Raw genomic sequence first — 112,087 nt, 5'->3', positions numbered from 1 at the left:
GGCGGGTCGCCGACAGTTTCTGTACCACACACGCGGCGTATTCCTGAGGTTTCTTCCCGGAAATGACCGCCAAGGTCGGCGGGGTCTGCTTGATATCTGCAACCGAAGCACACCCACCAATCGCCAGGGCCAGAACCAACACACTCCACTTCATATAAAACCTCCGATAAAGACCCTACGACAGCGGGGATGGTATTTTTCTCCCGCCCACGTAGGATTTATCCCTGATAACTCGGTAAATAACTGTTTTAAATTGTCGACGTCGTTGAAGACGGGCCGATAATAAACGCGCTGGGGCTGATAAACTCCATCTTAACCTACGTATCGTTCTGATTTTTCAGAAAAAGCCCTTCTGGAGACACCCCCAATGAAATTCATCCACCAGCGCGAGCACCTCAACGAGGGAGACATTGTTGTCATCGAATGCTCGCAGACTTGTAATATTCGTCTGATGAGCGATGCGAATTTTCGCAGCTTCAAGAACGGCGGCCGCCACACTTACCACGGTGGCGCATTTGACAAATTCCCAGCCAAAATCACCGCGCCGAGCACCGGGTTCTGGAACATCACCCTGGACGTCGTCACGCGCCGCGCCATCAGCGTGACCCGCAAACCCGCGCTGTCCCACAAGATCCGCATTGTGCGTCGTACCAGCTCCAAGCTGAGCTGATCCGCCATCCAAAGGAAATAGCCGTGACTGCCACCACCAAATACGTGATCAAGTACAAGCTCAACGGCGAACGCCGCTTTGAGTTCGCTCAACTGCAGACCAACAGCGTCGAAGAAGCCAAGCAAGCCCTGGCGAAGATTCACGATGCCGGTGATGAAATCACCGACATCAATGTGAGCAAGGCGCTGTAAGCCGATGCCCGGCCCCACCGCTGACCTGTTCGCCGATGACGCCTTGCAGCAACCCGCTGGGCGCGAACAAATTGGCGAACAGTCCTACGTGCTCAGGGGCTACGCCCTGCCCTGGATTGAGCGCCTTCTGCCGGAGTTACGGCAGGTGCTGGCTCAATCACCCTTCCGGCAAATGGTCACACCCGGTGGCTTCACTATGTCGGCCGCATTAAGCAGCTGCGGCGACCTGGGCTGGACCACCGACACTTCCGGTTACCGCTACTCACCACTCGACCCGCGCACCCAGCAGCCCTGGCCGCACATGCCGGACACCTTGCGGCAATTGGCTGTGCTGGCGGCGGCAGACGCCGGCTTTGTCGACTTTGCCCCCGACGCCTGCCTGATCAACCGTTATGTACCGGGTGCAAAGATGTCCCTGCACCAGGACAAGAACGAGCGCCGCTACAGCGAACCGGTGGTGTCGGTGTCGCTGGGGTTACCGGCGATTTTTCTGTTTGGCGGGCATGAGCGCAGTGCCAAGGCTCAGAAAGTCTCGCTGTTCCATGGCGACGTGGTGGTCTGGGGCGGTGTGGACCGCCTGCGTTTTCACGGCGTGATGCCGATCAAGGATGGCGTGCACCCGGTCATGGGGCCGCAACGCATCAACCTGACCTTTCGCACCGCCGGCTGATTTGACCGCAAGCTTCAGAGTGCCATGGGTTCACGGCATGACTAATCTGGCCAGGAACCGTCAAGAGTGCCGACCATGAGTATCGAACAAGATCCGCGCTGGGCAGCCATTCTCGCCCGCGACCCCAAGGCCGATGCGTTGTTCGTCTACGGCGTGAAGACCACCGGCGTGTACTGCCGCCCCAGCAGCGCTTCGCGCTTGCCGCGCCCGGAAAATATCGAATTCTTCGACACCCCGGCACAGGCCGAAGCCGCGGGTTATCGCGCCAGCAAGCGCGCGGCCGGGGACCAGACCCAGCTTGCGGCGCACCATGCGCAACTGGTGGCCGACGCCTGCCGCCATATCGAACAGTCCGACACCCCGCCCAGCCTGAACACGCTGGCCACGCACGCCAAACTGAGCCCCTTCCATTTTCATCGCGTGTTCAAAGCCATCACCGGCCTGACCCCCAAGGGCTACGCCAGTGCCCATCGTTCACGCAAAGTGCGCGATGGCCTCAAGGGCTCGCACTCGGTGACGGATGCGCTGTATGACGCAGGCTTCAATTCCAACAGCCGTTTTTATGAATCGGCCAATCAATTGCTCGGCATGACGCCCAGTGACTACAAGGCCGGCGGCACTAACAACGCGATTCTGTTTGCCGTCGGGCAGTGCTCGCTGGGTGCGATCCTGGTGGCACAAAGCACCCGTGGCGTGTGCGCGATTCTGCTGGGGGATGACCCGGACCAACTGGTGCGCGACCTGCAGGATCAGTTTCCCAAGGCCGAGCTGGTCGGCGCCGACCCGCGCTTCGAACAGTTGGTCGCACAGGTCGTGGGGTTTATCGAAGCGCCCGCGCTCGGCCTGGACCTGCCGCTGGACCTGCGCGGCACGGCGTTTCAGGAGCGGGTGTGGCAAGCCTTGCGTGAGATTCCTCCGGGGAGCACGGCCAGCTACGCGCAGATCGCTGAGCGCATCGGCGCGCCAAAGTCCTTCCGCGCCGTGGCCCAGGCCTGTGGTGCAAACAGCATCGCGGTGGCAATACCCTGTCACCGCGTAGTACGCAGTAATGGCGAGCTCTCCGGCTACCGCTGGGGCGTGGAGCGCAAGCAGCAATTGCTGGCGCGTGAAAGCGAGGCCTAACCCAGCTTGCGCTTGCGAAACTCGGCGACTTTATGACGGTTGCCACACAACGCCATGCTGCACCAACGACGCTTATGCGCCTTGGTACGGTCGTAGAACCACAACACGCAGTCGGGATGCTCGCAGGTACGGATCAAGTTGAAATCTGCGTCCACCAGCAAGGCGGCAGCCGCTTCGGCAATCGGTGAAAGAAACTGCTCCGGCGTTTGTCGTTTGCGTTGACGCACCAGGTGCACTTCACCCGGCGCCGGCCAGCTGAGCTGCGGATGGCTGACCGCCTTGCGCAAAAAACCATTGAGCGCGGCGGGGTCGGCCTGCTCGCCCGCCTTGCGTGCCTCAAGCAACACTCGAATCACTTCCCGCAGCGTCCTGGCCGTCGCCAGTAAAGCCCCCGCGTCAAACGCCGGCACCTCGCCCTCTTCCACCCAGCCCAAGCGCACCAGCCAGCGCTCGACATCGGCGTCGGCCTGCCAGAACTCAAAGGGCTCACCGTCGACATTGGCGCGGGTATTGAGCATGTCCAGTACCGGGTCATCGGCAAGGACATAGGGTTCCGGAAGTACGTGGGTGGTCATGGCGGATCCTCTTGAGCATCTGCGGATCGTAACCTGTATTTCTTCTCAAGGGTAGTTACAGAAAATGATTTTATAACCTGAATAAAACGTTTGACAGGTTACCTATTCAGGCGCAGTTTTTAAAAACGGTAACCCGTAAATCAATTTAATCTAGTTACTAAGGTACAGACCTCATGACCACTCCAGCCCCCGTCATCCATTACCGTCACGTTGATGTCGACGGCGTACGCATGTTCTACCGTGAGGCCGGTGCTCCGTCGGCCCCGGTCATGTTGTTGCTGCATGGCTTCCCCAGTTCGTCGCATATGTTCCGCGACCTGATCCCTTTACTCGCCACGCGATTCCGGGTGATCGCCCCGGATTTGCCGGGTTTCGGCTTTACCGAGGTGCCGGCCGAACGCGATTACCTCTACAGTTTCGATAACCTGGCGATCACGGTGGGGCATTTTGTCGAGGCGTTGGCGTTGAGCCGCTACGCCCTGTACGTCTTCGATTACGGTGCGCCGGTCGGTCTGCGCCTGGCGGTGGCGCACCCGGAACGGGTCAGCGCGTTGGTGTCGCAAAATGGCAACGCCTACCTGGAAGGCCTGGGCGATGCCTGGGCGCCGATTCGTACCTACTGGGCCGAGCCGAGCCGAGCCAACCGTGAAGTGATCCGCAACGCCGTGATCAGCCTCGAAGGCACGCGCTACCAGTACCTGCATGGTGTGAATCAGCCCGAACGGGTGGCGCCCGAAGCCTACATGCTCGACGTACTGCTCATGCAGCGCCCCGGCAACGACGAGATCCAGCTGGACCTGTTCCTCGACTACCGTAATAACCTGACGCTCTACCCGGCATTCCAGGCCTTCTTCAACGCCACGCAAGTGCCGACACTGGTGATCTGGGGCCAGAACGATCCGTTCTTCATCCCGCCAGGTGCGCACGCCTATAAAACCGACAACCCCAACGCGGTGGTGGAACTGCTGGACACCGGCCACTTCGCCCTGGAAACCCATGCGGCGCATATCGCCGAGCGGATTCACACGGTACTGGGCAACGCCATCAACTGATGGCGCGCCACGAACGCACACGTTCGTCCAGTGAATAAAACAGACTGGCCGGGTGCCAATGGCCCTGTTACAACAGCGAAAAGCCTCACTGACGCTGGAGACGCATTCCATGAGCACCTGGCCAGACACCCGAATTCTCGACCTGCTGGGCATCGACGTGCCGATCATCCAGGCCCCCATGGCCGTCGGCACCACCACGGCCATGGTCATTGCCGCCAACGCTGCGGGTGCGCTGGGTTCATTACCGGCGGCCGCGCTGAGCATCGAGCAACTGCGCGACGCGCTGAGCACTATCCGCCAGGCCGGCGCACGGCCGATCAACGTCAATTTTTTCTGCCACCAACCGCCCGCGCCCGATGCAGCGCGTGATCAACACTGGAAGGCGTTGCTGGAGCCCTACTACCGCGAATTGGGTGCCGACTATGACGCGCCAACCCCGGTCTCCAACCGCGAACCGTTCAACGAAGCGGCTTGCCAGGTGGTTGAAGAGTTTCGCCCAGAGGTGGTCAGTTTCCACTTTGGCCTGCCGGAAAAATCCCTGTTGGACCGAGTAAAAGCCACGGGTGCGAAAGTGCTGTCCTCGGCCACCACCGTCGAAGAAGCCCTCTGGCTGGAACAGCACGGCTGCGATGCAATCATCGCCATGGGCAGTGAAGCGGGTGGGCATCGTGGCTTGTTTCTCAGCGATGACCTCAACACCCAGATCGGCTTGTTCGCCCTGGTGCCGCAAGTGGTCGACGCCGTCAGCGTGCCGGTGATTGCCGCCGGCGGCATCGGTGATGCACGTGGGATTGTCGCGGCATTCGCCCTGGGCGCCTCGGCGGTGCAGATTGGTACGGCGTACCTGTTTACCCCCGAAGCCAATGTCACCGCGTCCCACCATCACGCACTGCGCCACGCCCAGGCCAGCGAAACCGCGCTGACCAACCTGTTCACCGGTCGCCCCGCACGCGGCATCGTCAACCGGGTCATGCGTGAGCTCGGTGCGATCAACCCGGCCGCGCCGGCCTTCCCGACCTCCGGCGGTGCGCTGATACCGCTCAAGGCCAAGGATGAGGCAGGCTTCAGTAACCTGTGGTCCGGCCAGGCCCTGCGCCTGGGCAAAGACATCACCACATATGAGCTGACCCGCGAACTGGCGGAGCAGGCGTTGGCCAAGTTCAACTAGAACCTTCAGCTGTGGCAACTTTGCACTGTACCGGCAATGGCCAACCGCTATATATTCCCATACATAGCGGTAAGGCCTTCTCCCTATAACAAGCCGTACAGATTCAAAGGAGCTGCTTCATGAAGATTCACGCCTCACGCTTGGCCGTCCTGGTCGCTGCCCTCGCCTTCGGTTCGGCGCAGGCCGATGAAGTCCAGGTGGCCGTGGCCGCCAACTTCACCGCACCGATCCAGGCGATTGCCGCCGACTTCGAGAAAGACACCGGCCACAAGTTGGTCGCCGCCTACGGTGCCACCGGCCAGTTCTACACCCAGATCAAGAACGGCGCGCCCTTCGAAGTGTTCCTGAGCGCCGACGACACCACGCCGCAAAAACTCGAAACCGAAGGCGACACTGTCAAGGGCTCACGCTTCACCTACGCCGTCGGCACCCTCGCGCTGTGGTCGGCCAAAGAAGGCTACGTGGACGCCAAAGGTGACGTGCTGAAGAAAAACGAATTCCGGCACCTCTCCATCGCCAACCCCAAAGCCGCACCCTACGGCCTCGCCGCCACCCAGGTGTTGGCCAAGGAAGGTCTGACCGAGAAGGTCAAAGACAAGCTCGTCGAAGGCCAGAACATCACCCAGGCCTATCAGTTCGTGTCCACCGGCAACGCCGAGCTGGGTTTTGTCGCCTTGTCGCAGATCTACAAAGACGGCAAAGTCACCAGCGGTTCGGCCTGGATTGTTCCAGCCGCGATGCATGACCCGATCAAACAGGACGCAGTGATCCTCAACAAGGGCAAGGACAGCGCGGCTGCCAAGGCACTGGTTGAGTACCTCAAGGGGCCTAAAGCCGCTGCCGTCATCAAGTCCTACGGTTACGAGCTGGCCAAGTAAATGCCGTTATCGAGTGCCGATTTTTCCGCTATCTGGCTGACCATCAAGCTGGCGTCACTGACCACCGTGATCCTGCTGGTTATCGGCACTCCGATTGCCCTGTGGCTGTCGCGCACCCGCTCCTGGTGGCGCGGCCCCATCGGCGCCGTCGTCGCCTTGCCGTTGGTGTTGCCACCGACGGTGATCGGCTTCTACCTGCTGTTGACCATGGGCCCCAATGGCTATTTCGGCCAGTTCACCCAGTGGCTGGGCCTGGGCACTCTCACCTTCAGCTTCGCCGGGCTGGTCATCGGCTCGGTGATCTATTCCATGCCGTTTGTGGTGCAGCCGTTGCAAAACGCCTTCTCCGCCATCGGCACGCGCCCGCTGGAAGTGGCGGCTACCTTGCGCGCCAATCCCTGGGATACGTTTTTTAGCGTGATCCTGCCCCTGGCGCGTCCAGGTTTCATCACCGCTTCGATCCTCGGTTTCGCGCACACCGTCGGTGAATTCGGCGTGGTGCTGATGATCGGCGGCAATATCCCGGACAAGACCCGGGTGGTGTCCGTACAGATCTACGACCACGTGGAAGCCATGGAATATGCCCAGGCCCATTGGCTGGCCGGCGCCATGGTGGTGTTCGCGTTCCTGGTGTTGCTGGCGCTCTATTCCAGCCGTAAAACCAAGATGGGCTGGAGCTGATGTCGATGATTGATGTACGCCTGCACCTCCAGTATTCGGGCTTTGCTCTCGACGTCGACCTGCACCTGCCCGGCCGCGGGGTGACCGCGCTGTATGGGCATTCCGGCTCCGGCAAGACCACGTGCCTGCGCTGTATCGCCGGACTGGAGCGCGCCGGAGACGGTTTTATCCAGATTAACGATGAAGTCTGGCAAGACAGCCGCAACGGGCGGTTTGTCCCCCCGCATAAGCGCGCGCTAGGTTACGTGTTTCAGGAGGCCAGCCTGTTTGCGCATCTGTCGGTGCGGGACAACTTGGCGTTCGGCCTCAAGCGCATTCCTCGGCAGCAGCGCCGTGTGGACATGGCCCAGGCCACCGAGTTGCTGGGCATCGGTCACCTGCTTGACCGCCATCCCCAGCACCTCTCCGGCGGTGAACGCCAACGCATCGGCATCGCCCGCGCGTTGCTCACCAGCCCAAGCCTGCTGTTGATGGACGAGCCGCTGGCCGCCCTCGACAGCCAGCGCAAAGGCGAGATCCTGCCGTACCTCGAACGCCTGCACGATGAGCTGGATATCCCGGTACTGTACGTCAGCCATGCTCAGGATGAGGTGGCGCGCCTGGCCGATCACATCGTGTTGCTCAGCGACGGCAAGGCCTTGGCCAGCGGCCCCATCGGCGAAACCCTGGCGCGGCTGGACCTGCCCCTGGCGTTGGGCGACGACGCAGGTGTGGTGATCAACGGCACGGTCAACGCCTACGACGATCACTACCAGTTGCTCACCCTGCAGCTGCCCGCCAGCGCCCTGCACATGCGTGTGGCCCATGCACCGCTGGCCGTGGGAAAAGCGCTGCGCATCAAGGTACAGGCGCGTGATGTCAGCCTGAGCCTGCAGGCCGAGGAACACAGCAGCATCCTCAACCGCTTGCCGGTGAGGGTCATTCAGGAGATCTCGGCGGACAACAGCGCGCACGTGCTGGTGCGCCTGGACGCGGGGGGCACGCCGTTGCTGGCGCGCATCACGCGCTTTTCCCGCGACCAACTGCAATTGCACCCCGGCCAGACGCTGTGGGCGCAGATCAAGGCGGTCGCCGTGCTGGCGTGAACAACCTTTTGGCACGACCGCATACGGCTGCGGTCAATCAGACATACCGGCCTGATTTGTTGCCAAGGAACCCGTCCCATGTCCGACTCTGCGCTGCCCCGCGACCTGCATTACGTTGACGACACCCAGCCTGGCATCCGTCGCAAGACGGTGCGCGGCAAGTTCCAGTATTTCGACCCCAAGGGCGTACGCATCACCGACGCCGATGAGATCAAGCGCCTCAACGCCCTGGCGGTCCCACCGGCCTACACCGATGTGTGGATCTGCGCCGACCCGCGCGGCCACCTGCAAGCCACCGGCCGCGATGCACGCGGGCGTAAGCAGTACCGCTATCACGGGCGTTGGCGTGAAGTGCGCGACAGCGACAAGTACGCCCGGTTGCAGGAATTCGGCAACGCCCTGCCGACATTACGCAAACAATTGGAAGCGAAAATCGCCGAGCCCGGTTTCACTCGCGAAAAAGTCTTGGCCACCGTGGTGATGCTGTTGGACGCTACGCTGATCCGCGTCGGCAATACCCAATATGCGCGGGACAACAAATCCTACGGGCTGACCACCCTGCGCACCCGCCACGTGGATGTGAAAGGCAGCGAGATCCAGTTCCAGTTTCGCGGCAAGAGTGGCGTGGAGCATCAGATCAGCGTCAAGGATCGGCGCCTGGCCACGGTGGTCAAGCGCTGCCTGGAATTGCCGGGGCAGAACCTGTTCCAGTACCTGGACGAAGACGGCGAGCGGCACACTGTCAGCTCCCAGGACGTGAATGAATACCTGCACAGCCTCACCGGTGCGGACTTCACCGCCAAGGACTACCGCACCTGGGCCGGCACGGCCATGGCGCTGGCGGTGTTGCGGGAATTGGAGTGGCAGCCTGAGTCCGATGCCAAGCGACACGTCGTGGCGATGGTCAAGGACGTCGCCAAGCAGTTGGGCAACACCCCGGCGGTGTGCCGCAAGTGCTACATCCACCCCGCCGTACTGGAGCATTTCAGCCTGGGCGAACTCTCCAAGCTGCCTAAGCCGCGACTGCGCAAAGGGCTCAAGGCCGAAGAGGTCGCCTTGGCGATGTTCCTTGAACAACTGGCGGCGGACTTGCCGAAAAAAGCCAAGGCGGGTTAGGCTTTGCCTCCCTTCTGATTCGCAGGACGATCGCCGACGTGAACCACTAAGCCTTCCAAAATGTATCTGCAACAAGCCGCCTGGCGCGCTTGTTGGCCTGTCCGACATTTTTTGGAGGTGCTGATGACTGACGTCAACCGGCTGCCCGCGCTTGTTTCCCTGCAACACCTGAGTGTCCAGTTCGCCAATGGCGAGACCTTGCTGGACGACCTGAGCCTGTCCATCGATCACACCCCCACCGGCATTGTGGGGCGCAACGGATGCGGTAAGAGCGTCCTGGCCCACGTGATCGCCGGGCTGCTGTCGCCCTCCTCCGGCACCCGCAATGGTACGGCTACTGTGGTTTATGTGGCGCAGAACCCCGTGGTTGCGCCAGGCGCGAGCATTGCCGACCTCACCGGCACCACCGCGATCTTGTCAGCCCTTGGGCGCATGGCCCAAGGCACGGCGCAGGTCGATGATCTTGAGTTGATCGACGACCGTTGGGACCTGGCCGAACGCTTGCGCAACGCCCTGGATGCAGCGGGCCTGGAAGCGCTTGGTGTCGACACCCCGGCCGATACACTCAGCGGCGGTCAGTTGGCACGGATTGCGGTTATCGGCGCGCTATTGGCTGCGCCACACCTGCTGGTGCTCGACGAGCCCACCAACCACCTCGACAGCGATGGCCGTGCATGGCTGCTGCGCCAGCTCAGTGAGTGGCGCGGCGGCCTGGTGGTGGTCAGTCATGATCGACAATTGCTCAACACCATGGCACGCATCGTTGAACTGTCGCCCCTCGGCGTCCACGTGTATGGCGGCAACTACGATGCCTATCGGCACCAGCGCAATGCCGAACAACAGGCCGCCGTCTGCGCACTGGAACACGCCCGCCTGGCGCGCAGCCGCGAACGTCGGCGCCTGCAAAAAGATCATGACAGCCTGCAGCGCAACGCCGCTCGCTCACGCAAACACGCCGAGACCGCCAACGTCGACCGATTCACCCAGGCACGCTGGAAAGGCGCCGCCACGGAAATCGTCCACACCCTGCGCAGCGCGCACGGGCAGCGCAAACATGACCTGGATGCCCAGGTGCGCGAGGCCTACGAACGGGTCATGGAGGAAACGCCGACGCTGTTGGCGTTGCCCGCTTCCGCAGTGCCCGGCGGTCGCCAGGTGGTGTCCCTGATAGACCTAGAATTGCCTTGGCTGCCGTCGAGCCGCCTCAACGTTCAACTCGCCGGCCCGGTGCGCGTCGCGGTGCGTGGGCCCAACGGCTGTGGCAAGTCCACACTGCTCAAGGTATTGGCAGGAGCATGGCGGGCGGCGAGCGGGGAATGCCGGGTGACGGTGCCCACTGCCTACATTGATCAACACCTCGCACTGCTGGACGATCAACGCTCCATCGTTGAACAGCTCAACCTGCTCGACACGCCACTGGCCGAAGCCCCATTGCGCACGCGCCTGGCTTTGCTGCAACTGGATGCCTTGCGGGTGACCCAGCCGGTCGGGCAGCTCAGTGGTGGCGAACGGTTGAAGGCAGCCATGGCCATTGCCCTGTGGCGCGAGGAGCCCGCGCAACTGCTGTTGCTGGACGAGCCGACCAACCATCTGGACCTGGAATCGGTGACGGCGGTTGAGCAGGCGCTGCAGGGGTTTACCGGGGCAATCATTGTGGTGTCCCATGACCCGGCGTTTGTGCAAACGATCAGGCCGACGCATTACCTCGACTGGCATCGCACGGGTTGGTCCCTGGCGTGTGTTTGAGGTCATTGCATACGCGCTGAAAGCGTCCTAGGGTAGTGGCCGTGTAATCTCACCGAGGAACCCGGCCCTATGCTGCCTTCGCCCCGCAAGCCCTACGCCAATGCTGCACTTGCCCATCGACAGCGCTGGCGTGGTCGGGTCGGGCTGATGCTGGTGGCCAGCCTGTCGGTACTGGCAGGCATGACCGATGCCATCGGTTTCATGGCAAGCGGCGACTTTGTTTCGTTCATGAGCGGCAATACCACGCGCCTGGCGGTGGCAATCAGCGCGGGAGAGCTTGGCCTCACCGGGCGCCTGTTGTTGCTGGTTGCGACATTTATCGTCGGCAACGCCTTGGGGGTAGTGGTCAGCCGGCTGAGCCGCCGCCATGCGTTGCCCTTGCTGTTGTGTATTGCCGCCCTGTTATGCGGTGCGGCATTCCTGCCGTTCGCCGATACGTTGCCCGCGCTGCTGGCGGCGATCGTCGCGATGGGCATGCTCAATGCCGCTGTGGAAGAGGTCAACGGGCTGCCGGTAGGGCTGACTTACGTCACCGGCGCGCTTTCCCGCTTTGGTCGCGGGCTGGGACGCTGGCTGCTGGGGGAGCGCCGCAGTGGCTGGCGTGTGCAGTTGATCCCGTGGGGCGGGATGTTCGTGGGGGCAGTCATTGGCGCGCTGTTGGAGCAGCAACTGGGCCTGAAGGCGCTGCTGGTCAGCGGCGTACTGGCGGGGTTGCTGGGGCTGATCTCGCTGAAAATCCCGCGCCGCTGGCACCTGGGTTACATGCCGCGCTGAAAAAAGAAGATGCTCGCCCGACGTTTAGGCCTCGACGTCCGTGTACTGGTAAAGAGCCATCATGTCGGGTGAGCCGGTGAATCATAAGCTAATGCCTCGCGGCTGTCGTGCCAGGCATTTCCTAAAACGACTAAGGCATTCGCCTACAGGCAGGTCGCGAGTGCGGCCAAACGACGCTTGGCCGGCATGTTGTCTTGTGCGGCGTAGTAGTTGATGGTCGAACCGGTACCCGCGCTTTGCACGTCGGCGAAGTAATCACCCGCGGTGGTGTAGACGGTAAAACCGCCCGCGCCGATCGGCTCCTTGAAGCCGCCGGCGTCAACGCCGAAGACGCTTTCGTCCTGCCAGCCGAACTGGACGCATTCGGCAACTACCAGGGTGGCCTTGTCCGAAGCCAGGGTCTTGTAGGGCGTGCCTGCACGCGCCTCTTTCATCTTCGAACCCGCGCAACCGGCCAGGGCCGCCAGTACCAGTGCGCCAATTACCACCTTGTGCATGCCATTGCTCCGTTGGAAAAAACGCGACTGTACCATTGCCGCGCGCCGGACTGCCGGATGCATGAACTTTGTTTCACTGTAAAGACGGAAAACGCGGCCTATAGTGGCCACGCTCATTTTTAGAAGTATCCCTTCTGCCCGCTCTCCCGCGGGCTTTTTTTTGCTGGGTGGTTGTCAGAGCAACCAGCGGAACAGGTAGAACAACGTCATGCTCAGCAGCACGGTCATCAGCACGTTACGCGTCCAGAACATCAACGCCACCGCGCTGATACCCGCCAGCAAATAAGGGTTGGCCGGGCTCAGGTTAAGCTGGTGGTCGGCGAGAAAGATGATCGGTCCGCAAATCGCCGTGAGCATGCCCTGCACCGCAAACCCGAGAAACTCCCGCGCACCGCGGTTGAGACGCACCGGCAGGCGCGGTTCGATAAACAGGTAACGGTTGAGGAAGACCACCAGGCCCATCGCCACAATCATGATGTAGATCATCGCTGCCCCACTCCCAGTCGCTTGCAGGCATACCCTGCGCTCATGCCCAGCACGCCGGACACCACCACCGCCGACTCCCACTGCAGGAAACTCAGCCACACCGAAAACAGCAGCGACACCGCCACGCAGACCACCGTGGGGATGTCACGCACCACCGGCGTAATCAACGCGATAAACGTCGCAGCGATGGAAAACTCCAGGCCCAGTTGATCGAGGCCGGGAATGCTTTTACCGAGCACGATGCCGGCCAGGGTGAACAGATTCCAGGCGATATAAAACGTCAGGCCCACGCCCAGGGCGTACCAGCGATTGAACGTCTCGCGGTCGTAGTGGCTGACCAGGGCGAAGAATTCATCGGTGAGCAGAAAGCCCAGGCTCATGCGCCAGCGGGTGTTGAGGGGCGACAGGATCGGGCGCAAGTGCATGCCGTAGAGCAAATGCTGGGAGGTGAGCAGCAAGGTGGTCAGCACAATGGAAATCAGGCTGGCGCCGCTCTTGACCATGCCGATAGCGACCAGTTGCGCAGCGCCGGCAAACACGATGGCGGACAAGCCCTGGGCTTCCAATGGGCTGAACTGCGCATCAATGGCCATGGAACCGGCGAGCAGCCCCCATGGCGCACAGGCCAGGGACAGCGGAATCACGGCGATTGCGCCGCGAGCGAAGGCGTAATGAGGTAAGGCGGTAGGCATGGAAACGGCTCATCGACAGACAGTCGACAAGCATGCCAGCGCAACAAGGGACTTGTCTTGAACGATCTTGCTCAGGCGAGCCTGACAGACACTTGCTCCACCGAGTCGCGTGCTTCGCGCAATTCGTGGGCGTCCTGGTTGAGCCGGTGAATGGTATTGAGCAGGCGCTGGCGCAGCACTTCATCGCCGAGTTTTTCGACCGCGCGCATCAAGTCGAACGCCGCGGTTTCGTTATTATCCGCGACGGAATCCAGGGTCTTGCGCAGGTTGCGAGTGGCACGGGTCACGCGGGGTCTTCCTTCATCAGCAATGGGGAGGCACTTTAGGACATTCATGTTTCATTTTAATTTCAAACACTTGTGGCGGATTTCAAGGGATTTGATCCATATCAATTGATACAGCATTTGACCGATACTTCAGCCATGCCGCTATCGAACCCTCTGGCATGCGAACTTTGCGTCCGCGAACTGATCCATGCTCTGCACCACCTACCACAGCGCGCCAGCAGCACCTGCTGAGCCATCGGAGCGTTAACCCATGCTTGTCGCAATTGGCATTTTCATCTTCACCATCGTACTGGTCATCTGGCAGCCCAAGGGCTTGGGCGTCGGCTGGAGTGCAACAATGGGCGCCATCCTGGCCCTGGCCTCTGGCGTGATCAGCCTGGCCGACATCCCGGTGGTGTGGCACATCATCTGGAATGCCACCGGGACCTTTGTCGCGTTGATCATCATCAGCCTGCTGCTGGACGAGGCCGGCTTCTTTGCCTGGACCGCCTTGCACGTCGCGCGCTGGGGCCGTGGCCGCGGCCGTCGCCTGTTTGCTTATATGGTATTGCTCGGCGCGCTGGTGTCGGCCCTGTTCGCCAACGACGGCGCGGCGCTGATCCTTACGCCGATCGTGATGTCGATGCTGTTGGCCCTGCGCTTCTCCCCGGCGGCGACCCTGGCATTCGTCATGGGCGCAGGCTTTATCGCCGACACGGCGAGCCTGCCGCTGGTGGTGTCGAACCTGGTCAATATCGTCTCGGCGGACTATTTCAAGATCGGCTTCAACGAATACGCGGCGGTGATGGTGCCGGTCAACTTTGTCAGCGTCGCAGCTACGCTGGCGGTGTTGCTGTGGTTCTTCCGTCGCGATATCCCCCAGACCTACGACCCAGCCGACCTCGAAGACCCCGCCAGCGCCGTCCACGACCGCGCCACCTTCCGCGCCGGCTGGTGGGTGCTGGGCATCCTGCTGGTCGGTTGCTTCGCCCTGGAGCCGCTGGGCATTCCCATCAGCGCGATTTCCGCCGTCTGCGCCGTGCTCCTGCTGGTGATCGCCGCCAAGGGCCACAAGATCTCCACACGCAAAGTGCTGAAGGAAGCACCGTGGCAGATCGTAATCTTTTCGCTCGGGATGTACCTGGTGGTGTACGGCTTGCGTAACGCCGGCCTCACCACCTACCTGGCGACCTGGCTCGACACCTTCGCCACTTACGGCGTGTGGGGCGCAGCCATGGGCACAGGGGTGCTGACGGCGCTGTTGTCCTCGGCGATGAACAACTTGCCGACGGTGTTGATCGGCGCGCTGTCCATCGAGTCCAGCCATGCCGTGGGCGTGGTCAAGGACGCGATGATCTACGCCAACGTCATCGGCAGCGACCTGGGCCCGAAAATCACCCCGATCGGCAGCCTGGCCACGTTGCTGTGGCTGCATATTCTTGCGCGCAAGGGCATCACCATCACCTGGGGCTACTACTTCAAGGTCGGCATCGTACTGACGTTGCCGGTGTTGTTGATCACCCTTGCCGCCCTCGCCGTGCGCCTGAGTGTCTAACGGAGATACCGCAATGAAAGTCCTGTTCATGTGCACCGCCAACAGTTGCCGCAGCATCTTGTCCGAAGCGGTGTTCAACCACCTGGCGCCGCCGGGTTTTGAGGCGATCAGTTCCGGCAGCTTTCCCAAGGGCCAGGTCCTGCCGCGCAGCCTGAGTACGCTACAGGCCGCGGGCATCAGCACCAAGGGCCTCTACAGCAAGGGTAACGAGGCCTTTGCAGACAGCCCGCCGGATGTGGTGATCACCGTGTGCGACAAGGCGGCCGGCGAAGCCTGCCCGGTGTACTTCGGGCCCGCCATGAAGGCGCATTGGGGCTTGGAAGACCCTTCGGATGTGCTCGGTGATGAAGCGAGTGTGCAAGCTGCATTCGACGCCACCCTGGCGATCATTGCCACGCGCTGCCGGGCGTTTTTTGCCGTGCCATTTGACCGCCTCAGCCCTGCGGAACGCAACGCTGAACTCGCGCGCATTGCACTGCTGTAACCGGAGGAACCATGACCCCCCTGCCCTTGCCCGAGTCGAATCGATGAACGCCGTGCAACACGCCTGTCTGGGCCCCTACGAAATCAGCAGCACCGCCTGCACCGGCCTGACCTTTGCCCGCCACAGCCATGATGAATGCGTGATCGGCGTGAACCTGGTCGGCGAGGAAAAGGTCTGGCTGGACCGCCGGGAATTCGACGCCGGGCCGGGGTCGATTACCTTGTACAACCCCGGGCAGATCCAGGGCGGGGGTGCGGCGGATGGCGCGCCGTGGCAGTTTGTGAGCCTGTACGTCAGCGCGGACCAATTGGCCGCCGACCTCGGGCTGGCACACGTGGAGTTCGATCGCTCGCTGTGTGTTCAGCCGGACCTCGCCCGGCGACTGGCGCAGACCGTGCGAAGCGCATTGAGCGATGAGGCGCGGGCCCGCGAACTGAACGAAGACGCCTTGGTCCTGTTGCTCGGTGAGGTGGTCAGCCTCAGTGGCGTGCGCCTCGCGGGCAGCGCCGCCCCAGGCAAACACCTGATCAGCCGCGCCCAGGCATTGCTCGCCGAGCACCTGCATCAAACATTGCCCTTGGAGCAGCTTAGCAATGAACTGGGGTTGACCAAGTTCCACCTGCTGCGCACGTTCCAGAAAGAAACCGGGCTGAGCCCGCGTCAGTGGGCCATGCAGTTACGCACCCGTCGGGCCAAGGGCCTGTTGCGGGCAGGCGTGGCGGTATCCGACATCGCCCACGACCTCGGGTTTGCCGACCAAAGCCATCTCAATCGGCACTTCCGCGCCGCCTACGGCATCACACCCGGTCGCTATCAAAGCGTGTTGAAGCGCTGACAGCGCAATCTGGTCCAAGACAGCGTCCCTGCTTATCGCCAAACTGCCCCCCTCTCTTGAAGGAATGCGGGCATGCTGACGATCTTTTTCTACGCGCTGATATTCGGTTTTGTGTTTTGCCTGTCGCCCGGCGCGGTGCTGGCGGAGACTTTGCGCCGTGGCTTACTCCACGGGTTCACCCCGGCGCTGCTGGTGCAGTTCGGCTCCCTGGTCGGCGACGCAGTGTGGGCGGTGATCGGCCTGACCGGAATCGCCCTGTTGATCCAGCATGACGCGGTGCGCGTGCCGTTGACCGTTGTCTGCGCGCTGTACCTGGCCTGGCTGGGCGTCCGTAGCCTGATCGATGCGTGGAAACTGCCAGAACCAGACGATGCCCCCACCACCACCCGGCAAAATGCGCTGGCCGTGGGCGCGGCGATTTCCCTGGCCAACCCGAAGAATATTGTCTACTGGGGCGCGCTGGGCAGTGCGCTGTCGGGCATCGTCGGTGCCACGCCGAGCCACGGGCAGACGCTGATGTTTTTCGCCGGGTTCATGCTGGCGTCGGTGCTGTCGTGTTTTCTGATCGCAGCGCTGGTCAACCTGCTGCGCAAGAACGCATCACCGTTGTGGCAACGCATCAGTTATGGCACTTGCGGGATAGTACTGATCTATCTGTCAGTTCTCGCGGCACTGGGTATATGAAGTTATATATGCACTCACTTTCGAACGCCTCTTGTCTGAATGAACTCTGAACAGCGGATCATTTAATTAATCATGCGTTGACATTTTGTAACCGTCTGAGTAGATTGCCCGTGCCCGCAACTTGGGCCTTTTTTAAACCTCACAAAAGAAGCCAATGGACACAGTATCTAGTCGCTGTCCGAGCACCGCATCAGCGGGCATCGGGCGCCAAACCCAGAATATGACAGGACTCGCTTCCCGGTCCGGTAAGCTGCGCTAGAGCTCGATGCTCCACCGTAACTGCCTCGCCGGTCGCCCGTCCGGTCCCGAGGTGTGTTATGACCTTCAAAACCCATGCTTTGCCCGATCCATCTACACTGGCCGCAGCCCTGCGCGCCAAGCGTTGTGTTACCTGCGTGGTGTTTCTCCCGCAGCGCACGACCGGTGTCGCACCCTCCCCCCAAGACCCACAGAGACCGAAGGTTTTCAGCCTGGGTTTTTGCTGAGCGCTCGCGCCATTCAACCCCACTGAAACAGCCGTTTCCTGATTAAACCCTGGAGTTCTTTATGAACCATTCCAGTTGTAGTCCGCTGCGCGCTCGTTAACTAACGCGCCAGTAGAAGTTATGTAAGCACCTCATTTAAACCGATCGCGAAGTTAGCGACTCGGCATGCTTTCGCTCGCCTGTATTCAGGTAAGTACCGGGTATGTTTTGTCGAAAAGTTGGCGACAGGAGCACACACCATGAGCGCCGTAAAAAACGTCCCATTGAACAAAAAAACCAGCACCGCCGCTGACATCAAACTGTCGATGCGTGCCGCCCGCGAAGCCCACAACGGGCTGTCGGCCACCCTGGCGAACGTGCGTGCCACCCAGGACGGCTTGACCGAGTTGGATGCAAGCGCCCGCCTGCAACGGGAAGGCTACAACGAAGTCGCCCACGACAAGCCGCCTCACGCCATCGTCCAGTTCCTGCAGGCACTGAACAACCCGTTCATCTACGTACTGCTGACCCTGGGCGGCATCAGCTTCTTCACCGATTGCTGGCTGCCGATGCAGGACGGCGAAGACGCGGACCCCACCAAAGTCATCATTATCATGACCATGGTGCTGCTCAGCAGCCTGCTGCGGTTCTGGCAGGAACACCGCTCGGCCAAATCCGCCGAAGCCCTGAAAGCCATGGTGCGCACCACAGCCACCGTGCTGCGCCGTGAGCAAGTGGGCGCCCAACCGACCCTGCGCGAAGTACCGATGCGCGAGCTGGTGGCTGGCGATATCGTGCAACTGTCGGCCGGCGACATGATCCCGGCCGATATCCGCTTGATCGAATCCCGCGACCTGTTCATCAGCCAGGCCGTGTTGACCGGCGAAGCCTTGCCAGTGGAGAAGTACGACACCCTTGGCGATGTCACGCAGAAATCCGCCGGGCCGGTGACCGCCGACCAAGGCAACCTGCTGGACCTGCCCAACATCTGCTTCATGGGCACCAACGTGGTCAGCGGCCGCGCCAAAGCCGTGGTGGTCGCGACCGGGCCGCGCACCTACTTTGGCTCCCTGGCCAAGGCGATTGTCGGCTCGCGGGTGCAAACCGCCTTCGACCGTGGGGTGAACAGCGTCAGTTGGTTGCTGATCCGCTTCATGTTGGTAATGGTGCCGATCGTGTTCTTCCTCAACGGTTTCTCCAAGGGCGACTGGGGCGATGCCTTTCTGTTTGCCTTGGCGGTTGCAGTCGGCCTTACCCCGGAAATGCTGCCGATGATCGTCAGCGCCAACCTGGCCAAGGGCGCCACCGCCATGGCCAAGCGCAAAGTGGTGGTCAAGCGCCTCAACGCGATCCAGAACTTCGGTTCGATGGACGTGCTGTGCACCGACAAGACCGGCACCCTGACCCAGGACAAGATCATCCTCGAACATCACGTCAACGCTTTCGGCCAACGTGATGAGGCGGTGCTGTCCCTGGCCTGGCTCAACAGCTATCACCAGAGCGGCATGAAGAACCTGATGGACCAGGCGGTGGTGCAGTTTGCCGAGCAGAACCCGAAGTTCCAGGTGCCGTTCGCGTACAGCAAGGTCGATGAATTGCCCTTCGACTTCGTCCGCCGTCGCCTGTCGATCGTGGTCAAGGATGCCGCCGACGACCAGCTGTTGGTGTGCAAAGGCGCCGTGGAAGAGATGCTGAGCATTTCCACGCATGTGATGGAAGCCGGTAAAGCCGTGCCGCTGGATGAGCGTCGCCGTGAAGTGTTATTGGCGCTTGCCAACGACTACAACGAAGACGGTTTCCGTGTGCTGGTGGTGGCCAGCCGTCACATCCCTAAATCAATGGCACGCCAGCAATACACCACCGCCGATGAGCGCAACCTGGTGATCCAGGGCTTCCTGACCTTCCTCGATCCACCGAAGGAAACCGCTGGCCCGGCGATTGCGGCACTGCAACAGATCGGTGTGGCGGTCAAGGTACTGACCGGCGACAACCCCGTGGTCACCAGCAAGATCTGCCGCCAGGTCGGCCTGGAACCCGGCCAACCGCTGCTGGGGGCTGAAATTGAAGCGATGGACGACGCCACCCTGCTGCGCCGCGTGGAAGAACGCACGGTGTTCGCCAAGCTCACGCCGCTGCAGAAGTCGCGGGTGCTCAAGGCGCTGCAAGCCAACGGCCACACCGTGGGCTTCCTCGGTGACGGCATCAACGATGCGCCAGCGCTGCGCGATGCCGACGTGGGTATCTCGGTCGACAGCGGGACGGACATTGCCAAGGAATCGGCCGACATCATCCTGCTGGAAAAGAGCCTGATGGTGCTGGAAGAAGGCGTGCTCAAGGGCCGCGAAACCTTCGGCAATATCATGAAGTACCTGAACATGACCGCCAGCTCCAACTTCGGCAACGTGTTCTCGGTGCTGGTGGCCAGTGCGTTCATTCCGTTCCTGCCGATGCTGTCGATCCACCTGCTGCTGCAGAACCTGATGTACGACATCTCCCAACTGGCCCTGCCGTGGGACAAGATGGACAAGGAATACCTGGCCAAGCCGCGCAAGTGGGATGCGAAAAACATAGGTCGCTTCATGATCTGGATCGGGCCGACCTCGTCGATCTTCGACATCACCACCTTTGCGCTGATGTGGTACGTGTTCGCGGCCAATAGCGTGGAAATGCAGACCCTGTTCCAGTCCGGCTGGTTTATCGAGGGCCTGCTCTCGCAAACCCTGGTGGTGCACATGCTGCGCACCCGCAAGATCCCGTTCTTCCAGAGCACCGCCGCGTGGCCGGTGTTGATGATGACCTGCGTGGTGATCGTACTGGGGATCTACGTGCCGTTCTCGCCGCTGGGCACCCTGGTGGGCCTGCAACCGCTGCCGCTGGCGTACTTCCCATGGCTGGCAGGCACCCTGGTCAGCTACTGCTGCGTGGCCCAACTGATGAAGACGATCTACATCCGCCGCTTCAAGCAGTGGTACTGATCGCCCCCGCCGTTTAAACGGTGGCGGTCGCCCGGCCGCCACCGCGCACTACAAGGAAATACCTTATGCGCGTCTTGATCTGTGCAGGTCGTCATTACGCCGACACCAAAATGTCCCGCCAAGTGCTGGACGCTTACCACCGCCTGCGCCCGGTGCAGGTACTGATCCACGGCGGCAACCAATTCCTCGGCAGCGACGTCGAGGAGTGGGCGCGGGAACTGGGCATCGACGTGGTGCGCTACCCGCCCAACTGGCAACGCCACGGCAAGCAGGCGGAACGCCAGCGCAACCATTTCATGCTGACCGACAGCCGCCCTGACGTGGTCATCGCCCTGCCAGGCGGGGACGACACCTGCGAGCTGGTTTGCCAGGCCAAAGCCAACGGCATTTCGGTGCTGACCGTAGAAAGCTGAATTCAAGCGAGGTGCATCATGCACAAAAAACACCTTCCACTGCGCAAGGACGGGTTTGCCAAATACCGTGCGCGTCAGGCCCGAGGCGCACGCCACACCTTACTGCTACTGCCGCCGGCCAAGCGTCGCGCATTGCAGCGCAACCTGATCTTTATCGGGCTGACCCTGGGCACGTTGTTGACGCTTGCCGTTCTGTCAAAAGCCAACGCGGCCGGTGGTGCTTATGGGGTCGACGACGGCGCAATCAATGCGCCAGGCGAATGCAACATCGACGCCTGGTCCACCGCGAACCGGCACGACGGCAGCACCCATAATGAAACGCTGTCACCGGCCTGCACCTTCGCCGCGATGCCGTCGGTGCAGTGGGGCGCGGCGCTGTCACGCGCCAGCAGCACAGACACGCGCGAAACCCAGGTGAGCCCGCAGCTCAAGGCACAGGTGTGGTCACGGGATGACCTGGGGCTGCAAATGGCCGTGGCAGCCGGCGCGCACTTTGCGCTGGATCGCCGGCACGAGCTTGATGGCGCCGACGTCAACATCCCGTTGACGTGGCAGCCGCTGGAGGCACTGCGACTTAACCTGAATGCCGGTTGGTCCCATGCCTACAACGACGGTGATCAGCAACACCGACTGACCTGGGGCACGGGTTTTGAGTACCAGGCAGCGCCCTTGCTGACGCTGATCGCCGAGCGTTACGGCCAGGAAGGCGGTGATCAGGCCTGGCAGGCCGGGCCGAGGTTCCATTTGGGCGAATATGTCGACATCGACTTGGTGGTCGGGCGCAGCCTGATCGGCGAGCGTGCGCAATGGCTGACCACCGGCGCCACGCTGCGTTTCTAGCGGCCACCTGGACTTCGGTGGCGCCTACAGACACCGTTTTTCATCGAAGACGAAGATCAAGTGTGGGAGCTGTCGAGCCCCGGCGAGGCTGCGAAGGCGGCGGCACTGCGGGCATCTTCAGCGTCTGACACAACGCTATCGCAGCCTCGCTAAAGCTCGACAGCTCCCACAGGGGATTTGCTTTAGCCTGGAATTCCGTTTTCCCTCAGGCCTTGGCCTGTTGTTCCAGGTGCAGCTGTAATTGCGGGTCGATCTGCAGTTGCCCGGCCAAGTCGTCCAGGTAGTTGCGTTCGGCGTCCTGCTGATCATCCACCATCATCACACTGGCCAGGTAAACCTCTGCCGCAACAGCCGGGTCGCTGGCGAATTCGGCGAAGTCCGCCGCGTCCAGAGGCTTGGCAACCTCAGCGTCAAGCCACTGCTGCAATTGCGAGTCGTCGGTATGCCGGCCCAGTTCACTGGAAATCAGTTGCTGCTCTTTTTCATCAATGCGGCCGTCGGCTTTGGCGGCAGCAATCAAGGCACGCAACACCGCATGGCTATGGGCCTCAGCTTCGGCGCCGTCAAGCTGGTCCACAGTCTGCAAGGCTTGCTGCGGTGCATTGGCTTGCTGGCGCTGCCAGGCTTGGTAGGCCTGGAATGCCGCCATGCCCAGGGAAGCCAGCGCTGCATAGTTCATCCCGCCAGAGCGTCCTTGAGCCGGACGCGCGCCAGTGGCACCTCCCAACAGACCGCCCAGGCCGCCCAACAGACCACCCAAACCGCCACCGGCCGAAGCATTGCCGGTGCTGGTACCTTTCAATAAACCGCCGAGCAGCCCACCCAGGCCGCCCGAGGAAGCACTGCCCCCTTGCCCGGCGCGCAAGAGTTGCTCCAGTAAGTCGCTGGTGTTCATGGTGTCACCCTCCCAGGGCGCAGTGTTGGCGTCTACCAACCATAGCCCGCCGCTGTCGGAACACCATGACCGCCGGGCGGGCACGGCCTATCATGGCGTCACCGTGCCTGTGAGAGAAAACCCAAGTGAACCGGATTGAGCACCTCGCATTGATGGCGAGCTATAACCAGTGGATGAACCGCAAGCTCTATGACGCGGCCGGCACGCTGTCGGACGCGGCGTTACTCATGGACCGCAAGGCGTTTTTCGGCTCGATCCTCGGCACGCTGAACCATCTGGCCTTGGGCGACACAGTCTGGCTCAAGCGTTTTGCCGAGCATCCCGCAGGCTACGCGGCATTGGCCCCGTTGAGTGCGATCAAAGCCCCTGCCGATCTCACGCAACTGGCCTTTGCCGATATCCGTGAGCTGTCAGCCCATCGCGCCTGGCTGGATCAACTGATCGTCGACTGGGCTCACACGGTGCAGGACCCCGATCTGGACCATCGCCTGCATTACCACAACATGCGAGGTGTCGCCGCCGATAAAGACTTCTTCAGCCTGCTGGTGCATTTCTTCAATCACCAGACCCACCACCGGGGCCAGGCAACCACCCTGTTGAGCCAAGCAGGGCTGGATGTGGGCACTACGGACTTGCTGGCGCTGATCGACTGAATTCAGCGTACGCCTGCATCAAACGCGGGAACGCACACGTTCACCGCGGCGGCGGCCCGGGGGTTGAACCGGCCCGCAAACAAAACCGAACGCTGCCTCGCCGATGGGGTCGAAACCCCAGGTGCCGGGATTTTTACCGCCTCGCCCTCCCCGCGTGCATTGTGGGTCTACCGATGCGCGTACCCCCAAGAAGGAGACGCTTACATGGTCATTCACTTCAAGGTCGCAGGTCACTTAGCCTGTGGCCACCACGGCACCAACCTCCCTTCCAGCACCGAGCTGAACCGAGTCAAATGCCGTACCTGCCGCAATACCGAAGCTTACAAGGACGCGCGCCGCACCCAGCGCAACGCCGCCCGACGCGCCAACCGCAAGGCCAAGACCCCTACCGCCGTTGATTGGCGCAGTGCGTGGACACAACGCCTCACCGACCTGCCCGGTTTGCAGCGTTTGCCCCGCGGTTTCAGTGGTCAGCCTTTCGTGTAAGCCACTGATGCAAAAAAGCCCTGGATGTTCCGGGGCTTTTTTTGCCCCCTCCATTAACTTGCTAACACACCTCTACTGCATCCTATAATTCGTGCCTTAGGAATCGAGCCTGATTGCTCTTACGGCGAAACCTAATCCAAGGCCATAGCCCTTCAACGTCGCGCGACCGCGATGAAGTGCAATTAACGTGAATCAACGGACTGCGGGATAGCCCCATGACTGCATGGAGAGAACAGAGCTTCTGGAGCAAGGTTGGAGTGTGGGCTTGGGTGATTTTTGTACCGATGCTTCTCGGCTATGGCGGATCGACGGGATTGGACGCAAACCCATGCGGCCGCAAGCGGGTCTTCAGCCCTGGCTTCGTGGTTCTGTGCTTTTTCGTGGGTGTGATTGAGCTGATAGCCCTGAGTTATTTCTATGGTCGGCGCGGATGGCATTAGGCGGGACAACTCACAACGCCGTCATCCTCCCTAAAAACACTCTTTTACTCTTGGTATTGGCAACTGAACCTTCCGCTCGCCTTATGCAGCGCATTGGCGGTTGCCAAGGCAGTCTCACGATCGTCTCAGCCGAACACGCCTTTCTTATCGTGTTGGGTCATAAGCATTGACTGCTGCGTCCCACTGCATTTCATGGTCTTCGACCTGAACATTCCATTCACAACCAGACACCGCGATACGAATTTCCGATAAACATTTACACCAATGCTGTACGCCAATCCATGTCGCGTCTTCTTGGTTATCGGGGAGCTTGGTAGAGCCCGAAAACACGAGGCCCTTCTTTAGAAAACGGCTCGGCTCTACGTTTATTGAAAAATCGAATGACTCCCAGTTTAGGCCGGAGCCGAGAGAAATAAATCGTTCGATTTGATCGTCTACGCAGTGGCGATGGACAATCTCCTCAACGACAGTTATCTCGCTCAAGCTGAGCGGTGCTTTTCGCCGAGCAGTGTAATAGATGGATAGTGCCAAGGTGCGCCCTCAGAGCTGTAACGTTGCGCCGATGTAGCGGTTACAGCTACTTGAATCGGACCACTACCGTGGATGCGAGCATGTCTCCTAGCCGTTTCCGTGAACCAAAGAAAATAAATATCCAGTCAAAAATGCTCAGGATGGGCGTCGTGATGTTTCGCATGAAAGATTGGTATAGATTGCAATTGAGGTGGCTGCGCTCGTCAATTACTGACATCCCCAGCAGCTTTTTACCCACGCTTTGACCGTTGGGCATTGCGTCTGAAAATAGGTAATACGCCGCGGCGGAGCCAACAGCCAGAATACCGACCGCGTCTGGAGACACACCCACAAACTCAGCCGTTCTTCCTACCGCAAATAAAACAAAAAAGGTGATCAAGGAGTCAATCCATTGCCCTCCCAGCCGCCGCCCCAGTCCAGCCAGGTTGGCTGGCTTGCGGTACTCAGTTTGAGTAGTACTCACTTCCATGCGTTGACGCTCCAATTGTATTAAATTTCAAACAAAGCCCAGCGTGGCTCCGGGGTCTGAACTTGTTTGGATTACTTGAGGTAGCCCGTTCTACGCATCTGCAGGCTATAGATCCAAATGGCAACCAGCAGTACTGCTTGCAGGGTTGCCGGCAGCACGAACCAGGCAACCTTCAGGTATAGGCTGGACGTTATCAGGAAAATTTCCGGCAGCATCAGCGGAATCAGCGCCGGCCCGAACAGTAATGCGCCCAATAGAAACCACGAGGATTTCGCACTGCGCCTACACAGCAGCACGCCACTTACGGCCAACAGAATGCAGGTCAGTGCCGCGGGGAGCATCAGGATGATCGGAATATCACCCATTCTGGCCTTATCCCAGCCATCGCCGACGAGCCAGTAGCCAATTTTAAGTGTCAGAAAAAAGCAATAGACCGCCGATAACGTGACCACTGCTGGGCTTGAGGGGTTTCGTACCTGAGATGTACTTCTGTCCATAACTGTTAGATCTAGCGAAAGGCCGGACAATCCAGCCAACCACCGCAGTCTACCGGACGCTCAGCGGATCATAAAGTTACCGGTAAACAACTAAATGAACGTGATTCAGCGCACGGAAGCATTAGCAGGGAGGTGTGATCCTTGAGTTATCGGAGACCGCAAAAGCTACTGACTGGAGCAATTGGCAGAGCCTCAAGAGCAGGGTCAGGAACTCAGCATTGATTGCCTCAGACCAGGCTCGGCCGTATCTGAGAGTCAGGTGTATGGAGGTCACCGGGTCTCCATTCTGAGCAGACTCGAGCGAGTAGCGTTCACCATCCGAAAATGTACCTCGGGCACATCCAGGGAACACCAACTCCAGAAATGTGATTACGGCCTCAGGGCATCCAATATCTAGCACGTCCTCGACGTTGGACAGATCGCTTTCACTGAGGTCTGTAGGCTTCAAAATAATAATGTCAAAGCTCATTGCTGCGGGCTCCCATCTTGTAATCCGTTTGGCATCGGCATTCCCTTTTATGTGTCCAGCCATCACGCCTCGCGTCATTAAACCGGCGACCACTTATGCGGCAGCAATTGATCGATTTCACTCGCCCAACTGGCTTTTATTCGCCACGGCGTCATGCACTAGCACCTTCATGCGGTTGGCCCGCTGGTTGGCAAACAGGTAGGTGTGTTCGCCATCCGCTTACCCTAGCTCCTCCTCCCCGTGCGGGAACTCACTCTGCTAAGGTATCGCCCCAATCGACAGCAAATGGAATCAACGAAGAATGGACTCATGGAAGATTCTGGCGTTAGCCCTACTGGCATCGGTCAACACTCATGCCGTGTCAGGTGACAACGTCAACCCTGTCGCGGCAGGAATATTTATCACAATTTCCTTCCCAACCATCTTAATTGGAGCAACCACATCGCTCACAACCGAACCTCCAAAGATTTTCAAGTCAGCCAAGACCGATGCTCTGGCATTCATCGGTTCGGACAGCGAGATTCGTGGTGCAGAGTTTGAGCAGGCGGTGCGCTTTTATCGCACGACTTACACGCCACCGTTGATGACTGACCAGCAGCTGGCCCAGGCCATCGCGGCTTCATTCTGAGGTCGGCCGGCAAGCTGTCGTAGGCAATGGTCGTCATCGATGTGCTACCCCGCCTTGAGTTGGTGAATGGTTCCCGGTATTGATAGTTGTCAAATCACAAGGACGTCCACATGAGTGAAACGCAACACGCTGGCCCTCTCCGCCCCAAACTAACAATCGCGTTTTGGTCATTCGCGTTGGGGGTCGCTACAACGATAGCTGGAGCAGCCGCCCACTACGGTCGTCAGGACAGCGACCTGACAAACGTAAGGGAGCGAGTCGAAGACTTCAGAAAGGCAAACGACAGCCTAAATACCTCACTCAACCAATGGATAGGGGCGTACAACAAACAGGCCGCGACGCTCGCAGCTTCAGAGGAGAGAGTGCGTCAGTTGGAAAACGATCGGTGCACGCCCATCAAATCGGATGTCGACGATATAAGGTCCGATATCAGCTTGGCAATGAAGTACTACCCCGAGAGGGTTGGCTCCCTTAAAGAAATGATGGACCAATATCAACAGACTTTGCGCGCTTGCTATGCCGCGTCATCTAGTCCCACTCATACACCGTAAAAATCCAGCGCTACGATTTTGCACATTCTAAACCGTGGCGTGGATCACTTGACCCGGCGCTCGACGCCACCAAGTGCCTTGTCACAGTGCAGGCAGTACTCGCAGTTCAGCGTCCGGCACAGCCAGACCTTTACCCCGTCCCTCACCTTCCCGCTCAGTACGCACAAGGTCGCCCAAAACGCGATAAGGCCGCAGGCGATGGCGTTGATCAGCTCAAGATTCAGGGTGGGTTACCGCATCTGAATTCTTTCAACATCTGCACATCCCTTTTGCTGAATCGCCCTTTCCATGGGCAATAAAAAACCCGACTCAAAGGCCGGGTTTGCAGGCTGATTTTACTCAGTTGTCAGGATGCTCGCTTGCTACTGAATCAGCGGCGTCTACATCCGACATGTCCTCTTCGAGCGGCGCGTCATCGTCTGGCGGCAACGGGATACCGTCCTCATCGCGCTTCGGGTCGTGCCCTGTCTCGTTGTCAGTGCCGCGAGTTACATCCTGCTGGGAAATATTGCCTGGTGCATTTTCATTGATTTCCATGCTGGCTCTCCGTTCTAACGCTCGGGATATCCGCGCTTAAACATGGGAGTCGGCAGGTCACAGTGAGTGCCGAGCACTGGACGAACGGCAGAAAACGAAAACGCCCCCGCACAAGGCGAGGCTTTCATAATTCCTTTCGCCCTACTTTGGGACCCGTAGTGCGGATCAAGACTGGCTTACGCTGCTTTCATTTGTCGAGATCTATCAGCTCGCACATTCGCCCTCCTAACATTCCACGCAACCACGCACCATGAAACTCAATATTTTCGAGAGAAGTACCGTCCCCTAGACGATGCTCAAAAACCTTGCCCTTCGCTCCGCGATACACGACGCGAAAATGTCCATCATGAGCAGACGATGTCATCACATAAGGGCGGATGGAGATGATTTCGCTAAACGGTACGTGTACTTCAACGGGGCTTCGACAACGACGAGTTAGGGTGAGGGTCAACAGCTGCTGGTTTTCGTCGAACGTGAAGGCCTGTACTTGAGGCTCAGAGACAACCCAAGCAAAGAACGCACCAATGAACACCGCACTGGCCAGCATTATCAGAATGAAGGATGACGCTGTGAGGCTCTCACCCTGGTTAGGCTGCACACCCTGAATGACGTCCGGCCCTGTGAAAAGGAACGTCGCAAGCCCGTAGCCCGGTAAAAGCAGAAGCAGCGCAAGAGAGAAGCCAAAAACACCCATACCATTGCTTCCGATAATTGGTATTTCGGGGCCGTAATACCAAATAGGCGGGTGGGCAGTACTTAGCCCGCCAGCATTGGTTGCTGTGGCGCTAGCGGGTCTTTGATGATTCATCTGGCCGTCTCCAGGGATTGCAGCGCAGACGTTATCACTACTACCGGACAGTCTGGAAACGGATCACAGGGCTTTCTCTGGGCATACCACTGTCGTGATGACCGAGCAGTACATCCGCAACCGCAAAGGCAAGAAAGTCTCACCAACGAAGTGAATTGCGGACCCGTTGTTTTATTGCGGAGCGGAAACAAACAAGGGCTTGCATCAGCTTTCGCCCGCAAACCCTTGATTTTAGATGGTGCCCGAACCCGGAATCGAACCGGGACGCCCTTACGAGCGGGGGATTTTAAGTCCCATGCGTCTACCAGTTTCGCCATTCGGGCGGTAGCGCGTGTTGCAGGGTTGGGAATATATAGATCCAGCCGCTTCGACGCAAGTTCGCAGGGCAGCTTTCTTGCACCACGGAACAGCTGAAAAAGCTTGGTAGATCAGTGATCTAGATACGCGAATAAAGGCAAAGCAACAGGTTTTCGGCTCGAAGAGCCTCCCGCTACTCTGTTAAAGTCACGCCCACCCAAAACGCATGGAAGCGCTGCAGAATGGATTCATTCAAGGTTATCGCAATCGCCAGCCTGGCATTGCTCGGCACTCCGGTCGTAGCGGCCGAAAACAACAACCCGGTTCAAGGCGCGCTGATGCTCACGTCGGTCGCGCCCTTTTTGCTTGTGTCAGGGGCCACAGCCCTGACCTCCGCCATTCCAGAGCAGTTCACATCGTCCAAGAGTGATGCGCTGGCGTTTATCGGTTCAGGCGGTGAGATCCGTGGGGCACGGTTTGAACAAGCATCACGATTTTATCGTTCAACCTACAACACGCCGCTCATGTCTGACATGCAGTTGGCCCAGGCAATTGCCACGGCGTTCTGACCCACAGCCCCGGCGTCCGACGCGGGCTGCTTGAGTGAACCAGCCTCCACGCGCCTCTTATTCAACGATTCAACTGCCGTTGAATGCCAACCACAATAATAAAAATAGGTAATCTTAAAAATAATATAAATAACATTATCTGATAATTAGCTTATTCCAAAAAAGACTTTCACTCAGCTTTTTTATAGGATTATCTTCGCTTCACAGACCGACCCCATACCTGGTGGAGGACGTACCTCCGACCATCAGGAGCCTACCAGGCTTAAGGGATCCTTCTCGCTATGCCACACATCGCCTCTCCCGCCGCCCTCAACAACTTTCACTTGTCGCTGCTGACCAGCTCCCTGCTCCTGGCGGTCGCGCCCACTTTCGCCGAGGCGGCAACCGAGGACGCCAAGCTCGGCACTGTGACGGTGATCTCCACCGGCCTGCGTGGCCAGGAACGCACCGTGGCTGACAGCCCGGCGCCGATCGATGTGATCAACAGCGACCAGTTGCTCAAGACCGGCCGCGCCGAGTTGTCCGAGGCGATTGCCAAGCTGTTGCCGTCCTTCAACTTCGGCACCAACATCGCCGGCTACAACTCGGTGACCCGCCCGCTGAGCAACCGCAGCCTCGGGCCTGCCTACACGTTGGTGCTGGTCAACGGCAAGCGCCGGCACAACGGTGCCACCGGCCAACGCGGTTCCATCGACAACAGCGGCGCGAACGCGGTGGACATCGACCTGATCCCGGTCAGCGCGGTGGACCATATCGAGGTACTCAAAGACAGCGCGGCCGCGCAATACGGTTCGGACGCGGTGGCCGGGGTGATCAATATCATCCTCAAGTCCACCCATGACGGTGGGCACCTGGAAACCAGTTATGGGCAGCTGTATACCGGCCAGGGCGAAACCATCAAGGTCGCGGGCGACCAGGGTTTCAAGTGGGGTGATGGCGGCTTCTTCCACCTTTCGGCCGATGCGCGCAAACGCGGCAGCGCCTCCTGGAACGACAAGGCCGACAACAGCGTGCGGGCCTTCAATGACCCGGCCAAGGAAGCAGCCTGGGACCGGGTGGCGATCAAGAACGGCGACCCCGACCTGAAGGCCTTCAACCTGGCCTACAACGCCGAACTGCCCCTGGAAGACCTCACGCTGTACTCGTTCTCTACCTACGGTGAACGTGACGCCGAAGCCGCCAACTATTTCCGCCTGCCCACCGGCACGGCGGCGGTGCCTGAGGTGTTCCCCGACGGTTACTTCCCGCTGAACAACATCAAGGACCGTGACTACCAGTTCCTGTTCGGCGGCAAGGGCCTGGTGGCCGACTGGAACTGGGACCTGAGCACCACCTACGGGCGCAACAACGTGCACCATTCCAGCGACCTGAACATCAACCCGTCGCTGGGCACCGCATCACCGACCCAGTTCGACAACCTGGCAACCTTCCGCTTCGAGCAGTGGGTCAACAACCTGGACTTCACCCGCCGCTACGACAGCCTGTTCAAGCTGACGCCACCAGTGCAGGTGTCGGCGGGCCTGGAGCATCGCTGGGAGCATTTCAGTACGTTCGCCGGCGACCCCGAGGCTTATCTCACCGGCACCTACCCCGCCGCTTCCGGCGCGCAGGCCGCCGTGACGATTCGCCCGGAAGATGAAGTGAGCCTGATCCGCAACAATTACGCGGGTTACCTGGACCTCGGTTTCGACTTGACCGAGCGTTGGTTTCTCGACGTGGCCGGTCGCGTCGAGCATTACGACGATGACTCCGGCAATACCTTCGGCCTGAAAGTGAATTCGCGCTACGAACTGACCGACACCGTGGCCGTGCGCGGCACCGTGGGCACTGGTTTCCGTGCACCCTCCCTGACTCAGATCGGCTACACCGTGGCCGACAACCGGGTGGCGGTGGATGTGAACGGCAATGTGGTGCCGGCCGTGACCCGCCTGACGCCGTCGGGCAGCAACCTGGCCAAGGCCCTCGGTGGCGATGACCTCAAGCCGGAGAAGTCGCGCAACTTAGGGCTGGGCCTGACCTGGCAACCGGCGCCACGCACCAGCATCACCGCCGATGCCTACCTGATCGACATCGACGACCGTATCGCCCTGACCAGCAATATCTACGACCGCGGCAATGGCGCGATCAACGCCATCCTCGCCGCGCAAGGCGTGCCCACCGGCACCTGGGTCAACTATTACACCAACGCCTTTGACACGCGCACCAAGGGCCTGGATGTGGTGGCTGACCACACCACCCCGCTGGACGCCTGGGGCGATGTGCGCTGGAGCCTGGGCTTCAACTGGAACAAGACCACCATTGAAGGCACCCGCGACACGCCGAGTGCGCTGGCCGGTTCCGGCGTGACCCTGGTGGGCCGCGACCGCGAAGGCGACCTCACCGACGCTTCACCCAAGACCAAGTGGATCCTGGGCGCCAACTGGAAGGTCGAGGACCTGGCCGTCAACCTGCAAACCGCACGCTATGGCGCGGTCAAGACCCTGGCCGTCAACCCCACCGGCGACCGCAGCTTCGGCGCCAAATGGATCACCGACCTGGACATCAGCTACACATTCGTCGACAGCGTCACCGTCAGCATCGGCGGTACCAACATCTTCGACGTACGTCCCGACAAAAACGCCGTGTACAGCAACCTCGGCCTGGCGGCCTACGGCAACCCGCCGTTCTACCCAGGCGGCGGCTATTGGTACACCAAGCTGGCCTACGACTTCTGATTCACACCTTGCATGCACCCGAAACGCCACATGAGGGCACCCCATTGAATACCTCCAACTTGATGAGCCGTCTGCTGGCCCCCTGCGCCTTGGCGCTAAGCCTCGCCGCTTGCTCGCCCGGGAATGACACCCAGGCCGGCAAAACCCTGAACATCGCGTTCTTCGGCGACAACACCACCCTGGTCAGTGTCGACCCGTTCCAGGTCTATTGGCTGGAACACCGTGTGCTGCTGCGCAATGTCGCCGAGTCCCTGACCGACCAGGACCCGCAGACCGGCAAAATCATTCCCTGGCTGGCCAAAAGCTGGGAGGTGAGTGACGACGCGCTGACCTACACCTTCCACCTGCGCGATAACGTCACGTTCAGCAATGGCGAGCGCTTCGATGCCAAGGCGGTGAAGATCGCCTTCGACAGTGACAAGGCCCTGGCGACCGAGCTGCCGGCGACCTTCGGCGCCACCTACCTGGCGGGTTATGACCACGCCGAAGTGGTGGACGACTTCACCGTCAAACTGGTGCTCTCGAAACCCAACGCCGGCTTCCTGCAAGCCACGTCGACGACCAACCTGGCGATCCTCGCGCCCGCCTCCTACGCCCTGACCGTCAAGGAGCGCTCCCTGGGCAAGATCATAGGCACCGGGCCCTTCGTGCTGGCCAGCTACACCCCGGAAGTCGGTGCGCACCTGACCAAGCGCAAGGGTTACGCCTGGGCCTCGGCCAACATGAAAAACCAGGGCGAAGCGCACCTGGACGCCGTGGACATCAGCTATATCCCCGAAGAAAGCGTGCGCAACGGCCTGTTCCTGCAAGGCAAGGCCGACATCCTATGGCCGCGCAACCCGTTCTCGGAAGTCGACCTGAAACTGTTCCAGTCCAAGGGCGCAACCATCCAGAGCCGCTCGCTGCCAGGGCCTGCGCTCAACCTGTACCCCAACACCCGTGGCGAACGCATCCTCGCGGACCCGCACGTGCGCCTGGCCGTGCAAAAGGCGCTCGACCGCAAGAGCTACGCCAGCACCGTCTACAACGCCGAGTTCCCGGTGGTGGACGGCATTTTCGACGTGACCACGCCTTACTTCAAAAGCCAAGGCAATAAGCTCGCCTACGACCCGGCGGGCGCCGAGCAACTGCTGGATCAAGCCGGCTGGACCAAGGGTGCGGACGGTTACCGGCACAAGAACGGCAAGCGCCTGAGCCTGAGCTACAACATCAGCCCAGCGGAAACGGCGGGCGACGTGCTGATCCAGGACCAACTGCGCAAGGTCGGGATCGAGTTGAAACTCAGCGTGGTCACCCGCGCCGAATGGGTCGCCAACAACTCCGCGGGCAATTACGACCTGACGATCAACTACATGACCCGCGCCGACCCGATCATCCTGCAAACCATCCTGGACCCGCGTAGCGCCAACAGCTCGACCCTGGCCACCAACACCTACGAGCCGGCGGCCCTGGACAAAGCCAAAGCCTTATTTGATGCCGGTATCACCGCGACCCAAAGCCAACAGCGCGCCGCGGCCTACGGCGACCTGCAAGACCTGCTGATTGATGAAAGCTCGGCATTCCCGGTGTATGAACGCGTGTGGCAGGCGGCGACGTCGCCCAAGGTGAAGAACTTCCGCTGGACCGCCGAAGGCTTTGCACTGCTGGGTGATATCGAGATCGGCACGCCATGAGCCGTTACCTGATCGGTCGGGTGGGCCAAGCGCTGCTGGTGCTGTGGGGCGCCTACAGCATCACGTATTTCATCCTTTATCTGCTGCCGGGCGACACGCTGTCGATCATGCTCAGCGCCTCGGGCATGGAAGCCGACTCGTTGTCGGTGGAAGACCTGGCAAAAGCGCGGGCTTACTACGGCCTGGACAAGGGCCTGTTCGAACAGTATTTCGACCTGCTGCTGGGCGCACTGCGGGGCGACTTTGGCCAGTCACTCTCGCTTAACCGCCCGGTAGCCGAGCTGCTCGCCGAACGCCTGCCGCAAACCTTGTCCCTGGCAGGCCTGGCCATCGTGCTGTCGCTACTGGGTGGCATCGGCCTGGCCTACCTCACCGCCTATATCCGCTGGCAACCGTTGAAAAAAGCCCTGGCGCGCCTGCCGTCCCTGGGTTTTTCGGTGCCGGTGTTCTGGATGGGCCTGCTGTTGATCCAGGTGTTCGCCTTCGGCCTCGGCTGGTTCCCCGCCACCGGCAGCCGGGGCGTTGAAAGCCTGGTGCTGCCCGCCATCACCCTGGCGATTCCGAGCGCGGCGGTGTACGCCCAGGTGCTGCAACGCAGTTTCCAGGGGGTCTGGAAAGAGTCCTACATCACCACCGCCTACGCGAAGGGCCTGAGCCGTGGCCAGGTGCAGGCGCGCCACGGGTTCAAGAATGCCGCGCTGCCGATCCTCACGCTGATCGGCCTGCAGGTCGGCAACACGGTGTCCGGCGCGGTGCTGGTGGAAACCATCTTCGCCCGCTCCGGCATTGGCCGCCTGGCCCAGGAGGCGGTGTTGCGCCAGGACATTCCAGTGGTGCTGGCGATTGTCGCGGTGTCGGCGGCGGCGTTTGTCCTGGTCAACCTGTTGGTCGACCTGCTCTACCCGTGGCTCGACCCGCGTATCTCCCACACGCCAAAGGTGTCCTAGACCATGACCATCCTTGAGCAGAACCTGGGCCGCAAGGCCATCCCGGCCAGCCCCGCACTCTGGCGGCGCCGCAGCCGCCTTCAACGCGCGACGGCGGTGGTGTTGCCGCTGCTGCGCCGGCCGGGGTTCAGCCTGGCGCTGTTGGTGGTGGTGTTTTCCCTGGTGGCGGCCATCGCGCCGCACCTGTTGAGCAGCTTTGACCCTTACGCCACGTCCCCCCTCGACAAGCTGCGCGCGCCTAACCTGAGCCACTGGTTCGGCACCGATGAGCTGGGCCGCGACCTGTACACCCGCGTGGTATACGGCGCCAGCCTGTCGGTACTCGCGGCGTTCCTGGCCGTCGGTATCGCGCTCTTGGGCGGCCTGGGCCTGGGCATCCTGTCGGGCTTTGCCGGTGGCCGCATTGATGCCGTGATCATGCGCTTCGTCGATGTGCTGCTGGCCCTGCCCGGCCTGCTGCTGGCCCTGGCAATCGTCACGGCCATCGGCTTCGGTACCGTGCCAGTGGCCATCGCCGTGGGCATCGGCATTATCCCAGGGTTCGCCCGCACCACCCGTGCCGAAGTGCTGCGGGTCAAGACCCTGCCCTACGTCGAGGCCGCGCGCCTGGGCGGCGCCAGCTGGGCGCGCACCTTGCTGCGGCACATCTTGCCCAACGCCTGGGGACCGGTGGCGGTACTCGCGACCCTGGACTTTGGCGCGGCCATCCTGGCCACTGCCGGCCTGAGTTTCCTCGGTTTTGGCGCCGCGCCACCGGCCGCCGAATGGGGCACCTTGATCGCCAACGGCCGGCACTTTCTGATCACCGCCCCGTGGGTGTCGCTGCTGCCCGGCCTGTTCCTGGTCGCCGTGGTGTTCAGCCTCAACCATATCGCCCGCACCTTCGAGGAGATCCAGCGATGAGCGCTTTAGTGGATGTTCGCCAACTCAGTGTCACCTACCGTTCCGGCGGGCAACTCAACCAAGCGGTGCGCACGCTGTCGTTCGCCATCGCCCAAGGCGAGACCGTGGCGATTGTCGGCGAGTCCGGCTCGGGCAAGTCGACCCTGGCCAACGCCATCCTCGGCCTGCTGCCCGACACTGCACAGATCAGCGCCGGGCAATTATGGGTCGACGGCAACGACCTGACCCACGCCAGCGAGCGGCAGAAACGCACCCTGCGCGGCCGCACGGTCGGCCTGGTGCCACAGGACCCAATGGTCAGCCTCAACCCGACCCTGCGCGTCGGCCAGCAAATCGCCGAGGCGCTGATATTGGCCAAGGGCAAACGCTACCCCGCGGTGGATGCGGACATTGTCGAGTTGCTGCAACAGGTCGGCATCGACAAACCGGTGCTGCGCGCCCGCCAATACCCCCATGAGCTCTCCGGCGGCATGCGCCAGCGCGTGCTGATCGCCATCGCCCTGGCCGGCAACCCGCGCCTGATCATCGCCGACGAGCCCACCAGCGCGTTGGATGTCACCGTGCAGCGCAAGATTCTCGACCACTTGCAACGCCTGGTCAGTGAACGCGGGATTTCGCTGCTGATCATTACCCACGACCTGGGCGTGGCCGCCGACCGCGCCGACCGGATCCTGGTGATGCAACAAGGCCAAGTGGTCGAGCAAGGCCCGCCACGGCAGATCCTGAACGCACCGCAGCATGACTACACACGCGCATTGATTGCCGCCGCACCGGCGTTCGCCAAGCGTCGCGAACCCTTGATCAAGATTGACCCGCTGCAGGCGCCGATCCTGCGCCTGCAAAACGTCGGCAAGACGTTCACCTTGCCCAAGGTCAAGGGTGAGGACTCGACCTTTGTGGCCCTGGAAGACCTGAGCCTGCAGGTGTTTCCCGGCCAGACGTTGGCCATCGTCGGCGAGTCGGGTTCGGGCAAGAGCACCGCGCTGCGCATCGCCCTGGGCCTGGAACAACCCACACGGGGTCGGGTCTGGTTCGAACAGCAGGACGTCACTCACCTGAGCTGGCGCGAATTCCGCCCGCTGCGCCAACGCCTGCAACTGGTGCAGCAAAACCCGTTTGCCGCCCTCGACCCGCGCTTCACCGTGTTCGACAGCATCGTCGAGCCGCTGGTGTCGTTCGGTGTGCTCAAGGGCCCGGCCCTGGAGCAGGCGGCGCGGGAGTTGATCAGCCGCGTGCACTTGCCGGTGAGTTTTCTGGATCGTCTGCCGCGCGAACTCTCCGGCGGCCAGTGCCAACGGGTCGCCATCGCCCGCGCCCTGGCATTGAAACCCGACCTGCTGCTGCTCGACGAGCCGGTCAGCGCCCTGGATGTGTCGGTGCAGGCGCACATTCTCGACCTGCTGGAAGAGCTGCAACGGGAGATGGGGATTGCCTATGTGCTGGTGTCCCACGACCTGTCGGTGGTGGCTAACTTTGCGCATGAGGTGCTGGTGCTGCGCAATGGCCGCGTGGTTGAGCAGGGTTCGGTCGCACACATCTTCAACCAGCCGGCCAGCGACTATACCCGTGAACTGATTGCCGCCATCCCTGGCCGGCACGTGACCGCCACCGCCGCCTGAGGGCTACGGCGCCGAACAGTCCCGCGCCACGATGCCCTTCTCTTGGGCATACGCGGCGGACTTGGCCTCGATCAGCGGGCGCAGGGTGGCGCGGTCGGCTTGCAGCCAGTCGGTCACCAGCACCCACTTTTGCCCGTCCCATTGCTGCACGCGGGCCGAACCGCCACCTTCATGATCGGCGCAGGTCAACTTCAGTGGCGCCAGCAAACCTTCAAGGCCCAATGCTTTGATGCGCGCGGCGTCGATGTCCAGGTGTTCGAAGGCCCAGCGGGTTTCCTCGCCATTGAGCGCACGGTGACCAAACTTGGCCTGGCCGGTGCGCAGCGCTTCGACCGCAATCGCCGCGTTGATCAGGCCGATGTTGTAGTAGACCTTGCCGAAGTAGCTGGCGTCCTTGAGGTTGCTTTTGCCGGGATCGAGAATGTACTGCTTGAGCTTCTTATGGATGTCAAAGGTGTCGCCTCCGGGGAATGGCGCCAGGGCCTGGTAGCCTTTGGCGGCAGTGCCGGCGGGAATCACATCGGCTTCGGAGCCTGCCCACACATCACCGATCAGGCGGTCCACCGGCACGCCAAAGCGCACGGCGGTCTTGATGGCGACCGGCGTGGACACGCCCCAGGTGCGCAAGAACACCCAGTCCGGGTTGAGCTGGCGGACCTGGCGCCATTGGGTGGACTGCTCGTTGCCGGGGTCGGCGACCGGGATCTGAATGTTCTCGAAACCGTACTTTTCGGCGAGTAGCTGCATGGCCGCCTGGGTTTCACGACCGTAGGCGGAATCGTGGTAGACCGTCACGATTTTCTTGCCCTTGAGCTTGTCCAGGCCGCCTTCGCGTTGGGCGATGTAGTTGATCCCCACCGACGCCTGGCCGTAGTAGTTGAGCAGCAGCGGGAAGGCGTAAGGGAACACGCGGCCATCGGTCGACTCGGTACGCCCGCCCGCGCCGTCGATCAGCGGAATGTGATCAACCGCCGCACGGTCCATCAACGCGTAGGACGCCGGCGTGCTGTGAGTGAAGAAGAATGCGGTGGGTGCGCCGTCCAGGCCGCCTTTGTAGCGCTCGTAGCATTCGATGATGCGGTCGGTTTTCCATTCGGTCTCGCATTCCTGCCAGACCAGCTTGACGCCATTCACGCCGCCCTCGACTTCGTTGATGTAGCGGAAATAGTCGATCTCCCCTGCCCACCACGGAATCCCACTGGAGGCATAGGCCCCGACGCGGTAGGTGGCCAGTGGGATGAACTGTCGGTCGTTGGCCGCCTGGGCGAGCGTGGACAATGGCCCGCCCAGGGCGCCGAGTGCCAGCAGGCTGGCGAAAACAGTGCGTTGCAAGACGTTGTGCATGGGTGTGGTTTCTTATGAAAAGGTTGGGGATTTCCCTCCCGTGGTCGGGTCAGCGCCAATCACCTCACAACACAATCCATGCCAACCCCTCAAGCCCTCAAACTCAGGTGCTCACGCGCGACCGGGGGAGCCCTCGGCTCGCAAAATCGGGCACTTTATTGAATGTCTGTTGCGCCACCAACACTGCATTCGCCAGGCCTGCGGCGAAATGGCGCGGGAAAGCACTTTTACTTCATCCCCGAACTGCGGCTAAATATCTGCCCCCCTTGCGTCGACTGCTCTGATGGCTACGTTCAAACGCATCAGCCCCTGGATCGCCTGCCTGGCCCTGCTGCTGAACATGCTGGCCATGCCGCTGAGCCGTGCCATGCAGACGCCGGATACCGGCTTGATGCTGTGGGGCGGATTCTGTTCCGGGGGCGCCTCCCAGGCCCTTCCGCCAGGGTTTGACCGGCTGATCGACCTCTCGCAGTCCGGCCCCGCCAAACCCGCGATGAAGCACAGCGACTGCTGCTGTGGCCATGCCGGGCTGGCCGCACTGCCGTCCGACTATTACCGGCACTGGCTGCCGCGCTTCACGCCGGATACCGTCCTCGACAACCCGACACTGCCCGCGCTGCACCCCAGGGTTCGCTGGCCGAACCTGACCCCGCGCGCCTCCCCTGTGGCCTGATCGACCCCACCTTCGTTGTGTTCGTCTTTTGGTCATCAAGAGGTCTGGCTTATGCCTGCTCCATTCCCTGTGCCCGGCGCAAAACGTCGCCCGGGCTCGCGTTACCTGTGGCCGCTGCTTTCCACCGGCCTGTTCACACTTCACCCGCTTGCCGCCGTTGGCAACACTGAGGATTCGACCCTCACCCTCGGTACCGTCACGGTGCAAGGCGCAACGGGTGCCAGCGGCCCGCTGAGCACCGCCAGCGTACTCAGCTCGGTGGATATCCTCGGCGCGGACATCCTGGAAAAAATGCCGGTCAACTACAGCTGGGAACTGTTCAGCCGCGCGCCGGGGGTCATGCTCACCGAGTTCAACCAAGGCACGACGTCCGGCAAAATCTCCTTTCGCGGCTTCAATGGCGAAGGCGAAGTGAATGCGGTGAAGCTGCTGATCGATGGCATCCCCAGCAACAGCAACGACGGCAACATGCCGTTCTTGGACATGATCTTCCCGCTGGAGCTCGACAGTATCGAGGTGGTGCGCGGCACCAGCGATGCGCGCTATGGCCTCAACAATATCGCCGGCAACGTCAACATGCTCACCCGCACAGGCGGCGAATACACCCGGGCACGGCTGCGCTATGGCAGCTACAACACCCAGGAAGCTCAACTCGCCAAAGGCATCCAAGGCAGCAACTGGACGCAGAACTACTTCTTCGCTTACCAGAAGTCCGATGGCTACCGCGATCATGCCGAGGCGGACAAATTCTCGCTGTCCGGCAAATGGTTCTATACGCCGGACGACGACAGCTACCGTATCGGCCTGATCGCCCGGCATTATGAAACCGAGGCACAGGAGCCCGGCTACTTGAGTGAAGAGGATACCCACCAGCATCCGCGCATGACCAACAGTTACAACGCCACCGACAAAGGCACGCGGCGCATGAACCAGCTCAGTGTGCATGTCGACACCGAGCTGGCCGAGACCCTGGCTTGGTCGGCGAAAACCTACGTGAACACCTTCGACGACCGGCGCTGGACGCAATACTGGAGCACCAGCGCCCAGCAGGAACGCGACGCCTACGAAACCCAGTACGGCGCCCTCACCTCCCTGACCTGGCGCCCGCAGGTCAGCTGGCTGTACGACTTCGCCCTGGAAGGCGGCGCGGACATGCAGCAGCAACAGAACAAGAGCGAGCGCTACCGCACCCGTGACCGGGCGCGCCAGGCACAAACCCGCGACCAGCAATTTGACTTCGACACTTACGGTGCCTATATCCAGGCCGAGATCAAACCGTTCGAGTCGCTGAAGATCATCCCGGCGTATCGCGTCGACAAGATCCAGGGGGACTTCACCAATGAAATGACCGGCCTGGATTACGACATCAATGACTATGGGTTGATCAAACAACCCAAGCTCAGCGTGGTGTATTCACCCTGGGAGGTGGCCAGCGTGTACGCCAACTGGGGACGTACCTTCCAGGTGGGCACCGGCGCGGCGGCCTACAAGATTCCGCCCAGGGACACCGACCTGGCGCCGTCGATCAATGAAGGCTGGGAAACCGGCATTAAATTCACCCCTGCCGACTGGATCGACGGCCGTGTGGCGTATTGGCAACAGGACGCCAGTGGCGAAGTCAGCCGCCGGCTCAACGACCCGAGTGGCGAGTCGGATAATGTCGGCGAAACCCGCCGCTGGGGCTACGACGCCCAGTTAAACCTGCACCCGAACGCGCGCACCGACATCTGGATGGCCTACGCCTGGCAGTACTCGAAAATCCTCAAGGCCAGCGCCACGCTGCCCAACAGTAAAGGTCAGGAAATCGACCACATCCCCCATCACCTGTACAACGCGGGCGTCAGCTACAAGGCCACGCCGTCGCTGCAACTGACCGCCTGGATGAACGGCCAGACGAACTACTACCTGGAGCGCGAGAACACCAAGGGCACCTACGGCGGCTATGTCCTGATGAACCTGGGGGCGACGTATCAGGTGACCGAGTCGGTGAGCGTTGACCTGCAGCTGAAAAACCTCACCAACCGCTACTACGAGTACGTCTGGTATGACCCGGACGGTGCGCGTGCGTCACTGCACTCACCGGGTGACGGGCGTGCGTTGTACAGCGGGGTGACGCTGGATTTCTGATCGGCGCACACGCAAAAAAGTCCACACCCGTCAGGGCGTGGACTTTTCGATCTGCGGTTACTGCTTGGCGTGTTTCGCCTGAACCTCGGGCATCGCCGAGGAGTGGTGGTTGAGGATTTTCCACTGGCCGCCGACCTGCTCATAGACAAAGGTGTAGCGGGCCTGCACATGACGCACCTTGCCGTTCTTCTCGGTCAGGGTGAAGGTGTAGACCCCGCTGTCCATCGCCACGTTACTGCCCAGTTGGCGGATTTCACGGTAATTGATCTGGCCTATCGGCTTGAGGGTCATGAAGTGATCAAAGTAATCCGTGATCTGCTCCGGGGTGGTACGGACCTGGTTGGACACGGTCGGCTGCAGCACCGCGCCCGGTGCATACAAGTCGACCACCGACTTGACGTTACCGGTCTGCAGTGCGCTGTTCCAACGGTCAAACAACCCGGCAATCTCGCGGTCTTGCGCATTGGCAGGCGCCTGGGCCACGTCGCGGTAGACGTAGGGAGCGGTCTGGGCCGCCTGCACAAAGGGGGCGCTCAAGGCAAAAATCACGGCGATCGACACGGCTTTAACGTTCATTGGGATGCTCCTGTTGTGAGTGAGCCCACTTTGCCAATCGCCTGCCCGGCCGACATCGGCCAACCGGAGCCATTTGCCTATGCCATTTGGCAGATGGCGCCCAACCCGCTCGCCAAGGTTTAATAGCCTCCCTCGCGCCTGCGAGCCTGTGTCGACAGCGGAGCCCAAGCATGCAAAACACACCACACGATCCCGGGAGTGCCTTGGCTATCCGCGCGCATTATCGACAATCCGAAAGTCGTACCGCGCGGTTGCGGTTGCTGGTCGATACCGGGCAGGCGCTACCCCAACTGGCGCCGGAGGCCATGCGTGAGCGCGTGCTGTCGCGGGCATGCGCGTTCCTGGCGATGGACCATGGGTTGATTCAGGAGTGGGATGCCGAGGGCGGCATCACGGTTACCGCGCGTCACGGCAGCCAGGATCGCCTCAGCAGCCTTGCCGCCGTCGCTGACCGGCGCCTGCGCAATCCCTGCTGGCTGGAGCTGCCGGGCAGTGCCCTGCCCAGTGTGTTGCAGGTGCCGTTGCGCGGTGGCGACGGCGATGCCTTGGGCGTGCTGGTGCTGGGCAATAGCGTCAGCCTGCGCGCGCCCGACCACGAAGACAGTGAATCACTGCAATTGCTCGCCACGCTGCTGGCCGCGCACCTGCAGAACGATCGGCTGCTGACCACCCTCAAGGCGCGGGACAGGACGCTGTCCGATCTGGTCAACCGGCTGCTGCACGCCCAGGAAGACGAGCGCAAACGCGTGGCCTACGACTTGCACGACGGCCTGGCGCAAACCCTCGCGGGGTTGCATCAACGCCTGCAAGGGTTTGCCGGGCGCTGCCCGACGCTGCCAGGCACCTTGAACGCGGACCTGCAGGCGATTCTGACCCTGGCCCAGCATTCGGTGGGTGAAGGCCGGCAACTGATCGCCGGCCTGCGCCCGACTGTGCTGGACGATTTCGGATTATTCAAGGCGCTCGACAAAGAGGCTGACCGCCTGCGCGAAGCCGGCGTCAGCGTGCAATGGTCCACCGGCTACGCGGAGCGCTTGCCCAGCCAGGTGGAAATCGCCCTGTTCAGGATCGGCCAGGAAGCCATCAATAACGTGCTCAAGCATGCGCAGGCTGGCCATGTGCAACTGGCCCTGGCACTGCACGACGGCCAGGTTTCGCTGCGCATAGACGACAACGGCAAAGGCTTTGACCCCGGCCAACCGCTCGAGGCCCAGGATGCGCAGCACCTGGGCCTCGCCACCATGCACGAGCGCGCCAGCCTGCTGGGCGGGCAGTTCATCTGCACCAGCGCCCCCGGTGGCGGCACTCAACTGCACGCTCGCGTGCCTGCCCCTCTGAATGGAATGCCGCAATGAGCCGACTCTTGCGCCTGGTGCTGGCGGACGACCATGAAGTTACACGCACCGGTTTTGTCGCACTGCTGGCGGGTCATCCGCAGTTCGAAGTCGTCGGCCAGGCCCGCGATGGACAGCAAGCGGTGGAGCTGTGTGAACAACTGCTGCCGGATATCGTCATCCTCGACATTCGGATGCCGGTGCTCAATGGACTGGGCGCGGCGCGCCTGCTGCAACAGCGCCTGCCGGCCATCAAGGTGGTAATTTTCACCATGGACGACAGCCCCGACCATCTGGAAGCCGCGATGAACGCCGGGGCCGTGGGGTACCTGCTCAAAGACGCCAGCCGCGACGAGGTGATCGAGGCGTTGCAACGAGTCGCCGCCGGTGAAGAAGCGCTCAACACGGCGGTGAGCGCGCGGTTGTTGCGACGCATGACCGAACGCAACGCCGCCGGCAGCGTACCCACCGAGCACCTGACCCCACGGGAGCGCCAGGTGCTCGGGCTGGTGGCGAACGGCATGAGCAACCGGCAAATCGGTGAGCACCTGGGGATTACCACCGGCACCGCCAAGGCCCATGTTGAACGGGTCATCGGCAAGCTCGGTGCCGCCGATCGAACCCAGGCGGCTGTGCGCGGCATCGCACTGGGCCTGGTGACACAGTCATGAAAAGACGGTGGGCCGACCTGCCCCTGCGGGGCAAGGCGCTGGTGGTGATTTCCCTGCCGCTGGTGGTGCTGCTGCTGTCGCTGGTGCTGATCTACACCACCGAGCGGCAGACCGCACGCGCCGAAGAAGACGTGCGTCGGGTATTGCGCGTGCAAAGCGATATCCGCGCCGTACACACGCTGTTGGCCGAGGCGGCTGCCAGCGTGCGTGGCTACCTGCTGACGCGTCGCGAGGACTTCCTGCCAGGCTACCTGAACGCCAAGCCACAGATTGCAGCGGCCCTGCAGCGGCTCGACGGCAATGTGCGCGATCAGCGCGTGCGCGAACAACTCGTCGCCATCAGGCCGCTGATCAACAGCAAAGTCGAGGGGCTGGAAGACATGCTCAGCGACCCGACGACCAGCACCGCCACGATGACCGAGATCCTGGTCAGCAACAAACACATCCTCGACGCCCTGCGCCAACACATCGCCAACATGCTCATGCTGGAGGACTCGTTGCTGGCCGAGCGCACCGCCGCTGCGGCCGAGACGCGCCAGCGGTTATTACTGTCCACGTGGCTGGCGGCGATCTGCGGGTTGTTTGGGGCTATTGTCGCGGTGCTGTTCTTGTCCAAGGGCATTGTGGCGCGTGTGCAGAATGTGCAAGGCAACGCACAACGCCTGGCCCTCGGCCAACCGCTGTTGCCACAACCGCCGGAGCATGACGAGATTGGCCAGTTGGGCACGCGGCTGGTGGAGGCCGGCTTGCTGCTGGCGGAACGCGAACGCGCGCTGCGCGAGAACGAAGAACGTTTACGGCTGATCATCGACGGGGTGAAGGACTACGGGATTTTCGCCCTCGACACGGCGGGCCACGTCACCAGCTGGAACGCCGGGGCCGAGCGGATCAAGGGCTACACCGAGCAGGAAATCATCGGCCAGCATTTCTCGGTGTTCTACCTGCCACAGGAATGCCCGCAACACCCGGCCATGGCCCTGGATGAGGCCACCCGCCACGGGCATTACATGGAAGAAGGCTGGCGCCTGCGCCAGGACGGCACGCGTTTTTGGGCCAGCGTGGTGATCACGGCACAGTTCGACGCGACCGGGGCTTTGCGCGGTTTTTCGAAGATCACCCGCGACATCACCGACCGCCGCGCGGCGGAGATGGCGCTGGGTAACGCCCGTGAGGAGGCCGAGCGCGCCAGCCGGGCCAAGAGCGAGTTTTTGTCGCGCATGAGCCACGAGCTGCGCACCCCGCTCAACTCGATCCTGGGCTTTGCGCAACTGCTCGACATGGACTCGGCCGCAGGGCAAAAAGCGCACGTCGGGCATATCCTGCGGGCCGGCCAACACCTGCTGACGCTGATCAACGAAGTGTTGGACATTGCCAAGATCGAGGCCGGACGTCTGCCGTTGAACATCGAGCCGATCCGGTTGGCGGGCGCACTGCAAGAAGCCCTGGCGCTGGTGTCTCCCATGGCTGCCGACGCCGGTATCCAGTTGCAGCCGCTGCCTGCGCTGGCGGCGGATATCGGCATTGCGGCCGACCCTCAACGCTTGACCCAGGTGCTGCTGAACTTGCTGTCCAATGCGATCAAATACAACCAGCCTCAGGGCCAGGTGAGCATTGAGGTCAAGGTCGAAGGGCCGCGCATCGGCGTGGCGGTGTGCGATACCGGCAAAGGCATCCCGGCGGACAAGCTCGGGCAGTTGTTCAAACCGTTCGAGCGCCTGGGCGCCGACCCGAATGTGGAAGGCAGCGGCCTGGGCCTGGCGCTGAGTAAAAGCCTGCTGGAAAAGATGGATGGCCAACTGAGCGTGCACACCCAACAGGGCATCGGTTCACGCTTCACGCTGGAGTTGCCGTTCGTGAGTGTGCAGGCATCCAATGGCCTGCCCGCCGCCGTCGCCGACACGGTGTCGATACGCCCTGCCCCCGTCGCCCCCGCCACCCAAGGCAAGGTGCTGTATATCGAAGACAACCTCTCCAGCCTCGCGCTGATCGAGACGTTGCTGCACCGCAGGCCGGGGATAAAACTGCTGTCCAGCATGCAAGGCCAACTCGGCCTGGACCTGGCCGCGCAGCATGCGCCCCGGTTGATTCTGCTGGACGTGTCACTGCCGGACATCGACGGCTTGGCCGTGCTGCAGCGGTTGCGCCGCTCCGCGATCACCCAGGACACACCGGTGCTGATGCTAACCGCCGATGCCAGCGACCTCACCCGCCAAGCCTTGCACGCAGCCGGCGCGACGGCCATTCTGCACAAGCCGATCAACGTGCCGGCCTTTTTAGCCCACCTCGACCAGTACTTTCCGGAGCCCGCGTGAACCTTGACCTGCGCATCCTGATCATCGACGACCAACGCCCGAACCTTGAGCTGGTGGAACAATTGCTGGCACGTGAAGGGCTGACCAACGTACTGAGCAGCACCGAGCCATTGCGCACCCTGGAGCTGTTCAACAGCTTCGAACCGGACCTGGTCATTCTTGACCTGCACATGCCCGAGCTCGACGGTTTTGCGGTGCTGGAGCAACTCAACCGACGCATTCCCAACGGTGAATACCTGCCGATCCTGGTGCTGACCGCCGACGCCACCCGCGACACCCGCCTGCGCGCCCTGGCACTCGGTGCCAGGGACTTCATCAGCAAACCCTTGGATGCGTTGGAAACCATGCTGCGGGTATGGAACCTGCTGGAAACCCGCGTGCTGTACAAAACCTTGCGCACGCGGGTGCCGGCGGACCAGATCGAGTTGTTGCAACGACGCGGCACTATGACCGCGCCCAGCACTCTTGAGGCAGGGCCGGGTTCACCGGCGATACGACGTTGTTAATCCGACCGGCTACAGCGTAGCGTCGATCTTTTTGGCTGCCGCCTCACTCACCCAGCCGTGCCAGATTTCCGGGTGTTGCTGGAGGAACAGCTTTGCCAGCTTGGGAGAGTCGATGTGCTCCCTGGTCATCCGTGCCAAGTTCTGGTTGAGCAGGTCAATCGGCAAATTGACCTTTTCCAGCACCGCGACCAGTTCAGGTGCTTGCTCATGGAAAGCTTTGGATAAACCCACCTGAATGCTGATCTTCTTATCCACCCCCGGTTTCTCCTCCAGCTTGATCAGGTCGACTTGCCCCATCAACGGCGTAGGCGTCCAGTAATAGAACAGGATCGGCTCACCCCGCTTGTAACTCGACAGCACCGCCGCATCCAAAGCCGGGCCGGTACCCGGTCGAAAGTTGGTATAGCGCGATTCCAGGCCATAGCTTTTGAGCATTTCGCTGTTCTCCAGCTCGCACGTCCATCCCGCCGGACAATTGTAGAAACGGCCTTTGCCGGGCTCTTCCGGGTCCTTGAACAGCTCGGCGTACTGCGCCAGATCGGCAATCGTCTTGAGCGCTGGCGCCTTGGCTTTCAGCGCGCGCTTGGCATCCCCTTCCACCACGTAGCGGGGCACGTACCACCCTTCGGTCGCGCCAAGGATGGGTGCGCCCACCCCCACGACCTTGCCGCTGGCGGCGGCCTTGTTCCAGACCTCGCTGCGCCCCACCCACTCTTCGGACAGCACCTGAATGTCATTACTGCTCAACGCGCTCTCCATGGTGATGGAGTTCCCAGGCAAGGTATCGACCGTACAGCCATAGCCCTCCTTGAGCAGGGTTTGCAGCACGTCAGTCAGCAACATGGCGCTCTCCCAATTCAATCCGGCGAACTTCACCGGTTTGCCCGAATCGCACCAACCGGCAGCCTGGGTCGCTGCGCTGCCCGCAAACAGCCCAAGCGAGAGCAGGCCAGCCATCACGTTTCTATTCAGCTTCATCATCGGTGCACCTATGCAGTGAAAGGGTCAGATCAGGGAGGGGCAGATGGCAGCGAAATACGCTCTGAAAAGTTATGTGTCAGCCAGCTTTATGTAGTGTAGGAAACCAATCTTCACGCAGCCGCTGGCCTGTTTGCATGGCGTGCCCCGGGTACGGTGGAGAGGTGCGACCAGGGCGTTCGAGGTAGCGAACGTCATCACCTACCCAGCGCAGCGACAGTACCCGGCGACGCTGTGCGGAACCATTGCCCCTGGCGCCATGCACCGTTCGAAAATCAAACAGCACCGCATCACCGGGTTGCATTTCCCATTCCAGTACCGGCATACCCTCCTCCGCATCCGGATCCGGTGCATCTCGATAGTCGTCGGCCCCTTGGTAAAAGTCGCTTTGATCGGCCCAGCGCACCGGCCTTATCCCTTGCTCCCAACGATGGGAGCCGGGCAACAGCCGCAGGGTTGACTCACGTACCGGGTCCACCGGAATCCAGAAACTCACGGACTGGCTGCCCTCAAGAAAGTAATACGGAATGTCCTGATGCCAGGGTGTGGCTTTTTGCGCACCGGGCTCTTTGACCAGGACATGGTCATGGAAGAACTGCGCGGTGCGCGACTGCATTACCTGCGCGGCGATGGACGCTGCCGGCGACTGTTCGATGATTGCGCGAAACTCAGGAATACGCTGCCAGTTGCAGTAGTCATCGAAAAAACCGCCGGACGAGTCGTCACCTTGCTCGACGTAGCGGCTGGCGTACCCGCCAGGCTCAGCGAGGTTGCGCTCGATGCCTGCCGCAATGTGTGCGATCCAGTCGCTGAAGACGCCTCTCAGGCACACCGCGCCATCACGCTGGAAGGCGTCGATGTCTTTTGGGTCGACGGTGTATGAACGGTGGGTCATGGCCTGAAACTCCCAATAACAAGATGAAGGGTGTGCAGGCCCAATATTCCATGCCGCTCAAATAAGATAAAATAACAACTCTTGATTTATCACCCAAGAAAAACCAATGAACTTCACCTTGCGTCAATTGCGCTACGCACTGGCTGCGGCCAAGCACGGCAACCTCACCCTGGCTGCCGAGGAACTGCACGTTTCCCAACCGTCGATATCCACCGCGATCACTGAGCTTGAAGGCCTTTACGGCCAACCGCTATTTGTGCGCCAACGCGGTCTGGGTGTGTCGTTGACGCCGTTTGGTCGAACGGTGATGGCGCAGGCAAAACGCGTACTCGCTGAAGCGCGAACGTTTGCAGATATAGGCAGCGAACCCGACGATTTTGCCGGAGACCTTGTACTGGGTTGCTATGCCGATATTGCCCCCTACTGCCTGCCCCAGATTCTCAGGCGCTTGCAGCAGGTGTCGCCCCGCATCAGCGTGGATATGCGTGAAGGCGGGTTTGAATATTTGGGAAAACGCCTCGGTGAAGGCACGCTGGAGCTTGCATTGACCTACGACCTGGGCTTGCCGGTCAACACGGAGCGCGTCGAACTGTGCCAATTGACTGCCCACGCCTTGCTGGCGGCAGATCACCCCTTGGCGCAGGAAACACGCGTTGATATGGCCGCACTCAGTGCATGCAACCTGGTGGTGATGGATCAGATCCACAGCTGGCAGCACATTCTGGATTTGTTCAACAGCTTTGGCCTGACACCGGGAAGCGTCCAACCCACCCACAGCTTTGAATTCCAGCGCAGCCTGGTTGCCAACGGCTTTGGCGTGGCACTCACCTACACCCGCCCTTTCGGCGATCACAGCTACGATGGCCAGCCTTTGGTGTGTCGACCCATCAAACAGCAGTTGCCCACGCAACGCATCGTGCTGGCCTACGACCGGCGCTACCCGTTGACGCCGCCCGCCGACGCGTTCAAGGCTCAGGCGTTGGCCTGGTTCTCGCAGCGACAACCGTTCGCAATCTTCTGAATCTGTGACACAACCCTCATGGCGCGGTTGCCTGCGGCGGCGCCGCACCTGAGAATCCCCACCCCCCCTCCATTGCGCACTACAGGGATATTCCGCACATGGCCGCTTCAAATAAATGGCTGATGTCATCGCTCGCGTATTACCTCGATTTTTTCACCGCTCCTCTCTTCGTTATCCTCGCTATTTACTTGGCGCCCTTCGATCCCGCACTGGCCATCGCCGGCCTGCTGGCCTGGAGCCTGGTGGAATACTCGGCACACCGTTTTCTGTTCCATTCACTGTATCGCCGCGAACATTGGACCCACCATATCGACGTACTCGCCTACATCGGTGTGTCGAGCTGGAAAACCAGCTCAACCTTTGCCGCGCTGTTGCTGGTTGCCTGGTACAGCGGCCTGAGCTCGGCCTTTATCGGCGTGGTAGCGGGTTACTTTTATTACATCTCGGTGCACTACGTGATGCACCGCCCCGCGCATTGGGCTTACCGTTTTATGCCGACGCTGGTGGCCAATCATGACCTGCACCATCGCCAAGGTGTGGAGAAGAACTTCGGGGTGTCGTCGCCGCTGTGGGACCATGTGTTTGGCACCTACGTTCGCGCTGAACCCCTCACCCATTACGATTAAGCGTTCAGGCTGACGGGACCTGTTGCGCACACCGCAACAGTCTTTTGTCATCATTCCTATTGATAGCCCCCTAACGAAACCCCCATGCTAGAGGGCTAACACCTCGCTTATATCATTCCGAATGATAGTTACCTTTGCTTCATTCGATTCGTGACATACCCCCTCGCCGCGCATGATCCGCCCATCTCAAATACATTGGCGGATACACCTCATGGAACAGTCACTCAAACATTTGCGCTTCCCCCTGGCGATTTTGGCCGTGGTGGTGATGAGCGCGTGCGGCAAGACCCCGGACCAAGCGGCCGCCATGCCAGCGGCCAAAGTCAGCGTGGCCAAGGTGCTGGAACAACCGGTCAACGAGTGGGATGAATTCACCGGTCGCCTGGAAGCGCCCGAAACCGTACAGATTCGTCCACGGGTCTCTGGCCAGATTGACCAAGTCGCTTTCACTGAAGGCGCTTTGGTCAAGAAAGGCGACCTGCTGTTCCAGATCGACCCACGCCCGTTCCAGGCCGAAGTGCGTCGCCTTGAAGCCCAGTTGCAACAAACCCGCGCCGCTGCCACCCGTAGCGACAACGAAGCGCAACGTGGCGAACGCCTGCGCCAGAGCAATGCGATCTCCGCCGAACTGGCCGACTCGCGCACCACCTCCGCCCAGGAAGCCCGCGCCGCCGTCGCCGGGATCCAGGCGCAATTGGACCTGGCCAAGCTGAACCTGAGCTTTACCCGCGTGACGTCGCCGATCAGCGGCCGCGTCAGCCGTGCCGAAATCACCGCCGGCAACCTGGTGACCGCCGATGTCACGGCGCTGACCAGCGTGGTCTCCACCGACAAGGTCTACGCCTATTTCGACGCCGATGAGCGCGTCTTCCTCAAGTACACCGAACTGGCCCGCCAAGGCCGTCGTGGTGCGACCACCCCGGTGTACCTGGGCCTGTCCAACGAAACCGGCAACCCGCACCTGGGCCAGATGAACTTCGTCGACAACCAGGTCAACCCGGCCACCGGCACCATCCGCGGTCGCGCCGTGTTCGATAACAGCAAAGGCGAATACACCCCTGGCCTTTACGCCCGCTTGAAGCTGGTCGGCAGCGGCACCTACTCCGCCGTGTTGATCAACGACGAAGCGGTCGGCACCGACCTGGGCAAGAAGTTCGTGCTGGTGATGGAAGGCGACAAGCCGGCTTATCGCTCGGTGGAGCTGGGGCCGAAGATCGAAGGTTTGCGCATCGTGCGCAGCGGCTTGAACAAAGACGACACCATTATCGTCAAGGGCCTGCAGCGCGTGCGCCCTGGCTCGCCGGTCGCCCCGGAAACCATTCCGATGGCCAGCAAGGAAACCCTCGCCGCCTTGGCCCAACAACGACAAGCGCTTGAAGCCAGCAACCTGGAACAAGTGGCGCCGGAAAAAACCGCGCCCAAACTGGCCAGCGCTGCGACTCCACGCGGTTAAGGGATACGACTCAAGATGAATTTTTCCAAGTTCTTCATTTCGCGGCCGATCTTCGCAGCGGTGCTCTCGCTGTTGATCCTGATCGCCGGTGCGATCTCGCTGTTCCAATTGCCGATCAGCGAATACCCGGAAGTGGTGCCGCCGACGGTGGTGGTACGCGCCAACTTCCCGGGCGCCAACCCCAAGGTCATCGGTGAAACCGTGGCCGCGCCGCTGGAGCAGGCGATCACCGGCGTCGAGAACATGCTGTACATGTCCTCGCAGTCGACCGCCGACGGCAAGCTGACGCTGACCATCACCTTCGCCCTGGGCACCGACCTGGACAACGCGCAGGTGCAAGTGCAAAACCGCGTGACACGGACTCAGCCGAAATTGCCTGAAGAAGTGACGCGCATCGGTATCACCGTGGACAAGGCCTCCCCCGACCTGACCATGGTGGTGCACTTGACCTCCCCGGATCAGCGCTACGACATGCTGTACCTGTCCAACTACGCCTTGCTCAACGTCAAGGATGAGCTGGCGCGGCTGGGCGGTGTGGGTGATGTGCAGCTGTTCGGCATGGGCGACTACTCCCTGCGTGTCTGGCTGGACCCGAACAAGACCGCTTCGCGCAACCTCACTGCCTCCGATGTGGTGACCGCGATCCGTGAGCAGAACCGTCAAGTGGCCGCGGGTGCGCTGGGTGCACAACCTGCGCCGACTGCCACCGCGTTCCAGTTATCCGTGAACACCCAAGGTCGCTTGGTGACCGAGGAAGAGTTCGAGAACATCGTGATTCGTTCAGGCGCTAACGGTGAAATCACCCGCCTCAAAGACATCGCGCGGATCGAGCTGGGTTCCAGCCAATACGCCCTGCGTTCGTTGCTCAACAACCAGCCGGCCGTGGCGATCCCGATCTTCCAGCGCCCAGGCTCCAACGCCATCGAGATTTCCAACGAAGTCCGCGGCAAGATGGATGAGCTGAAAAAGAGCTTCCCGCAAGGGATGGACTACAGCATCGTCTATGACCCGACCATCTTTGTGCGTGGTTCCATCGAAGCGGTGGTGCACACCCTGTTCGAGGCGCTGATTCTCGTTGTCTTGGTAGTGATCCTGTTCCTGCAGACCTGGCGCGCCTCGATCATTCCGTTGGTAGCGGTGCCGGTATCCTTGATCGGTACGTTTGCGGTGATGCACCTGTTTGGCTTCTCGCTCAACGCGTTGTCATTGTTCGGACTGGTATTGGCCATCGGTATCGTGGTGGACGATGCCATCGTGGTGGTGGAGAACGTCGAGCGCAACATCGAGCTGGGCCTGGAACCGTTTGCGGCGACTGAAAAAGCCATGAGCGAAGTGACCGGTCCGATTGTGGCAACTGCGTTGGTGCTGTGTGCGGTGTTCATTCCGGCGGCCTTTATCAGCGGCTTGACCGGGCAGTTCTATAAGCAGTTCGCCTTGACCATTGCGATCTCGACGGTGATTTCGGCCTTCAACTCGCTGACCTTGTCCCCGGCCCTGGCCGCCGTGTTGCTGCGCAGCCATGACGCGCCAAAGGATCGCTTCTCCAAGGTTCTCGACAAGCTCTTCGGCGGATGGTTGTTCAAACCCTTCAACCGCTTCTTTGACAAAGCCAGCCACGGCTATGTCGGCACCGTACGCCGTGTGATTCGCGGCAGTGGTATCGCGCTGTTCCTGTACGCCGGGTTGATGGTGCTGACCTGGTTTGGTTTCGCACATACCCCGACCGGTTTCGTGCCGGCCCAGGACAAGCAATACCTGGTGGCCTTCGCCCAGTTACCGGACGCCGCCAGCCTGGACCGCACCGAAGACGTGATCAAGCGTATGTCCGACATCGCACTGAAACAGCCGGGCGTGGAAGCCGCCGTGGCCTTCCCAGGCCTGTCGATCAACGGTTTCACCAACAGCCCGAACAGCGGCATCGTGTTCGTGACCTTGAAGCCGTTCGACGAGCGTAAAGACCCGAGCATGTCCGCCGGTGCGATTGCCGACGCGTTGAACGGCAAATACAGCGACATCCAGGAAGCCTACATGGCGATCTTCCCACCGCCGCCGGTTCAGGGCCTGGGGACGATCGGCGGCTTCCGCCTGCAGATCGAAGACCGTGGCAACCTGGGTTATGACGAGCTGTACAAAGAAGTGCAGAACATCATCACCAAGAGCCGCACCACGCCGGAGCTGTTCGGCCTGTTCACCAGCTACACGGTCAACGTGCCCCAGGTCGATGCCGCCATCGACCGTGAAAAGGCCAAGACCCACGGCGTGGCGATCAGCGACGTCTTCGACACCCTGCAGATCTACCTGGGTTCGTTGTATGCCAACGACTTCAACCGCTTCGGTCGGACCTACCAAGTCAACGTGCAGGCTGAGCAACAGTTCCGCCTGGATGAAGACCAGATCGGCCAACTGAAAGTGCGCAACAACAAAGGCGAGATGATCCCGCTGGCGACCTTTATCAAGGTCAGCGACACCTCGGGCCCGGACCGCGTGATGCACTACAACGGCTTTATCACCGCTGAAATCAACGGCAACGCGGCACCGGGCTACAGCTCCGGCCAGGCCCAGGCGGCGATTGAAAAACTGTTGAAAGAGGAACTGCCCAACGGCATGACCTACGAGTGGACCGACCTGACCTATCAGCAAATCCTCTCGGGCAACACCGCACTGTTCGTGTTCCCACTCTGCGTACTGCTGGCGTTCCTGGTACTGGCGGCCCAATACGAAAGCTGGAGCCTGCCGTTGGCGGTGATCCTGATCGTACCGATGACGCTGCTGTCGGCGATTACCGGGGTGATCATCTCGGGCGGCGACAACAACATCTTTACCCAGATCGGCTTGATCGTACTGGTGGGCCTGGCGTGTAAGAACGCGATTCTGATCGTCGAGTTCGCCAAGGATAAACAGGCAGAAGGCCTCGACCCGCTCGCCGCGGTGCTGGAAGCCTGCCGTTTGCGTCTGCGGCCGATCCTGATGACCTCGTTCGCCTTCATCATGGGTGTGGTGCCACTGGTGTTGTCCAGCGGTGCCGGTGCCGAGATGCGTCATGCCATGGGCGTGGCGGTGTTCTCCGGGATGATCGGTGTGACCTTCTTCGGTCTGTTGCTGACGCCAGTGTTCTACGTACTGATCCGTCGCTATGTGGAGCGCAGCGAAGCGCGCAAAGCGGCCAAGGCCTTGAAGCTGGAGACACAGCAATGAGTGTGAAAGTCTTTCTGCCGAGCTTGCTGGTACTGGCGCTGAGCGCCTGTGCCGTAGGCCCGGACTACAAAACCCAGACCCCGGAGGCGGCCAATATCACGGCCGCTGCCGATGCCAAGCAGTACGATCACGCCAAGTTCGAAGGCATCTGGTGGCAGCAGTTCGAGGACCCGACGCTCAACCAGTTGGTCACGCAGTCGCTGCAAGGCAACCGTGATCTGCGCGTCGCCTTTGCCCGCCTGCGGGCCGCACGGGCGATCCGCGATGACGCCAGCAATGACGCCATGCCGACCATCACCAGCCGGGCCAGCAGTGATCAGGGCAAAGGCCAGATTCCGGGCCAGACCACTCGCCGCGTGAAGACCGAGCGTTACGACCTCGGGCTGGACATGGCCTGGGAACTCGACCTGTTCGGCCGCATCCAGCGCAACCTGGAAGCCACCGACGCCGACCAGCAGGCCGCCGAGGCTGACTTGTACCAGCTGCAAGTCACCCTGATCGCCGAACTGGTGGACGCCTACGGTCAACTGCGTGGCGCGCAACTGCGTGAACGCATTGCCCTGGACAACCTGAAGAACCAGCAGGAATCGCGCACCATCACCGTCAGCCTGCGCGATGCCGGTGTGGGCGACCAACTCGACGTGGAGCGTGCCGACGCACGCCTCGCGGCGGTTGAAGCCAGCGTGCCGCAACTGCAGGCCGAACAAGTGCGCGAGCGTAACCGCATCGCCACCCTCCTCGGCCAGCGACCCGACAAGCTCACCGTAGACCTGGGCCCAAAAGACCTGCCGGCGATTGCTAAGGCGCTACCGATCGGCGACCCGGGGCAACTGCTGCAACGTCGCCCGGACATTCTCAGCGCCGAACGCAAACTGGCTGCCGCCACCGCGCGTATCGGCGTGGCCAAGGCCGACCTGTTCCCACGCGTCAGCCTCAGCGGCTTCCTCGGCTTTACCGCCGGGCGCGGCTCGCAGATCGGCTCATCCGCCGCGAATGCCTGGGCCCTGGGACCGAGCATCACCTGGGCCGCGTTTGACCTGGGCAGCGTGCGCGCCCGCTTGCGCGGCGCCGATGCCGAGGCCGATGGCGCCCTGGCAAGCTACGAGCAGCAAGTGTTGCTGGCGCTGGAAGAATCCGAGAACGCCTTCAGCGACTACGGCAAGCGTCAACAACGCCTGGTCTCGCTGATCCGCCAAAGCGAATCCAGCCGCGCTGCCGCCGACCTGGCCGCGATCCGCTACCGCGAAGGCACAGTGGACTTCCTGGTATTGCTCGACGCGCAACGTGAGCGTTTGGCAGCCGAGGACTCCCAGGCCCAGGCCGAAGTGGACCTGTATCGCGGGATTGTGGCGATCTACAAGGCGCTGGGGGGTGGGTGGAAGCCGGATACGGTGGTCGCTACCGCCAAGTGATGTAAAGAGCTCCTTTGGTTGGTCGCATCCAGCCAATTTTTAGCCCCGTGATCCATTTGGTCACGGGGTTTTTTTTGTTTGGAACGTCCTAAAATATGGAAGGTTACTTCCGTAAGACAAACCAGAAGTCCCAAGTAAGTAATTTCCTAATACCGCACTGCGCCTTGCGGAGAGAGTGAAGTATTTTCTATCGATGGAACCACTTCTCCTATTGGAGACGCACCGACACATAGAATTACAAAGTGCACATTTGCTTAAGACTGACAACATGGTCTTTAATCAAGGTGCGCTGATTAGTTTAGGAGTCGAGAACGCATCTTTAAACTTAAACTTCAAGTCTTTCGAGCTTACAAAAAAACAGGTATTCAAACAATAAAATGGGGATTTCAAACATACTAAAAAACAAGAACGATAACTTATACCACTCCTTATCAATACTCATGAATCTTGATGTTCAAAGGAGTTTATTTGTGCTTTACCTGCTGCAGCTTGGTATCACACAAGGAGAGATAGGTATTCTTCAATCTTTTCTATTCTTTTCTTCAGTAGCGTTAGAGATCCCGTCTGGTTTACTCGCCGATCGATACGGCCGCAAATTTTCTCTTATCATTAGCTTTTTAGGATTATTTATAAGCGGCATTGGGTTTTTATTATTTTCCGCTTTCACTCCTTTCGCAATTATATTTTGCTTATTCGGCGCCAGTATCGCTATGGGCTCCGGGTCAGACAGAGCACTATTGTATGACAACTTACTAGCTGATCGTCGAGCGGAAGACTACCCTAAAATAATATCGCGGGCGCGTGCCATTGGCGCGATTTCGTTAGGTTTATCTATGCTTCTTGGTGGCGTATTGCAAGATACTTTTGACTGGAATAGCGTATATATATTTTTTGCGCTATCCAAGCTTATCGGAGCTTTTGCTGTAACACTCATCCCAGAAATAAAACTCCCGCACACGTCACTTAACCCGATCAAACAATCAGGTATAAACCATAAAAAAACAGAGGGGATTTTTACTCTACTCATTAATTTTTTCCGCTCTAAAAAAGGTGCCTTCCTTATACCTTTATTTATTGGATATTCTTTATTTGAGCTTTCAACAATTCCTTTGTTCATCTACGGCCAGCCATTTTTCTCCCTGCAGGGTTTAGACGTGCCTATGATCGCTGGTATTTATGCTACGGTTGAAGCTATATCAGCATTAATGTTCATGGTTGCTGGTTACGTTTGTTCCAGGCTCTCTCTCGGCACAATTGCTCTCACTACGACCTGCGCCGTCACCTTTCTTCTTTTTGTTTTATCTTTAAATATCGGAGTAATCACTTCAATTGCAACCTTTCTTCTAATAATGTCGCTCCCTGCCATATATGAAACCGCATATGAAACCTATATTCACGATAATATTGAGTCACGTATCCGAGCGTCTTGTCTCTCAGTTGCAAATCTAGTTAACTCAGTCATCATCGGTATCTCCTACACTGTTTTCGGAGGACTATTAGATAGGTATGGCTTCTCGGTGACTTTGATCATAGTTGCAGCCACCTGTTTTGTTGGCTTGTTTGGTGTTAGCACAACATTGCTCTTAGGTGGCAAAAAAAACGATTTAACAAGACAAGAAGCCTGAATATGGATTTTGGAAATCCATCCGCAGCTTGGCGGTCTTGGTCGAATTGGACATCAAATTTGCCGTGTTCGACCTTGTGATGTTTTTTCTGAACCGCGACCGCATGAAGGGAGTAGAGCCTTATCTGCGCGCTAATGCTTTATGTAGCATCATTCAATATCAAACTCCGATAATGCCCAGGATTCGACCCACTCCACTTACGAAACGCCTTATAAAACGAGCTCGTATCAGCAAACCCCAACCGCTCCGCAATCTCGGCAAAACTGATCTGCGGCTCTGCCAGCCACACAATCGCCAGCTCTTTGCGCACACTGTCCTTGAGCCCCTGATACGTCTGCCCTTCTTCCGCCAGACGGCGGCGCAGGGTGGAGGCAGAGATGCACAGGCTGGCGGCGAGGCCTTCGGTTTCCGGCCAGGTGTCCGGGGGCAGTTGGCGCAGGTCGTGCTTGATGCGGGTGGCGAGGCTGTCGGGGTCGCGGTATTTGACTAGGATGTTGGCGGGCGCGTGGGCCAGGAAGCGTTTGAGTTCTTCAGCGGTTCGCTTGATCGGCAGGTCCAGGCAGTCGGCGGAGAAGATCATGCGGGTACGCGGCCGATCGAAACGCAGGTTGTCGGAGAACATGACTTGGTAGTCGTCGCAGAAATCCGGTTTCGCACAACGCAGTTCAATCGCCAGGATCGGAATTCGCCGTCCCGCCAGCCAACAGGCGACGCCGTGCACGATCATCCAGTAGGTAAAGTAAGTGAAGGCACGGTTAGGTTCAGACTCGGGTTCGAGCAACACAATCTCCGCCAGACTTTGTTGACGCACCAGTTCGGCGGGCAGGCGTTCGAGCATCAACGACAGAAACCCCAGGCCGGTTTCCAGGCCAGTGGCCAAGGTCGGCTGCGCCATCGCCGCATGGCAGAGGAACGCCAAGCTGCCGGACTTGAGCTTGCGTGGGTCCATGCCGAAAAACTCATCATCCAGGCGCCGTGCCAGCAGGCGCCACAGGCGTGCATAGGTCGTGGCCGAGACCCGCGCGCCGGGCTCGGCCAACCGTTGCGGTTCGATCCCGGCTTTAAGCAGCACTTCGGCAGTGGCCGCCCCAGGGGCGCAGCTTTGCAACAAGGCTTCGCGCACGAGGTGGAGGGAGATGGTGTCTTTTTCCGACATTGGCGCGGTCCGTGCCCTGGGTGGCGTGAAATGCCGCCATCTTAGGCAGTCACGCGACAAAAGAGTAGGCGCCGCGCAACCGGTCTCGGGTATTCTGCGCCGGGATTTTTACTGACAGGAAGTTGCAACGATGAGTTGTTGGGAAGTACTTGGGCTACCGCATGACGCTGACACCCGCACAATCAAGCGTCAGTACGCCGTCTTGCTCAAGCAGCATCGTCCGGATGAGGACCCCAGCGGCTTCCAGCGCTTGCGCGAGGCTTATGAGCATGCCCTGGCGTGGAGTCATCTCGAGGCGCCCGCTGAAACACCAAAGCCGGTGCCCGTCGACAGCGTGCAACCTGCCCCGGCCGAACCGGACACGCGTGTCGAACAGGCCCGAGCCTTGGTGGCCCAGGCCACTCCCAGTAATCTGCGTCACCTCTATCAGCAAGCCAAGGACAGTGAGTGCGCCGACGCCTTTGAGGCCCTGCTGTTGCAGCGCTGCCTGACGTCGACAGCCCCCGCCATCAGCGAGTGGGCCGTCACCCACCTGCATTGGCTGACCCCCTGGTTACGCGAAGCCCCCGCACGCTTGCCCGCATACCGCCTTGATGCGCTGCTGGAACAGATGTTTGCGCACGTCGAACAGCGGTTGGTCGGGCTGCTCGATCAACAACAGGTCGAAGCCTTCAAGGCCGCATTGAGCGAACTGAACCACACTGAATGGCTCAAGCCGCTGCCTCGCCACGCGCGGATCAACGACCTGCTGGCCCGTGCCCTACTGGCGAGCCGATGCTGGTCCGAGGACCTGTTCGACACCTTGTGCGCCCAGCAAGCCTGGTCCGATAAGGACTTGGAAAACCCCTGCCCCGAGCCTGAATGGTCGCAGCTCCAGGCGCGCAATGCGCTGGAGCGTTTCAAGGCGCATACACTCGCGCAGGCCAGCCTGGACTCGCGCGATGCGGAGTGTCGCGCAGCCAAATTGCTGTTTGGCGACATGCCACTGGCGCAACGGCAACGTTTCGCCCGGCGCTTTGGCGAGTCCGACTGGAACGCCTGCCGTACGCTCAGCGAAACCATCCTCAGCCAGTACCCGTCACTCTGCGCCCTGATGCCCGGCGGCGATCCGTATTTCTGGCGCGACTGGGAACGTGCCACCCGACCGTGGCCGATGTTCGTAGCTTTACTGGGCATGGCCGCCGGCTGGACGATCCACGACCAACAGGTGACCGACCATACCCTGATGGAAACCCTCGGAATGGCGCCAACCTGGGCCTTCCTGATTGCCATTCCAGCGTTGTTGATCCTGGCGATCTGGCGTCCCGCCACCGATGGCTACGGTGAAATCGACGACGGACTCTCGCCGCTGTCGCGCTGGCTGAGCTTTCGCCGACCCTCGCCCTTGTTCATCCGCGAGATTTTGCCGTGCTGGCTGTTGGGTGCGTTGATCTGGATCATCCTTGGCCTTTACGCCTTTATCGGCTACGTGGCGACGCTGCAGGGCCTGGGTGTCGCACAGCGGTTGTTCGGCAGGCGTGGCTGACACGCGCTCAACAGCTGTTCAGCCACGGTTCAGCAAATGTCAAGATTGCCTGTTTAGTAATGAGTATCATTATGTTACAACTTAGCCTCCTATCTAGTTGTGACGCGGTGCCGAATGCTCGTTCCTTTTCTCATCATGCTGCGCGAAGGCATTGAAGCCGCATTGATTGTTGGCATTATCGCCAGTTACCTGCAGCAGACCGGCCGGGGCCAGTGGATGCCCGCCGTGTGGATCGGCGTGTTTCTCGCCGCTGCGCTGGCCCTGCTGGTCGGTGGCGGCCTGGAGCTGGTCAGCGCCGAATTCCCGCAAAAGCAGCAGGAGCTGTTCGAAGGCATCGTCGGCCTGGTCGCCGTGGGCATCCTCAGTTCCATGGTGTTCTGGATGCGCAAAGTGGCGCGCTCCATCAAGCACTCGCTGCACGAATCCCTTGATCACGCGCTGGCCGGCTCCAAGCATCAAGTCACCGCCCTGATTCTCATGGTGTTTTTCGCCGTGGCCCGTGAAGGCCTGGAAACCGTGTTCTTCCTGCTGGCGGTGTTCCAGCAGAGCGAAGGCCCAGGCGCACCGATTGGCGCCCTGCTCGGCCTGATCCTGGCGATCATCGTGGGTTTCCTGATCTACACCGGCAGCATGCGCCTGAACCTCGGTGCGTTTTTCCGCTGGACCGGCCTGTTTATCCTGGTGGTGGCCGCCGGCATCCTCGCCAATTCAGTGCAAGCGCTGCACGAAGCCGGCGTGTGGAATCACCTGCAGACCGTGCTGTTCGACTTCAGCGCCGCGCTGCCAATGGACAGCCCGCTGGGCTCGGTACTTGCCGGCATGTTCGGCTATCAGGAAGCCCCCACCATCAGCACCCTCGGCGCCTACCTGATTTACCTGGTGGTGGCCCTGGTGATGTTCTTCCTGCCCGCCGCGCCGTCCAAGCCTGCCGCCGCGCCCTCTTCCGTTTCCAGCCAGTAAGGACCGTCCCTTGTCCAACCCAACTCCTCAACCGGCTTCGCCACCCCGCGCCCTGCGCTGGGCCGTGGCGGGCTCGGTGGTCGTGATGATCGCCGCCGGTGGCTTGTTCTATTACGCCTCGCAGTTGGCGGCCAGCAAGCGCCAGACCAACCACAATGAAATTGCCGTGACCATTCATGGCCACGCCTGTGAGCCGAATGAACTGACGGTACCGGCCGGCCGCGCCAGCTTCCGCATCATCAACCGCTCCGACCGTGCGGTGGAATGGGAAATCCTCGACGGCGTGCTGGTGGTCGAAGAACGGGAAAACATTGCCCCCGGCCTCAGCCAGGTGATCAACGCCAACCTGTTGCCCGGCGACTATGCAATCACCTGCGGCCTGCTGAGCAATCCACGTGGCACCTTGCACGTGACGCCCACCGCCGAGTCCGACGCACAGGCCAAGGCCAAGCCGTCGATGGTGGCGTTTATTGGCCCGCTGTCGGAGTTCCGCGTGTACTTGAGCAGCCAGGGCAGCGCGCTGATCAAGGCGGTGACCGCCTTGCAGCAAGCCATCGACAGCGGCGACCTCGCCCAGGCTCAAGCGCTTTATGTTCCCGCCCGTGAGGCCTACCAGCGACTGGCCCCGGCGTCTCAACGCCTGGCGGAACTGGACAATGCGATCAACGCCCGCGCCGACTACTTTGAAAAACGCGAACAGGACCCGGCCTTCAGTGGCTTCCACCGCGTGGAGTACAGCCTGTTCCAGCAACGCAGCCTCGACGGCCTGGCGCCGATTGCACAGCGCCTGGTAACCGACGTCACCACCCTCAAGCAACAACTGCTCGCCCAGTCGCTGCCGCCGGAGCAACTGGTGAGCATCGTGGTACGCAACCTCAACAGCCTGGCCGATGTACGTGCTATCAGCGGTGAAGAGGAGCGCTACAGCCACGTCGACCTGAATGGCTTCGCCGCCAACCTGGAGGCCGCCCACAAGGTCGTCGAGTTGATGCGACCGCTGCTGAGTAAATCTGCCGCCGACCTGTTGCCCAAGGTCGACAGCGCCCTCGCCGCCTTCGATGCCGAACTCCAGGGTTTCAAGGTCGACAAGGGCTATGCCACCTACGACAGCATTACCGCCGATCAGCGCAAGCAGATCGCCGACAAGGCCAAGGCTCTGGCCGTTGCACTCGATGGAATCGACCCCGCCCTTGGCCTTTCCGGCCTGCAGTGAAGACGACCGCATACATGAGCGATTCAGCACAGTTTGACCCCCAACGCCGGCGTGTCCTCCTGGGCATGGCGGCCACCGGCGCCGCCATAGCCGGCAGCAGCCTGACCTGCCCAGCCATGGCCGCCGCCGCCGAGCAAGTCACCACCGCGCCACGCAGTGATAAAACCCAGGACCACCACGACTTTTTCGGCACGCACCAAACCGGCATCGTCACCCCACGCCCGGCCTGCGGCATGCTCGTGGCGTTCGACGTACTGGCCAATGATCGTGAAGACCTGGAGCGCCTGTTCCGCACCTTGAACGAACGCATCGCCTTCCTGATGACCGGCGGCACCGTGCCGCAAGTCGACCCGAAGCTGCCGCCCACCGACTCAGGGATCCTCGGCCCGGTGGTCACACCGGACAACCTGACCATCACCGTGTCCGTCGGCGAATCACTGTTCGATGAGCGCTTCGGCCTCGCGGCGGTCAAGCCCAAGCGCTTGAGCCGCATGGTCGGTTTCCCCAACGATGCGCTCGAACCGGCGCAGTGCCACGGCGACCTGAGCCTGCAATTCAGCTCCAACACCACGGACACCAATATCCACGCCCTGCGCGACATCGTGAAGAACCTGCCGGACCTGCTGCTGGTGCGCTGGAAACAGGAAGGCAGCGTACCGCCCCAGGCGCCTGCCAAACCTGGTGAGCCGGCCCAGAGCGCACGCAACTTCCTCGGTTTCCGTGACGGTTCGGCCAACCCGAACTCCAACGATGACAAGGCGATGAACCAGATTGTATGGGTGCAGCCTGGCAGCGACGAACCGGCCTGGGCGGCCAACGGCAGCTATCAGGCCGTGCGCATCATCCGCAACTTCGTTGAGCGCTGGGACCGTACCCCGCTGCAAGAGCAGGAAAGCATCATCGGCCGCATCAAGCCCACCGGCGCGCCTATGGGCGGCGACAAAGAAACCCAGGTGCCCGACTACAGCAAGGACCCGGAAGGCAAGTTGACCAAGCTCGATGCCCACATCCGCCTGGCCAACCCGCGCACCCCGCAGACTCAGGCCAACCTGATCCTGCGCCGGCCGTTCAACTACTCCAACGGCGTCAACAAAAACGGTCAGCTGGACATGGGGCTGTTGTTCATCTGCTACCAGGCTGACCTGGAGAAAGGCTTTATCAGCGTGCAAACCCGGCTCAACGGCGAGCCCCTGGAGGAATACCTCAAGCCGGTCGGCGGCGGGTATTTCTTCACCCTACCGGGGGTCACGGGACCGAAGGATTTCCTCGGGCGCACGCTGCTGGCTGCAACGCACCCTCACACCACTGCCCCTACCTAAAACAAACCCCAGAGCGGAAACCCTCCCATGAAAAAGTCGTTTATCGCGTTGTCGTTATTGCTGACCCTTTCGCCGCTGGCAGCGTTCGCCGCTACCGCGCCGCTGGATTTGGTAGGGCCGGTGTCGGACTACAAAATCTACGTCACCGAAGAAATCGGTGAACTGGTCACCCAGACCCAAGCGTTCACCGATGCCATCAACCAAGGCGACCTGGCCACCGCCAAGAAACTCTACGCGCCGACCCGTGTGCACTATGAGTCCATCGAGCCGATCGCCGAGTTGTTCAGCGACCTCGATGCATCCATCGACTCCCGCGTCGACGACCACGAAAAAGGCGTGACCGCCGAAGACTTCACCGGCTTCCACCGCATCGAATACGCGCTGTTTTCGCAGAACACCACCAAAGGCCTGGAAACCCTCACCGCCAAGCTCAACACCGACGTCAACGACCTCAAGACCCGCGTCGACGGCCTGACCTTCCCACCGGAGAAAGTCGTGGGCGGCGCCGCAGCACTGTTGGAAGAAGTCGCCGCCACCAAGATCTCCGGCGAAGAAGACCGCTACAGCCACACCGACTTGTATGACTTCCAGGGCAACATCGACGGCGCGAAGAAAATCGTCGACCTGTTCCGTGGGCAAATCGAGAAACAAGACAAGGCCTTCCTGGCCAAGGTCGACAAAAACTTCGCCAGCGTGGACAAGATCCTGGCCAAGTACAAGACCAAGGACGGCGGCTTCGAGACCTACGACAAGGTCAAGGAAAACGACCGCAAGGCCCTGGTGGGTCCGGTCAATACCCTGGCGGAGGACCTGTCCACCTTGCGTGGCAAGCTGGGCTTGAACTAAACGCTACACAAAAAAAGACCCAGCCCTGTTGAAGGGGCTGGGTCTTTTTTTGCCTGCCGGTTTACAGGATCCGGTACAGCAACCGCTCGATGCGCACGCGGCTGACCCGGCGCAGGAACTTGCCGACCGCTTCCGGATAGTCCGGCAGCGTTTGCAAATCCTGATAACGCTCGATACGCGTGGTGTGCTGGAAAATCTGCGCCAGCTCGGTGCGCCGCGGCGCCAGCCACTGGCCTTGGGGGTCATCGATCAACAATGCGTTTTCCAAATCGAGACGGAACGCGCGCGGGTTGAGGTTGTTGCCGGTGAGCAAGGTGTAACGCTGGTCGACCCACATCCCCTTGAGGTGGTAGGTGTTGTCGCCGTCGCGCCACAGGTGCAGGTTCAGTTGGCCACTGTCGATCATCGGCTGATGGCGTTTGGCGAAGCGGCGCAGGCTGATTTCGTACAGGTACGGCAGCGCGGCAATGACCTTGAATGGCTCGCTCGGCGGGATGTAGAAGTCGTTGGCGGTCTTGTCGCCGACGACGATGTCGATCTTCACCCCACGCGCCAGGGCACGGTTGATCTCGCGGGTCACCGGCAGCGGCAGGTTGAAGTACGGCGTGCAGATGGTCAGTTGCTGCTGGGCGCTGGCGATCAGTTCGAGGATCACCCGGTTCAGCGGGTTGTTCTTGCCCACCCCGAGCAACGGGCTGACCGACAGGTGACCATTGGGCAACTGCCCCGTCGTGGTGTCATAGGTCGCGTGTTTCAGGCGGCTGCGCAAGTCGCCGATATCATTGCGCAAGCTGCGCGTGGTGGGTGGGTTGGGCAGGTCCAGGCGATTAACCGCCTTGGAGGCGATCAGCCCGTGTTCCACCAGGTGTTGCATCGAGTCCGCCAGGGGCTTGCTGTGGATCAGGTGGTAGCGGTCGAAACGGTATTTGTCGAACTTGTGCAAGTACACGTTGTTCAGGCTAGCCCCGCTGTACAGCACGCTGTCGTCGATCACGAAGCCCTTGAGGTGCAGCACGCCGAACAGCTCGCGGGTTTGCACAGGCACGCCATACACCGGCACGTCGCTGATGTGGCTTTGGGTCATGGCCTGGTACCAGGCGCTGTTGCCCGGCTGTTTACCGGCACCGATCAAGCCACGCTGGGCGCGCAGCCAGTCGACCACCACCACGATCTCCAACTCCGGCCGCGCAGCCTTGGCCGCGTGCAGGGCATCGTAGATCTCCTGCCCCGCTTCGTCCTGCTGCAGATACAGCGCGACGATGTAGATACGCCGCGTGGCCTGGGCGATTTTTTCCAGCAGGCAACGGCGGTACGCGTCGGCGCCGGACAGCACCTCAAGGGCATCGGGAGTGAGGGGGAAACCGCGCAGTTTGGGCAACAGGGAGCGTTTGAAGAACGACGGCATAAGGCTCGCAATGGGTCGAATCCGAAGAGTCCCCGAGCTTACACCATGGGGGTGCTCAGGTCTTGCTGCGCGGCATGTAAAAATTTATTGACCAAGAAGAACGATCGTTCTACTGTTTGCGGCATGAACGATATGACCGGTAATGAAACTCGCGACATCATCCTCGACGTGGCCGAAAAGTTGATCTATCGCCATGGCATCGCCGCCACGGGCATGGACTTCCTGGTGAAAACCGCCGGCGTCTCGAGAAAAAGCGTTTACCGCTACTTCGCCAACAAAGACGAATTGGTGATTGCCGCCCTGCAACGTCGTGACGAGCGCTGGATGCAGTGGCTGCGCGACGAAGTGGAACGCAGCGAAGGCACGGGTGAACGGCTGCTCGCGGTGTTCAGCGCGCTCAAGGCCTGGTTCGACACAGCGGATTTCCGCGGCTGTGCGTTTATCAACACCAGCGGCGAAACCGGCAACCCGCACGACCCGGTGCGCCTGCTGGCCAAGGCCCACAAACAGAAACTGTTCGAGTACGCACTTGAACTCTGTCAAGCACATGGCACCCCCGACCCGGCACAGCAGGCCGCGCAACTGCTGATCCTGATCGATGGCGCCATCACCGTTGCCCTGGTGATGGGTGATTCAACAGCTGCCGATAATGCGCAATGCATGGCGCAAACGTTATTGGGACTGTGAACGCACAGGTCAGCGCAACTTTCGACTGAAACCTTATTGTCTTGAGGAAAATGCCCATGTCATCCGCCGCAGAAACACGCCCGCCGCTGCCGCCGTTCACGCGCGAGTCGGCTATCGAAAAAGTCCGTCTGGCCGAAGACGGCTGGAATTCCCGCGACCCGCACCGCGTATCCCTGGCCTACACCCTCGACACCCACTGGCGTAACCGCGCCGAATTTGCCTACAACCGCGAAGACGCCAAGGGCTTCCTGACCCGCAAATGGGCCAAGGAGCTGGATTATCGGTTGATCAAAGAGCTGTGGGCGTTTACCGACAACCGCATCGCGGTGCGTTATGCCTATGAATGGCACGACGATTCCGGCAACTGGTTCCGTTCCTATGGCAACGAGAACTGGGAGTTCGACGAAAACGGCCTGATGGCCAATCGTTTTGCCTGCATCAACGACCTGCCGATCAAGGAAAGCGAACGCAAGTTCCACTGGCCGCTGGGGCGGCGCCCGGATGATCATCCGGGGCTTTCTGATCTGGGGCTTTAAGACCTGGCAAATGTGTGAGGGGGCGGTGCGACGATTCGACTTGCCCCCTCACGCGCGGCTACGGCACTTCAGTCCTGATTCAGCCCTACCCGATACAGAACCCCATCATCCGCATCCGTCAGCACATACAAGAACCCATCCGGCCCCTGCCGCACATCGCGGATCCGCGCTTTCAAGCCTCCCAGCAAGCGCTCTTCGTGAATCACCTTGTCGCCATCAAACTGCAACCGGATCAACTCCTGGTCGACCAGCGCACCGATAAACACGTTGTGCTGCCAGGGCTTGAAGCGATCCGCATCATAAAACGCCATACCGCTGATACCCGGTGATTTTTCCCAGACGTGATGCGGCGGCACTGTGCCTTCCACCGTCTTGCCCTTGGCTTCGGGAATCGGTGTCAGGGAATAATTGATGCCGTGGGTTGCCAGCGGCCAACCGTAGTTCTTGCCCCGCTCGATGATGTTGATCTCATCACCGCCACGCGGGCCGTGTTCGTTTTCCCAGATCGTGCCACTCCAGGGGTTCAACGCCAGCCCCTGAGGGTTGCGCTGGCCGTAGGACCAGATCTCCGGGCGCACGCCTTCTTGACCGACAAAGGGGTTGTCGTCCGGCACGCGGCCGTCCGGATAGATGCGCACGACCTTGCCTTGCAATTTGTCCAGGTCCTGGGCGGTCGGGCGATCGTTGTTTTCCCCCAGCGTCACGAATAGGTAGCCATCACGGTCAAAGGCCACGCGTGAACCGAAGTGATTGCCGGTGGACAGCTTCGGCTCCTGGCGCAGGATGACGGTGAAGTCGGTCAAGCCACTGAGATCAGCCGCCAGGCGACCACGGCCCACCGCAGTGCCGGCCGTACCGCCCTTGCCGCCGCCTTCGGCGTAGGACAGGTAGACCATGCGGTCCTGCTTGAAGTCGGGCGACAGCACCACGTCCAACAGGCCGCCCTGCCCTTTGGCCCATACTTCAGGCACGCCTTTCAGCGGCGCGGAGAGCTTGCCGTCCGGGCTGACAAAACGCAGGTGGCCAGGACGTTCGGTAACCAGGAAGCCTTGCTTGTCCGGCAGAAAGGCCACTGCCCACGGGTGATCCAAGCCTTTGGCGATGGGGGTGGCGGTAATGCTGCCTTGTTCGCTGGGAAACTGCTGGGCGTCGGCGGCGAAAGCCGTGGTCAACGGCAGCAACGTGGTTGCACAAAAGGCGGCTAGAAGGGTTTTGCGTAGAAACATAAGGCTGAATCCTTACCGGCGATTGCCGTTGGCATCATAGGTGGGGGCTTTGGTTTCGGTGGTCGGACGGCTGGGGGCGGCATCGCGTTGCGGGTAACGATTGCCGATACCGCCGTTCTCCAGGGTCGGCGTGCGCGTGGTCGGCCCGGTCTGGATACCGCGAATGGCCGGCGCATTGGGCTGAGTGCCCTGCATGCTATTGGGGTTGGCCCGGTGGATCGGGCCGTTGTTGGCGTTGTTGCCGGGCAGGTTTTGCGCATGCGCCAAAGGCGCAAGGGCCAGGCCCACCAGCAGCGCTGCAACGTGACGCATACCGCTATTCATGACGAAACCTCTCAGGGCGAGGATTACCTGCTTTCGATAACACGCTACGCCTAGGGTTCGGCTTTCGACACTAAATAGTTTCTCATCAGGTGTAACACGATCTGTCCGCGCATCTGTCGGTGGAAACTTTTCGTACAGCGTCCGAGTCACCAGAACACAGCCTCTACTTAAGGAATCGCACCTATGCCACGGGCAATCTGGAAAGGCGCCATCAGCTTTGGCCTGGTGCATATCCCGGTCTCGCTGGTCTCGGCCACGTCATCACAGGGCGTGGACTTTGACTGGCTCGACAAGCGCAGCATGGACCCGGTGGGCTACAAGCGCATCAACAAGACCACCGGTAAAGAGGTGACGAAAGAGAACATCGTCAAAGGCGTTGCGTTCGAAAAAGGCCGCTATGTGGTGCTCAGCGAAGAGGAAATCCGCTCGGCCCACCCCAAGTCGACCCAGACCATCGAAATCATCGCGTTTGTCGCCAGTGACCAGATCCCGTTGCAGAACATCGACGCCCCCTACTTCCTCGCGCCGGATAAACGGGGCGGCAAGGTCTACGCGCTGCTAAGGGAAACCCTTAAAAAAACCGGCAAAGTTGCGCTGGCCAATGTGGTGCTGCACACCAAGCAGCATCTGGCGGCCTTGATGCCACTGGAATCGGCGCTGGTGCTGGTGATGCTGCGCTGGCCCGCCGAAGTCCGCAGCCTGGACGACCTGGAACTGGACAGCGACGTGACCAAACCCAGCCTAGCCAAGGGCGAACTGGACATGGCCAAGCGCCTGGTAGAAGACATGAGCGCCGACTGGCAGCCGGATGACTACCGTGACAGTTTCCAGGAAAAAATCATGGCGCTGGTGGCCAAGAAGGCCAAGGCCGGCAAGATCGAAGACGTGGAAACCAGCCAGGACAGCGAAGCGCGCAAGTCCGCCGACGTGATCGACCTGACGGAACTGCTCAAGCGCAGCCTGGCCGGCAAGCCCGCCAAGAAGCTGGCGGCGAAGAAATCCACCAAGGCCTCATGACCCATGCCAAAGCCCCTCAGCGAGTACAACCGTAAGCGAGACTTCGGCGTTACCGGCGAACCGGCAGGCCGTGCACCTGCCAGCAAACGCAACGCGTCGGCGCTGTCTTTTGTGATCCAGAAACATGACGCGCGCAACCTGCACTATGACTTTCGCCTGGAACTCGACGGCGTGCTGCTCAGTTGGGCGGTGCCCAAGGGCCCGAGCCTGGACCCGAGCCAAAAGCGCCTAGCCGTCCACGTGGAAGATCACCCCCTCAGCTATGGCAGCTTCGAAGGCAGTATTCCCGCCGGCCAATACGGCGCCGGCGACGTCATTGTGTGGGACCGCGGCATCTGGCAGCCCCATGATGACCCGCGTAAGGCCTACGCCGCCGGCAAGCTCACATTTACCCTGGTCGGCGAGAAACTCTCCGGCGACTGGGCGCTGGTGCGCACCCGCCTGAAGGGCAGCGGCGACAAGGAACAATGGCTGTTGATCAAGGAAAAAGACGCGCAGGCGCGCCCGGCAGACGACTACGACATCGTTCAGGCTCAACCGGACAGCGTGGTCAGCGACGCCTCGGCAGGTAAATCCAACGTTAAATCCAACGTTAAATCCAACGCCAAGCCCAGCACCAAAGCCACGCGACAACAAGCAGCGGCAACCGCCCTCCCCGAACAATTCAACCCACAATTGGCCACGCTGGTCGACCGCGCCCCCGAAGGCGACTGGCAGTACGAAATCAAGTTCGACGGTTACCGCATGCTCACGCGCATTCGTGACGGCGAGGTGCGCCTGTTCACCCGCAACGGCCATGACTGGACCGAACGCCTGCCGCGCCAGGTCAAGGCCCTGCAGGCCCTCAAGCTCAAGGACAGCTGGCTCGACGGCGAGGTGGTCAGCCTGAACGGCGACGGCCTGCCGGACTTCCAGGCACTGCAAAACGCCTTCGATATCGGCCGCAGCCTGGACATTGTCTACTACCTGTTCGATGCGCCATTCCTCAACGGCCAGGATCAACGCCAAGCGCCTGTGGAGGCACGCCGCGCCGCGCTCAAGGACGCGCTGGCCGCAAGCAGAAGCAAGTTGCTGCGGTTCTCCGAAGCCTTCACCGCCCACCCTCGCGATATCTTCGAAAGTGCCTGTGACCTCGCCCTGGAAGGCGTGATCGGTAAGCGCCTGGGCAGCCCCTATGTGTCGAGTCGCAGTGCCGATTGGATCAAGCTTAAATGCCGCCTGCGCCAGGAATTCGTAATCGTCGGATACACCCGGCCACAGGGTTCACGCAGTGGTTTCGGCGCGCTGTTGCTGGCGGTGAATGACGATGCCGGGCTGGTGTATGCCGGGCGTGTGGGCACAGGCTTTGATCACGCGGCACTGAAAGCGATTTACGCGCAACTCAAGCCCCTGGAACGCAAGGCATCGCCGCTGGAAAAGCCGCTGAGCAGCGCCCAGGCCCGTGGTGTGCACTGGGTGGAGCCGACGTTGGTTGGCGAGGTGCAATTCGCCGAATGGACCCGGGAAGGCGTGGTCCGCCAGGCGGCATTCGTGGGTCTGCGCAGCGACAAACCGGCCGCCGAGATCATTCACGAGCAACCACGAACGGCCAACGCCATGAAACCCGCGAAAAAAAACAGCGCTGCGGTAACGATCACCCACCCCGACCGGGTGATCGACCCGCAAAGCGGCACACAGAAGCAGCACCTGGCGCAGTTCTACGACAGCATCAGCCAGTGGATCTTGCCCTTCCTGCGCCACCGCCCTGTTTCATTGCTGCGAGCACCTGAAGGCATCGAAGGCGAGCCATTCTTCCAGAAACATTCAGAGCGCCTGGCCATTCCCAACATCAAGCACCTGGATCAGGCACTCGACCCAGGGCATGCGCGCCTGATGGAAATCGACAGCACCCGCGCGTTGATCGGTGCCGTACAAATGGGTGCCGTAGAATTTCACACCTGGGGCGCCACCTCAGACAAGATCGAAACCCCCGACCTGTTTGTGCTCGATCTCGACCCGGACCCGGCGCTGCCCTGGAAAGCCATGCTGGAAGCGGCGCAACTGACCCTGTCGGTGCTGGATGAACTGGGGCTGCAAGCGTTCGTCAAGACCAGCGGAGGCAAGGGACTGCACCTGGTCGTACCACTGGCGCGCCGCGACGGTTGGGACACCGTCAAGGCGTTCGCCAAGGCCATCGCCCAGTTTATGACCGAGCAACTGCCCGAGCGTTTTACCGCGACGTCAGGGCCCAAAAACCGCGTCGGCAAGATCTTTATCGACTACCTGCGCAACGCGCGGGGCGCCAGCACCGTGGCGGCCTACTCCGTGCGGGCACGCCCAGGCCTGCCGGTGTCGGTGCCGATCAGCCGTGAGGAGTTGAAGGGTTTACGCAGCGCGCAGCAATGGACTGTCGCCAATGTGCAGCAGCGGTTGAACGGTTTGAAGGCTGATCCCTGGGCCGGGTATACCAACCGACAGAAACTCAGCAAGAAGATGTGGGACAAATTGGGCGCCCGTCCACCGGTGTGAATGGCGCCCAACGTGACGATCAGATCAGTAGGAAGATCGCTGCCAAACCAGCGAAGATCGCCCACTTTTCCAGGTAATAACGGGTACGGTTGCGCTTTTTCAGCTCTTTACCACGCAGACGGATCTTGTACAGCCGCGTGAACGCGCGGTTGAGCCCACCGGTCTTGTCACCGTCATCATTGGGCGAACCCGCAGCGGCCATGACGGTACGGCTGAACCAGCGATTGAAAGCCGCCGCCCAGCGGTACTTCATCGGACGCTCAATGTCGCAGAACAGGATGATGCGATTCTGCTGTGTGGTGTTTTCCGCGTAGTGGATATAAGTCTCGTCGAACATCACCGGCTCGCCATCACGCCAGGAGTAGCTTTCGCCATCCACGTTGATGTAGCAACCTGGGTCATTCGGCGTATCCAGGCCCAAGTGATAGCGATACGAGCCGGCATACGGATCACGGTGGCGTACCAATTTTGAGCCCGGCGGCAGCTCGGCAAACATCGCGGCCTTGATCGAGCCGATGCTCTGGACCAACGCCGTGGTGCGCGGGCACAGCTTCATCGCCGACGGATGGCTGTCGCCATACCATTTCAGGTAAAAGCGTTTCCAACCCGACTTGAAGAACGAATTGAAGCCGACGTCGTTGTATTGGTCCGAACGCTTGATTTCCCCGGCGCGCATCAGGTTCTGGCCTTCCTGGCGGATTTCTTCCCAGTGTTCCTGGAGCGGGCTCAGGTCGGGAAAATCGCTGGGCGACAGGTAGGGCCGGCTGGGCAGCTTGGAGAAGAGATAGAGAAAACAGTTGATCGGGGCGAGAAAGGTCGAATGATCACTGAGCTGGCGGCCCAGCTTGTGTCGCACCCGGCCACGCAGGTGGACATACGCAATCGAGGCAACGTAAAGAACAACAATGATGAGCTTCAAGGGATTTCGTCACACGTCAGAAGAGAACAGGCTGCTCCTGCGTGCCCACGACGGCCGAGGATGGATAGCAGCACCTGAAATCACAATTCACACAATCGGCACCACCGTCTGAGAGATCGGTGCGTTGCCATTGGCAGTTATTTAGCCACAGTTTGTAACCAAAAGTTAACTAAGAATTGTGAAAAGCTGTCTTCTGAATGTGTTGAGCGGGCTTGCTCAGGGGCACGCCCGCGGTGCGGCTAATCCATCTTATCGAGGGGGTAAACGACGCTCATTGATCACCGAAAATGGCCCGTTCTCCCAGCGAACTTGTGCGAAATGCCGAATCAACGCCACCAAAACACCCAGCATCAGCCCTGCCATCAGGCTCAATGCAATAATCAGGGCTTTTTTCGGTTTGATCGGCCCCAGCGGTTCCTGCGCCTGGCGGTCCACCGTCACCAACTTCAGCGCGCTCATATCGATACTGAGGCCCCGCAGCCGGGCCTCCTCCGCCCACAGTGGCTCCACACCTTGCAGGAATATGTCCTCATCCTTACGGCTGTTGAGCACCTCCACTTCGCGATTGACATCAAGCATGCGCAACTCTTTGCTGATTTCGGCAACCCGATTGTTGGTGAAGTCATCATTGGAACGTTGCGCCAACGCTGTGCGCTCGGCCTCCAGCGCCTCGGTGCCCATGAAGTACAGCGGGATTTTCTGGTTGGTGACTTCGGTGCGCATCACCTGGCCGGCCCCACGAACCGCGCTGGCTCCCATGGCGGAAGGCGTGGTGGGGTTGTTGATGCCGATGGACTTGGCGATGGAAATAGCCTCGGCCAATTCTGCCAAGCGGCTGACGCGTTGCATTTTCATCTGCAAGCGCAGCGCGGAGAGTTCATCCTTCAATTGAGCGCGCTTGACCTTATCCGCCTCCAGCAACCTGGCGATTTTTGACGCTTTGCCCGTTTCGTAGTTGGCGCGTGCCGCGTCGATCTTGCCTTTGAGCTCGTTCAGGCGGTTGTTCACGATCACCTTGAGGTCCGCGCCCACTTGCTCGCGTTGCTGCGTGATCGCATAGGCTACTAACCCGTTTAGAATCGCCACCCCATCAATCCCATTGGGGTACTGCATTTCCAAGCGGAGGTAATTGTTGAGTGCGTCGGGCTTCTTGGGATCTGCGCCCACCAAGTTGATAGCGTTCTGATTGAACGCTTCAAAGCTCTGTTCCAGGCTTCGCCCAGGTTGTTGAAAGGCCTCGAACAAAGGCAGGTTGGCCCTGAAGAAGCCCAGCCGCGTTTCGTAGGAATCCAGCTGTGCACCGACTTTGGCCAGCGCATCGGCCGGCGGCAACTTGTAGACTTCGGAGCGGTTGAGTGCATCCAGCTCATTGATTGCCGCAGGCCGCAACACACTGCTGACTTGGTAAACCCTCGGCGCAAGGAACGCGTAGCCTACTCCCAGAAGGCCCGCCAGAATCGTGCAACCGATGATCAGTTTTTTTTGCTTCCAGATCGCGTGAAATAGTTCAAACAGATCGATTTCATCCGTAGGCAAATATTGATGCAGCTGGGGAGTGTTGTTCAAATGTCTTACACCCTGGTGAGTTGAAATTCAGCGTCCGACAACAGACCTGATCAACAACTGAATAAACAGGGGGCAACGTCCGGCCACACGACACGCATGGCCCTCTGCGGTAACGGAGCCACCCAATTCACTGAAACGTCAGCCTAAGCAGCAAGCGGTTTCATTTCAGTGACACGGGTGTCATTAGTGACAGACACCCAGAACATAGACGCTCCGTTACAAGACGTTACCCGGAGGGCAGGCAAAGTACGCCAATTGCCTGTGTTCATAACGAAAAATTGCATAAGAAAATAAAAAACAGGACCCTTCCTACGCTTGATTACGCATCAGGCCTTCACCCCCTCAGCAAAAAGGAATTTGTATGTCATCCATTTCCGACCCAGACCTTCAAGCCCTCCAAGGTGCCTGGGAGCAAACTTCACTCGAAGACAGTGGCGTGCTTAATCCCGTCGACGCGCACAGCGCCCCCGGCGCAATCACCACGATTAGCGGCGACCGCTTCGAAGTGAAAACCGTCAGTGGCGAGGTGTTGCTGGCTGGCCGGTTTTTCCTGGACAGCAGCACCGTTCCCAAGGGCATTACCTGGGTCGACTCCATAGGGGATGACGCCGGCAAACACTTGCCTGCCAGTTATCGCCTCGAAGGGGATGAGTTTGTGTTCATTGCAGCCGATGAAAGTATGCCCAGGCCAATCGTATTCAGTACTGGCCCAGGTCAAACCATGCGCACTTTCGTACGGCGCTCCTGAACGACGCCTTACGAACCTGTGACAGTATTTTCACAGGGCCTTCACTTTCGGGTCTATAGGGTGAAGCCTACCTACTCCAGTGAATCTCCAGTGAATCCCTTAGCCCGCGTCTTTTCGTGGGCTTTTTTTTGCCTGTGGAATGACGCCTCAATCGGCACGCTTGATGGCCGTCAAGGTAAAGCACATCGGCAATTGCGCAGGCTGGTCTTCGTACTGGTCGTAAAGCTCTTCGCGGTTGGAATGGGCATATTCCTCCAAGTGGCTGATCTGCAAGCCCGCGCAGATCGCGGCGTTTACCAGGTCGCCCAAGGTATGCACATACCAATAAGAGGTGGGCCCGGCAATCTCGCCCTGGCCTTCATAAACAATTGACTCCTGCAGCACAAAGGGCTCGCGCTGGAAGTAGGAGCTGGCCGGCAGGAATGGGTTTTGCGCGCGAGGATCGAACACCTCCAGGAACGGATGGGTTTCGTACATTACCAGCGTGCCGCCGGGTTTCAGGGTGCTGGCAACGTGGTGCATGAACAGCGCCACGTCCGGCATCCAGCCCAGCACACCGATGGTCACCAAGGCGATATCGAAACGCTCGTGCAACGCGTGCGGCAGCTGATGAATATCACTTTCCACGAACTCAGGGTTGTGCGGCGAGACACCCGCCAGTTCACGGGCCTGCTGCAGAAACGCGGGCGATTGGTCCACGCCCACGACCGAGCGCGCGCCCAGGCTGAACAACGAGAGGCTCTCGCGACCATTGTTACAACACAGTTGCACCACGTCTTTGCCAGCCACGCCTACGTCTTGCAGCACGCCGGTGATGGTCGGGTCCAGGCATGAAAAGCCAGGCTTGCCGACACCGCTGAGCAGCGCGTTCCAAGTGTCGGTGGTTTTGTGCAGGCTGGCAGATTGGTCCCAGGCGTCCTTGTTGCAGGCGACCGCCTGTTGAGGTGAGGGCATGTCCATTGCGTCTCCAGATAATCCATTGAGTGGGGCTCTGAAAATAAGCCAAGTGCCTGCGGATTAAAACCCCGAGAAACGGGCGAAACTTAACGCCACGCCTGTAGGTCATTTACGCTGTGAGTGTTCAACCCCTGAACGCCGCCTCAGAAGTTCTTGCCGTGGCCAAACATTCCGACCTGCGTAATACCCTGTCCCTGGACAGCCTGAACTTCTTCCTGGCGGATGTGCGCGACGGACTCGGTCCCTACCTCGCCATCTACTTGCTGGCCGTGCACAAATGGGACCCGGCCAGTATCGGCGTGGTCATGACCCTGGCGGGTATCGCCGCGCTGCTCACCCAGGGGCCGGCGGGTGCGTTGATCGACCGTACCCACAGCAAGCGCGCGGTCATTGCGCTGGCTGCCATTGTGGTCACCGCCAGTTGCCTGCTGCTGCCCTTTGTCAGTTCTTTCAGCCTCGTGGCCCTTACCCAGGCTGCCAGCGCCGTTGCCGCGTCCGTGTTTGCCCCAGCGATCAGCGCGATCTCCCTGGGCATCACCGGCCCCCGCGCGTTCACCCGCCGCACAGGGCGCAATGAAACCTTCAACCACGCCGGCAATGCCGTGGCCGCGTTGTTGGCCGGCGGCCTGGCCTACCTGTTCGGGCCGGTGGTGGTGTTCTACCTGATGGCCTTTATGGCGGTGGCCAGTATCGTCGCGATCAGTTGCGTGTCGGCCGAGGCGATCGACCACGACGTCGCCCGAGGCTTCGACCCGGCGCATCACACCGATCATGAGCAACCGTCCGGCATGAAGGTATTGCTGGCGAACCGCCCGCTGTTGTTGTTCGCCATCTGCTGCGCGTTGTTCCACCTGGCCAATGCGGCGATGCTGCCGCTGGTCAGCCAAAAGCTGGCGCAGATCAACCTGCACATGGCCACCCCGCTGACGTCGGCGTGCATCGTCGCCGCGCAACTCGTGATGGTGCCGATGGCCTGGCTGGTTGGGTTGAAGGCCGACATCTGGGGACGCAAGCCGTTGCTGATGGCCGGCTTCATGATCCTGCCGTTGCGCGGCGTGCTCTACACCCTGTCCAGCGACCCTTACTGGCTGGTGGCCGTGCAAATGCTCGACGGCATCGGCGCAGGTATCTTCGGCGCGTTGTTCCCGGTAATCGTCAAGGACCTGACCCAGGGCACCGGCCGGTTCAACGTCAGCCTGGGCGCCCTCTCCACCGTCTTTGGCCTGGGCGCGGCGCTGAGCAGCAGCCTGGCAGGTTTTGTGGTGCAAGAGGCCGGCTACAACGCGGCATTCCTGACCCTGGCCGGCGTAGCAGCGCTGGCCTTGGCGCTGTTATGGCTGGCGATGCCGGAGACGTTGGAGAAACCTTCCTTCGCTCGACATACAACTGTCGCCTGACATATGCGACAATGCGCGCCAAATTCCAACACACATCCCAAATTTTCTGCTCAGCGACCGGGTTTCGCGCCTTGATGTCGCTGTTGACGCATGCCTGAAGGCTCCTGCCGTCACGCTCGCAACCCATTGATAGGTAAAGTAATTGATCTCCACAGCTAACATCACCATGCAGTTCGGCGCCAAGCCGCTCTTTGAGAACGTCTCGGTCAAGTTCGGCGCCGGCAACCGTTATGGTTTGATCGGTGCCAACGGTTGCGGCAAGTCGACCTTCATGAAAATCCTCGGTGGCGACCTGGATCCGTCCGGCGGCCAGGTCATGCTGGAGCCGAATGTACGCCTGGGTAAACTGCGCCAGGACCAGTTCGCCTACGAAGAATTCACCGTGCTCGACACCGTGATCATGGGCCACGAAGAGCTGTGGAAGGTCAAGGCCGAGCGCGACCGTATCTACTCGCTGCCGGAAATGAGCGAGGACGACGGCATGGCCGTGGCCGAGTTGGAAACCGAGTTCGCCGAGATGGACGGCTACACCGCCGAATCGCGTGCCGGTGAGCTGCTGCTGGGCCTGGGTATTCCCCTGGAACAGCACTTTGGCCCGATGAGCGAAGTGTCCCCAGGCTGGAAGCTGCGTGTACTGCTGGCCCAGGCATTGTTCTCCGATCCTGAAGTGCTGTTGCTCGACGAACCGACCAACCACTTGGACATCAACACCATCCGCTGGCTGGAAAACATCCTGACCCAGCGCTCCAGCCTGATGATCATCATCTCTCACGACCGTCACTTCCTGAACAGCGTGTGCACCCACATGGCTGACCTGGACTACGGCGAGCTGCGCCTGTTCCCGGGCAACTACGACGAGTACATGACCGTGGCGACCCAGTCCCGCGAGCAATTGCTGTCGGACAACGCCAAGAAGAAGGCGCAGATCTCCGAACTGCAATCCTTCGTCAGCCGCTTCTCGGCCAACGCCTCGAAAGCCAAGCAGGCCACCTCCCGTGCCAAGGCGATCGACAAGATCCAACTGGCCGAGGTCAAGCCTTCGAGCCGCGTGAGCCCGTTCATCCGTTTCGAACAGACCAAAAAGCTGCACCGCCAGGCGGTCATCGTCGAGCGCATGGCCAAAGGCTTCGATGGCAAGCCGCTGTTCAAGGACTTTAGCTTCCAGGTTGAAGCTGGCGAGCGCGTGGCGATCATCGGCCCGAACGGCATTGGCAAGACCACCCTGCTGCGCACCCTGGTCAACGAACTGACGCCGGACGCCGGTAGCATCAAGTGGACCGAAGCCGCTGAACTGGGCTACTACGCACAGGACCACGCCCACGACTTCGAAGATGACATGAGCCTGTTCGACTGGATGGGCCAGTGGACCCAAGGCGAACAAGTGATCCGTGGCACCCTGGGCCGCATGCTGTTTTCCAACGACGAGATCCTCAAGTCGGTCAAGGTGATCTCCGGTGGTGAGCAAGGTCGCATGCTGTTCGGCAAGCTGATCCTGCAAAAGCCGAACGTGCTGATCATGGACGAACCGACCAACCACTTGGACATGGAATCCATCGAAGCACTGAACCTGGCGCTGGAAAACTACCCAGGCACGCTGATCTTCGTCAGCCACGACCGCGAGTTCGTATCGTCCCTGGCCACCCGCATCATCGAGTTGAGCGCCGATGGCGTGATCGACTTCAGCGGCACCTACGACGACTACCTGCGCAGCCAAGGCGTGGTGTTCTAAAACACCCCTTGTAGTGAGCGCGCTTGTTGTGGTGAGCGGGCTTGCCCCGCGCTGGGCTGCGCAGCGGCCCTAAAAAGAACACCGCGCTCTGTCCGACAGAACGCGGTGTTTTTTATTGGGGCTGCTTCGCAGCCCAGCGCGGGGCAAGCCCGCTCACCACAACAACACACCTGTTCATCAGGCAAAGTAGTTAGCCTGCTTTCTTTTCCCCCTGGCCCTTGCCATCATGCCCTCACCGCCCGCCCGCGAATGAGTGCCCATGCCTGCCGCCGCTCCCAGTTCAATGTCGATCACCCTGAAGATCGTCTCCATCGTCTTCTACACCTTCATCGCCTTTATCTGCATCGGCCTGCCGATTGCGGTGATCCCAGGCTATGTGCACGAACAACTGGGCTTCAGCGCCGTGGTGGCCGGGGTCACGATCGGCTCGCAATACCTGGCCACCCTGCTCAGCCGCCCCATGGCCGGGCGCATGTCCGACACCGTCGGCACCAAACGCGCGATCGTGTTGGGGCTGGCCGGGATCCTTGTGAGTGGTGTGCTGACGTTTTTCGCGACGCTGGTGGACAGCCTGCCGTCATTGAGCCTGGGCATTCTGATCGTCGCGCGGCTGTTGCTGGGCGTAGCCCAAGGGCTGATCGGCGTGGGTACCATCAGTTGGTGCATGGGCGCCGTCGGTGCCGAACACACGGCGCGCTCGATTTCGTGGAACGGCATCGCCTCCTACGGTGCCATCGCCATCGGTGCGCCGCTGGGCGTGGTGATGGTGGCCGAGTATGGCTACAACAGCCTCGGCATTGCGCTGTCGGTGTTGTCCGCATTGGGCCTGGTGCTGATCCGCAACAAACCCTCGGTGCCGGTAGTGCGCGGTGAGCGCCTGCCGTTCTGGGCGGTGTTCGGGCGTATCGCACCGTTTGGCGCCAGCCTGTGCCTGGCATCTATCGGCTACGGCACCCTCACCACCTTTATTACCCTGTATTACCTCAATCGCGGCTGGGCCGGCGCAGCGTACTGCCTGACCGTGTTCGGCGTGTGCTTTATCCTGTCGCGTCTGGTGTTTATCTCGGCCATCAGCCGCTTTGGTGGCTTCCGCGCCGCGATTGCCTGCATGACCATCGAGACCTTGGGCCTGACGCTGCTCTGGCTCGCACCGTCCACCGGGGTGGCATTGATGGGGGCCGGGCTGACCGGCTTTGGCTTGTCACTGGTGTACCCGGCGCTGGGTGTGGAAGCCATCAAGCAGGTGCCCAACAGCAGCCGTGGCGCGGGACTGAGTGCGTATGCGGTGTTCTTTGATTTGGCCCTGGCGATTGCCGGGCCATTGATGGGCGCCGTGGCGCTGAACCTCGGCTATGGCTGGATCTTCTTCTGCGCGGCACTGCTGTCGGTGACCGCACTGGGCCTGACGCTACTGCTCAAGCGCCGCGCTTACTGATCAGCCGTCTGCAAACCGGCGCGGGTGGATTGGCCGAGGGTGTGGCTGAAAAAACGCCCCGCCTCGGAAATCAGGTCGCGGTGAATGCCCTCGCGGTCGACGCCATCGGCATCGGTGCAAATCGCCGGCATTGCGGCCAACTGATCGCTGTCGCACGGCGCCATGAACACGAAATGCCCGGCCCCGGCCAGCAGTTTGAAGTCCGGCGGTTCCGGCAGTTTGCGCGCGAGGGCCGCCGCGTTCTTGTCCACGGCCACCAGCTTGTCGCCATCGCCGCTGTAGAGCAGCACCGGCACATGCACATCCGCCAGGGTGTGGCGACCAAACATCAGGCTCAGCGGTGCCATCAGCATCAAGGCATGAATACGCGGGTCGGACTGCGGTTGCAGGTCGTCACGGTCCACCACCAGTTCGCCCTTGGTGGTGCAGGCGTCGCGGTCTTCCGGGCGCTCCTGGCAATAACGGCGCAGCCGGTCGAAGTCCGGCTTGGCACCGGCCAGGATCAACGCGGTCTCGCCCCCGGCGGAGTAACCGATAACCCCCACTTGATCGATGTTGACGAACGGCGAGAGCATCGGGTCGCCCAAGGTCGCGGTGATCGCTTCGGAAATCTGGATCGGCCGGCCATACAGGTTACTCACCGTGCCCAGGCGGCTGTGGTCCTTGTAGTTGTCGCCGGGGTGCAACACCGCCACCACCACAAAGCCTTTGCGCGCCAATGAGGTGGCCAGGTCATGCAGGGCCAGGGGCGTGCCAGTGTTGCCGTGGGACAACATCAACATCGGGAAACGGCCGATGGCAATCTTGGAGTCTTCGGTGGCAGCGACGTGGTACGCACCCAATTGTGTGGTGTGCTCAAGCCCGGTGGACGGGTAAAAGGCCACGGCCTTCATCGGCTGCAAGTCCAGCGGATCAAGAAACGTCATGCGATGGAAACCCACACTCCAATGCGGGTGCGGTGCCGGCGCAGCGTGCACTGAAATCAGGCCGCCGAGCAGGGAAAGAACCATAACAGCACAAAGACGCATCATGGGGATGTCCACCTTTGCTGCGTGAGAACCGACATATCGAAGAAACGTCCAGGTTGTTAAACCCATGCTTGCACAACCTGGGCCAAAGTAATGACAGCGGGTAAACGAAAAAACTCCGTACTCCGGTCGTTTTCAGGCGAGCAGAATACAGAGTTTAGGCGCCCGGCTTCAGATTGAAACCGAGGAAGGGCGAAATTTACACAAGCCTTACGCGGCGGCGAACAATTGTTCGTTGATCAGTACGTTGGCGTCGCTCAGGGCTTTGCTGCGCACTTCGTCACCGTAGGCCAGGCCTTCGGCACGCACGATCTCGATATCGGTGATGCCCAGGAAGCCAAACAGCAGTTTCAGGTAGCCTTCATGGGCGGCACCCGTGGCTTGCCCGGCATGCATGCCACCGGACGTGGACACGATGATGACTTTCTTGTTGCCGCACAGGCCTTCCGGACCGGCTTCGCTGTAGCGGAATGTCTGGCCGGCGACGGCGATGCGGTCGATCCAAGCTTTCAACTGGGTTGGAATAGTGAAGTTGTACATCGGCGCACCCACCACCACCGCGTCGGCGGCGAGGAACTCGGCCAGCGACGATGCGCTCAGCTCGGCCTCATGCTTTTGCGCGGCATCACGCAGCTCGGCAGCGGTGCCCAGGGCGCCCAAGGTCGCGCCGGAGAAGTGGTTGATGCCTTCGCTGGCCAAGTCACGGTAGGTCACTTCCACACCCGGCTCCGCAGCTTGCCAGGCCTTGACCACGCCGGCGCTGAGCTGACGGGACGCCGAGTTGTCGCCGAGGATGCTGGAATCGATATGCAACAGTTTCATGGTGGATCTCCGAGGTGGGATCGACAGTGGCGATCAGATGGTGGTGATCCTACGCATCAAACGAATAGTCGATAAGTCAGCTCAAATGCGATAGTTTGTCCCACTGACAGGACAATAGGCTGACCATGCAAGACCTCAACGACCTCTACTATTTCGCCAAAGTCGTGGAAGCCGGCGGTTTCGCGGCGGCCGGGCGCCTGCTGGGGATTCCCAAGTCCCGGTTGTCGCGACGCATCGCCGAGCTGGAAGAACGCCTCGGCGCGCGCCTGCTGCAACGCACCACCCGCCAATTGACGCTTACCGCCGTCGGCGAGCGTTACCTGCGGCATTGCCAGGCGATGCTGCTGGAAGCGGAAATGGCCGATGAGGCCGTCGCCAGCATGTCCAGCGAGCCCCGTGGGCGGCTGCGGGTGAGCTGTCCGGTGGGCATGGCCCAGCACATCCTGCCGGAAATCGTCGCGGGTTTTCTCGCAGCCCACCCTCAGGTGCAATTGGAGATGACCCTGGTCAACCGCCGCGTCGACCTGGTGGCCGAGGGCATCGATGTGGCCCTGCGTGTGCGCGAGCTCGGTGATGAAGACCCCTTGCTGGTCACCAAGCGCCTGCGTCAGGCGCAGACCGTGCTGGTGGCCAGCCCCGCGTTGATGCTCGGTCGTCAGGTGGCCAGCCTTGAGGACCTCAAGCAATTGCCGATCCTCGGGGCGCTGGAGGCGGATCGCCTGGTGCATCAGCGCATTATCGACCCGCAGGGCCATGCCCACGAGCTGGCGATGGAGGCCCGGCTGGGTATCGACGACTTCATCGTGCGCAAAACCAGCGCCATCATGGGCCTGGGCTTCACCATACTGCCGATGATGTACTGTGAAGCCGAACTGGCCAGCGGCCAGTTGGTACAACTGCTGCCGGAATGGTCGTTGCCGGGCGGCTGGCTGCAAGCGGTGTACCCGCATCGCCGTGGCGTGTTGCCGGCCATCCGCGCCTGGATCGATTACCTGGAAGAAGGTTTCAAAGGCTGTGGAGACCGCCTGCTATGAAAATGACCGAAGCCCAAGTCGCGACCTTCTGCCTGAGCCTGCCCGGCGCGCGGGAGGACTACAAATGGGGCGGCGTGCGGGTATTCTCGATTGCTGGCAACAAGATGTTCGCCCTGCAAAACCTGCGCGGTGACTCGCTGGCGTTCAAGGTCGACAAGGAATTGTTCCTCGGCCATGTGGACCGCCCAGGCATCCACCCGGCGCCGTACCTGGCACGTGCGCAGTGGATCATCATGAACACGCCCTACCCGCTGGGCGCCGAGGAGCTGCGTGGCTTGTTGCAGCGCTCCCACCAGTTGGTGGTGAGCAAACTGCCCAAGCGCACGCAGATCGGGTTGTTGCTAGAGGATTGAAACCAGGGTACCGCCGAGGAACATCTGGTCCAGCCAAAACACCTGGTGCAGCAACACGATCACCCAGAACAGCACCTGGTAGGACACCTTGCGCGTCTTGTGCCGGAACACCTGCTGCGCAATCAACGCGCCCGGCCAACCGCCTGCCAGCTCGACGGCGTGCAGGATATTTTCCGGCGTGCGCCAGCTGTCGGTGCGCGCCTTGCGCTTGTCGCTCCAGTACAGGAAAAACGCGATCACGCTGACCACGCCATAGGCCACCAGCGGAATCAGCGTCTCGCCACGCTGCCACACCAATACCGACCCCAACAACGGCGCCGCGCACAGCAGCACAAAGATCGCCGCCTTCAGGCGTGGGTGCTGGATCATCATGCCTTGGCCGCGGTCCAGTCGATCCAGCCGAACTGCCAGGTCGCCAGGATCAGCAAACCGAACGCAATGCGGTACCAGGCAAACGCGGCATAGCTGTGACTGGCAATGAACTTGAGCAGGCCCTTGACCGCGATCATCGCGAAGATAAACGAGGTCACGAAGCCGATGACGAACACCGGCAGGTCCGCCGGCTGGAACAGGTCACGGTACTTGTAGCCCGAATACACTGCCGCGCCGACCATGGTTGGCATGGCCAGGAAGAACGAAAACTCGGTGGCGGTCTTGCGTGACAGCCCGAACAACAGGCCGCCGATAATGGTCGAGCCCGAACGCGAGGTGCCCGGGATCATCGCCAGGCACTGCGCCAGGCCGACTTTGAGCGCGTCTTTCCAGGTGATGTCATCGACGGTCTCGGCATGCACTTCATGTTCACGACGCTCGGCCCACAACATGACGATGCCGCCCAGCACCAGGGCCGTGGCCACGGTGATCGGGTTGAACAGGTAGTGGTGAATCACGTCAGCGAAAATAACCCCCAACACCACCGCCGGCATAAAGGCGATCAGCAGGTTGACGGTAAACCGCTGGGCCTTGCGCTGGGTCGGCAGGCCGCTGACCACTTCGAAAATCTTGCCCCGGAACTCCCACACCACGGCCAGGATGGCGCCCAGCTGAATGATGATGTTGAACGCGTTGAAACGGTCGCCGGTAAAGTCGAGCAAGTCGGCGACGATGATCTGGTGGCCGGTGCTGGAAATCGGCAGGAACTCGGTAAGCCCCTCCACAACGCCAAGAATCACTGCCTGAATGGCGGTCCAAAAATCCATACTTCCCCCAAAGGTCTTGCTCTACGGCAAGCCTTGTTAATCTTTTTAATGGTTCACTGACGACAAGACACAGCGCTGAGTTTCAACCCCACGCTGCAAAAATCCTGTGAAAAATCAGACAGTACTCAGGTTTTTCGATTACAGGCCGAAAGCCTATCAGACAAGGCGTAAAAGTCGATGTGGCGCCCACAATTATAAAAAGCCCGGAGTGACAGGACGATGAACAGTTTGCGCAATATGTCGATCAGCCGACGGCTCTGGCTGATCCTGATAGTCGCCGTGCTGATGCTGATGGCCCTGGGTTTGCTGATGCTCAAGCAGATCCATGACGACCTCTACCAGGCCAAACGCCTGCAGACCCAACACGTGGTCCAGACCGCCAGCGGTATCCTGACGTTTTATCACAGCCTCGAAACCACCGGCGTGATGACCCGCGAAGCCGCCCAGAAACAAGCCATGAACGCGGTGCGCGGCTTGCGCTACGACCATGACGACTATTTCTGGATCAACGACCTCACGCCCGTGATGATCATGCATCCGGCCAACCCCAAGCTCGACGGCCAGAACCTGTCGGCGATCCGCGACCCCGACGGGTTTGCCGTGTTCAACGAATTCGTGATCCTGGCCAAGGCCAAGGGCGCGGGCATCATCAACTATCGCTGGCCGAAGCCGGGTGCCGAAGCGCCCGTGGCCAAGACCTCGTATATCCAACTGTTCGAGCCGTGGGGCTGGATCATCGGTTCCGGGGTCTACGTGGATGATGTACAGGCCGAGTTCAGCGCCCAGGTCTGGAAAGCCTCGTTTATCGGCTTGGGCATCGCGGTGGTCATGGCGTTGCTGGTGTCGTTGATCGCCCGCAGCATCGTACGGCCGTTGCAGGACGCCGTGAATGCCATGGGCAACATCGCCAGCGGCGAAAGCGACCTCACCCGCAGCCTCGATACCCATGGCCAGGACGAAGTCACCCAACTGTCCCAACACTTCAACAGCTTTACCGCCAAGCTGCGTCTGGTGGTAACCCAGTTGCAGGCATGCGCCAACGCATTGGGCCAGTCCTCGCAAGAGCTGGGCGCCAACGCCACCCAGGCCCATGACCGCAGCCAGCAACAGTCCCAGCAGATGGAGCTGGTGGCCACGGCCATCAACGAAGTCACCTACGGCGTGCAGGACGTGGCCAAGAACGCCGAACACGCCGCCAGCGAAATGCGCGATGCCCAGGCCCAGGCGCAGCAAGGCCAGGTCAACATCGACGGCAGCCTGCAGCAGATCGACCAGCTCTCGGGCACCATCAGCCAGGCGGTGGAAGTGATTCGCACCCTGTCCGCCGAAAGTACCCAGATCGGCAGCGTGCTCGAGGTCATCCGCTCCATCGCGGACCAGACCAACCTGCTGGCCCTTAACGCGGCGATTGAAGCGGCACGCGCGGGCGAACAAGGCCGTGGCTTTGCCGTGGTGGCCGATGAAGTGCGCCTGCTGGCCCAGCGCACGCAAAAGTCCACCGCCGAGATCCAGGGCATGATCGAGCGCCTGCAAGGCCACTCGGAAGCGGCGGTCAAGGTGATCAGCGACAGTCACAGCGCCTCGCAACTGACCATCGAACAGGCCGGCCAGGCCGGCGCCAGCCTGACCGCCATCGGGCAAGCCCTGAATAACCTCAACGGCCTGAATGCGTCGATTGCCAGCGCCACCCTGCAACAGGCCCATGTGGTGGAAGACATCAACCAGAACGTCACCCAGGCCGCCGGCTTGTCCCACAGCACGGCGCTGGCGGCGGAACAGTCGAGCGTGGCGAGTGCGCAATTGCGCGGGTTGAGCGAACAACTCGACGGCCTGCTGCGCCAATTCAAAGTGTAGTTTTGTGGTGAGCGGGCTTGTTGTGGTGAGCAAGCCAATTGTGGTTAGCGGGCCTATTGTGATGAGCAGGCTTGTTGTGGTGAGCGGGCTTGCCCCGCGCTGGGCTGCGTAGCAGCCCCAATAAATACGCCGCGTATTGCCTGACAGTATGCGGCGATTGGTTTTAGGGCTGCTGCGCAGCCCAGCGCGGGGCAAGCCCGCTCACTACAACAGCCAATTCCTAGACCCACCTTCTTTGGTTACAATCCCCGCCCTCTCCCACTCTCCCAAGGAACCACCATGTCCGGGCTTGAACTGTTCGCCGCCGCCCTGGGGGTGATCGCCGTATGGCTGACGGTCAAGCAGAACCCTTGGTGCTGGCCTATCGGGCTGGTGATGGTGTTGCTGTACACCTGGGTGTTCTTCGACGTAAAACTCTATTCCGACATGCTCTTGCAGGTGGTCTACGCCGCGCTGCAAGTCTACGGTTGGTGGCAGTGGACCCGCGCCGGCGAGGTCCAGCAGGGCCGCCAAGTGACCAGCCTCGGTGTGCCAGCGATCATGGCCAGCCTGGCGGTGGGGGCAATCGGCAGCTTGCTGCTCGGCGCCGCCATGGCGCACTGGACCGACGCCGCCCAACCCTGGCTGGATGCCGCCCTGACCGGTTTCAGCCTGGTGGCACAACTGTGGATGGCGCAGAAGCGCGTGCAGTGCTGGCCACTGTGGATTGCCGTGGACGTGATCTTCGTCGGGCTATTTCTCTACAAAGGCCTCTACCTCACCGCCGCGCTCTACGCGCTGTTCACCGTGATCGCCGTGCAAGGCTGGCGCGAATGGCGCGCCGACCCGGCGTTGCACGCATGAAGGTGGTGGTACTGGCCGGGCCGGAATCCAGTGGTAAAAGTTGGCTGGCGACGGAGCTGCAAGCGCAGTTTGGCGGGTTGATGGTGCGTGAATACGTGCGCGAATTCATCGACCATCACCAGCGTGATACCTGCCTTGCGGATATCCCGGCCATCGCCCGTGGCCAACTCGCCTGGGAAGACGCCGCCCGCGCCGAACAGCCCCGCCTGCTGATCCTCGATACGCACTTGCTGACCAACAAACTGTGGAGCCAGACCCTGTTTGGCGACTACCCGGCCTGGCTGGACGACGAACTGCTGGCTCGGCACTACGACCTGCACCTGCTGTTGTCGCCGGAAGATGTGGAGTGGACGGCCGATGGGCAACGCTGCCAACCTGAGCTGGCCGACCGCAGGGCGTTTTTCCAGGACAGCCTGGACTGGATGCAGCAGCACCAGCAACCCGTCGTGGTCATCAGGGGAAATTGGGAAGAACGCCGGAGCGCCGCATTCACCGCAGTAGAACAGCTGTTGTGGTGAGCGGGCTTGTCGAATCGTCGCACCGCCCGCGCTGGGGGGCGTAGCAGCCCCAATAAACACGCCGCGTACTGCCTGACAGTATGCGGCGATTGGTTTTAGGGCGGCTTCGCCCCCCAGCGCGGGGCAAGCCCGCTCACCACAACAAGCCCGCGCGCGCCCGTCAGTACCCCAGCGACAGCCCCGTATTACGACGCGGGTCATTCGCCCCATAGAAGCGGTTGTTACCCACCGGCTTGCCACCCAGCGACGGCGCGCCCACCAGGATCGCCGCCAAGTGGTTGGCATCCTGCGGACCGGCAAACTTGTGGCCCCAGCTTTCCAGGATCTTCTGGGTGTCCGGGCTCACGGCAAACGTCTCGAGGTTGGTGGTCTCCGGCATCCACTGCTGGTGGAAACGCGGCGCGTCCACGGCTTCCTGGATGTTCATCTTGTAGTCGATGACATTCAGGATGGTCAGCAAGGTCGCGGTAATGATGCGGCTGCCACCTGGCGTGCCCACCACCATCACAGCCTTGCCATCCTTGGTCACGATGGTCGGGCTCATCGACGACAGCGGCGCCTTGCCCGGCGCGATGGCGTTGGCTTCACCCTGGACCAGCCCGTACATGTTCGGCACGCCGACCTTGACGGTGAAGTCGTCCATTTCATCGTTGAGGATCACCCCAGTCTTGCTCGCCATCACGCCCGCGCCGAACCAGTCGTTGAGGGTGTAGGTCACCGACACCGCATTGCCCCACTTGTCGACGATGGAATAGTGGGTGGTGTTGTTACCTTCGTGAGGTGATACGCCCGGCTTGATGGCTTGGGAATCCCCGGCCTTTTGCGGTTCGATGGCGTCGCGCAGTTTGGTCGCGTAGTTTTTGTCCAGCAGGTGCTCGATCGGGTTCTTCACGAAGTCCGGGTCGCCGAGGTAGCTGTTACGGTCCACATAAGCGTGGCGCATGGCTTCGATCTGGTAGTGCAGGCCTTGGGCCGAGTGATAGCCGAGGTCGGCCATCGGGTAGCCTTCGAGGATGTTCATGATCTGGCAGATCACCACGCCACCCGAGCTTGGTGGCGGTGCCGAGACCACGTGGTAGCCACGGTAGTCGCACTCGATGGGTGCCAACTCACGGGTCTTGTATTTGTCGAGGTCCGCCTGGGTGATGATGCCCTTGCCGGCCTGGCTGGAATCCACCAGCGCCTTGGCGACCCAACCTTTATAGAAACCGTCGGTGCCCTTGGCCGAGATTTCCTTAAGGGTCTTGGCCAGGTCTTTCTGCACCAGTTTCTGACCCACCTGCAGCGGCTGGCCGTTGTGCAGGAAGATCGCGCGCATGTCCTTGTCTTTTTCAAACTCGCCGGTGGCGGTGTGCAGCAGGTCAATATCACCCTGCTCCAGGGCAAAGCCGTTTTCCGCCAGCTTGATCGCCGGTGCGATGACCTGAGCGCGCTTGAGGGTGCCGTATTTGCTCAGGGCCAGTTCCATCCCCGACACGGTGCCGGGTACGCCGACGGCCAAGTGGCCCTTGGCGCTGAGGCCTTCGATGACGTTGCCGTCTTTGTCCAGGTACATATCGGCGGTGGCCGCCAGCGGGGCTTTTTCGCGGAAATCGAGGAAGGTCTTGCGCCCGTCTGCCAGTTGCACGGTCATGAAACCGCCACCCCCCAGGTTACCCGCCGCCGGGTACACCACGGCCAGCGCATAGCCCACCGCGACAGCAGCATCGACCGCGTTGCCGCCGGCCTTGAGCACATCCACGCCCACATGAGTGGCCAAATGCTGGGCCGTCACCACCATGCCATTTTCACCGGCCACCGGGGCCTGGGAAGCGGCGTGCACACCACTGACCGTCAACACCAGGGCTGTGGCAATCAAGGTACGGCTGAAGGGTTGGTATTTCATCCATGGCTACTCTAGTTATTGAGACGCACCAAAATAGCCCGGCGCACAGGTAATCCCCAGCGCAATGGCGTTTTTATTACAGAACTTGTCGGTCATAGAACGGACGCGAAAAAGCCCATGCTATATTCCGCGCCCTGACTGTCGTGCAAGGCGCCCTGATAGGGCGATGAAGAGGGATATGGCGATCAAGAAAACCGGCATCCGCGCCCAACAGGCCGACCAGACCCGCGCGCGCATCCTCCAGGCGGCGGTCAAGGTGTTTACCCGTGACGGTTATTCAGGCGGCCGTGTCGATACCATCTCCAAGGAAGCCGACTCCAACGACCGCATGCTGTATTACTATTTCGGCAGCAAGGAACACCTGTTCGTCTGCGTGCTGGAACACACCTACGAACAGTTCAACAAAGCCGAAAGCAAGCTCAAGCTGAGCCTGGACGCACCCGAGCAGGCCCTGCGCGACTTGGTGGCGTTCATCTGGAATTACTACGTCAAGCATCCGGAATTCGTGGCGATCCTGAGCATCGAGAACCTGCACCAGGGCAAGCATGCCCAGCAGTCCGGCGAGATGCGCAGGCTGTCGGGGGAAGCGGTGGGCGTGCTGAAGCCGATTATCGAAGCCGGCCAGGCGCAAGGCGTGTTTCGCCTGGATGTGGACCTTAAGCACGTGTACTTGATGATTGCCTCGCTGTGCTACTTCTATAACTCCAACCGCCATACCCTCAGCTCGTTCCTCGGTGAAGACCTGGCGGACAAAGGGCCGCAGCAGGATTGGCTGGGGTTTATCAGTGACCTGGTGGTGCGCGGCGTCACGCCCTAGTGCGTACCGGGGTTGGCGCGCAGATGCGCCACCTTCTGTTCCACCCCCTTCCACTGCGGCGCATTCGGCGCGAATTGCCCGCGCAGGTACGCCGCCAGGTCCGCCACCTGGCTGTCCGACAAACTGTCCTTGAACCCCGGCATATACCCCAGATCCCGGGTCGCCGGGTTGCTGATGCCCTGCAGAATCACCTTGATCAAATTATCCGGCTGATCGCTGTGCACATTGGTATTGTTCGCCAACGACGGGCTCACCCCAAACAGTTTCGGCCCCAGGCCGTCGGCATGACAGGCCTTGCACGAACCTTCGAAAACTCTTCGGCCATTGGGGTTGGGTACGGTCACAGCAGCGGCCACCGGGACGTCGGCCGTCGCATTGCCGTTAAGCGATGCCAGGTACACCGCCATGGCGCGGATATCCGCCTTGGGCAATTTCGACAACTCACTCACCACCGGCCCCATCGGGCCTGCCGCCACGCCGTGGGCGTCGGAATAGCCGGTGCTCAGGTAAGCGAACAGGTGCTCTTCGGTCCACGGCGTCGGTGACTTGGACAAGCCATTGAGCGCCGGCGCCTCCCAGCCATCGACCATGCCGCCCGCCAGGAACGCCTTGCCGCCCTTCTCCGCCCCCATCACGTTGCGCGGCGAATGGCACGCGGCGCAGTGACCCAAACCGTTGACCAGATAATTGCCGCGATTCCATTGCTCACCGCGCTCAGGCTGCGGCGTGATTTCACCACGCCGCACATTCAGTGCATTCCACCCCGCCATCAACGGCCGGATATTGAACGGAAAGCGCATGGCGTTCGGCGTTGGCGCCTGGCTCACCGGCGCCTGGGACATCAGGTAGGCGTACAGCGCCTGCATATCCGCGTCGGTGATATTGCGAAACGCCGTATAGGGAAACGCCGGGTACAGGTTGCGCCCGTCACGGCCGATGCCGTCACGCATCGCCCGCTCGAACGCCGAGTACGACCAGGCGCCAATCCCGGTCTTCACGTCCGGGGTGATATTGCTGCTGTACAACGTGCCGAACGGCGTTTCCATGGCCAACCCACCGGCATTGGGCGCGCCACCGGGCGCTGTATGGCACACCGCGCAATCGCCCACCGCCGCCAACAAACGCCCGCGCTCCAGGGTGGCCTTGGACCAGGTGCCGGCACTGGGCGGTGCAATCGGTGCGATTTCAGCCTGGAACGGCCAGGCTGTCGCCAGCACCGCGCCCAAGGTGGCGAACAGCGCGCCGAACCACCATTTTCGGCGTTTTTCCGGCGACTTGACCGGCTCACCCAGGGTCGCCGCATTCAGCGCCGCCAGCACCCGCTCCGGGGTGATCGGCAACTCGCGAAAACGAATGCCGGTGGCGTCGTAGATCGCATTGGCGATCGCCGCCGCGCTGGGCACCGACGCCGACTCACCGGCGCCCATGGGCGGTTGGTCCTGGCGCGGCATCATCATCACGTCGATCTGCGGCACGTCGGGAAAGGTCAGGATCGGATAGCCGCCCCACTCCTTGCTCGCCACGGTCGACTCTTCAAAGGTCACGCGCTCCTTCAGTACGCGACTGGTGGACTGGATCACATTGCCATGGATCTGATGCTGCACCCCGGCCGGGTTGATCATCATCCCCGAATCATGGCCGATCACCACCCGCGTCACCGACACATCGCCGGTCTGCTTGTCGATGGCCACGTCCGCCACCCAAGCCGCCCAGGCCGCGCCGAACCCGGGAAACTTGCTGTGGATGTAGCGCGCGTAGGCAAAGCCACGGCCACGCAGCAGATGGTCTTCGTTGGCGGTTTGCATCGGCGCGGTGCGCGGTGACCAGTTGGCGCGTTCGGCGGTGGATTTCACCAGGTCGATGGCGCGCTCGTCCTTGAGGTAGCGCAGGCGGTATTCCACCGGGTCGACGCCGGCGGCAAAGGCCAGTTCGTCGATATAGGATTCATGCGCAAAGGTGTTGGGCAAGGCCGATACGCCGCGCATCCACGAGGCGCGCACAATGGGCGCCATGTCGTTGATGGTCACGCGCATATTATCGATGTCGTAGGGTGGGATCGAGGTGCGGTCGCCCATCTCGAACATCGCCGCCACCGGCTCGACACGGCCTGTCAGCAACAGCGCCAGGGTCGGCGCGCCGTTGGAGGGATAGCTGGTTTCAAAGTCGTAGGCGGCAATGCTGCCATCAGCGTTGAGGCCACCGTCCACATCCATCAGCTGCGCGGTGCCCTTGGGCTCCCACAGGTGTTCCTGTTCGCGGGTCAGTTGCACGCGCACCGGCTTGCCGACCGCACGGGATAACAGCAAGGCATCCGCACACACATCATCGGCGCAATTGCGCCCGTAACAACCGGCGGCCTCCATGCGGATCACGTCGATCAGGGTTTCTTCGCACTCCAGCAACCACGCCAGGTCAGCGCGCAACAGGTGCGGGTTCTGGCTGCCCGACCATACGCGACTGCCGGAAGGCGAGTAATCGGCCACGCCACAGGAGGGGCCGATCGAGCCATGCATCTGGTACGGCCACAGGTAAGTGCGGGGCATACGTTGACTGGCATTGGCCAGGGCCGCATCGACGTTGCCCTGGTCGAGGACGGTGCGCCGCACACGGGGGTTGTCGCGGATGGCCTGCTCGACATCGCTCATGTCCGGCAACGCGTTGTTCCAGGGTTTCCAGTGCACCTGCAAGTCGGCGGCCGCCTTGATCGCCTGCTCTTCCCGCAAGGCCACCACGCCCACAAAATCGCGGATCACCACCACCGCAACGACGCCTGGGATATGGGCGATGGACGATTCGTCCACGCTCAGCAGGCTATTACCGACAAACTCCCCGCAATCAAGCCCGGCATACGGCGGGCGGATCACCCGGCCATGGAGCATGCCCGGCACGCGCATGTCGTGCACGTAGGTCAGCTCGCCGGTGGCCTTGCCTGGGATATCCACCCGTGCAGCGCCCTTGCCCACCAGGCGATACTCCTCAACCGCCTTCAGCGGCGCATCACCGCTGATGCGCAGTTGGTCGTGCTGGCCGCTGACCAGTTCAAAGTAGCTGGTGGTGCGCCCGTCCGCCGCCTGAATAACGCCGGCGTCCACCTTAAGACTGGCGGTGCTCACGCCCCAGCGCCCCGCCGCCCGCGCCAGCAGAAACCGCCGCGCCTCGGCGGCGGCATGGCGCAGGGGCACGGCGGAAATCTGCAGCGTCGCACTGGCAATGGTCGCGCCCTGATTGGGCACGCGTTCGGTGTCGCCGAGCACCATCTTCACCTGTTCCATTGTCAGGTCGAGTTCCTCGGCCACGATCTGCGCCAGTGAGGTGCGAATGCCGGTACCCAGGTCCACATGGCCATTGAATGCGTACACCCGCCCGTCATCGCTCACCGCGATAAACAGCCCGAGTTCCTTGGGTTTCACAGTGGGCGTGCCACCCTTGGCCACCGGCCCCGAGGGCGGCAGCACGTCATCGACGATCAGCAAGACGCCGGCCTTGGCCAGCCACTGGTTACGGGAAAGCGGAGTGTCTGTCATGGTCATCAATCCACGGTCATCAAGCGGGCCGCACGCAGCACGGCGCGCAGGATTTCGATATGGGTGCCGCAGCGGCAGAGGTTGCCCGACAGCGCGTTGCGTACCTCGGTTTCGCTGGGGTGGGGATTACGGTCGAGCAAGGCCTTGGTGGTCATGATCATGCCGTTGAGGCAGTAGCCGCATTGCGCGGCCTGCTCATCGATAAAGGCTTGTTGCACCGGGTGCGGCGCCTGCCGCGTGCCCAGGCCTTCAAGGGTGAGAATCTCGCGCCCCACCGCACCTGCCAGCGGGAACACGCATGAGCGCGCCGCCACGCCATCGATGATCACGGTGCAGGCACCGCACTCCCCCAGGCCGCAGCCGTATTTGGGGCCATTGAGTTGCAGGTCATTGCGCAGCACCAGCAACAGCGGCGTGTCCGCCATGGCGCTGACTTCGCTGACGTGCCCGTTGACCTCAAGCGCTACCGTGATGTGCTGGCTGATCATTCGCTTCGCCCGTAACAGTTGATGAAGCAGGCACTACATGAAACAGTCAAAAAAAAGCATCGCGGACCTGGGGCCTCACGACACACTTGACTGATGAAGTGACTACTACATGAACTCAGAGCAAAAACGGTGCCAAAGGACCGTATGGTGAGTGGGCTGTTTATTCCTGAGGGTCGTCGATCATCTTGCGCAACAGGAACAGCACCGCGACGCGTTCGGCGGGGTTGAGGTTGCTCATGGTCAGTTCGCTGATCTGCGCGGCGCGAGGTGCAGTCTGGGCAACCAGCTCGGCGCCTTCCGGGGACAGGTCGACCACCACTTTGCGCTTGTCCTGCGGGTCCGGCTCCAGGCTGATCAGCGCCTTGGCCTTCAGCCGCTCGACGATACCGCGAATGGTCGCCTGGTCCACCGCAGTCGCCTTGACCAGTTCCGTCAGGGAACTTGCACCGTGATCGCGCAGCGCACACAAGGTCACGAATTGCACGGCGGTGAGCTGCGAGTCGCCGACATTCTGCTGAAAGATCGCCAGGTGGCGCTGGTAGGCCTTGCGCAGCAGGTGGCCAACTTGTTCAGAAAAGACGTAGGAATCAGGCACGGCGCAGCTCGGTGGATGGTTAAAGTGGGGAGGCATGATACTCCATCCCCATACCGATGATCAGCGCGCGAGAGAGGCTCGCGGCGCCACCACATCCCCCGCAATAACGACGGCCTCATTATCCAGATACACATCGCAATTGCGCAGCGGAATGTCCATATGGCACGGCGTCTTGCGCGTTCCGCCCACTTCGGTATTCGGCCCGGTGGAGAACAGGAAATTGCCATAGAACGCCCGCGCGTCCATGCACATGCCGTCGTTTTTGTCGTGCAGCCCCATGGCCGTCCACTGCGCCCGTGGCTGCAGGCCCCAGCCGATATGGGAGATGCCGTACACCTCGGGGTCATTGAAATACTTCATGTAGTCACGCAGATATTCGGCCTCGAAACCGCCATGGATGTTAGTGATGAAGCCCTTCTCGATCTCCAGGGTGATCTTCTCGCGGGTGTAGGTCTTGAACGGCAGCAGGATGTCGCCGATGTCCAGCACCAGCACGCCTTCGGCGGTTTCTTCGTTGGGCCAGGAGAACAGGAAACCGCTCGGCCAATGGTCCCAGCGCCCCGGCTCATCGGCGAAACCGTATTCCGTCACCGACGGGTATTGCCCCAAGGCCGCACGGAAGTCGCTGCCGGCGCGGGACGTCACCTGAATCGAGCGCGCCTTTTTCAGCCACTGCTCCGCCGCCAGCACACGCACTTTGTCTTCTTCGGTGGGCAGCATCCGCGCCAGCACTTCCGGCGGCTCCACGGCCAGCAGGATGCGCGTGCCGGTCTTGAGGATCTGCTCCTGCTCCGGCGAGTGCAGCAGCATCATGGTGTCGACGATCAGGTCGGCGGCTTCCAGCGCGCGTTGCGCCGCGAGATTGCCGGTCAGCGCAGTGTCGCCGCAGTAGGCGGTCATGTCGTTACCCATCGCCTTGGGATGGTTGAACGACGGCAACTCCACCGCATACACCTTGGCCCCCAGGCGCTGCGCGGCGTCCATCGCGGCACGCACGGTGCGCGGGTCGGAGTAATGGCTCTTGAGCACGGCAACGCTCTGGGTCGGGTCGACCTTGGACAGCGTCAACACGTGTTCAAACATCTGGGTCAGTTCGCAATCGCTTACCGGCATTTTCCTGTCTCCTGTGGGCCTGCACCAAGTTCAAGCACTGCGCTTCACTCTAGTGCATTTTTATAGCGTATACGTCATTTAATAACGATAAGACCCGAATTGCAGGCAGACTGCAAGCGGCGCACCAAAACGTTACCTATCGAAACAATTCCAGTATTTATTGGCCAAATAAAGTTACACAGGACAACTATCGCCAAAAAACATATTTGCAGAGATGGGCTTCCCATTTCAAAAAATGAGCGTATACACTTTAAAAACCTTGCGGACAGACGCCGCCAAAAAATCAAAAGACAGAGGAACACGCCCCATGGGAAGCACTCAGAAAATCGCCATCGTCGGCGCCGGCCTCGGCGGTGCCGCCGCTGCCACCCTGTTGCAGCAAGCTGGTTTCGACGTGGATGTGTATGAGCAGGCGCCGGAGTTTTCCCGACTGGGGGCCGGGATCCATATGGGCCCCAACATCATGAAAATCTTCCGCCGCATGGGCATCGAAAAGCAGCTGGACCTGATGGGCTCGCACCCCGAGCACTGGTTCAGCCGTTGCGGCGAGACCGGCGACTACCTCTCGCGCATCCCGCTCACCGGCTACGGCGCGTCCTACATCACCGTGCACCGTGGCGACCTGCACGCGTTGCAGATGTCGACCCTCAAGCCCGGCACCCTGCACTTCAACAAGCGCCTGGAAACCCTTGAAGAAACCGACACCCAGGTGCGCCTGACCTTCGCCGACGGCCAGGTGACTTACGCTGACATCGTGATCGGTGCCGACGGCATCAACTCCAAGATCCGCGAAGAACTGCTCGGCGCGGAAAAACCGCTGTACAGCGGCTGGGTTGCCCACCGTGCGCTGATCCGGGGCGACCAGTTGGCCAAGTACGACCTGAAGTTCGAGGACTGCATCAAGTGGTGGACCGAAGATCGCCACATGATGGTCTACTACACCACCAGCAAGCGCGACGAGTACTACTACGTCACCGGCGTGCCCCATGCCGAATGGGACTTCCAGGGCGCATTCGTCGACAGCAGCCGCGAAGAGATGTTCGACGCCTTCAAGGGCTACCACCCCACCGTTCAAGCCCTGATCGAATCCACCGAAAGCGTGACCAAATGGCCGCTGCGCAACCGTAACCCGCTGCCGCTTTGGAGCCGTGGCCGCCTGGTGCTGCTCGGCGATGCCTGCCACCCGATGAAGCCGCATATGGCCCAGGGCGCCGGCATGGCCATCGAAGACGCGGCGATGCTCACTCGCTGCCTGCAGGAAACCGGCATCAGCGACTACCGCACCGCGTTCCAGCTCTACGAAGCCAACCGCAAGGAACGTGCGTCACGCGTACAAGCCGTGTCCAACGCCAACACCTGGCTGCGCACCCAGGAAGACCCGGCCTGGGTCTACGGTTATGACCTGTACGCCCAGGAACTGAAATCGGGGGTGGCCGCGTGAGCACCTTCCTCTACGGCGGCAACGTGCAGGCCAATGGCATCCGCCAGCATTACCTGCGTTATGGCGGCAAGGGCCCGGCGCTGATCCTGATTCCCGGCATCACCAGTCCGGCGATCACCTGGGGCTTCGTGGCCGAGCGCCTGGGCGCGCGGTTCGACACCTACGTGCTGGATGTGCGCGGTCGTGGCTTGTCCTCGACCGGCCCCGCGCTGGATTACAGCACCGATACCTGCGCCGAGGACATCGGCGCGTTTGCCGACGCATTGAACCTGCACAGCTACCACCTGATGGGCCACTCCATGGGGGCACGCTTTGCCCTGCGCAGCGCGGTGCTGCATCCCCAGGGCGTCAATCGCGTGGTGTTGATCGACCCGCCGGTGTCCGGCCCGGGCCGACGCGAATACCCAAGCAAGCTGCCGTGGTACGTCGACTCGATTCGCCAATCCCTGATCGGCATGGACGCCGAGGCGATGCGCGCCTTCTGCGCTACCTGGACCGACGAGCAACTGCAACTGCGCGCCGAATGGCTGCACACCTGCTATGAGCCCGCCATCGTGCGCGCCTTCAATGACTTTCACACGGTGGATTTCCATCAGCACTTGCCGTCTCTCAAGGCGCCGGCCCTGCTGATGGTGGCCGGGCGCGGCGGCGTGATCCTCGACGAGGACATTACCGAAATCCAGGACCTGCAACCGGCCATCCAGGTGGCCCGCGTACCGAATGCCGGGCACATGATTCCGTGGGATGACTTCGACGGTTTCTTCCACGCCCTCGGCGACTTCCTCGAACAATAACCCTGGAGACCACCATGCAGAAGCCCTACCGCATCGGCCAGATCGTGCCGAGCTCCAACACCACCATGGAAACCGAGATCCCGGCGATGCTCACCGCCCGCCAGGCGATCCGCCCCGAGCGCTTTACCTTTCACTCCAGCCGCATGCGCATGAAACAAGTGCGCAAGGAAGAACTGGCGGCCATGGACGGCGAGTCCGACCGTTGCGCCGTCGAACTGTCCGACGCCAAGGTCGATGTGCTGGGTTATGCGTGCCTGGTGGCGATCATGGCCATGGGTCTGGGTTATCACCGCAATTCCGAACAACGCCTGCGCAAGGCCACCGCCGACAACGATGCCAATGCACCGGTTATCACCAGCGCCGGGGCCTTGATCGAAGGCCTGAAAGTAATGGGCGCCCAGCGCATCGCGATTGTCGCGCCGTACATGAAGCCACTGACCGAACTGGTGGTGAACTACATCCGCGAAGAAGGCTTTGAGGTCGTGGACTGGCGTGCCCTGGAGATCCCCGACAACCTCGAAGTGGCCCGCCACGACCCGGCCAACCTGCCGGCCATCGTCGCCGGGATGAACCTGGAAGGTGTCGACGTGATCGTGTTGTCCGCCTGCGTGCAGATGCAATCGTTGCCGGTGGTGGCCAAGGTCGAGGCGCAAACCGGCAAGCCGGTGCTGACGGCCGCGATCGCCACCACTTACGCCATGCTCAAGGCCTTGGACCTGGAACCCATCGTTCCCGGCGCGGGCGCGCTGCTCTCCGGCGCCTACTGAAACCGCATCTGTGATGAGCAGGTTTTTTGTAGTGAGCGGGCTTGCCCCGCGCTGGAGTGCGTAGCGCTCCCGCTTTTTTGGGGCCGCTTCGCAGCCCAGCGCGGGGCAAGCCCGCTCACCACAAATAAACCGCTCACCACAGCTATGAATGAGGAGATTGGGAAGATGAGCGAACAATCCGCCGACGCCAATTATCAGGGCGTCTGGGGCAACCGCATCGGTTTCGGCAAAAAAGCCGCGCTGCTGATGATCGACTTCATGCAGGGCTACACCACCGAAGGCGCGCCATTATTCGCGCCGGGCGTGGTCACGGCCGTGGCCGAAAGCGTCGAGCTGCTGGCCACCGCACGCGAGCACGGGATTGCGGTGGTGCACACCAATATCCGCTACCATCCCGGCCATTTCGTCGACGGTGGCATCTGGGTCAAGAAGGCCCCGGTGATGAAAGACATGGTCGAAGGCAACCCACTGGCCGCGTTCTGCGCCGAAGTATTGCCGCAAGCCGATGAAGTGGTGATCACCAAACAGTACGCCAGTGCGTTTTTCGGCAGCAGCCTGGCGCCGATGCTGCATGCCCAGGGCATCGACACCGTGGTACTGGCCGGTTGTTCCACCAGCGGCTGCATCCGCGCCACGGCGGTGGATGCGGTGCAACACGGGTTTCGCACCATCGTCGTGCGCGAATGCGTCGGCGACCGGCACCCGGCGCCCCATGAGGCCAACCTGTTCGATATCGACAGCAAGTATGGCGACGTGGTGAGCAAGCAGGAGGCGATGAGCAAGTTCAGGGAGCCATAAGACGGTACCGAGAACCGCGCCATAGAGCGCGGTCTTGAACAAACTGAGGCCTGAAATGCAAAACCGAAAGACCTCAGTCTTCTGACACTGCCTTTGGAAGTCGCTTCTACAGCACTCCGAAGTGCTGGAACAAAAGCGGCTGTATAAAAACCATAAGTCACCGCCAGGAGACACCCAATGCCCATTGCGAATGCAGCGCCCGCGACCACCGTCGCCGACCCGGTCAACACGCTTTACCACAAGATCACCTGGAAGCTGATTCCGTTCCTGTGCTTCTGCTACCTGGCCGCCTACCTCGACCGCATCAACATCGGCTTCGCCAAACTGCAGATGCTTGACCAGTTGCAGTTCAGCGAAACCGCGTTCGGCCTCGGTGCCGGCCTGTTCTTTGTCGGCTACATCCTGTTCGAAGTGCCGAGCAACCTGGTACTGGAACGGGTCGGCGCGAAGATCTGGATCGCGCGCATCATGATCACCTGGGGCCTGCTCTCGGCTTGCACCATGCTGGTCACCTCCACCACCCAGTTCTACATCCTGCGTTTTCTGCTCGGTGCTGCCGAAGCGGGCTTTCTGCCGGGCGTCCTGTACTACCTGACCACCTGGTTCCCCACTCACCGACGCGGGCGGATCATCGCGCTGTTCATGATCGGCCTGCCGCTGTCCAGCGTGATCGGCGGCCCGTTGTCCGGCTGGATCATGGGCCACTTCGACCACATGGGCGGCCTGCGCGGCTGGCAGTGGCTGTTCCTGATCGAAGCGGTGCCCAGCGTATTGCTCGGCGTGCTGACCTTCTGGGCACTGCCCAACACCTACCAGCAAGCCAAATGGCTGTCGGACGAGGAAAAGGCCCTGCTGGAAACCGAACTGCGCAAGGATGACGCCGACGGTGCCGACAGCAAGCACAGCTTCCGCGACGGCTTCTTCAACCTCAAGGTGTGGATGCTCGGCGGCATCGATTTCTCGATCCTGCTCAGCGCTTACGCCATGGGCTTCTGGATGCCGACCTTCATCCGCAATGCCGGGGTCATCGACACCTTCCATATCGGCGTGCTCACCGCGTTGCCGAGCGTTGCCGCCCTGCTCGGCATGCTGCTGATCGGCGCCAGTTCCGACAAGCACCGCGAGCGCCGCTGGCACATCATCGTGCCGTTTTTCATCGGCGCGGCGGCCATGGCCACCAGCACCTTCTTTACTCATAACGTGGCGGCCACCGTGGCGCTGTTCGCGATTGCCTCGGCGGCGATCATCGGCGCGGTGCCGGTGTTCTTCAGCCTGCCGGCGACCTTCCTCAAAGGTACGGCGGCGGCCACCGGCTTTGCCCTGGCCTGCTCGCTGGCGAATATCGCCGGCCTGGTGAGCAACTCGTTGATGGGCGTTGCGATCGACGTCACAGGCAGCAGCGCCGGTGCCTTATGGTTTTTCGCCGGCTGCCTGATTCTCAGCAGCTTCCTGGTCATCGCCTTGCCGGCGAAACTGGTGAACCGTTGATAACAACCCTTTTTGCGGATAAATCACCCTGCAAGGCTTCTTGAAAAACTGTGCGCTGCTTGTCGCGGTCGGCCTGTGCGCCCGCGCCTTGCGTGGAAGCGCGTGTTTCTCAAGGGGTATATCCGTTACCTGATGTATGGAGATCAAACTGTGGGAGGGGGCTTGCTCCCGATAGCAATGGGACAGCCACAGATGCATCAACTGACACACCGCCATCGGGAGCAAGCCCCCTCCCACAGTTTTAACCCAGTACGGCACACCTCAACAACGGTAAGCGCCAATCAACCCTGGCCTATAAAAATAATGACGCTAGAATCAGCCCCATTCCCGCGCCCGACGCACTGACACGAGCCCCCCATGAGCTTTGATTTCGACACGATCCACCCCCGCCTAGGCACCGGCAGCACCAAGTGGAACCGCTACCCGCACGACGTTTTGCCGATGTGGATCGCCGACATGGACATCGCCGCCCCACCCGCCGTGCTGCAAGCCTTGCACGCGCGCCTCGACCAGCAGGTGCTCGGCTACAGCGTCGCCGGCCCGGATGTGCGTGAGGCGATCATTGCCGATTTGTGGGCCAAGTACGCCTGGCGCGTACAGCCGGATGAGTTGCTGTTCCTGCCCGGCGTCGAACCGGGTTTCAACATGGCACTGCACGCCTTTGTACAACCCGGCCAACCGGTGGTACTGCAAACCCCCAACTACCGGCCGATCCGCCTGGCGCCGGGGCACTGGAACCTGCCGCGCATCGAAGTCCCCTTCGAACTGGTCGACGGCGAATACCTCACGCCCCTGCCCGCCATGCGTCAGGCGCTGACCGGTGCCGGCGCGCTGCTGTTGAGCAACCCGCATAACCCCATGGGCAAAGTCTTCCCCCGCGAAGAACTGCTGGCCGTGGCCAACGCCTGCCTGGAACACGGCGCGCTGATTATCTCCGACGAAATCCACGCCGAGCTGTGTTTTGATGGCCGACGCCACATTCCCACTGCCAGCCTCAGCGATGAGATCGCCCAGCGCACGATCACGCTGATGTCGGCGAGCAAGGCGTATAACGTCGCTGGCCTGAAAACTTGCTTTGCAGTGGTCCAGAACGCCGAGATCCGCGAGCGCTTCAACCAGGCGCGTTGCGGCATGGTCGACAGCGTCAGCCCCCTGGGTCTGGAGGCCACCCGCGCCGCCTACAGCCAGTGCGGCGACTGGCTTGATGCGTTGGTGCAGTACCTGCAAGCGAACCGTGACTACCTGCTCGAGGCCGTGCAAACCCGCCTGCCCGGCGTGGTGATGCAGGTGCCGCAAGGCACGTTCCTGGCGTGGCTGGATTGCAGCGCCCTGGGCCTGGATGATCCGCAGCAGTTTTTCCTGGAGCAGGCCAAGGTCGGGTTGAGCGCCGGTATCGAGTTCGGCGATGACAGCCAACAGTTCGTGCGACTGAACTTCGGCTGCCCACGAACGATGCTGGAAGAAGGCCTGCAACGCATGGAACGCGCCCTTCGCCAACGCTGAAGCGTGCATCTATTAATGAGGGCCCCGGCTTGCCAGCGCCCTCATTCGATTGGGTTCACAACTTGGCGATGGACACTTCCGTCGATTTCACAAAGGCAATCACTTCGCTGCCCACTTTCAACTCCAGGTCACGCACCGAGCGGGTGGTGATCACCGAGGTGACGATGCCGGACGCGGTCTGCACGTCGATTTCCGACACCACTTCCCCCAGCAGGATTTCCTTGATGACGCCCTTGAACTGGTTGCGCACGTTGATCGCTTTAATGGTCATGTCGGCTTTCCTTTTGGCTGTTGGGTCAATCCGCACGAATGCGCAGGCCCTCAACATGCGCCACCCACGAAAACATTAAAAGGAATATATAACTCTTTATTTATTCGATACAGATATATAAGAACTGTTGCATCACCAACAGCTGATCAACAGTTTGCGCATTCGCGCTACAGCTTTAGCCCCTTCAAGCCCCGTAAACACGCCTCCGAACCAGATGGCACAGAGACTGCATATTCCCGAAAAGCATGATGGAACATGCCGTTTAATTTTTCTGGATATAAGAAAAGCCTTCTCTCAACGCCTTGCCGGAGCTGTTCCATGAACCCCTTCACCCGACGTTTACTCGGCGCCTGCGCCCTCGCCCTCTGCCTGCAACCGCTGGCCCATGCCGCCGACACCGACCCCGCCGAAGTCAATCTCGACTATGCCTACTACTCGCCCGTCAGCCTGGTGCTCAAGCATTTTGGCTGGCTGGAACAGGCCCTGCCGAACAGCAAGGTCGGTTGGGTCCTGAGCCAGGGCAGCAACCGGTCGCTGGAATACCTCAACAGTGGCGGCGTGGATTTCGCTTCCTCCGCCAGCCTGTCGGCGGTGTTGAGCCGCGCCAACGGCAGCCCGATCAAATCGGTGTATGTGTACAGCCGCGCCGAATGGACGGCCCTGGTAGTGCGCAAGGACTCGCCGTTCAAGAGCGTCACCGATCTCAAGGGCAAGAAAATCGCCGCCACCAAAGGCACCGACCCGTACCTGTTCACCCTGCGCAGCCTGCAAAAGGCCGGGCTGAAAAAAGACGATGTGGAGCTGTTACACCTGCAACACCCGGATGGCCGCACCGCCCTAGAGAAAGGTGACGTGGACGCCTGGGCCGGTCTTGACCCGCACATGGCCGCCAGCGAAATCCAGGCCGGTTCGCGCCTGCTGTACCGCAACAAGGATTTCAACAGTTATGGCGTGGTCAGCGTCACCGAAAAATTTGCCAAAGCGCATCCGCAGACCATCACCAAAGTGCTCGGCGCCTATGAAAAGGCCCGCGACTGGGCGGTGAAGCACCCGGATGAATTCGCCAAGCTGCTCGCCGACGAATCCGGCCTGCCGCTGGAAGTGGCCAAGCTGCAACTGTCGCGCACCGACCTGAGCACGCCGTTCCTGAGCAGCAAGGATGTGCTGTCGTCCAAGGCCGCCGCGCCGATCCTGGTGTCCGAAGAGTTGGTGCGCAAAGGCGTGAATGTGGACCAGGTGATCGACCAGTTGATCGACACCTCGTTCGGCCACTGACACTAAGGAGAAGGAGCGCGTGATGACCAGCAAAACCCAAGCATTGCCCCTTGCCGCGCCCGTGGCGATCAACCGCAGTGCCTGGCCGAGACGGCTCAAGGGCCTGGTGGTGCCGGCGCTGATCCTGCTGGTGTTGGAAGTGGTGGTACGTGTGGGTTGGCTGCCGTCGTACCAGATGCCGGCGCCCAGCGAAATCGCCGTGACCCTGACGGACCTCGCCGAAGGTGCACTGTGGAAACACATCAGCGCCAGCCTCGGCCGGGTGCTGCTGGGCTTTGCCATCGGCGCCAGCCTGGCGTTGATGTTTGCCGCGTGGGTCGGCTTGAGCCGTGAGGCCGAAGCCTATCTGGAACCGACCTTCGCCGGGCTGCGCTCGATCCCAAGCCTGGCCTGGGTGCCGCTGTTGCTGCTGTGGCTGGGCATCGACGAAACGTCGAAGATCGTGCTGATCGCAATCGGCGCGTTCTTCCCGGTGTACCTCAATGGGGTTGCGGCCATCCGCGATATCGACCGCAAGCTGGTGGAAGTCGGGCAAATGTATGGTTTCAATCGCCGCCGCCTGGTGCGCCGCATTTTATTGCCCGCCGCCCTGCCCGGCCTGTTTACCGGGTTGCGCAGCGGCTTGAGCCTGGCGTGGATGTTTTTGGTGGCGGCTGAGTTGATCGCGGCCACCAAGGGCCTGGGTTATTTGCTCAGCGACGGGCGGGAAACCTCGCGGCCGGATATCGTGCTGGCCGCGATCATTGTGTTGGCGCTGCTGGGCAAGGTCAGCGATGGCCTGCTCGCGGCACTGGAGAAGCGCTGCCTGGCCTGGCGCGATACGTTTCAGGGAGCCGGACAATGAGCGCACAGCCTCTGCTGGACATTCACGTGGCGCGTAAAAGCTTCGCCCACACCACCGTGCTGAACGAGGTGCGCCTGACGTTGCAACCGAGGGAAGCCGTGAGCCTGCTGGGCCCCAGCGGCTGCGGCAAAAGCACCTTGCTGCGCATCGTCGCCGGCCTGGAAAAGGACTTCCTGGGCGAACTGCACAGCCCGGAGGGCGAAGTCGCCTTTGTGTTCCAGGAACCCCGGTTGATGCCCTGGCTCACGGTGGAACAGAACATCGGTTTCAGCGATGACAACCACTACGACAGGGCCTGGGTCACGCAACTGATCGAGGAAGTCGGCCTCAAGGGGTTTGCCCAGGCGCTGCCCAAGGCGTTGTCCGGCGGCATGGCACAGCGGGTCGCCATCGCGCGGGGCCTGTATTCACGCCCGCAGGTGTTGTTGCTGGATGAACCCTTCAGCGCAGTGGACGCGTTTACCCGCATGAAGCTGCAGGACCTGCTGCTGCAACTGGCCAAACACCATGCCATCGCCTTGCTGTTGGTGACCCATGATGTGGACGAGGCGCTGTACCTGAGCGACCGTGTGCTGGTGATGGACAACCGGCCCAGCAGCATTCGCCAGGAACTGGCGGTGGACCTGCCGCACCCAAGGGACCGGCGTGATCCGCTGCTGGCCCGGCTCAAGGCACTGGCCTTGACCGAGCTGCACCGCGCCCATGTGATCTAACACCACTGAGACTTGTAGTGAGCGGGCTTGCCCCGCGCTGGGCTGCGAAGCGGCCCCAATAAAAAACACCGCGGTCTGTCAGACAGAGCCGGGTGTTTGGTTTTAGGGCCGCTTCGCAGCCCAGTGCGGGGCAAGCCCGCTCACTACACAAACGGGGTGATCAGCTCATTGCTTTGCGCAATGTCACCCAATACCGTGTCCGCGCCTGCAGCTCGAGCCCCAGGGTCGAGGCAAGCAAATTGAGGATGCGGTCGGTGTCGTCGAGGCGGAAGCTGCCGGTCACACGTAAATTCTCCAGGTTCGGTTCCCAACGCAAAACACCTGGCCGATAACGTTCCAGCTCCCGCAAAAAATCGCCCAGCGCCTGGTTCTGCGCCGTCAGCACACCGTCGCGCCAGCCCAGCTGCGACACATCAAACGGCACCCAGGCACCCAGCCCGCCGGCTTTCAGCGGCGCTTGCTGCCCCCCCTGCAGGGTCGCCATCTGCCCGTTCCGGTCGCGCACTTGGACTGCGCCCTTGAGCACAGACACCAGACAGCCGGCCGCCTGTTGTCGTATGCACACGTCGGCCTGGCTGACGCTCAACTCGCCGTAGCGGGTCTGCACGGTCATCGCGGTCGCGCCGGGAAGATTCAGCGCCAACTCACCGTCCACCAGCGTGATACGCCGCTGTGCCAGGTCCACATCCACCGCCGTGGCGGTATTGAGTTGCAGGTTGCCGCCGTCATCCAAGGGGATACGCTTGCGCTCACCGGTGGCGGTGTGCAGGTCGGCGCGCCATACCTCGATGGGCAATTGACGGCTGACCAACCAGGCCGTCGGCACCAAGGCCGCGATACCCAACGCGCGCTTGAGCACGGCGCGGCGTCCCGGTTGCGGGCGGTCGAGGCTGGCCATCGCCAGGGCCTGGGGCAAGGCGCTGAAACGCTGGCGCAGGGTCTGGGCTTTTTGCCAGGTCTGTTCGTGCTGAGGGTGGCTGTCCCGCCAGTGCTGCAAGGCGGCGTGATCATGCTCGGTGGCCGCGCCAGACTCCAACAGCGCCAGCCATTGGGCGGCGGCGCGGGCCACGTCACGGCTCACAGGTCCACCAACAGGCAATGTTCGTAAGCCTGGGCCATGTAGCGTTTTACCGTGCGTTCGGAGACGTCGAGGCGCTCGGCGATCTCCCGATAGCCCAGGCCTTCCAGTTGGCTCCAGAGAAAGGCGCGGCGGACCAGCACCGGCAAGCCATCGAGCAATTCATCCAGGGCTTGCAGGGTTTCCAGCACCAGCCAGCGCTGCTCGGGCGACGGCACACAGGCTTCCGGCAGGTTCGCCAAGGCCTGCAGATAGGCCTGTTCGAGGCTGCGCCGCTGATGGAAATTCACCAGCAGGCGCTTGCCGACGGTCACCAGATACGCGCGCGGCTCCTGCATCTGCGCAATCGGCTGGGCGCTGGCGAGTACCCGTAAAAACGTATCCTGGCTCAGGTCCGCGGCATCCCAGGCATTGCCCAAGCGCCGGCGCAGCCAGCTTTCCAGCCAGCTGCGATGGTCGCGGTACAGGCTCGACAACGTCAGCTCGGGGGCGTGGGTCGAAACAACAGCATCATTCATGGCAAGCGACCTGCGCGGCGCGAGTGAGTCTCAAATGAGATTCATTCTATTTAATATCGCAGTCAGACACCATGATCTTTTCAACCTTGCGCTAAGTGGGCGATGCAGTCGGCGAGTCGGACCAACATCGTATCCTGCCGCGATCAGAGAGGTTCGAAACGCCAGCACTCCCACACGAATCTTTACTATCTGTCTTGTTATGGATATTTTATCCAGACATGCCATTGAGGTCCGTCCCATGCACCTGCCGACTTACCAAGACGTCATCGCCGCCGCCCAACGCCTGGAGGGCGTTGCCTGCCTGACGCCGGTGTTCACCTCTCGAACGCTCAACGCACAGACCGGCGCCGAGGTCTTCATCAAGTGCGAGAACCTGCAGCGCACCGGCTCATTCAAGTTTCGCGGCGCCTTCAATGCACTGTCGCAGTTTGACGCACGGCAACGCGAAGCCGGGGTGGTGGCGTTCTCGTCGGGCAACCATGCCCAGGGCATTGCCCTGGCGGCGCGTTTGCTGGGCATACCGGCAACGATTGTGATGCCCGGCGATGCGCCTGCCGCCAAGGTCGCGGCCACCCGCGAGTATGGCGCCAGCGTGGTGCTGTATGACCGCTTTACCGAGGACCGCGAGCAGATCGGCCGTACCCTGGCGAGCGAACACGGCATGACCCTGATCCCGCCCTACGACCATCCGCATATCCTCGCCGGCCAAGGCACCGCCGCCAAGGAACTGCTGGAATTCACCGGCCCCCTGGACGCGTTGTTCGTCGGCCTGGGCGGTGGTGGCATGCTGTCGGGCACGGCGCTGTCGACCCGCGCCTTGTCGCCGGAGTGCCAGTTGTACGGCGTCGAACCCGAGGCGGGGAATGACGGCCAGCGCTCGTTTCGCACCGGTAACATCGTACATATCGACACCCCGGCGACCATCGCCGACGGCGCCCAGACCCAGCACTTGGGCAACTACACCTTCCCCATCATCCGCGAGCAGGTGAACGACATCCTTACGGTGTCGGACGCACAGTTGGTGGCCTCGATGAAGTTCTTCATGCAGCGCATGAAAATGGTGGTGGAACCCACCGGCTGCCTGGGCCTGGCCGCACTGCACGCGTTGGGCGACCAGCTCAAGGGCCAGCGCGTGGGCATCATCGTCACCGGCGGCAACGTCGATCTCCAGAAGTACGCCACCCTGCTCAGCGAGGCGCCATGAACATCATCCACACCCCCACGGCGGCAAAGCCTGCCGGGCATTACTCCCAGGCCATCCGCCACGGCGACACGCTGTATATCTCCGGGCAACTGCCGGTCAGCCCGGACGGGCGGCATAACCTGTCGGCGCCGTTTGCCGAACAGGCCCAGGTCGCACTGGCGAATGTGTTGGAAATCCTCAAGGCGGCCGGCGGCACGCCGCAGGATCTGGTGAAAGTCACGGTGTACGTGGCGGGGGTCGAACACTGGCCGGCGTTCGACCAGGTCTACGCCGGCGCACTGGGTGATCACCGCCCGGCACGCGCGGTAGTGCCGGTGCCCGAGTTGCATCACGGGTATCTGGTGGAGATTGAAGCCGTCGCGCGTTACTTGGCGTAGGTGTAGACCGCCGCGCGCGACACGCCCAGGTGCGAGGCTACGGTTTCCATGGCCCGGCGCACATCCATGCAGCCGGCATCCTTGAGCTCACGCATCAAGGCACGCCGGTCCGCGGTCTTGAGCGCGCGCGGCGTGGTGGCCAGGCGTGCGGCGAACTGATCGATGCGCGCACGAATGGCGTCGGCGCCGGACGGGTCGAGAGACTCACGGGGCGTGTCGCCACTGACAGAGCCGAACTGTTCCAGCATGCCCTGCAAGCCTCGGAACAACGAGAGGTCGACGTTCATGCACAAGGCCGCGACGTATTGTCCGCGGGTGTCCTTGATGCCGATCGAGGTGCTCTTGACCTGGCGGCCGTCGGCGAACTGGTTCTGATAATTGGCAATGACTGGCGGGTACTCGGGATCGGCAATCCGCGCCAGGCCCAGCTCAGTGGCCGGGTCGCCAGGCTGGCGGCCCGAGAGGTTGTTATGGATCGCCAGGATCGCGTGCTGCGGGTCGCGCAAGTCGTGCAGCACCACTTCGCAGAACGGGCTGAAGGTTTTGCTCAAGCCTTCGGCGATCTGTTCGAGCTGGCTGATCAGGTGGGTGTCTTCGCGCAGGGTCTTTTTCATGCAAGACAACATATCCAGTCCTGGACAGGGCGTCAATCAAGCGCCCGGCAGCGACCCCAGACCGCACATCTTGTGCGTTGACCATCGTCACCACACCCCATATAGTGTGCCCACAAACAGAACAGACCACTACATAGTGTGCAGTATCGGTAAATACCGACCACACTATGCGCCGTATTTCAATGCCTAACCGCCTGCAAATTTTATATTTTGGACGGCCCCATAGGCCGTCAGAACAGACCAGAAGGGAGTATTTCAATGCTGAGTTGGGATGAAGTCGACAACGAAGACACCGGTGCAGCGGTGATCAAGGGCGCCAACGCCGGCCACGCCAGCGAAGCCAACATGGACCGCCTCGACGGTGCCGGCGCCGCCGCCGCGCTGGAAGCCCGTAACGTGACCGCCAACGACTCCGCTGCGATCATCCGCGCCAAGGCCGCCCTCGACAAACTCGACGTCGCCGAAGGCCTCGCCGAACTCGAAGGCTCCGCCGCCCGCGTCGC

General features: G+C 61.1%; 108 protein-coding genes, 1 tRNA gene and 2 pseudogenes (1 of these 111 cut by a window edge). 73 read left to right on the top strand and 38 right to left on the bottom strand.

Annotated features, from left to right (window positions below):
• On the bottom strand, positions 1 to 154 hold the 5' portion of the coding sequence (locus AC3ZU9_RS00555) for a hypothetical protein (RefSeq protein ID WP_012724161.1). 200 nt of this gene lie to the left of the window's left edge; only the first 154 of its 354 coding nucleotides appear in the window; its start codon is at positions 152 to 154; its stop codon lies off the left edge, out of view.
• A 213-nt stretch (positions 155 to 367) separates the two neighbouring features.
• Here AC3ZU9_RS00555 and AC3ZU9_RS00550 point away from each other — a divergent pair, with 213 nt between their 5' ends.
• From AC3ZU9_RS00550 to ada, 4 genes are all read left to right on the top strand, one after another.
• Positions 368 to 670 carry a DUF1883 domain-containing protein gene (locus tag AC3ZU9_RS00550; RefSeq protein ID WP_003191319.1) on the top strand — a complete coding sequence of 101 codons (303 nt, stop codon included), beginning with the start codon at positions 368 to 370 and terminating at the stop codon, positions 668 to 670.
• Between the two features lie 23 nt (positions 671 to 693).
• Entirely contained in the window at positions 694 to 861 is a 168-nt protein-coding gene (locus AC3ZU9_RS00545; RefSeq protein WP_490090133.1) for a hypothetical protein, read from the top strand.
• 4 nt (positions 862 to 865) lie between these two features.
• Positions 866 to 1,531, top strand: a complete 666-nt coding sequence (gene alkB / locus AC3ZU9_RS00540; protein ID WP_012724159.1) for a DNA oxidative demethylase AlkB — start codon at positions 866 to 868, stop codon at positions 1,529 to 1,531.
• A gap of 75 nt (positions 1,532 to 1,606) precedes the next feature.
• Positions 1,607 to 2,653 carry a bifunctional DNA-binding transcriptional regulator/O6-methylguanine-DNA methyltransferase Ada gene (ada, locus tag AC3ZU9_RS00535; protein WP_490090132.1) on the top strand — a complete coding sequence of 349 codons (1,047 nt, stop codon included), beginning with the start codon at positions 1,607 to 1,609 and terminating at the stop codon, positions 2,651 to 2,653.
• On the opposite strand, the gene AC3ZU9_RS00530 is transcribed toward ada, so the two are convergent.
• Positions 2,650 to 3,228, bottom strand: a complete 579-nt coding sequence (locus tag AC3ZU9_RS00530) for a CGNR zinc finger domain-containing protein (protein WP_046034194.1) — start codon at positions 3,226 to 3,228, stop codon at positions 2,650 to 2,652. The genes ada and AC3ZU9_RS00530 overlap by 4 nt on opposite strands.
• A 173-nt stretch (positions 3,229 to 3,401) precedes the next feature.
• On the opposite strand from AC3ZU9_RS00530, the gene AC3ZU9_RS00525 reads away from it, so the two are divergent.
• From AC3ZU9_RS00525 to AC3ZU9_RS00490, 8 genes are all read left to right on the top strand, one after another.
• Positions 3,402 to 4,280: an alpha/beta fold hydrolase gene (locus AC3ZU9_RS00525; RefSeq protein ID WP_490090131.1), complete on the top strand. Its 879-nt coding sequence runs from the start codon at positions 3,402 to 3,404 to the stop codon at positions 4,278 to 4,280.
• A gap of 109 nt (positions 4,281 to 4,389) precedes the next feature.
• On the top strand, positions 4,390 to 5,448 hold the full coding sequence (locus AC3ZU9_RS00520; protein WP_490090130.1) for an NAD(P)H-dependent flavin oxidoreductase: 1,059 nt from the start codon (positions 4,390 to 4,392) through the stop codon (positions 5,446 to 5,448).
• 119 nt (positions 5,449 to 5,567) lie between these two features.
• Entirely contained in the window at positions 5,568 to 6,326 is a 759-nt protein-coding gene (gene modA / locus AC3ZU9_RS00515; protein ID WP_012724154.1) for a molybdate ABC transporter substrate-binding protein, read from the top strand.
• Positions 6,327 to 7,007 carry a molybdate ABC transporter permease subunit gene (gene modB / locus AC3ZU9_RS00510; protein WP_046034197.1) on the top strand — a complete coding sequence of 227 codons (681 nt, stop codon included), beginning with the start codon at positions 6,327 to 6,329 and terminating at the stop codon, positions 7,005 to 7,007. It abuts the gene before it with no gap.
• A gap of 5 nt (positions 7,008 to 7,012) precedes the next feature.
• The gene (gene modC, locus AC3ZU9_RS00505) at positions 7,013 to 8,092 is read left to right on the top strand and encodes a molybdenum ABC transporter ATP-binding protein (protein WP_490090129.1); all 1,080 of its coding nucleotides are present in this window, start codon (positions 7,013 to 7,015) and stop codon (positions 8,090 to 8,092) included.
• A gap of 78 nt (positions 8,093 to 8,170) precedes the next feature.
• Complete coding sequence (locus AC3ZU9_RS00500; protein ID WP_490090128.1) at positions 8,171 to 9,208, top strand: DNA topoisomerase IB; 1,038 nt, start codon at positions 8,171 to 8,173, stop codon at positions 9,206 to 9,208.
• A 123-nt stretch (positions 9,209 to 9,331) separates the two neighbouring features.
• Positions 9,332 to 10,954, top strand: coding sequence for an ABC-F family ATP-binding cassette domain-containing protein (locus AC3ZU9_RS00495; RefSeq protein WP_490090127.1), 1,623 nt, complete (start codon positions 9,332 to 9,334; stop codon positions 10,952 to 10,954).
• A 69-nt stretch (positions 10,955 to 11,023) separates the two neighbouring features.
• Positions 11,024 to 11,728, top strand: coding sequence for a YoaK family protein (locus AC3ZU9_RS00490; protein ID WP_012724149.1), 705 nt, complete (start codon positions 11,024 to 11,026; stop codon positions 11,726 to 11,728).
• A gap of 143 nt (positions 11,729 to 11,871) precedes the next feature.
• Here the strand turns inward: AC3ZU9_RS00490 and AC3ZU9_RS00485 are convergent, their stop codons facing one another.
• The 4 genes from AC3ZU9_RS00485 to AC3ZU9_RS00470 form a co-directional block, all read right to left on the bottom strand.
• Positions 11,872 to 12,225, bottom strand: coding sequence for a hypothetical protein (locus tag AC3ZU9_RS00485; RefSeq protein WP_043205334.1), 354 nt, complete (start codon positions 12,223 to 12,225; stop codon positions 11,872 to 11,874).
• Between the two features lie 174 nt (positions 12,226 to 12,399).
• The gene (locus tag AC3ZU9_RS00480) at positions 12,400 to 12,711 is read right to left on the bottom strand and encodes an AzlD domain-containing protein (protein ID WP_490090126.1); all 312 of its coding nucleotides are present in this window, start codon (positions 12,709 to 12,711) and stop codon (positions 12,400 to 12,402) included.
• On the bottom strand, positions 12,708 to 13,403 hold the full coding sequence (locus tag AC3ZU9_RS00475) for an AzlC family ABC transporter permease (RefSeq protein ID WP_012724146.1): 696 nt from the start codon (positions 13,401 to 13,403) through the stop codon (positions 12,708 to 12,710). The genes AC3ZU9_RS00480 and AC3ZU9_RS00475 overlap by 4 nt, the downstream gene beginning before the upstream one ends.
• A gap of 71 nt (positions 13,404 to 13,474) precedes the next feature.
• Complete coding sequence (locus AC3ZU9_RS00470; RefSeq protein WP_043205333.1) at positions 13,475 to 13,690, bottom strand: hypothetical protein; 216 nt, start codon at positions 13,688 to 13,690, stop codon at positions 13,475 to 13,477.
• A gap of 250 nt (positions 13,691 to 13,940) precedes the next feature.
• On the opposite strand from AC3ZU9_RS00470, the gene AC3ZU9_RS00465 reads away from it, so the two are divergent.
• The 7 genes from AC3ZU9_RS00465 (at position 13,941) to AC3ZU9_RS00435 (ending at position 21,919) form a co-directional block, all read left to right on the top strand.
• On the top strand, positions 13,941 to 15,224 hold the full coding sequence (locus tag AC3ZU9_RS00465; RefSeq protein WP_012724144.1) for an arsenic transporter: 1,284 nt from the start codon (positions 13,941 to 13,943) through the stop codon (positions 15,222 to 15,224).
• Positions 15,225 to 15,237: 13 nt separating this feature from the next.
• Positions 15,238 to 15,708, top strand: a complete 471-nt coding sequence (locus AC3ZU9_RS00460) for an arsenate reductase ArsC (protein WP_236383152.1) — start codon at positions 15,238 to 15,240, stop codon at positions 15,706 to 15,708.
• 43 nt (positions 15,709 to 15,751) lie between these two features.
• The gene (locus AC3ZU9_RS00455) at positions 15,752 to 16,543 is read left to right on the top strand and encodes an AraC family transcriptional regulator (protein WP_490090125.1); all 792 of its coding nucleotides are present in this window, start codon (positions 15,752 to 15,754) and stop codon (positions 16,541 to 16,543) included.
• 72 nt (positions 16,544 to 16,615) lie between these two features.
• A complete protein-coding gene (locus AC3ZU9_RS00450) occupies positions 16,616 to 17,227 on the top strand; it encodes a LysE family transporter (protein WP_012724141.1) in 612 nt (203 codons plus the stop codon).
• 724 nt (positions 17,228 to 17,951) lie between these two features.
• Positions 17,952 to 20,666, top strand: a complete 2,715-nt coding sequence (gene mgtA / locus AC3ZU9_RS00445; protein ID WP_490090124.1) for a magnesium-translocating P-type ATPase — start codon at positions 17,952 to 17,954, stop codon at positions 20,664 to 20,666.
• A gap of 65 nt (positions 20,667 to 20,731) precedes the next feature.
• Positions 20,732 to 21,079, top strand: coding sequence for a DUF2493 domain-containing protein (locus tag AC3ZU9_RS00440; RefSeq protein ID WP_043205330.1), 348 nt, complete (start codon positions 20,732 to 20,734; stop codon positions 21,077 to 21,079).
• A gap of 18 nt (positions 21,080 to 21,097) precedes the next feature.
• Positions 21,098 to 21,919, top strand: a complete 822-nt coding sequence (locus tag AC3ZU9_RS00435) for a PA4824 family protein (RefSeq protein WP_490090123.1) — start codon at positions 21,098 to 21,100, stop codon at positions 21,917 to 21,919.
• Positions 21,920 to 22,124: 205 nt separating this feature from the next.
• Here AC3ZU9_RS00435 and AC3ZU9_RS00430 read toward each other — a convergent pair whose 3' ends face one another.
• On the bottom strand, positions 22,125 to 22,814 hold the full coding sequence (locus AC3ZU9_RS00430; protein WP_490090122.1) for a tellurite resistance TerB family protein: 690 nt from the start codon (positions 22,812 to 22,814) through the stop codon (positions 22,125 to 22,127).
• A 125-nt stretch (positions 22,815 to 22,939) separates the two neighbouring features.
• Between AC3ZU9_RS00430 and AC3ZU9_RS00425 the strand changes: the two genes are divergently transcribed.
• From AC3ZU9_RS00425 to AC3ZU9_RS00415, 3 genes are all read left to right on the top strand, one after another.
• Positions 22,940 to 23,467, top strand: a complete 528-nt coding sequence (locus AC3ZU9_RS00425) for a DinB family protein (RefSeq protein ID WP_122811508.1) — start codon at positions 22,940 to 22,942, stop codon at positions 23,465 to 23,467.
• 204 nt (positions 23,468 to 23,671) lie between these two features.
• Entirely contained in the window at positions 23,672 to 23,953 is a 282-nt protein-coding gene (locus AC3ZU9_RS00420; RefSeq protein WP_043205329.1) for a hypothetical protein, read from the top strand.
• Positions 23,954 to 24,168: 215 nt separating this feature from the next.
• Positions 24,169 to 24,393: a hypothetical protein gene (locus AC3ZU9_RS00415; protein WP_490090121.1), complete on the top strand. Its 225-nt coding sequence runs from the start codon at positions 24,169 to 24,171 to the stop codon at positions 24,391 to 24,393.
• Between the two features lie 144 nt (positions 24,394 to 24,537).
• Here the strand turns inward: AC3ZU9_RS00415 and AC3ZU9_RS00410 are convergent, their stop codons facing one another.
• From AC3ZU9_RS00410 to AC3ZU9_RS00400, 3 genes are all read right to left on the bottom strand, one after another.
• Positions 24,538 to 24,924 (bottom strand): hypothetical protein, encoded by a 387-nt coding sequence (locus AC3ZU9_RS00410; protein ID WP_490090120.1) that lies wholly within the window; start codon positions 24,922 to 24,924, stop codon positions 24,538 to 24,540.
• A 46-nt stretch (positions 24,925 to 24,970) separates the two neighbouring features.
• A complete protein-coding gene (locus tag AC3ZU9_RS00405; protein WP_490090119.1) occupies positions 24,971 to 25,393 on the bottom strand; it encodes an RDD family protein in 423 nt (140 codons plus the stop codon).
• Positions 25,394 to 25,464: 71 nt separating this feature from the next.
• Entirely contained in the window at positions 25,465 to 25,890 is a 426-nt protein-coding gene (locus AC3ZU9_RS00400; RefSeq protein ID WP_490090118.1) for a hypothetical protein, read from the bottom strand.
• A gap of 770 nt (positions 25,891 to 26,660) precedes the next feature.
• Here AC3ZU9_RS00400 and AC3ZU9_RS00395 point away from each other — a divergent pair.
• On the top strand, positions 26,661 to 26,987 hold the full coding sequence (locus tag AC3ZU9_RS00395) for a DUF2388 domain-containing protein (RefSeq protein WP_490090117.1): 327 nt from the start codon (positions 26,661 to 26,663) through the stop codon (positions 26,985 to 26,987).
• Between the two features lie 595 nt (positions 26,988 to 27,582).
• Here the strand turns inward: AC3ZU9_RS00395 and AC3ZU9_RS00390 are convergent.
• The 3 genes from AC3ZU9_RS00390 to AC3ZU9_RS00380 all read right to left on the bottom strand — a co-directional run bounded on the left by AC3ZU9_RS00390 (position 27,583) and on the right by AC3ZU9_RS00380 (position 28,883).
• Positions 27,583 to 27,762: a hypothetical protein gene (locus tag AC3ZU9_RS00390; protein ID WP_093544588.1), complete on the bottom strand. Its 180-nt coding sequence runs from the start codon at positions 27,760 to 27,762 to the stop codon at positions 27,583 to 27,585.
• A gap of 115 nt (positions 27,763 to 27,877) precedes the next feature.
• A complete protein-coding gene (locus tag AC3ZU9_RS00385; RefSeq protein ID WP_043205324.1) occupies positions 27,878 to 28,075 on the bottom strand; it encodes a hypothetical protein in 198 nt (65 codons plus the stop codon).
• Positions 28,076 to 28,262: 187 nt separating this feature from the next.
• A complete protein-coding gene (locus AC3ZU9_RS00380) occupies positions 28,263 to 28,883 on the bottom strand; it encodes a hypothetical protein (RefSeq protein ID WP_490090116.1) in 621 nt (206 codons plus the stop codon).
• Positions 28,884 to 28,962: 79 nt separating this feature from the next.
• Here AC3ZU9_RS00380 and AC3ZU9_RS00375 point away from each other — a divergent pair.
• Positions 28,963 to 29,037 (top strand): annotated as a pseudogene (locus AC3ZU9_RS00375) (tyrosine-type recombinase/integrase); the annotation flags it as partial.
• 82 nt (positions 29,038 to 29,119) lie between these two features.
• Here AC3ZU9_RS00375 and AC3ZU9_RS00370 read toward each other — a convergent pair.
• A tRNA-Leu gene (locus AC3ZU9_RS00370) sits at positions 29,120 to 29,206 on the bottom strand.
• A gap of 216 nt (positions 29,207 to 29,422) precedes the next feature.
• On the opposite strand from AC3ZU9_RS00370, the gene AC3ZU9_RS00365 reads away from it, so the two are divergent.
• The 6 genes from AC3ZU9_RS00365 (at position 29,423) to AC3ZU9_RS00340 (ending at position 37,605) form a co-directional block, all read left to right on the top strand.
• Positions 29,423 to 29,749, top strand: coding sequence for a DUF2388 domain-containing protein (locus tag AC3ZU9_RS00365; RefSeq protein WP_012724130.1), 327 nt, complete (start codon positions 29,423 to 29,425; stop codon positions 29,747 to 29,749).
• 281 nt (positions 29,750 to 30,030) lie between these two features.
• Complete coding sequence (locus AC3ZU9_RS00360; protein WP_490090115.1) at positions 30,031 to 32,463, top strand: TonB-dependent receptor plug domain-containing protein; 2,433 nt, start codon at positions 30,031 to 30,033, stop codon at positions 32,461 to 32,463.
• A 62-nt stretch (positions 32,464 to 32,525) separates the two neighbouring features.
• Positions 32,526 to 34,136, top strand: coding sequence for an ABC transporter substrate-binding protein (locus tag AC3ZU9_RS00355; protein WP_177410652.1), 1,611 nt, complete (start codon positions 32,526 to 32,528; stop codon positions 34,134 to 34,136).
• Complete coding sequence (locus AC3ZU9_RS00350; RefSeq protein ID WP_102060454.1) at positions 34,133 to 35,083, top strand: ABC transporter permease; 951 nt, start codon at positions 34,133 to 34,135, stop codon at positions 35,081 to 35,083. Before AC3ZU9_RS00355 ends, AC3ZU9_RS00350 begins: the two co-directional genes overlap by 4 nt.
• A 3-nt stretch (positions 35,084 to 35,086) precedes the next feature.
• A complete protein-coding gene (locus AC3ZU9_RS00345) occupies positions 35,087 to 35,986 on the top strand; it encodes an ABC transporter permease (protein ID WP_490090114.1) in 900 nt (299 codons plus the stop codon).
• Positions 35,983 to 37,605: a dipeptide ABC transporter ATP-binding protein gene (locus tag AC3ZU9_RS00340; protein WP_490090113.1), complete on the top strand. Its 1,623-nt coding sequence runs from the start codon at positions 35,983 to 35,985 to the stop codon at positions 37,603 to 37,605. The genes AC3ZU9_RS00345 and AC3ZU9_RS00340 overlap by 4 nt, the downstream gene beginning before the upstream one ends.
• Positions 37,606 to 37,608: 3 nt before the next feature.
• Here AC3ZU9_RS00340 and AC3ZU9_RS00335 read toward each other — a convergent pair whose 3' ends face one another.
• Positions 37,609 to 38,949: an ABC transporter substrate-binding protein gene (locus AC3ZU9_RS00335; RefSeq protein WP_490090112.1), complete on the bottom strand. Its 1,341-nt coding sequence runs from the start codon at positions 38,947 to 38,949 to the stop codon at positions 37,609 to 37,611.
• 283 nt (positions 38,950 to 39,232) lie between these two features.
• On the opposite strand from AC3ZU9_RS00335, the gene AC3ZU9_RS00330 reads away from it, so the two are divergent.
• Together AC3ZU9_RS00330 and AC3ZU9_RS00325 are read left to right on the top strand one after the other, a co-directional pair.
• Positions 39,233 to 39,622, top strand: a complete 390-nt coding sequence (locus AC3ZU9_RS00330) for a DUF2946 family protein (protein ID WP_012724123.1) — start codon at positions 39,233 to 39,235, stop codon at positions 39,620 to 39,622.
• A 51-nt stretch (positions 39,623 to 39,673) separates the two neighbouring features.
• Entirely contained in the window at positions 39,674 to 41,749 is a 2,076-nt protein-coding gene (locus AC3ZU9_RS00325; RefSeq protein ID WP_490090111.1) for a TonB-dependent receptor, read from the top strand.
• Positions 41,750 to 41,806: 57 nt separating this feature from the next.
• Here AC3ZU9_RS00325 and AC3ZU9_RS00320 read toward each other — a convergent pair whose 3' ends face one another.
• Entirely contained in the window at positions 41,807 to 42,325 is a 519-nt protein-coding gene (locus AC3ZU9_RS00320) for an SgcJ/EcaC family oxidoreductase (protein ID WP_490090110.1), read from the bottom strand.
• A 170-nt stretch (positions 42,326 to 42,495) separates the two neighbouring features.
• On the opposite strand from AC3ZU9_RS00320, the gene AC3ZU9_RS00315 reads away from it, so the two are divergent.
• From AC3ZU9_RS00315 to AC3ZU9_RS00300, 4 genes are read left to right on the top strand one after another with little or no spacing between them, the layout of a single operon-like run.
• On the top strand, positions 42,496 to 43,680 hold the full coding sequence (locus AC3ZU9_RS00315) for a sensor histidine kinase (protein ID WP_490090109.1): 1,185 nt from the start codon (positions 42,496 to 42,498) through the stop codon (positions 43,678 to 43,680).
• A complete protein-coding gene (locus tag AC3ZU9_RS00310) occupies positions 43,677 to 44,330 on the top strand; it encodes a response regulator (protein ID WP_046034215.1) in 654 nt (217 codons plus the stop codon). Before AC3ZU9_RS00315 ends, AC3ZU9_RS00310 begins: the two co-directional genes overlap by 4 nt.
• Positions 44,327 to 46,642 (top strand): ATP-binding protein, encoded by a 2,316-nt coding sequence (locus tag AC3ZU9_RS00305; protein ID WP_102060449.1) that lies wholly within the window; start codon positions 44,327 to 44,329, stop codon positions 46,640 to 46,642. Before AC3ZU9_RS00310 ends, AC3ZU9_RS00305 begins: the two co-directional genes overlap by 4 nt.
• The gene (locus AC3ZU9_RS00300; protein ID WP_490090108.1) at positions 46,639 to 47,148 is read left to right on the top strand and encodes a response regulator; all 510 of its coding nucleotides are present in this window, start codon (positions 46,639 to 46,641) and stop codon (positions 47,146 to 47,148) included. The genes AC3ZU9_RS00305 and AC3ZU9_RS00300 overlap by 4 nt, the downstream gene beginning before the upstream one ends.
• A 9-nt stretch (positions 47,149 to 47,157) precedes the next feature.
• Here AC3ZU9_RS00300 and AC3ZU9_RS00295 read toward each other — a convergent pair whose 3' ends face one another.
• The gene (locus AC3ZU9_RS00295) at positions 47,158 to 48,126 is read right to left on the bottom strand and encodes an ABC transporter substrate-binding protein (RefSeq protein ID WP_122811524.1); all 969 of its coding nucleotides are present in this window, start codon (positions 48,124 to 48,126) and stop codon (positions 47,158 to 47,160) included.
• Positions 48,127 to 48,205: 79 nt separating this feature from the next.
• Positions 48,206 to 49,021, bottom strand: a complete 816-nt coding sequence (locus tag AC3ZU9_RS00290) for a phytanoyl-CoA dioxygenase family protein (protein WP_012724115.1) — start codon at positions 49,019 to 49,021, stop codon at positions 48,206 to 48,208.
• A gap of 106 nt (positions 49,022 to 49,127) precedes the next feature.
• Here AC3ZU9_RS00290 and AC3ZU9_RS00285 point away from each other — a divergent pair, with 106 nt between their 5' ends.
• The 6 genes from AC3ZU9_RS00285 (at position 49,128) to AC3ZU9_RS00260 (ending at position 58,353) form a co-directional block, all read left to right on the top strand.
• Positions 49,128 to 50,042, top strand: coding sequence for a LysR family transcriptional regulator (locus tag AC3ZU9_RS00285; protein WP_012724114.1), 915 nt, complete (start codon positions 49,128 to 49,130; stop codon positions 50,040 to 50,042).
• A 98-nt stretch (positions 50,043 to 50,140) separates the two neighbouring features.
• A complete protein-coding gene (locus AC3ZU9_RS00280; protein WP_490090107.1) occupies positions 50,141 to 50,668 on the top strand; it encodes a sterol desaturase family protein in 528 nt (175 codons plus the stop codon).
• 211 nt (positions 50,669 to 50,879) lie between these two features.
• Entirely contained in the window at positions 50,880 to 52,121 is a 1,242-nt protein-coding gene (gene mexE, locus AC3ZU9_RS00275; protein WP_012724112.1) for a multidrug efflux RND transporter periplasmic adaptor subunit MexE, read from the top strand.
• A 15-nt stretch (positions 52,122 to 52,136) separates the two neighbouring features.
• A complete protein-coding gene (locus tag AC3ZU9_RS00270) occupies positions 52,137 to 55,316 on the top strand; it encodes an efflux RND transporter permease subunit (RefSeq protein ID WP_490090106.1) in 3,180 nt (1,059 codons plus the stop codon).
• On the top strand, positions 55,313 to 56,728 hold the full coding sequence (locus AC3ZU9_RS00265; protein ID WP_093544612.1) for an efflux transporter outer membrane subunit: 1,416 nt from the start codon (positions 55,313 to 55,315) through the stop codon (positions 56,726 to 56,728). Before AC3ZU9_RS00270 ends, AC3ZU9_RS00265 begins: the two co-directional genes overlap by 4 nt.
• Positions 56,729 to 57,198: 470 nt before the next feature.
• Positions 57,199 to 58,353, top strand: coding sequence for an MFS transporter (locus tag AC3ZU9_RS00260; RefSeq protein ID WP_490090105.1), 1,155 nt, complete (start codon positions 57,199 to 57,201; stop codon positions 58,351 to 58,353).
• A gap of 139 nt (positions 58,354 to 58,492) precedes the next feature.
• Here the strand turns inward: AC3ZU9_RS00260 and AC3ZU9_RS00255 are convergent, their stop codons facing one another.
• Entirely contained in the window at positions 58,493 to 59,509 is a 1,017-nt protein-coding gene (locus AC3ZU9_RS00255; RefSeq protein ID WP_102060444.1) for an AraC family transcriptional regulator, read from the bottom strand.
• 130 nt (positions 59,510 to 59,639) lie between these two features.
• Here AC3ZU9_RS00255 and AC3ZU9_RS00250 point away from each other — a divergent pair, with 130 nt between their 5' ends.
• From AC3ZU9_RS00250 to efeO (AC3ZU9_RS00230), 5 genes are all read left to right on the top strand, one after another.
• Positions 59,640 to 61,034 carry a J domain-containing protein gene (locus AC3ZU9_RS00250; RefSeq protein ID WP_490090104.1) on the top strand — a complete coding sequence of 465 codons (1,395 nt, stop codon included), beginning with the start codon at positions 59,640 to 59,642 and terminating at the stop codon, positions 61,032 to 61,034.
• A gap of 114 nt (positions 61,035 to 61,148) precedes the next feature.
• On the top strand, positions 61,149 to 61,994 hold the full coding sequence (gene efeU, locus AC3ZU9_RS00245; protein WP_012724102.1) for an iron uptake transporter permease EfeU: 846 nt from the start codon (positions 61,149 to 61,151) through the stop codon (positions 61,992 to 61,994).
• 10 nt (positions 61,995 to 62,004) lie between these two features.
• Positions 62,005 to 63,207, top strand: coding sequence for an iron uptake system protein EfeO (gene efeO / locus AC3ZU9_RS00240; RefSeq protein WP_093544622.1), 1,203 nt, complete (start codon positions 62,005 to 62,007; stop codon positions 63,205 to 63,207).
• Between the two features lie 14 nt (positions 63,208 to 63,221).
• The gene (efeB, locus tag AC3ZU9_RS00235; RefSeq protein WP_490090103.1) at positions 63,222 to 64,526 is read left to right on the top strand and encodes an iron uptake transporter deferrochelatase/peroxidase subunit; all 1,305 of its coding nucleotides are present in this window, start codon (positions 63,222 to 63,224) and stop codon (positions 64,524 to 64,526) included.
• Positions 64,527 to 64,553: 27 nt separating this feature from the next.
• Positions 64,554 to 65,372 carry an iron uptake system protein EfeO gene (gene efeO, locus AC3ZU9_RS00230; RefSeq protein ID WP_490090102.1) on the top strand — a complete coding sequence of 273 codons (819 nt, stop codon included), beginning with the start codon at positions 64,554 to 64,556 and terminating at the stop codon, positions 65,370 to 65,372.
• Positions 65,373 to 65,433: 61 nt separating this feature from the next.
• On the opposite strand, the gene pssA is transcribed toward efeO (AC3ZU9_RS00230), so the two are convergent.
• On the bottom strand, positions 65,434 to 66,777 hold the full coding sequence (gene pssA / locus AC3ZU9_RS00225) for a CDP-diacylglycerol--serine O-phosphatidyltransferase (protein ID WP_102060440.1): 1,344 nt from the start codon (positions 66,775 to 66,777) through the stop codon (positions 65,434 to 65,436).
• Positions 66,778 to 66,900: 123 nt separating this feature from the next.
• Between pssA and AC3ZU9_RS00220 the strand changes: the two genes are divergently transcribed.
• Positions 66,901 to 67,464, top strand: coding sequence for a TetR/AcrR family transcriptional regulator (locus AC3ZU9_RS00220; protein ID WP_490090101.1), 564 nt, complete (start codon positions 66,901 to 66,903; stop codon positions 67,462 to 67,464).
• 56 nt (positions 67,465 to 67,520) lie between these two features.
• Entirely contained in the window at positions 67,521 to 68,000 is a 480-nt protein-coding gene (locus AC3ZU9_RS00215) for a nuclear transport factor 2 family protein (RefSeq protein ID WP_012724096.1), read from the top strand.
• 68 nt (positions 68,001 to 68,068) lie between these two features.
• Here AC3ZU9_RS00215 and AC3ZU9_RS00210 read toward each other — a convergent pair whose 3' ends face one another.
• Positions 68,069 to 69,226 (bottom strand): PQQ-dependent sugar dehydrogenase, encoded by a 1,158-nt coding sequence (locus tag AC3ZU9_RS00210; protein ID WP_490090100.1) that lies wholly within the window; start codon positions 69,224 to 69,226, stop codon positions 68,069 to 68,071.
• Positions 69,227 to 69,238: 12 nt separating this feature from the next.
• Complete coding sequence (locus AC3ZU9_RS00205) at positions 69,239 to 69,550, bottom strand: hypothetical protein (protein ID WP_490090099.1); 312 nt, start codon at positions 69,548 to 69,550, stop codon at positions 69,239 to 69,241.
• A gap of 183 nt (positions 69,551 to 69,733) precedes the next feature.
• Between AC3ZU9_RS00205 and ku the strand changes: the two genes are divergently transcribed.
• Together ku and ligD are read left to right on the top strand one after the other, a co-directional pair.
• Positions 69,734 to 70,567: a non-homologous end joining protein Ku gene (ku, locus tag AC3ZU9_RS00200; protein WP_490090098.1), complete on the top strand. Its 834-nt coding sequence runs from the start codon at positions 69,734 to 69,736 to the stop codon at positions 70,565 to 70,567.
• 3 nt (positions 70,568 to 70,570) lie between these two features.
• Entirely contained in the window at positions 70,571 to 73,075 is a 2,505-nt protein-coding gene (gene ligD, locus AC3ZU9_RS00195) for a DNA ligase D (protein ID WP_490090097.1), read from the top strand.
• A gap of 19 nt (positions 73,076 to 73,094) precedes the next feature.
• Here ligD and lpxO read toward each other — a convergent pair whose 3' ends face one another.
• Both lpxO and AC3ZU9_RS00185 read right to left on the bottom strand, forming a co-directional pair.
• The gene (gene lpxO / locus AC3ZU9_RS00190) at positions 73,095 to 73,994 is read right to left on the bottom strand and encodes a lipid A hydroxylase LpxO (protein ID WP_046034230.1); all 900 of its coding nucleotides are present in this window, start codon (positions 73,992 to 73,994) and stop codon (positions 73,095 to 73,097) included.
• 249 nt (positions 73,995 to 74,243) lie between these two features.
• Positions 74,244 to 75,560, bottom strand: a complete 1,317-nt coding sequence (locus AC3ZU9_RS00185) for a Wzz/FepE/Etk N-terminal domain-containing protein (protein ID WP_102060437.1) — start codon at positions 75,558 to 75,560, stop codon at positions 74,244 to 74,246.
• A gap of 361 nt (positions 75,561 to 75,921) precedes the next feature.
• Here AC3ZU9_RS00185 and AC3ZU9_RS00180 point away from each other — a divergent pair, with 361 nt between their 5' ends.
• Positions 75,922 to 76,308 (top strand): TIGR03067 domain-containing protein, encoded by a 387-nt coding sequence (locus AC3ZU9_RS00180; RefSeq protein WP_046034231.1) that lies wholly within the window; start codon positions 75,922 to 75,924, stop codon positions 76,306 to 76,308.
• A 147-nt stretch (positions 76,309 to 76,455) separates the two neighbouring features.
• Here the strand turns inward: AC3ZU9_RS00180 and AC3ZU9_RS00175 are convergent, their stop codons facing one another.
• A complete protein-coding gene (locus AC3ZU9_RS00175; protein ID WP_012724088.1) occupies positions 76,456 to 77,268 on the bottom strand; it encodes a class I SAM-dependent methyltransferase in 813 nt (270 codons plus the stop codon).
• 155 nt (positions 77,269 to 77,423) lie between these two features.
• Between AC3ZU9_RS00175 and AC3ZU9_RS00170 the strand changes: the two genes are divergently transcribed.
• The 3 genes from AC3ZU9_RS00170 (at position 77,424) to AC3ZU9_RS00160 (ending at position 81,826) form a co-directional block, all read left to right on the top strand.
• Positions 77,424 to 78,662, top strand: coding sequence for an MFS transporter (locus AC3ZU9_RS00170; protein WP_102060434.1), 1,239 nt, complete (start codon positions 77,424 to 77,426; stop codon positions 78,660 to 78,662).
• A 142-nt stretch (positions 78,663 to 78,804) separates the two neighbouring features.
• Positions 78,805 to 80,391, top strand: coding sequence for an ABC-F family ATPase (locus AC3ZU9_RS00165; protein ID WP_080567188.1), 1,587 nt, complete (start codon positions 78,805 to 78,807; stop codon positions 80,389 to 80,391).
• Positions 80,392 to 80,650: 259 nt separating this feature from the next.
• Positions 80,651 to 81,826 (top strand): MFS transporter, encoded by a 1,176-nt coding sequence (locus tag AC3ZU9_RS00160; protein WP_043205287.1) that lies wholly within the window; start codon positions 80,651 to 80,653, stop codon positions 81,824 to 81,826.
• On the opposite strand, the gene AC3ZU9_RS00155 is transcribed toward AC3ZU9_RS00160, so the two are convergent.
• Together AC3ZU9_RS00155 and AC3ZU9_RS00150 are read right to left on the bottom strand one after the other, a co-directional pair.
• Positions 81,820 to 82,857, bottom strand: a complete 1,038-nt coding sequence (locus AC3ZU9_RS00155; protein ID WP_012723997.1) for an alpha/beta hydrolase family protein — start codon at positions 82,855 to 82,857, stop codon at positions 81,820 to 81,822. The genes AC3ZU9_RS00160 and AC3ZU9_RS00155 overlap by 7 nt on opposite strands.
• A 207-nt stretch (positions 82,858 to 83,064) precedes the next feature.
• Positions 83,065 to 83,676: an FMN-dependent NADH-azoreductase gene (locus AC3ZU9_RS00150; RefSeq protein ID WP_012723996.1), complete on the bottom strand. Its 612-nt coding sequence runs from the start codon at positions 83,674 to 83,676 to the stop codon at positions 83,065 to 83,067.
• Positions 83,677 to 83,801: 125 nt separating this feature from the next.
• Here AC3ZU9_RS00150 and AC3ZU9_RS00145 point away from each other — a divergent pair, with 125 nt between their 5' ends.
• Both AC3ZU9_RS00145 and AC3ZU9_RS00140 read left to right on the top strand, forming a co-directional pair.
• Complete coding sequence (locus tag AC3ZU9_RS00145) at positions 83,802 to 84,710, top strand: LysR substrate-binding domain-containing protein (RefSeq protein ID WP_012723995.1); 909 nt, start codon at positions 83,802 to 83,804, stop codon at positions 84,708 to 84,710.
• Entirely contained in the window at positions 84,707 to 85,063 is a 357-nt protein-coding gene (locus AC3ZU9_RS00140; RefSeq protein WP_012723994.1) for an MmcQ/YjbR family DNA-binding protein, read from the top strand. The genes AC3ZU9_RS00145 and AC3ZU9_RS00140 overlap by 4 nt, the downstream gene beginning before the upstream one ends.
• On the opposite strand, the gene AC3ZU9_RS00135 is transcribed toward AC3ZU9_RS00140, so the two are convergent.
• Positions 85,052 to 85,435, bottom strand: coding sequence for a DUF1294 domain-containing protein (locus tag AC3ZU9_RS00135; RefSeq protein WP_012723993.1), 384 nt, complete (start codon positions 85,433 to 85,435; stop codon positions 85,052 to 85,054). The two genes, AC3ZU9_RS00140 and AC3ZU9_RS00135, sit on opposite strands and share 12 nt — an antisense overlap.
• Positions 85,432 to 86,262, bottom strand: coding sequence for an undecaprenyl-diphosphate phosphatase (locus AC3ZU9_RS00130; RefSeq protein ID WP_012723992.1), 831 nt, complete (start codon positions 86,260 to 86,262; stop codon positions 85,432 to 85,434). Before AC3ZU9_RS00130 ends, AC3ZU9_RS00135 begins: the two co-directional genes overlap by 4 nt.
• A gap of 219 nt (positions 86,263 to 86,481) precedes the next feature.
• Here AC3ZU9_RS00130 and AC3ZU9_RS00125 point away from each other — a divergent pair, with 219 nt between their 5' ends.
• From AC3ZU9_RS00125 to AC3ZU9_RS00115, 3 genes are all read left to right on the top strand, one after another.
• Complete coding sequence (locus AC3ZU9_RS00125) at positions 86,482 to 88,116, top strand: methyl-accepting chemotaxis protein (RefSeq protein ID WP_093546334.1); 1,635 nt, start codon at positions 86,482 to 86,484, stop codon at positions 88,114 to 88,116.
• A 279-nt stretch (positions 88,117 to 88,395) separates the two neighbouring features.
• Positions 88,396 to 88,959, top strand: coding sequence for a nicotinamide riboside transporter PnuC (pnuC, locus tag AC3ZU9_RS00120; RefSeq protein WP_012723990.1), 564 nt, complete (start codon positions 88,396 to 88,398; stop codon positions 88,957 to 88,959).
• A complete protein-coding gene (locus tag AC3ZU9_RS00115; protein WP_122811531.1) occupies positions 88,956 to 89,477 on the top strand; it encodes an AAA family ATPase in 522 nt (173 codons plus the stop codon). The genes pnuC and AC3ZU9_RS00115 overlap by 4 nt, the downstream gene beginning before the upstream one ends.
• Before the next feature lie 160 nt (positions 89,478 to 89,637).
• Here the strand turns inward: AC3ZU9_RS00115 and ggt are convergent, their stop codons facing one another.
• Entirely contained in the window at positions 89,638 to 91,362 is a 1,725-nt protein-coding gene (ggt, locus tag AC3ZU9_RS00110) for a gamma-glutamyltransferase (RefSeq protein WP_012723988.1), read from the bottom strand.
• A 178-nt stretch (positions 91,363 to 91,540) separates the two neighbouring features.
• On the opposite strand from ggt, the gene AC3ZU9_RS00105 reads away from it, so the two are divergent.
• Entirely contained in the window at positions 91,541 to 92,179 is a 639-nt protein-coding gene (locus AC3ZU9_RS00105) for a TetR/AcrR family transcriptional regulator (RefSeq protein WP_043205286.1), read from the top strand.
• Here AC3ZU9_RS00105 and AC3ZU9_RS00100 read toward each other — a convergent pair.
• The 4 genes from AC3ZU9_RS00100 to AC3ZU9_RS00085 form a co-directional block, all read right to left on the bottom strand.
• On the bottom strand, positions 92,176 to 95,703 hold the full coding sequence (locus tag AC3ZU9_RS00100) for a molybdopterin cofactor-binding domain-containing protein (RefSeq protein ID WP_490090096.1): 3,528 nt from the start codon (positions 95,701 to 95,703) through the stop codon (positions 92,176 to 92,178). The genes AC3ZU9_RS00105 and AC3ZU9_RS00100 overlap by 4 nt on opposite strands.
• Positions 95,704 to 95,708: 5 nt before the next feature.
• Positions 95,709 to 96,191 carry a (2Fe-2S)-binding protein gene (locus AC3ZU9_RS00095; RefSeq protein WP_012723985.1) on the bottom strand — a complete coding sequence of 161 codons (483 nt, stop codon included), beginning with the start codon at positions 96,189 to 96,191 and terminating at the stop codon, positions 95,709 to 95,711.
• Between the two features lie 160 nt (positions 96,192 to 96,351).
• Positions 96,352 to 96,786 (bottom strand): MarR family winged helix-turn-helix transcriptional regulator, encoded by a 435-nt coding sequence (locus tag AC3ZU9_RS00090; protein ID WP_043206229.1) that lies wholly within the window; start codon positions 96,784 to 96,786, stop codon positions 96,352 to 96,354.
• 60 nt (positions 96,787 to 96,846) lie between these two features.
• The gene (locus AC3ZU9_RS00085) at positions 96,847 to 97,899 is read right to left on the bottom strand and encodes a 2,5-dihydroxypyridine 5,6-dioxygenase (RefSeq protein ID WP_490090095.1); all 1,053 of its coding nucleotides are present in this window, start codon (positions 97,897 to 97,899) and stop codon (positions 96,847 to 96,849) included.
• A gap of 307 nt (positions 97,900 to 98,206) precedes the next feature.
• Here AC3ZU9_RS00085 and AC3ZU9_RS00080 point away from each other — a divergent pair, with 307 nt between their 5' ends.
• The 6 genes from AC3ZU9_RS00080 (at position 98,207) to AC3ZU9_RS00055 (ending at position 104,690) form a co-directional block, all read left to right on the top strand.
• The gene (locus AC3ZU9_RS00080) at positions 98,207 to 99,340 is read left to right on the top strand and encodes an FAD-dependent monooxygenase (RefSeq protein ID WP_490090094.1); all 1,134 of its coding nucleotides are present in this window, start codon (positions 98,207 to 98,209) and stop codon (positions 99,338 to 99,340) included.
• A complete protein-coding gene (locus AC3ZU9_RS00075; RefSeq protein ID WP_012723981.1) occupies positions 99,337 to 100,134 on the top strand; it encodes an alpha/beta fold hydrolase in 798 nt (265 codons plus the stop codon). The genes AC3ZU9_RS00080 and AC3ZU9_RS00075 overlap by 4 nt, the downstream gene beginning before the upstream one ends.
• 14 nt (positions 100,135 to 100,148) lie before the next feature.
• Positions 100,149 to 100,901: a maleate cis-trans isomerase family protein gene (locus tag AC3ZU9_RS00070; protein WP_093546316.1), complete on the top strand. Its 753-nt coding sequence runs from the start codon at positions 100,149 to 100,151 to the stop codon at positions 100,899 to 100,901.
• 165 nt (positions 100,902 to 101,066) lie between these two features.
• The gene (locus tag AC3ZU9_RS00065; RefSeq protein WP_043205282.1) at positions 101,067 to 101,699 is read left to right on the top strand and encodes an N-carbamoylsarcosine amidohydrolase; all 633 of its coding nucleotides are present in this window, start codon (positions 101,067 to 101,069) and stop codon (positions 101,697 to 101,699) included.
• A 177-nt stretch (positions 101,700 to 101,876) separates the two neighbouring features.
• Positions 101,877 to 103,187 carry an MFS transporter gene (locus AC3ZU9_RS00060; protein ID WP_046034237.1) on the top strand — a complete coding sequence of 437 codons (1,311 nt, stop codon included), beginning with the start codon at positions 101,877 to 101,879 and terminating at the stop codon, positions 103,185 to 103,187.
• A gap of 357 nt (positions 103,188 to 103,544) precedes the next feature.
• Positions 103,545 to 104,690 carry a MalY/PatB family protein gene (locus tag AC3ZU9_RS00055; protein ID WP_012723977.1) on the top strand — a complete coding sequence of 382 codons (1,146 nt, stop codon included), beginning with the start codon at positions 103,545 to 103,547 and terminating at the stop codon, positions 104,688 to 104,690.
• Between the two features lie 55 nt (positions 104,691 to 104,745).
• Here AC3ZU9_RS00055 and AC3ZU9_RS00050 read toward each other — a convergent pair whose 3' ends face one another.
• Positions 104,746 to 104,961, bottom strand: a complete 216-nt coding sequence (locus AC3ZU9_RS00050) for a TOBE domain-containing protein (RefSeq protein WP_003173733.1) — start codon at positions 104,959 to 104,961, stop codon at positions 104,746 to 104,748.
• A 318-nt stretch (positions 104,962 to 105,279) separates the two neighbouring features.
• Between AC3ZU9_RS00050 and AC3ZU9_RS00045 the strand changes: the two genes are divergently transcribed.
• From AC3ZU9_RS00045 to AC3ZU9_RS00035, 3 genes are read left to right on the top strand one after another with little or no spacing between them, the layout of a single operon-like run.
• A complete protein-coding gene (locus tag AC3ZU9_RS00045; RefSeq protein ID WP_490090093.1) occupies positions 105,280 to 106,236 on the top strand; it encodes an aliphatic sulfonate ABC transporter substrate-binding protein in 957 nt (318 codons plus the stop codon).
• Between the two features lie 22 nt (positions 106,237 to 106,258).
• Positions 106,259 to 107,080 (top strand): ABC transporter permease, encoded by an 822-nt coding sequence (locus AC3ZU9_RS00040; protein ID WP_046034239.1) that lies wholly within the window; start codon positions 106,259 to 106,261, stop codon positions 107,078 to 107,080.
• Positions 107,077 to 107,793 (top strand): ABC transporter ATP-binding protein, encoded by a 717-nt coding sequence (locus AC3ZU9_RS00035; protein ID WP_490090092.1) that lies wholly within the window; start codon positions 107,077 to 107,079, stop codon positions 107,791 to 107,793. The genes AC3ZU9_RS00040 and AC3ZU9_RS00035 overlap by 4 nt, the downstream gene beginning before the upstream one ends.
• Before the next feature lie 160 nt (positions 107,794 to 107,953).
• On the opposite strand, the gene AC3ZU9_RS00030 is transcribed toward AC3ZU9_RS00035, so the two are convergent.
• Complete coding sequence (locus tag AC3ZU9_RS00030) at positions 107,954 to 108,874, bottom strand: FecR domain-containing protein (protein ID WP_490090091.1); 921 nt, start codon at positions 108,872 to 108,874, stop codon at positions 107,954 to 107,956.
• Positions 108,871 to 109,389: a sigma-70 family RNA polymerase sigma factor gene (locus tag AC3ZU9_RS00025; protein WP_046034241.1), complete on the bottom strand. Its 519-nt coding sequence runs from the start codon at positions 109,387 to 109,389 to the stop codon at positions 108,871 to 108,873. Before AC3ZU9_RS00025 ends, AC3ZU9_RS00030 begins: the two co-directional genes overlap by 4 nt.
• 238 nt (positions 109,390 to 109,627) lie before the next feature.
• On the opposite strand from AC3ZU9_RS00025, the gene AC3ZU9_RS00020 reads away from it, so the two are divergent.
• Positions 109,628 to 110,593 (top strand): threo-3-hydroxy-L-aspartate ammonia-lyase, encoded by a 966-nt coding sequence (locus AC3ZU9_RS00020; protein ID WP_490090090.1) that lies wholly within the window; start codon positions 109,628 to 109,630, stop codon positions 110,591 to 110,593.
• Positions 110,590 to 110,970 carry a RidA family protein gene (locus AC3ZU9_RS00015; RefSeq protein WP_046034243.1) on the top strand — a complete coding sequence of 127 codons (381 nt, stop codon included), beginning with the start codon at positions 110,590 to 110,592 and terminating at the stop codon, positions 110,968 to 110,970. The genes AC3ZU9_RS00020 and AC3ZU9_RS00015 overlap by 4 nt, the downstream gene beginning before the upstream one ends.
• On the opposite strand, the gene AC3ZU9_RS00010 is transcribed toward AC3ZU9_RS00015, so the two are convergent.
• Positions 110,958 to 111,584 carry a helix-turn-helix transcriptional regulator gene (locus AC3ZU9_RS00010; RefSeq protein WP_490090089.1) on the bottom strand — a complete coding sequence of 209 codons (627 nt, stop codon included), beginning with the start codon at positions 111,582 to 111,584 and terminating at the stop codon, positions 110,958 to 110,960. The genes AC3ZU9_RS00015 and AC3ZU9_RS00010 overlap by 13 nt on opposite strands.
• A gap of 258 nt (positions 111,585 to 111,842) precedes the next feature.
• Between AC3ZU9_RS00010 and AC3ZU9_RS00005 the strand changes: the two are divergent.
• Positions 111,843 to 112,087 (top strand): annotated as a pseudogene (locus AC3ZU9_RS00005) (ribonucleotide-diphosphate reductase subunit beta); the annotation flags it as partial.

This window comes from Pseudomonas sp. A39, assembly GCF_058145955.1.
The sequence above is the reverse complement of the archived record's forward strand: the minus strand, read 5'-3'. Positions and strand labels throughout refer to the sequence as shown.

Coding starts and splice junctions, on each gene's coding strand:
- AC3ZU9_RS00550 (WP_003191319.1), top strand. CDS start 368: ATGAAATTCATCCACCAGCGCGAGCACCTCAACGAGGGAGACATTGTT.
- alkB (WP_012724159.1), top strand. CDS start 866: ATGCCCGGCCCCACCGCTGACCTGTTCGCCGATGACGCCTTGCAGCAA.
- ada (WP_490090132.1), top strand. CDS start 1,607: ATGAGTATCGAACAAGATCCGCGCTGGGCAGCCATTCTCGCCCGCGAC.
- AC3ZU9_RS00530 (WP_046034194.1), bottom strand. CDS start 3,228: ATGACCACCCACGTACTTCCGGAACCCTATGTCCTTGCCGATGACCCG.
- AC3ZU9_RS00525 (WP_490090131.1), top strand. CDS start 3,402: ATGACCACTCCAGCCCCCGTCATCCATTACCGTCACGTTGATGTCGAC.
- AC3ZU9_RS00520 (WP_490090130.1), top strand. CDS start 4,390: ATGAGCACCTGGCCAGACACCCGAATTCTCGACCTGCTGGGCATCGAC.
- modA (WP_012724154.1), top strand. CDS start 5,568: ATGAAGATTCACGCCTCACGCTTGGCCGTCCTGGTCGCTGCCCTCGCC.
- modB (WP_046034197.1), top strand. CDS start 6,327: ATGCCGTTATCGAGTGCCGATTTTTCCGCTATCTGGCTGACCATCAAG.
- modC (WP_490090129.1), top strand. CDS start 7,013: ATGATTGATGTACGCCTGCACCTCCAGTATTCGGGCTTTGCTCTCGAC.
- AC3ZU9_RS00500 (WP_490090128.1), top strand. CDS start 8,171: ATGTCCGACTCTGCGCTGCCCCGCGACCTGCATTACGTTGACGACACC.
- AC3ZU9_RS00495 (WP_490090127.1), top strand. CDS start 9,332: ATGACTGACGTCAACCGGCTGCCCGCGCTTGTTTCCCTGCAACACCTG.
- AC3ZU9_RS00490 (WP_012724149.1), top strand. CDS start 11,024: ATGCTGCCTTCGCCCCGCAAGCCCTACGCCAATGCTGCACTTGCCCAT.
- AC3ZU9_RS00485 (WP_043205334.1), bottom strand. CDS start 12,225: ATGCACAAGGTGGTAATTGGCGCACTGGTACTGGCGGCCCTGGCCGGT.
- AC3ZU9_RS00480 (WP_490090126.1), bottom strand. CDS start 12,711: ATGATCTACATCATGATTGTGGCGATGGGCCTGGTGGTCTTCCTCAAC.
- AC3ZU9_RS00475 (WP_012724146.1), bottom strand. CDS start 13,403: ATGCCTACCGCCTTACCTCATTACGCCTTCGCTCGCGGCGCAATCGCC.
- AC3ZU9_RS00465 (WP_012724144.1), top strand. CDS start 13,941: ATGCTTGTCGCAATTGGCATTTTCATCTTCACCATCGTACTGGTCATC.
- AC3ZU9_RS00460 (WP_236383152.1), top strand. CDS start 15,238: ATGAAAGTCCTGTTCATGTGCACCGCCAACAGTTGCCGCAGCATCTTG.
- AC3ZU9_RS00455 (WP_490090125.1), top strand. CDS start 15,752: ATGAACGCCGTGCAACACGCCTGTCTGGGCCCCTACGAAATCAGCAGC.
- AC3ZU9_RS00450 (WP_012724141.1), top strand. CDS start 16,616: ATGCTGACGATCTTTTTCTACGCGCTGATATTCGGTTTTGTGTTTTGC.
- mgtA (WP_490090124.1), top strand. CDS start 17,952: ATGAGCGCCGTAAAAAACGTCCCATTGAACAAAAAAACCAGCACCGCC.
- AC3ZU9_RS00440 (WP_043205330.1), top strand. CDS start 20,732: ATGCGCGTCTTGATCTGTGCAGGTCGTCATTACGCCGACACCAAAATG.
- AC3ZU9_RS00435 (WP_490090123.1), top strand. CDS start 21,098: ATGCACAAAAAACACCTTCCACTGCGCAAGGACGGGTTTGCCAAATAC.
- AC3ZU9_RS00430 (WP_490090122.1), bottom strand. CDS start 22,814: ATGAACACCAGCGACTTACTGGAGCAACTCTTGCGCGCCGGGCAAGGG.
- AC3ZU9_RS00420 (WP_043205329.1), top strand. CDS start 23,672: ATGGTCATTCACTTCAAGGTCGCAGGTCACTTAGCCTGTGGCCACCAC.
- AC3ZU9_RS00415 (WP_490090121.1), top strand. CDS start 24,169: ATGACTGCATGGAGAGAACAGAGCTTCTGGAGCAAGGTTGGAGTGTGG.
- AC3ZU9_RS00405 (WP_490090119.1), bottom strand. CDS start 25,393: ATGGAAGTGAGTACTACTCAAACTGAGTACCGCAAGCCAGCCAACCTG.
- AC3ZU9_RS00400 (WP_490090118.1), bottom strand. CDS start 25,890: ATGGACAGAAGTACATCTCAGGTACGAAACCCCTCAAGCCCAGCAGTG.
- AC3ZU9_RS00395 (WP_490090117.1), top strand. CDS start 26,661: ATGGACTCATGGAAGATTCTGGCGTTAGCCCTACTGGCATCGGTCAAC.
- AC3ZU9_RS00385 (WP_043205324.1), bottom strand. CDS start 28,075: ATGGAAATCAATGAAAATGCACCAGGCAATATTTCCCAGCAGGATGTA.
- AC3ZU9_RS00380 (WP_490090116.1), bottom strand. CDS start 28,883: ATGAATCATCAAAGACCCGCTAGCGCCACAGCAACCAATGCTGGCGGG.
- AC3ZU9_RS00365 (WP_012724130.1), top strand. CDS start 29,423: ATGGATTCATTCAAGGTTATCGCAATCGCCAGCCTGGCATTGCTCGGC.
- AC3ZU9_RS00360 (WP_490090115.1), top strand. CDS start 30,031: ATGCCACACATCGCCTCTCCCGCCGCCCTCAACAACTTTCACTTGTCG.
- AC3ZU9_RS00355 (WP_177410652.1), top strand. CDS start 32,526: ATGAGCCGTCTGCTGGCCCCCTGCGCCTTGGCGCTAAGCCTCGCCGCT.
- AC3ZU9_RS00350 (WP_102060454.1), top strand. CDS start 34,133: ATGAGCCGTTACCTGATCGGTCGGGTGGGCCAAGCGCTGCTGGTGCTG.
- AC3ZU9_RS00345 (WP_490090114.1), top strand. CDS start 35,087: ATGACCATCCTTGAGCAGAACCTGGGCCGCAAGGCCATCCCGGCCAGC.
- AC3ZU9_RS00340 (WP_490090113.1), top strand. CDS start 35,983: ATGAGCGCTTTAGTGGATGTTCGCCAACTCAGTGTCACCTACCGTTCC.
- AC3ZU9_RS00335 (WP_490090112.1), bottom strand. CDS start 38,949: ATGCACAACGTCTTGCAACGCACTGTTTTCGCCAGCCTGCTGGCACTC.
- AC3ZU9_RS00330 (WP_012724123.1), top strand. CDS start 39,233: ATGGCTACGTTCAAACGCATCAGCCCCTGGATCGCCTGCCTGGCCCTG.
- AC3ZU9_RS00325 (WP_490090111.1), top strand. CDS start 39,674: ATGCCTGCTCCATTCCCTGTGCCCGGCGCAAAACGTCGCCCGGGCTCG.
- AC3ZU9_RS00320 (WP_490090110.1), bottom strand. CDS start 42,325: ATGAACGTTAAAGCCGTGTCGATCGCCGTGATTTTTGCCTTGAGCGCC.
- AC3ZU9_RS00315 (WP_490090109.1), top strand. CDS start 42,496: ATGCAAAACACACCACACGATCCCGGGAGTGCCTTGGCTATCCGCGCG.
- AC3ZU9_RS00310 (WP_046034215.1), top strand. CDS start 43,677: ATGAGCCGACTCTTGCGCCTGGTGCTGGCGGACGACCATGAAGTTACA.
- AC3ZU9_RS00305 (WP_102060449.1), top strand. CDS start 44,327: ATGAAAAGACGGTGGGCCGACCTGCCCCTGCGGGGCAAGGCGCTGGTG.
- AC3ZU9_RS00295 (WP_122811524.1), bottom strand. CDS start 48,126: ATGAAGCTGAATAGAAACGTGATGGCTGGCCTGCTCTCGCTTGGGCTG.
- AC3ZU9_RS00290 (WP_012724115.1), bottom strand. CDS start 49,021: ATGACCCACCGTTCATACACCGTCGACCCAAAAGACATCGACGCCTTC.
- AC3ZU9_RS00285 (WP_012724114.1), top strand. CDS start 49,128: ATGAACTTCACCTTGCGTCAATTGCGCTACGCACTGGCTGCGGCCAAG.
- AC3ZU9_RS00280 (WP_490090107.1), top strand. CDS start 50,141: ATGGCCGCTTCAAATAAATGGCTGATGTCATCGCTCGCGTATTACCTC.
- mexE (WP_012724112.1), top strand. CDS start 50,880: ATGGAACAGTCACTCAAACATTTGCGCTTCCCCCTGGCGATTTTGGCC.
- AC3ZU9_RS00270 (WP_490090106.1), top strand. CDS start 52,137: ATGAATTTTTCCAAGTTCTTCATTTCGCGGCCGATCTTCGCAGCGGTG.
- AC3ZU9_RS00265 (WP_093544612.1), top strand. CDS start 55,313: ATGAGTGTGAAAGTCTTTCTGCCGAGCTTGCTGGTACTGGCGCTGAGC.
- AC3ZU9_RS00255 (WP_102060444.1), bottom strand. CDS start 59,509: ATGTCGGAAAAAGACACCATCTCCCTCCACCTCGTGCGCGAAGCCTTG.
- AC3ZU9_RS00250 (WP_490090104.1), top strand. CDS start 59,640: ATGAGTTGTTGGGAAGTACTTGGGCTACCGCATGACGCTGACACCCGC.
- efeU (WP_012724102.1), top strand. CDS start 61,149: ATGCTCGTTCCTTTTCTCATCATGCTGCGCGAAGGCATTGAAGCCGCA.
- efeB (WP_490090103.1), top strand. CDS start 63,222: ATGAGCGATTCAGCACAGTTTGACCCCCAACGCCGGCGTGTCCTCCTG.
- efeO (WP_490090102.1), top strand. CDS start 64,554: ATGAAAAAGTCGTTTATCGCGTTGTCGTTATTGCTGACCCTTTCGCCG.
- pssA (WP_102060440.1), bottom strand. CDS start 66,777: ATGCCGTCGTTCTTCAAACGCTCCCTGTTGCCCAAACTGCGCGGTTTC.
- AC3ZU9_RS00220 (WP_490090101.1), top strand. CDS start 66,901: ATGAACGATATGACCGGTAATGAAACTCGCGACATCATCCTCGACGTG.
- AC3ZU9_RS00215 (WP_012724096.1), top strand. CDS start 67,521: ATGTCATCCGCCGCAGAAACACGCCCGCCGCTGCCGCCGTTCACGCGC.
- AC3ZU9_RS00210 (WP_490090100.1), bottom strand. CDS start 69,226: ATGTTTCTACGCAAAACCCTTCTAGCCGCCTTTTGTGCAACCACGTTG.
- AC3ZU9_RS00205 (WP_490090099.1), bottom strand. CDS start 69,550: ATGAATAGCGGTATGCGTCACGTTGCAGCGCTGCTGGTGGGCCTGGCC.
- ku (WP_490090098.1), top strand. CDS start 69,734: ATGCCACGGGCAATCTGGAAAGGCGCCATCAGCTTTGGCCTGGTGCAT.
- ligD (WP_490090097.1), top strand. CDS start 70,571: ATGCCAAAGCCCCTCAGCGAGTACAACCGTAAGCGAGACTTCGGCGTT.
- AC3ZU9_RS00180 (WP_046034231.1), top strand. CDS start 75,922: ATGTCATCCATTTCCGACCCAGACCTTCAAGCCCTCCAAGGTGCCTGG.
- AC3ZU9_RS00175 (WP_012724088.1), bottom strand. CDS start 77,268: ATGGACATGCCCTCACCTCAACAGGCGGTCGCCTGCAACAAGGACGCC.
- AC3ZU9_RS00160 (WP_043205287.1), top strand. CDS start 80,651: ATGCCTGCCGCCGCTCCCAGTTCAATGTCGATCACCCTGAAGATCGTC.
- AC3ZU9_RS00155 (WP_012723997.1), bottom strand. CDS start 82,857: ATGATGCGTCTTTGTGCTGTTATGGTTCTTTCCCTGCTCGGCGGCCTG.
- AC3ZU9_RS00150 (WP_012723996.1), bottom strand. CDS start 83,676: ATGAAACTGTTGCATATCGATTCCAGCATCCTCGGCGACAACTCGGCG.
- AC3ZU9_RS00145 (WP_012723995.1), top strand. CDS start 83,802: ATGCAAGACCTCAACGACCTCTACTATTTCGCCAAAGTCGTGGAAGCC.
- AC3ZU9_RS00140 (WP_012723994.1), top strand. CDS start 84,707: ATGAAAATGACCGAAGCCCAAGTCGCGACCTTCTGCCTGAGCCTGCCC.
- AC3ZU9_RS00135 (WP_012723993.1), bottom strand. CDS start 85,435: ATGATGATCCAGCACCCACGCCTGAAGGCGGCGATCTTTGTGCTGCTG.
- AC3ZU9_RS00130 (WP_012723992.1), bottom strand. CDS start 86,262: ATGGATTTTTGGACCGCCATTCAGGCAGTGATTCTTGGCGTTGTGGAG.
- AC3ZU9_RS00125 (WP_093546334.1), top strand. CDS start 86,482: ATGAACAGTTTGCGCAATATGTCGATCAGCCGACGGCTCTGGCTGATC.
- pnuC (WP_012723990.1), top strand. CDS start 88,396: ATGTCCGGGCTTGAACTGTTCGCCGCCGCCCTGGGGGTGATCGCCGTA.
- AC3ZU9_RS00115 (WP_122811531.1), top strand. CDS start 88,956: ATGAAGGTGGTGGTACTGGCCGGGCCGGAATCCAGTGGTAAAAGTTGG.
- ggt (WP_012723988.1), bottom strand. CDS start 91,362: ATGAAATACCAACCCTTCAGCCGTACCTTGATTGCCACAGCCCTGGTG.
- AC3ZU9_RS00105 (WP_043205286.1), top strand. CDS start 91,541: ATGGCGATCAAGAAAACCGGCATCCGCGCCCAACAGGCCGACCAGACC.
- AC3ZU9_RS00100 (WP_490090096.1), bottom strand. CDS start 95,703: ATGACAGACACTCCGCTTTCCCGTAACCAGTGGCTGGCCAAGGCCGGC.
- AC3ZU9_RS00095 (WP_012723985.1), bottom strand. CDS start 96,191: ATGATCAGCCAGCACATCACGGTAGCGCTTGAGGTCAACGGGCACGTC.
- AC3ZU9_RS00085 (WP_490090095.1), bottom strand. CDS start 97,899: ATGCCGGTAAGCGATTGCGAACTGACCCAGATGTTTGAACACGTGTTG.
- AC3ZU9_RS00080 (WP_490090094.1), top strand. CDS start 98,207: ATGGGAAGCACTCAGAAAATCGCCATCGTCGGCGCCGGCCTCGGCGGT.
- AC3ZU9_RS00070 (WP_093546316.1), top strand. CDS start 100,149: ATGCAGAAGCCCTACCGCATCGGCCAGATCGTGCCGAGCTCCAACACC.
- AC3ZU9_RS00065 (WP_043205282.1), top strand. CDS start 101,067: ATGAGCGAACAATCCGCCGACGCCAATTATCAGGGCGTCTGGGGCAAC.
- AC3ZU9_RS00060 (WP_046034237.1), top strand. CDS start 101,877: ATGCCCATTGCGAATGCAGCGCCCGCGACCACCGTCGCCGACCCGGTC.
- AC3ZU9_RS00055 (WP_012723977.1), top strand. CDS start 103,545: ATGAGCTTTGATTTCGACACGATCCACCCCCGCCTAGGCACCGGCAGC.
- AC3ZU9_RS00050 (WP_003173733.1), bottom strand. CDS start 104,961: ATGACCATTAAAGCGATCAACGTGCGCAACCAGTTCAAGGGCGTCATC.
- AC3ZU9_RS00045 (WP_490090093.1), top strand. CDS start 105,280: ATGAACCCCTTCACCCGACGTTTACTCGGCGCCTGCGCCCTCGCCCTC.
- AC3ZU9_RS00040 (WP_046034239.1), top strand. CDS start 106,259: ATGACCAGCAAAACCCAAGCATTGCCCCTTGCCGCGCCCGTGGCGATC.
- AC3ZU9_RS00035 (WP_490090092.1), top strand. CDS start 107,077: ATGAGCGCACAGCCTCTGCTGGACATTCACGTGGCGCGTAAAAGCTTC.
- AC3ZU9_RS00025 (WP_046034241.1), bottom strand. CDS start 109,389: ATGAATGATGCTGTTGTTTCGACCCACGCCCCCGAGCTGACGTTGTCG.
- AC3ZU9_RS00020 (WP_490090090.1), top strand. CDS start 109,628: ATGCACCTGCCGACTTACCAAGACGTCATCGCCGCCGCCCAACGCCTG.
- AC3ZU9_RS00015 (WP_046034243.1), top strand. CDS start 110,590: ATGAACATCATCCACACCCCCACGGCGGCAAAGCCTGCCGGGCATTAC.
- AC3ZU9_RS00010 (WP_490090089.1), bottom strand. CDS start 111,584: ATGAAAAAGACCCTGCGCGAAGACACCCACCTGATCAGCCAGCTCGAA.